88 protein-coding genes and 1 pseudogene (2 of these 89 running past the window's edge) are annotated in these 115,343 nt (G+C 49.5%); 42 read left to right on the plus strand and 47 right to left on the minus strand.

The window, feature by feature from the left end; all coding sequences use genetic code 11:
- Positions 1–966: the 5' portion of a patatin-like phospholipase family protein gene (locus tag ACSF8X_RS22675; RefSeq protein WP_500851568.1), read on the minus strand. The gene continues 1,308 nt to the left of window position 1, outside the view; the window shows 966 of its 2,274 coding nt (coding positions 1–966); the start codon lies at positions 964–966; the stop codon falls past the left edge of the window.
- A gap of 161 nt (positions 967–1,127) precedes the next feature.
- Entirely contained in the window at positions 1,128–3,122 is a 1,995-nt protein-coding gene (locus tag ACSF8X_RS22680; protein WP_500851569.1) for a replication initiator protein RctB domain-containing protein, read from the minus strand.
- A gap of 1,335 nt (positions 3,123–4,457) precedes the next feature.
- Between ACSF8X_RS22680 and ACSF8X_RS22685 the strand changes: the two genes are divergently transcribed.
- The 5 genes from ACSF8X_RS22685 to ACSF8X_RS22705 all read left to right on the plus strand — a co-directional run bounded on the left by ACSF8X_RS22685 (position 4,458) and on the right by ACSF8X_RS22705 (position 11,249).
- A complete protein-coding gene (locus tag ACSF8X_RS22685; RefSeq protein WP_047876927.1) occupies positions 4,458–5,672 on the plus strand; it encodes an AAA family ATPase in 1,215 nt (404 codons plus the stop codon).
- 8 nt (positions 5,673–5,680) lie between these two features.
- Positions 5,681–6,655, plus strand: coding sequence for a ParB/RepB/Spo0J family partition protein (locus tag ACSF8X_RS22690; RefSeq protein WP_047876928.1), 975 nt, complete (start codon positions 5,681–5,683; stop codon positions 6,653–6,655).
- 129 nt (positions 6,656–6,784) lie between these two features.
- Positions 6,785–8,926: a tRNA(Met) cytidine acetyltransferase TmcA gene (locus tag ACSF8X_RS22695; RefSeq protein ID WP_500851570.1), complete on the plus strand. Its 2,142-nt coding sequence runs from the start codon at positions 6,785–6,787 to the stop codon at positions 8,924–8,926.
- A gap of 187 nt (positions 8,927–9,113) precedes the next feature.
- Positions 9,114–9,494, plus strand: a complete 381-nt coding sequence (locus ACSF8X_RS22700; RefSeq protein ID WP_500851571.1) for a hypothetical protein — start codon at positions 9,114–9,116, stop codon at positions 9,492–9,494.
- A 96-nt stretch (positions 9,495–9,590) separates the two neighbouring features.
- The gene (locus tag ACSF8X_RS22705) at positions 9,591–11,249 is read left to right on the plus strand and encodes a flagellar assembly protein A (RefSeq protein ID WP_500851572.1); all 1,659 of its coding nucleotides are present in this window, start codon (positions 9,591–9,593) and stop codon (positions 11,247–11,249) included.
- A gap of 50 nt (positions 11,250–11,299) precedes the next feature.
- Here ACSF8X_RS22705 and ACSF8X_RS22710 read toward each other — a convergent pair whose 3' ends face one another.
- The 4 genes from ACSF8X_RS22710 to ACSF8X_RS22725 form a co-directional block, all read right to left on the minus strand.
- Positions 11,300–13,258 carry an EAL domain-containing protein gene (locus tag ACSF8X_RS22710; protein ID WP_500851573.1) on the minus strand — a complete coding sequence of 653 codons (1,959 nt, stop codon included), beginning with the start codon at positions 13,256–13,258 and terminating at the stop codon, positions 11,300–11,302.
- 329 nt (positions 13,259–13,587) lie between these two features.
- Positions 13,588–14,094 carry an AAA-type ATPase lid domain-containing protein gene (locus ACSF8X_RS22715; protein ID WP_500851574.1) on the minus strand — a complete coding sequence of 169 codons (507 nt, stop codon included), beginning with the start codon at positions 14,092–14,094 and terminating at the stop codon, positions 13,588–13,590.
- Complete coding sequence (locus tag ACSF8X_RS22720; protein WP_500851575.1) at positions 14,069–14,863, minus strand: sigma-54-dependent Fis family transcriptional regulator; 795 nt, start codon at positions 14,861–14,863, stop codon at positions 14,069–14,071. The genes ACSF8X_RS22715 and ACSF8X_RS22720 overlap by 26 nt, the downstream gene beginning before the upstream one ends.
- The gene (locus ACSF8X_RS22725; RefSeq protein ID WP_500851576.1) at positions 14,860–16,686 is read right to left on the minus strand and encodes an ATP-binding protein; all 1,827 of its coding nucleotides are present in this window, start codon (positions 16,684–16,686) and stop codon (positions 14,860–14,862) included. The genes ACSF8X_RS22720 and ACSF8X_RS22725 overlap by 4 nt, the downstream gene beginning before the upstream one ends.
- A gap of 308 nt (positions 16,687–16,994) precedes the next feature.
- Between ACSF8X_RS22725 and pdxH the strand changes: the two genes are divergently transcribed.
- On the plus strand, positions 16,995–17,633 hold the full coding sequence (gene pdxH / locus ACSF8X_RS22730; RefSeq protein ID WP_500851577.1) for a pyridoxamine 5'-phosphate oxidase: 639 nt from the start codon (positions 16,995–16,997) through the stop codon (positions 17,631–17,633).
- Between the two features lie 93 nt (positions 17,634–17,726).
- Here the strand turns inward: pdxH and ACSF8X_RS22735 are convergent, their stop codons facing one another.
- A complete protein-coding gene (locus ACSF8X_RS22735) occupies positions 17,727–18,437 on the minus strand; it encodes a helix-turn-helix transcriptional regulator (RefSeq protein WP_500851578.1) in 711 nt (236 codons plus the stop codon).
- Between the two features lie 1,339 nt (positions 18,438–19,776).
- Here ACSF8X_RS22735 and ACSF8X_RS22740 point away from each other — a divergent pair.
- The 4 genes from ACSF8X_RS22740 (at position 19,777) to putP (ending at position 26,494) form a co-directional block, all read left to right on the plus strand.
- Positions 19,777–20,565, plus strand: a complete 789-nt coding sequence (locus tag ACSF8X_RS22740; protein WP_047876936.1) for a helix-turn-helix domain-containing protein — start codon at positions 19,777–19,779, stop codon at positions 20,563–20,565.
- A gap of 457 nt (positions 20,566–21,022) precedes the next feature.
- Entirely contained in the window at positions 21,023–24,169 is a 3,147-nt protein-coding gene (putA, locus tag ACSF8X_RS22745) for a bifunctional proline dehydrogenase/L-glutamate gamma-semialdehyde dehydrogenase PutA (protein ID WP_500851579.1), read from the plus strand.
- Between the two features lie 15 nt (positions 24,170–24,184).
- Positions 24,185–24,877, plus strand: coding sequence for an aldehyde dehydrogenase family protein (locus tag ACSF8X_RS22750; RefSeq protein ID WP_500851580.1), 693 nt, complete (start codon positions 24,185–24,187; stop codon positions 24,875–24,877).
- Between the two features lie 120 nt (positions 24,878–24,997).
- Positions 24,998–26,494, plus strand: a complete 1,497-nt coding sequence (putP, locus tag ACSF8X_RS22755; RefSeq protein ID WP_047876939.1) for a sodium/proline symporter PutP — start codon at positions 24,998–25,000, stop codon at positions 26,492–26,494.
- A 194-nt stretch (positions 26,495–26,688) separates the two neighbouring features.
- On the opposite strand, the gene ACSF8X_RS22760 is transcribed toward putP, so the two are convergent.
- The 3 genes from ACSF8X_RS22760 to ACSF8X_RS22770 form a co-directional block, all read right to left on the minus strand.
- Complete coding sequence (locus ACSF8X_RS22760; protein ID WP_500851581.1) at positions 26,689–27,852, minus strand: glutathionylspermidine synthase family protein; 1,164 nt, start codon at positions 27,850–27,852, stop codon at positions 26,689–26,691.
- Positions 27,853–28,362: 510 nt separating this feature from the next.
- Positions 28,363–30,396: a DUF885 domain-containing protein gene (locus ACSF8X_RS22765; protein ID WP_500851582.1), complete on the minus strand. Its 2,034-nt coding sequence runs from the start codon at positions 30,394–30,396 to the stop codon at positions 28,363–28,365.
- A 651-nt stretch (positions 30,397–31,047) separates the two neighbouring features.
- A complete protein-coding gene (locus ACSF8X_RS22770; protein WP_047879536.1) occupies positions 31,048–31,788 on the minus strand; it encodes a TetR/AcrR family transcriptional regulator in 741 nt (246 codons plus the stop codon).
- A gap of 176 nt (positions 31,789–31,964) precedes the next feature.
- Here ACSF8X_RS22770 and ACSF8X_RS22775 point away from each other — a divergent pair, with 176 nt between their 5' ends.
- The 6 genes from ACSF8X_RS22775 (at position 31,965) to ACSF8X_RS22800 (ending at position 39,483) form a co-directional block, all read left to right on the plus strand.
- The gene (locus ACSF8X_RS22775) at positions 31,965–33,032 is read left to right on the plus strand and encodes an efflux RND transporter periplasmic adaptor subunit (RefSeq protein ID WP_500852152.1); all 1,068 of its coding nucleotides are present in this window, start codon (positions 31,965–31,967) and stop codon (positions 33,030–33,032) included.
- 2 nt (positions 33,033–33,034) lie between these two features.
- Complete coding sequence (locus ACSF8X_RS22780; RefSeq protein ID WP_500851583.1) at positions 33,035–34,114, plus strand: efflux RND transporter periplasmic adaptor subunit; 1,080 nt, start codon at positions 33,035–33,037, stop codon at positions 34,112–34,114.
- A gap of 10 nt (positions 34,115–34,124) precedes the next feature.
- Positions 34,125–34,388, plus strand: a complete 264-nt coding sequence (locus ACSF8X_RS22785) for a hypothetical protein (RefSeq protein ID WP_047879538.1) — start codon at positions 34,125–34,127, stop codon at positions 34,386–34,388.
- A complete protein-coding gene (locus ACSF8X_RS22790; RefSeq protein ID WP_500851584.1) occupies positions 34,385–37,450 on the plus strand; it encodes an efflux RND transporter permease subunit in 3,066 nt (1,021 codons plus the stop codon). The genes ACSF8X_RS22785 and ACSF8X_RS22790 overlap by 4 nt, the downstream gene beginning before the upstream one ends.
- A 182-nt stretch (positions 37,451–37,632) precedes the next feature.
- Positions 37,633–38,406, plus strand: coding sequence for a YwqG family protein (locus tag ACSF8X_RS22795; RefSeq protein WP_500851585.1), 774 nt, complete (start codon positions 37,633–37,635; stop codon positions 38,404–38,406).
- A 288-nt stretch (positions 38,407–38,694) separates the two neighbouring features.
- Positions 38,695–39,483, plus strand: coding sequence for a transposase (locus ACSF8X_RS22800; RefSeq protein ID WP_500851586.1), 789 nt, complete (start codon positions 38,695–38,697; stop codon positions 39,481–39,483).
- A gap of 317 nt (positions 39,484–39,800) precedes the next feature.
- Here ACSF8X_RS22800 and ACSF8X_RS22805 read toward each other — a convergent pair whose 3' ends face one another.
- Entirely contained in the window at positions 39,801–40,346 is a 546-nt protein-coding gene (locus tag ACSF8X_RS22805; RefSeq protein ID WP_500851587.1) for a TetR/AcrR family transcriptional regulator, read from the minus strand.
- A 213-nt stretch (positions 40,347–40,559) separates the two neighbouring features.
- Here ACSF8X_RS22805 and ACSF8X_RS22810 point away from each other — a divergent pair, with 213 nt between their 5' ends.
- Entirely contained in the window at positions 40,560–41,177 is a 618-nt protein-coding gene (locus ACSF8X_RS22810; RefSeq protein ID WP_500851588.1) for a hypothetical protein, read from the plus strand.
- A gap of 53 nt (positions 41,178–41,230) precedes the next feature.
- Entirely contained in the window at positions 41,231–41,929 is a 699-nt protein-coding gene (locus tag ACSF8X_RS22815; RefSeq protein ID WP_500851589.1) for a DUF4336 domain-containing protein, read from the plus strand.
- A 97-nt stretch (positions 41,930–42,026) separates the two neighbouring features.
- Here the strand turns inward: ACSF8X_RS22815 and ACSF8X_RS22820 are convergent, their stop codons facing one another.
- The 3 genes from ACSF8X_RS22820 to ACSF8X_RS22830 are packed head-to-tail and all read right to left on the minus strand — an operon-like array spanning position 42,027 to position 43,992.
- Positions 42,027–42,749: a ChrR family anti-sigma-E factor gene (locus tag ACSF8X_RS22820; protein WP_500851590.1), complete on the minus strand. Its 723-nt coding sequence runs from the start codon at positions 42,747–42,749 to the stop codon at positions 42,027–42,029.
- A complete protein-coding gene (locus ACSF8X_RS22825; RefSeq protein ID WP_500851591.1) occupies positions 42,742–43,347 on the minus strand; it encodes a sigma-70 family RNA polymerase sigma factor in 606 nt (201 codons plus the stop codon). The genes ACSF8X_RS22820 and ACSF8X_RS22825 overlap by 8 nt, the downstream gene beginning before the upstream one ends.
- A 42-nt stretch (positions 43,348–43,389) precedes the next feature.
- Positions 43,390–43,992, minus strand: a complete 603-nt coding sequence (locus ACSF8X_RS22830; protein ID WP_500851592.1) for a hypothetical protein — start codon at positions 43,990–43,992, stop codon at positions 43,390–43,392.
- 181 nt (positions 43,993–44,173) lie between these two features.
- Here ACSF8X_RS22830 and ACSF8X_RS22835 point away from each other — a divergent pair, with 181 nt between their 5' ends.
- Positions 44,174–45,496, plus strand: coding sequence for a DUF4397 domain-containing protein (locus tag ACSF8X_RS22835; RefSeq protein WP_500851593.1), 1,323 nt, complete (start codon positions 44,174–44,176; stop codon positions 45,494–45,496).
- Positions 45,497–45,558: 62 nt separating this feature from the next.
- On the opposite strand, the gene ACSF8X_RS22840 is transcribed toward ACSF8X_RS22835, so the two are convergent.
- Positions 45,559–45,828: a CG2 omega domain protein gene (locus ACSF8X_RS22840; protein WP_500851594.1), complete on the minus strand. Its 270-nt coding sequence runs from the start codon at positions 45,826–45,828 to the stop codon at positions 45,559–45,561.
- 88 nt (positions 45,829–45,916) lie between these two features.
- Complete coding sequence (locus ACSF8X_RS22845) at positions 45,917–46,543, minus strand: TetR/AcrR family transcriptional regulator (RefSeq protein WP_500851595.1); 627 nt, start codon at positions 46,541–46,543, stop codon at positions 45,917–45,919.
- A 118-nt stretch (positions 46,544–46,661) separates the two neighbouring features.
- Between ACSF8X_RS22845 and ACSF8X_RS22850 the strand changes: the two genes are divergently transcribed.
- Positions 46,662–47,843 (plus strand): MBL fold metallo-hydrolase, encoded by a 1,182-nt coding sequence (locus ACSF8X_RS22850; RefSeq protein ID WP_500851596.1) that lies wholly within the window; start codon positions 46,662–46,664, stop codon positions 47,841–47,843.
- A gap of 100 nt (positions 47,844–47,943) precedes the next feature.
- Here the strand turns inward: ACSF8X_RS22850 and ACSF8X_RS22855 are convergent, their stop codons facing one another.
- Together ACSF8X_RS22855 and ACSF8X_RS22860 are read right to left on the minus strand one after the other, a co-directional pair.
- Positions 47,944–48,327: a DUF2541 family protein gene (locus ACSF8X_RS22855; RefSeq protein ID WP_500851597.1), complete on the minus strand. Its 384-nt coding sequence runs from the start codon at positions 48,325–48,327 to the stop codon at positions 47,944–47,946.
- Between the two features lie 203 nt (positions 48,328–48,530).
- Positions 48,531–49,895: a hemolysin family protein gene (locus ACSF8X_RS22860; RefSeq protein ID WP_047879549.1), complete on the minus strand. Its 1,365-nt coding sequence runs from the start codon at positions 49,893–49,895 to the stop codon at positions 48,531–48,533.
- Positions 49,896–50,194: 299 nt separating this feature from the next.
- On the opposite strand from ACSF8X_RS22860, the gene ACSF8X_RS22865 reads away from it, so the two are divergent.
- Positions 50,195–52,915, plus strand: a complete 2,721-nt coding sequence (locus ACSF8X_RS22865) for a hypothetical protein (RefSeq protein WP_500851598.1) — start codon at positions 50,195–50,197, stop codon at positions 52,913–52,915.
- 106 nt (positions 52,916–53,021) lie between these two features.
- Positions 53,022–53,504: a GNAT family N-acetyltransferase gene (locus tag ACSF8X_RS22870; protein ID WP_500851599.1), complete on the plus strand. Its 483-nt coding sequence runs from the start codon at positions 53,022–53,024 to the stop codon at positions 53,502–53,504.
- Between the two features lie 159 nt (positions 53,505–53,663).
- On the opposite strand, the gene ACSF8X_RS22875 is transcribed toward ACSF8X_RS22870, so the two are convergent.
- Positions 53,664–54,041 (minus strand): hypothetical protein, encoded by a 378-nt coding sequence (locus ACSF8X_RS22875; RefSeq protein ID WP_500851600.1) that lies wholly within the window; start codon positions 54,039–54,041, stop codon positions 53,664–53,666.
- A gap of 268 nt (positions 54,042–54,309) precedes the next feature.
- Between ACSF8X_RS22875 and ACSF8X_RS22880 the strand changes: the two genes are divergently transcribed.
- Positions 54,310–55,692 (plus strand): endonuclease/exonuclease/phosphatase family protein, encoded by a 1,383-nt coding sequence (locus ACSF8X_RS22880; protein WP_047879554.1) that lies wholly within the window; start codon positions 54,310–54,312, stop codon positions 55,690–55,692.
- 83 nt (positions 55,693–55,775) lie between these two features.
- Here the strand turns inward: ACSF8X_RS22880 and ACSF8X_RS22885 are convergent, their stop codons facing one another.
- Positions 55,776–56,150 (minus strand): hypothetical protein, encoded by a 375-nt coding sequence (locus ACSF8X_RS22885; protein ID WP_500851601.1) that lies wholly within the window; start codon positions 56,148–56,150, stop codon positions 55,776–55,778.
- 348 nt (positions 56,151–56,498) lie between these two features.
- On the opposite strand from ACSF8X_RS22885, the gene ACSF8X_RS22890 reads away from it, so the two are divergent.
- Complete coding sequence (locus ACSF8X_RS22890) at positions 56,499–56,765, plus strand: hypothetical protein (RefSeq protein WP_500851602.1); 267 nt, start codon at positions 56,499–56,501, stop codon at positions 56,763–56,765.
- Positions 56,766–57,128: 363 nt separating this feature from the next.
- Positions 57,129–57,458 (plus strand): NirD/YgiW/YdeI family stress tolerance protein, encoded by a 330-nt coding sequence (locus ACSF8X_RS22895; RefSeq protein ID WP_500851603.1) that lies wholly within the window; start codon positions 57,129–57,131, stop codon positions 57,456–57,458.
- A gap of 80 nt (positions 57,459–57,538) precedes the next feature.
- On the opposite strand, the gene ACSF8X_RS22900 is transcribed toward ACSF8X_RS22895, so the two are convergent.
- A complete protein-coding gene (locus ACSF8X_RS22900) occupies positions 57,539–58,024 on the minus strand; it encodes a VOC family protein (protein WP_500851604.1) in 486 nt (161 codons plus the stop codon).
- A 176-nt stretch (positions 58,025–58,200) separates the two neighbouring features.
- Positions 58,201–60,573 (minus strand): phosphoenolpyruvate synthase, encoded by a 2,373-nt coding sequence (ppsA, locus tag ACSF8X_RS22905; RefSeq protein WP_500851605.1) that lies wholly within the window; start codon positions 60,571–60,573, stop codon positions 58,201–58,203.
- 180 nt (positions 60,574–60,753) lie between these two features.
- On the opposite strand from ppsA, the gene ppsR reads away from it, so the two are divergent.
- The 4 genes from ppsR (at position 60,754) to ACSF8X_RS22925 (ending at position 65,393) form a co-directional block, all read left to right on the plus strand.
- Positions 60,754–61,590 carry a posphoenolpyruvate synthetase regulatory kinase/phosphorylase PpsR gene (gene ppsR, locus ACSF8X_RS22910; protein WP_500851606.1) on the plus strand — a complete coding sequence of 279 codons (837 nt, stop codon included), beginning with the start codon at positions 60,754–60,756 and terminating at the stop codon, positions 61,588–61,590.
- 461 nt (positions 61,591–62,051) lie between these two features.
- Positions 62,052–62,537, plus strand: coding sequence for a TIR domain-containing protein (locus ACSF8X_RS22915; protein ID WP_500851607.1), 486 nt, complete (start codon positions 62,052–62,054; stop codon positions 62,535–62,537).
- A gap of 125 nt (positions 62,538–62,662) precedes the next feature.
- Positions 62,663–64,105 (plus strand): SIR2 family protein, encoded by a 1,443-nt coding sequence (locus ACSF8X_RS22920; RefSeq protein WP_500851608.1) that lies wholly within the window; start codon positions 62,663–62,665, stop codon positions 64,103–64,105.
- A 64-nt stretch (positions 64,106–64,169) separates the two neighbouring features.
- Complete coding sequence (locus tag ACSF8X_RS22925) at positions 64,170–65,393, plus strand: toll/interleukin-1 receptor domain-containing protein (protein ID WP_500851609.1); 1,224 nt, start codon at positions 64,170–64,172, stop codon at positions 65,391–65,393.
- Between the two features lie 254 nt (positions 65,394–65,647).
- On the opposite strand, the gene ACSF8X_RS22930 is transcribed toward ACSF8X_RS22925, so the two are convergent.
- The gene (locus tag ACSF8X_RS22930) at positions 65,648–66,571 is read right to left on the minus strand and encodes a helix-turn-helix domain-containing protein (protein ID WP_500851610.1); all 924 of its coding nucleotides are present in this window, start codon (positions 66,569–66,571) and stop codon (positions 65,648–65,650) included.
- 167 nt (positions 66,572–66,738) lie between these two features.
- Here ACSF8X_RS22930 and ACSF8X_RS22935 point away from each other — a divergent pair, with 167 nt between their 5' ends.
- The 4 genes from ACSF8X_RS22935 to ACSF8X_RS22950 all read left to right on the plus strand — a co-directional run bounded on the left by ACSF8X_RS22935 (position 66,739) and on the right by ACSF8X_RS22950 (position 70,271).
- Positions 66,739–67,950, plus strand: a complete 1,212-nt coding sequence (locus ACSF8X_RS22935) for a sugar efflux transporter (protein ID WP_500851611.1) — start codon at positions 66,739–66,741, stop codon at positions 67,948–67,950.
- Between the two features lie 176 nt (positions 67,951–68,126).
- A complete protein-coding gene (locus tag ACSF8X_RS22940) occupies positions 68,127–69,020 on the plus strand; it encodes a sugar phosphate isomerase/epimerase family protein (RefSeq protein ID WP_500851612.1) in 894 nt (297 codons plus the stop codon).
- 205 nt (positions 69,021–69,225) lie between these two features.
- Positions 69,226–69,639, plus strand: a complete 414-nt coding sequence (locus ACSF8X_RS22945; protein ID WP_500851613.1) for a hypothetical protein — start codon at positions 69,226–69,228, stop codon at positions 69,637–69,639.
- 212 nt (positions 69,640–69,851) lie between these two features.
- The gene (locus tag ACSF8X_RS22950) at positions 69,852–70,271 is read left to right on the plus strand and encodes a PACE efflux transporter (protein ID WP_500851614.1); all 420 of its coding nucleotides are present in this window, start codon (positions 69,852–69,854) and stop codon (positions 70,269–70,271) included.
- 78 nt (positions 70,272–70,349) lie between these two features.
- Here ACSF8X_RS22950 and ACSF8X_RS22955 read toward each other — a convergent pair whose 3' ends face one another.
- Complete coding sequence (locus ACSF8X_RS22955) at positions 70,350–73,148, minus strand: molybdopterin-dependent oxidoreductase (protein ID WP_500851615.1); 2,799 nt, start codon at positions 73,146–73,148, stop codon at positions 70,350–70,352.
- A gap of 401 nt (positions 73,149–73,549) precedes the next feature.
- Between ACSF8X_RS22955 and cobA the strand changes: the two genes are divergently transcribed.
- The 5 genes from cobA to ACSF8X_RS22980 are packed head-to-tail and all read left to right on the plus strand — an operon-like array spanning position 73,550 to position 80,684.
- The gene (gene cobA / locus ACSF8X_RS22960) at positions 73,550–74,458 is read left to right on the plus strand and encodes a uroporphyrinogen-III C-methyltransferase (protein ID WP_500851616.1); all 909 of its coding nucleotides are present in this window, start codon (positions 73,550–73,552) and stop codon (positions 74,456–74,458) included.
- A 13-nt stretch (positions 74,459–74,471) separates the two neighbouring features.
- Entirely contained in the window at positions 74,472–77,063 is a 2,592-nt protein-coding gene (nirB, locus tag ACSF8X_RS22965; protein ID WP_500851617.1) for a nitrite reductase large subunit NirB, read from the plus strand.
- Entirely contained in the window at positions 77,063–77,425 is a 363-nt protein-coding gene (gene nirD, locus ACSF8X_RS22970) for a nitrite reductase small subunit NirD (protein ID WP_047879567.1), read from the plus strand. Before nirB ends, nirD begins: the two co-directional genes overlap by 1 nt.
- 10 nt (positions 77,426–77,435) lie before the next feature.
- Complete coding sequence (locus ACSF8X_RS22975) at positions 77,436–78,911, plus strand: NarK family nitrate/nitrite MFS transporter (protein WP_500851618.1); 1,476 nt, start codon at positions 77,436–77,438, stop codon at positions 78,909–78,911.
- Between the two features lie 15 nt (positions 78,912–78,926).
- Positions 78,927–80,684, plus strand: coding sequence for a bifunctional protein-serine/threonine kinase/phosphatase (locus ACSF8X_RS22980; RefSeq protein ID WP_500851619.1), 1,758 nt, complete (start codon positions 78,927–78,929; stop codon positions 80,682–80,684).
- A 3-nt stretch (positions 80,685–80,687) separates the two neighbouring features.
- On the opposite strand, the gene ACSF8X_RS22985 is transcribed toward ACSF8X_RS22980, so the two are convergent.
- Positions 80,688–81,533, minus strand: coding sequence for an enoyl-CoA hydratase/isomerase family protein (locus ACSF8X_RS22985; protein ID WP_500851620.1), 846 nt, complete (start codon positions 81,531–81,533; stop codon positions 80,688–80,690).
- Between the two features lie 212 nt (positions 81,534–81,745).
- On the opposite strand from ACSF8X_RS22985, the gene ACSF8X_RS22990 reads away from it, so the two are divergent.
- Positions 81,746–83,080 (plus strand): hypothetical protein, encoded by a 1,335-nt coding sequence (locus ACSF8X_RS22990; RefSeq protein WP_500851621.1) that lies wholly within the window; start codon positions 81,746–81,748, stop codon positions 83,078–83,080.
- On the opposite strand, the gene ACSF8X_RS22995 is transcribed toward ACSF8X_RS22990, so the two are convergent.
- Positions 83,061–83,807, minus strand: coding sequence for a helix-turn-helix transcriptional regulator (locus tag ACSF8X_RS22995; RefSeq protein ID WP_500851622.1), 747 nt, complete (start codon positions 83,805–83,807; stop codon positions 83,061–83,063). The two genes, ACSF8X_RS22990 and ACSF8X_RS22995, sit on opposite strands and share 20 nt — an antisense overlap.
- A gap of 213 nt (positions 83,808–84,020) precedes the next feature.
- Between ACSF8X_RS22995 and ACSF8X_RS23000 the strand changes: the two genes are divergently transcribed.
- Together ACSF8X_RS23000 and ACSF8X_RS23005 are read left to right on the plus strand one after the other, a co-directional pair.
- Positions 84,021–85,541: a phospholipase effector Tle1 domain-containing protein gene (locus tag ACSF8X_RS23000; protein ID WP_500851623.1), complete on the plus strand. Its 1,521-nt coding sequence runs from the start codon at positions 84,021–84,023 to the stop codon at positions 85,539–85,541.
- Positions 85,542–85,648: 107 nt separating this feature from the next.
- Positions 85,649–86,170 carry a ClbS/DfsB family four-helix bundle protein gene (locus tag ACSF8X_RS23005; protein ID WP_047879573.1) on the plus strand — a complete coding sequence of 174 codons (522 nt, stop codon included), beginning with the start codon at positions 85,649–85,651 and terminating at the stop codon, positions 86,168–86,170.
- A 381-nt stretch (positions 86,171–86,551) separates the two neighbouring features.
- Here the strand turns inward: ACSF8X_RS23005 and ACSF8X_RS23010 are convergent, their stop codons facing one another.
- The 19 genes and pseudogenes from ACSF8X_RS23010 to ACSF8X_RS23100 all read right to left on the minus strand — a co-directional run bounded on the left by ACSF8X_RS23010 (position 86,552) and on the right by ACSF8X_RS23100 (position 111,780).
- Positions 86,552–87,058: a GNAT family N-acetyltransferase gene (locus ACSF8X_RS23010; RefSeq protein WP_500851624.1), complete on the minus strand. Its 507-nt coding sequence runs from the start codon at positions 87,056–87,058 to the stop codon at positions 86,552–86,554.
- A 77-nt stretch (positions 87,059–87,135) separates the two neighbouring features.
- The gene (locus ACSF8X_RS23015; RefSeq protein ID WP_053062504.1) at positions 87,136–87,504 is read right to left on the minus strand and encodes a DUF6404 family protein; all 369 of its coding nucleotides are present in this window, start codon (positions 87,502–87,504) and stop codon (positions 87,136–87,138) included.
- Between the two features lie 407 nt (positions 87,505–87,911).
- Positions 87,912–88,820: an N-acetylmuramic acid 6-phosphate etherase gene (gene murQ, locus ACSF8X_RS23020; protein ID WP_500851625.1), complete on the minus strand. Its 909-nt coding sequence runs from the start codon at positions 88,818–88,820 to the stop codon at positions 87,912–87,914.
- Between the two features lie 155 nt (positions 88,821–88,975).
- The gene (locus ACSF8X_RS23025) at positions 88,976–90,361 is read right to left on the minus strand and encodes a class II fumarate hydratase (protein ID WP_500851626.1); all 1,386 of its coding nucleotides are present in this window, start codon (positions 90,359–90,361) and stop codon (positions 88,976–88,978) included.
- Positions 90,362–90,401: 40 nt separating this feature from the next.
- Complete coding sequence (locus tag ACSF8X_RS23030; protein WP_500851627.1) at positions 90,402–90,806, minus strand: hypothetical protein; 405 nt, start codon at positions 90,804–90,806, stop codon at positions 90,402–90,404.
- Between the two features lie 649 nt (positions 90,807–91,455).
- Positions 91,456–94,206, minus strand: coding sequence for a M16 family metallopeptidase (locus tag ACSF8X_RS23035; RefSeq protein WP_500852153.1), 2,751 nt, complete (start codon positions 94,204–94,206; stop codon positions 91,456–91,458).
- Between the two features lie 170 nt (positions 94,207–94,376).
- A complete protein-coding gene (locus ACSF8X_RS23040; RefSeq protein WP_500851628.1) occupies positions 94,377–96,311 on the minus strand; it encodes a TonB-dependent receptor domain-containing protein in 1,935 nt (644 codons plus the stop codon).
- 184 nt (positions 96,312–96,495) lie between these two features.
- A complete protein-coding gene (locus ACSF8X_RS23045) occupies positions 96,496–97,293 on the minus strand; it encodes a hypothetical protein (RefSeq protein ID WP_500851629.1) in 798 nt (265 codons plus the stop codon).
- A 316-nt stretch (positions 97,294–97,609) separates the two neighbouring features.
- Positions 97,610–97,981 carry a hypothetical protein gene (locus tag ACSF8X_RS23050; RefSeq protein ID WP_047879580.1) on the minus strand — a complete coding sequence of 124 codons (372 nt, stop codon included), beginning with the start codon at positions 97,979–97,981 and terminating at the stop codon, positions 97,610–97,612.
- Between the two features lie 881 nt (positions 97,982–98,862).
- Positions 98,863–99,237 carry a hypothetical protein gene (locus tag ACSF8X_RS23055; RefSeq protein ID WP_500851630.1) on the minus strand — a complete coding sequence of 125 codons (375 nt, stop codon included), beginning with the start codon at positions 99,235–99,237 and terminating at the stop codon, positions 98,863–98,865.
- A gap of 1,172 nt (positions 99,238–100,409) precedes the next feature.
- A complete protein-coding gene (locus ACSF8X_RS23060) occupies positions 100,410–101,048 on the minus strand; it encodes a hypothetical protein (protein ID WP_500851631.1) in 639 nt (212 codons plus the stop codon).
- Positions 101,049–101,246: 198 nt separating this feature from the next.
- Positions 101,247–101,522 (minus strand): MafI family immunity protein, encoded by a 276-nt coding sequence (locus ACSF8X_RS23065; RefSeq protein ID WP_500851632.1) that lies wholly within the window; start codon positions 101,520–101,522, stop codon positions 101,247–101,249.
- A gap of 130 nt (positions 101,523–101,652) precedes the next feature.
- Positions 101,653–102,033 (minus strand): annotated as a pseudogene (locus ACSF8X_RS23070) (RHS repeat-associated core domain-containing protein); the annotation flags it as partial.
- A gap of 286 nt (positions 102,034–102,319) precedes the next feature.
- On the minus strand, positions 102,320–102,580 hold the full coding sequence (locus tag ACSF8X_RS23075; protein WP_500851633.1) for a DUF7660 family protein: 261 nt from the start codon (positions 102,578–102,580) through the stop codon (positions 102,320–102,322).
- Complete coding sequence (locus ACSF8X_RS23080; RefSeq protein WP_500851634.1) at positions 102,577–107,313, minus strand: RHS repeat-associated core domain-containing protein; 4,737 nt, start codon at positions 107,311–107,313, stop codon at positions 102,577–102,579. Before ACSF8X_RS23080 ends, ACSF8X_RS23075 begins: the two co-directional genes overlap by 4 nt.
- Positions 107,310–108,053, minus strand: coding sequence for a DUF4123 domain-containing protein (locus ACSF8X_RS23085; RefSeq protein WP_500851635.1), 744 nt, complete (start codon positions 108,051–108,053; stop codon positions 107,310–107,312). Before ACSF8X_RS23085 ends, ACSF8X_RS23080 begins: the two co-directional genes overlap by 4 nt.
- Entirely contained in the window at positions 108,050–108,976 is a 927-nt protein-coding gene (locus tag ACSF8X_RS23090) for a type VI secretion system Vgr family protein (protein ID WP_500851636.1), read from the minus strand. Before ACSF8X_RS23090 ends, ACSF8X_RS23085 begins: the two co-directional genes overlap by 4 nt.
- Positions 108,977–108,986: 10 nt before the next feature.
- A complete protein-coding gene (gene tssI / locus ACSF8X_RS23095) occupies positions 108,987–110,117 on the minus strand; it encodes a type VI secretion system tip protein TssI/VgrG (protein WP_500851637.1) in 1,131 nt (376 codons plus the stop codon).
- Positions 110,118–110,433: 316 nt separating this feature from the next.
- Complete coding sequence (locus ACSF8X_RS23100) at positions 110,434–111,780, minus strand: magnesium transporter (RefSeq protein WP_500851638.1); 1,347 nt, start codon at positions 111,778–111,780, stop codon at positions 110,434–110,436.
- A gap of 307 nt (positions 111,781–112,087) precedes the next feature.
- Here ACSF8X_RS23100 and ACSF8X_RS23105 point away from each other — a divergent pair, with 307 nt between their 5' ends.
- Positions 112,088–112,858 (plus strand): hypothetical protein, encoded by a 771-nt coding sequence (locus ACSF8X_RS23105; protein WP_053062505.1) that lies wholly within the window; start codon positions 112,088–112,090, stop codon positions 112,856–112,858.
- A gap of 238 nt (positions 112,859–113,096) precedes the next feature.
- On the opposite strand, the gene ACSF8X_RS23110 is transcribed toward ACSF8X_RS23105, so the two are convergent.
- Complete coding sequence (locus ACSF8X_RS23110) at positions 113,097–114,182, minus strand: permease (protein WP_500851639.1); 1,086 nt, start codon at positions 114,180–114,182, stop codon at positions 113,097–113,099.
- A 417-nt stretch (positions 114,183–114,599) separates the two neighbouring features.
- Positions 114,600–115,343 carry the 3' end of an arginine decarboxylase gene (gene adiA, locus ACSF8X_RS23115; RefSeq protein ID WP_500851640.1) on the minus strand. 1,554 nt of this gene lie beyond the right edge of the window, so the window shows 744 of its 2,298 coding nt (coding positions 1,555–2,298); its start codon lies off the right edge, out of view — the gene reads right to left on this strand; the stop codon is at positions 114,600–114,602.

Genomic DNA, 115,343 nt, shown 5'->3' on the forward strand with positions numbered 1-115,343 from the left:
TACCTGATAGCGCAATAACTCAGGCAAAGCCGCCAGTGCCACTTTCCGACCGGCCGCGTAGGCCAGCTCCATCTTGTCAAAATCAGGGGCCAGCATAAAACCGACTTCCGGCTGAAGATACGTATCGCGGTCTGTCAGTAGTGCCTTTTGCTGATCGGCACTGGAATTGGTCATGAATGTCGTCAGCTGGCCGATAATATTGAACGCACTGCCCAACTCCGCCTCGGCAAACAAGCTATCGCGCAAATCCACCGCGATCACCACATCGGCCCCGAGCGATTTGGCCACATCAACGGGCATATTGTTGACCACGCCACCGTCGACCAGTACTTGATCATTGATCCGTACCGGCTGCAGGGCGCCGGGCACCGTCATCGATGCCTGCATCGCTGTTGCAAGGTGGCCACCATCGAGCACAACAGGCTTAACCCTGACAATATCCGTGGCAACCGCCCGGTAAGGTATCGCCAGCTGATCAAAGCTGTCGAGCCTTGGCAAATTGCCGGTCAATTGGCCAAGCAGCGTTGCCATGCCCTGCCCCTGAAATGCCCCCGATTTGGACTGGTAGCTACCATCGATATCAATACCGATATCAGTGTAAATCTGATAATCGTCATTTTGTTTTTTGCGGCGCAGAACAAGATCATTGCGTCCGACCCGATCCTCATAGCCGGAAGACCAGTCGGCCTTCAGCGTCCGACGGTACAGCTCATCGGCCGACAGGCCCATCGCATAGATCCCGCCGACATAGGCTCCCATACTGGTACCGGTCACAATATCAACCGGGATCCGGTTTTCTTCCAATACCGATAATACGCCAATATGGGCCGCCCCCTTGGCTCCGCCGCCGCTAAGGGCAACGCCAACTTTCAAACGCTCTTCAGCAGCCTCTGTGCCAGGGGCGGCACACAAAATAGAAATGGCCAATACAGCCACATGCTTGCCGTGCAAAGCCAGCCAACCCATGCCTAATCCTTTCTAAAGACAATAAAAGAGATATACCCAAACTACTTCAATTTGCCCGCTAGGCTCAAGTGAGAATCGGCATGCAGCCGGGTCGATCGTACGGAAAGATGATCAAGCTACTATAGCTTGATCATTAGAGAGAGGGGATCAGACGATCAATGTCATTGGGCCATATCGTCAAGGGCTGTCATAACCTGCTCGTTGTAGTGCCCCTCGAAGACCAATTTGCAAACCTTGCGACGCACGGCAAGGCCGGAGATCAAACGCTCAATCGACAAATGACGTGCATCTTGCTGCTCGTTGTAAAGCTCGATGGTCCGGCTAAGCGTCTCATACGGGACAACCTCACCGCTGACCCGCAGCCAATCAAGCTTCTCCAGCAGCGTATGGCACTCTTCGCTGATTGCCGATGCAGAGTGACCACTCATTGCCGATAACGCCGTTATACTGCGTTGCAGGGCCTCTGGAGAGGTGTATTTAGACAAAGTTATGGTCAATTCATCTGCGTTGATTTCAACCAAATGCTTACGCAGCTTAACCCTGCGGCCGAGTCGCCCCTTGGTCCGCCCTTCCTTGCGCTGGATCGGCTCGAATTCGCCGTCAATAATTTCAGACAGCTGATCGAGCTCCTGCCGCGGCATAATTTCATTACGCAGCGGGTTGGGCATGGTCGGTGCCATTGAGCGCTTGCCTTCATTGGTCGTTTTGGCCCGCGAGAAGCGGATCACCTCATCGGCATCGCAACGAATGTCAATCTGGTAATCGCAATAGCGCTTGTTTTCCTCATGCGGAGTAATCGTCAAATGATATCCCCACAAATTCACCGCAAACACATTATCGGTGATCTTGCCCTCGGCCAATTTGCGCAATTCGCGGATCAAATCGGTAGAAAAGCGGCGCCATTCAATATTGCGAGCCAGCTTCTGGTTGAGCTCGCTGAGCAGCATCGAATCATTGATTCGGCGTGACATCCGGCTCCGGAAAAAGGTGTAGAGCTGGAAGACCAACGTGTGCTGGCGAAGGATCTCGGGCGGGAACAGGAAGAAATAATCCCGGGTCAGCAACTCGTCGAAAAACGACGGCTCCCAAACCAGAATATACAAATTAGGCTTGATCTTGATTTCGCCGTCATCGCCTTCCTTCGGTGCTTCCTCAGAAGCGGTGATGGTTCGGGCCAGAAAACGGAAGCGATCACTTTTGAATCCTTCCGGCATGTTGTCACTAAGCCAACGCCCAGTTAGTTCATGCAGCTGGAAGTCGGTAAACTCGATGCGATCGATACTCTCGCGGATCGAATCACGCGCGGGGCCGCTGTCTTTCTTGCCACGTAACGCCAGAATATCAGTAATGTATATCGGCGTTTTATTCCCCATGGTGCGGGTCTGAATTTCGTAGTCAGCCAGATGATGATCGTGATACTGCACGGTCATTGTGAACAAGGCAAACAAGGTCATCAAATCATCAACCGTCATAATTGACTTGGACGATCGCGTTTCGATGATCGCTTTGGTTCCGCTGATCGCCACCATTGATTTTTGATAACTTTTCTTGGTACGAGGAGGCGCGAGCGCCTGATCGATGATCCCCGCCCAGCTTGTCGGAGAGACGACGATCTGATCTGCCTCATCTGGCATGGTTGGCGGCGTACCCAGGCCATGTTCGCTGAGTAGCTGTCGATTAACAAAATTTTGCGCTAAGGCTTTTGAACGTTTTTGTTTTGCCTGTGCTCTGCTTTGATCAGAATTAAGGCTGCCGGTGCCTAGTTGGGAAACAAGTAACGCCGGATTGATAAAATGATGCAGCATGGTCTTGCCAGCCAGACCTTCTTCGAAACGAACAGGCTGTTGACGAAACAGGCCAACACTCACTGCGGCACGCAAACGCTGCTGAATAGCCGCCCGGGTTAACTGTCCTTCGGTTGCTTCGACAAGTTCAGTTGTCGATACCATGCCGTCTTGAGTCGATAGCCCACGCAGTGAAATTAAATTCAAGAGTTCAATAATACTCTTGGTAACACCTTTGAAATGTTGGTACTGAGGTAGCCAGTCGATCAAATTTGCCGGTATGGCAAACAAGTGGCCATCTCGGTGCGTACGCGGCGCCTGAATAAGGATTTTTTCTGTATTTTTAGTTTCAGGAGTCGTTGGTGGGTTCATTGATCACTTGCCGTAGATACATCATTTTTCCGTGAAAGATTAATAGAAACAGATCAAGAAAGAAAGATCTTTTTATTATTTCTATATAACTGATCTTTTATGATTATTTTGATCTCTATGATTAACTGATCTTATGATCTGGTCAATTTTTCCATCGTAAGTTATTGACTTAAATAGGAATAAAAAAAGCCCCATATGGAACGATGATCAACACACTTCCGGAACGCTGATCAAAAGCCCTCCGTAAACATGATCATAGTCGATCCGAAAAGATGATCATCATAAGTTTGAAACGATGATCAAAACAATATCGCAAGCATGATCAATGTAGCATTACAGTTTTCCCACAGACTTATCCACAGAGCGCTAGGCGTATTCCTAAAATCATCGTTTTTGCCCGTTAAATATAAGCGATTTCCACTGGAGCGATGATCATGATTGTGTATTTCAAACCTCGAGGAGCGGCCATTGCCCTCATTTCTGCGCTGTCAGTTCGAAACCTGCTGTTTATTTAGTCATATTCAAAATGACACTTACCGTAATCTTTGGGAATTTTATCATGTGTCCGGTGCGGAGAAATGATCAAGATGACAATCGTGTATTTCAATTCGTGGCCAGAACACGGTTACGTCATGATAATGCGCCATTTATTACGGGTGCTAATGCTTGCTCAGCCCTTGTCCAGTCTACATTTTCCGTAAATTAGCGGTACTTTATCATGCTTCCGTATTGTTTTGCGATTATTGATCTTCATCCTTGATCATTGTTTCAGATCCTTCCCTGCGATCGTTGATTCAATTTACATGGTTCATCGCCTTGATCATCGTTTCTGCTACGGCATGAATTGCCGGGAACAATGATCAAGCGTTAATCGATCAATCTTCGTTTTCTGGGCTTTATCTATGAATATGTCTGACTTTTCCTGGTTTCAGGGTGATCGTTAGCCGATGAATCATGCATCTATTGATATTCAGGCTGAAATTGTCTGTTTCAGGCCGAAATCATAGTAATCTGATTTCGGATTAAGTTGGCAGCCACAAAGAGTGGCTTTAATTGAAACAGCATTGCCCGTAATTAAGCGGTATATTTTTACGCTTCCGGTAGCTAGGCTTGATTTACATTGTAAATGAGTGACACCGTAACACTTTTGCGGTGTGGTTTATTTAGGGTAATTACCCATCTAGATTTAATAAATTGAGCCCGATTTTTTATGTTTTTTGCTTGATTTTTTGCTTTATGCTGAGATAAATATCACAGACTAATGTTCAGCTTTTTGTTGTTTTGCTTTCTATTTGTTGTACAATTTATGCCAATCAGTAGATGGTGATGAAGATAATGAATAGGGAACAGACCATAGAAAACTTGCTCGATATCGCCGAGCAGACGAAACAGGTTCAGGCTGATCGAATCGAAATTGTCTTGGAAGAGCGCCGGGAGGAAATGTTCCCGCCGATGTCGAAGGCATTGATGGAATCACGCTCTGGCCTTACCCGCCGCAAGCTTGACGATGCCATTTCCAGGATGGAAGCGACAGGGCATCAATTTACAAAAAACAATGCAAACCACTACTCTATCACGCTCGAAGAAGCGCATAAATTGATGGAAGCGGCACGCAAACCTGCTTTTTACGAGCGCGAGGGTGCTGGCCGAAAACCTTGGATTGTCAATGTACAGAACCAAAAAGGCGGAACAGGCAAATCGATGACTGCGGTTCACCTTGCTGCTTGTCTTGCGTTGGACTTGGACAAACGTTACCGCATTTGCTTGATAGACCTTGACCCACAAGGATCGTTGCGCCTGTTCTTGAACCCGCAGATCAGTGTTGGTGAGCAGGAAACCATTTATTCAGCGGTTGATGTCATGTTGGGGAATGTGCCGGAAGGCCAGCCAATTGACAAAGAGTTCGTGATGGGCAACGTTGTCATGCCGACTCAATACCCTAACCTGAAAACCATTGCTGCGTTTCCTGAAGATGCGATGTTCAATGCCGATGCATGGCAGGATTTGGCTGAAAATCAAGATCTTAGCATTGTCCGTTTGCTAAAAGAGCGGGTGATTGACACGATTGCCGATGAATTCGATATTATTATGATCGATACCGGCCCGCATATCGATCCGCTGGTTTGGAATGCGATGTATGCATCGAATGCACTGATTATTCCGTGTGCAGCCAAACGTCTTGACTGGGCATCAACGGTTAACTTTTTCCAGCATTTGCCTACCGTTTATGAAATGTTTCCGGAAGATTGGCACGGCTTAGAATTCATTCGCCTTATGCCTACAATGTTTGAAGATGACAACAAGAAACAAGTATCTGTCCTGACTGAAATGAACTATCTGTTGCGTGATCAGGTGATGATGGCAACAGTTCCCCGCAGTCGTGCGTTTGAAACCTGTGCAGATACGTACAGTACCGTATTTGATCTGACGGCTGCGGAATTTGAAGGTGGCAAGAAAACCTTGTCAACGGCCCAAGAAGCCATACAGCGCGTCGGCCTTGAGCTTGAGCGTGTGATGCATAGCCATTGGGCAAATTTGAACCGGGAGTAACGAGTTAGATGGCAATCAAAACCAAAGATCTGAATGCGCGCCTGTTCGGCAAGGCCGACAAACGCCGTGCGACGACGCCATCAGAAGCACAAACAGCCGCCCGCGACAAAGCATCAGTTATCGAGCTCGCAGTAGCCGGGGAAGAAACCGTAGCCTTTGAGCTGGTGAAAATCGCGGCAGGCGATGTTGCCAGCAAGACTCAGGTTTTTGCTGAAAACGCCCGTGAACAGGCATTTCTGAACGAACATGCATTGGCAGATATCCTTAATACCCTCAAAGATCGAGGTCAGCAATACCCGGCGGTAGGTCGCTGGCTGGCAGACGGACGAATTGAGGTATTGGACGGTAGCCGTCGCCGGATGTCTTGTATCCTTGCTGAAAAAGATTTCCTTATCTACGTAGGTAAGGGGATCAATGGCGAGCATGCAAAGTTTTTGTCCGATGTTGCGAATGCACACAAGCCGCTTTCGCTTTATGAGCGCGGTAAAGAGATGCAGGCTTTGCTTGATTGCGGGAAGGTTGCGGATCAAAAAGAGCTGGCCAAATACTGCCAGTGCAGTGAGGCCCTGGTGAGTGGTGCCCTCAAGGCTGCCGCTTTGCCGATGGAATTGTTGATGGCCTATCCGAGCGTTGGTGAGCTGGGCCGTCCGACCATTGTTAAGCTGCACCGCCTTTATTTTGGTCTGGATAGCCAACAGCAGGCAGGATTTGTTTCTCAATTGGAAAAAGGCGGCGAGGCCTTGTGGAAGAGCATTGATGCTACGGGGATCACTCGAATTACCCGTGAAGTGACAAACATGCTCGAAGCGATGGGTGAGACAATCAAGCCAAAGGTTGAGATTGAAAAACCAAAGCCTCAGGAATTGGTCAAGGGTAAAATTAGTTATCTCCGAGATGGCGATAAGCTTCAGCTTAAAATGAAGAAGCTTAGTGAGCGTCAGATGGATGAAATTCTTGCCTATTTGAATGATTATTTGAAGTAAGCGTTATTGATAGTCATCTTTGATTCTATCTATCGTTTGTAAAAAAACCACGCCTAATGGCGTGGTTTTTTTCGTTCTGGCCACCGGGCTTGGTATGATTCAAGCAATATTTGGTTTACGAGTTTATCCATGCATTCTCTCAATACGTTTTGTTCTAATTTAATTGCTAGAGCTGCCCGTCATCATATTCGTTTGCTTGTTGTCGCAGAGGGTTCAAGCGAATGGGGCTCTCAGGTTGCCTCGCAATTTAGCCAATATTACTCCAGGGTACTTGTATGTGGAGAGCCTGTGCTCGAATCAGTAACAACGGTTCCCTTCCGTCAGGCGCGTAGTCATCTTGGTCAGGAATGCGACTGCCTCGTCTACAACGGCTATTGTGGTTTTGATGCTGAAGCTCTGGGCGCTCTTTCAGGAACAATCGTGGGAGGTGGCACTATGGTGTTATTGCTGCCAGAGGATTCATTAACCCCCGATTCTCTATTTGAGCGCCGTATGCGCAGCCGTTTAAATGAGGCTGAGGTTATTCGTTTAGTGGAAGGTAAGCCGTTGCCTGACATTTCAGCGGTATTTGCCGGTACAGGTAGTGGTGTATTGCCATTCCCGGGGATGAATCGACCTTCGCTTGATTTTGGTGCCATAACAGAATCACAGCTGGCTGCGATTGAAGCGATACGCCGGGTGGTGACGGGCCACCGCAAACGACCGCTAGTTCTAACGGCCGATCGTGGACGAGGCAAATCTGCGGCTATGGGCTTGGCCGCGGCGAGTCTGCTGCGAGAGCGAAAGATCGGTATTGGTGTTGTTGCGCCTAGCTACCAGAGTTCGGCAACCTTGTTCCGTCATGTCGCAGAGCAACTCGGTCTCGAATTTATCCAGCAGAGAAAGTTGGCGATTGCTGATAGCTATCTGGAATTTATCTCGCCCGATAATTTGCTGCACCACACACCTGCTTTCGACTTAATTCTGGTTGATGAGGCCGCAGCGATACCTGCACCTTTGCTTAGTCAGATCCTTGAGCATTATAACCGGTTGGTTTTTGCTTCAACGATCCACGGCTATGAAGGGACAGGACGTGGTTTTGCCGTTAAGTTCAGGCAACAACTAGACAGTAAAATGCCTCAGTGGCGGGGCCAAGAGATTGATGAGCCCGTTCGTTGGGCAAAAGGCGATCCGCTTGAGGCTTGGGTCTTCAGTACATTATTGCTTGATGCTGAATTAACACCATTGGCAGAAGAGATGATGACGCCGGCATCGTTGAGCTATCGGACGGTCGACAAAGAGACTCTGGCTACTGACGAGAAGCTATTGTCAGATGTATTTGGTCTTTTGGTTAACGCCCATTACCAGACATCGCCGTCAGATTTGGTAGCACTCCTTGATGATCCAGATTTATCGCTACATATCGCGCAGTGTGATGAGCTAGTGCTGGGGTGTGTCTTGGTTGCGGCGGAAGGTGGTTTTGCCGAAGACTTAGTTGCGGATATTCAGCGTGGCAAGCGCCGGCCCAAGGGGCATTTACTCGTGCAGTCGTTGGCTGCCCACCTTGGTATTGGCGAGGCTGCCGTCCAGACGGCAGGGCGGATTGTTCGTGTAGCGGTACATCCGCACTGTCAGCAGCAAGGTATTGGTAGCCATTTGTTGCGGCATGTCGCTGAATGGGGCGTTGGCAAGTTTGATTATTTGGGAACGAGTTTTGGCTATGTGCCAGAGTTGTTGTCATTTTGGCACCGTTCGGGCTACCAGGCCATACGGCTGGGTTTGAAGCGAGATGCTGCGAGTGGATACCCTTCTTTGCTGTGTGTGTTGCCTCTGACGGAGCAGAGTTCGGCGTGGTTGGGGGATGCTCGTCTGATCCACGGTTCGATGATGGCCGCTAATGCGAGCGAAGCGTTTTCGGCGATGGATTCTTATGAGTGGCTTCCGCTGTATCTTGATGCGATTGGCGGTCTTTCCGTTCCCAATTTTTCATTGCCGGCTCCTCGCTATTACCAATTATTAGGCTTGTATATGGATGGTGGGTTGGGCTATGAACTGGTTCTACCGGCTTTGCAAACGTGGTTAATTGATTATTTGAATACGCTGGTGTTACCTATTTCTGATCCTGAGCGTTTGAGAGATTGCGCGTTGATGATAGCCAAAATTATTCAGAGAAAGCCTTGGCCTGTAATCGTCGATGAGTTTGGTTTTGCTGGACGTAAACAGGCGGAGCAAGGTTTGCGAGACTGTGTTTCGCGTTATTATGATTTACAGTGTAAATCTATCCTTTATTAAATATCCGTTCTTTCCTTCAATTTACACTGTAAATTATGACGCATGATTTACAGTGTAAATCCCACAGAATAGCTTGTTAACAGAATGATGTACCGAAAAAATAGTTTTGTATATTAAGTCTGGATTGACTAAGTTTTTATGATGCTCTTAAATTTTTTGTGGTTGAAATATGTCACAGGGAGGATGAATGAGTAGATCATACAACTTAACTGCTCTTCCTTGTCGGCTGCCATCTATTGCGCCGACGAAGCTGTGCCATATGCTGTATCAGGCCGGTCCACAAGGGGTCGCCGCTCGGTTGACTGCCTTACCGCTATCTATGCAAGACGATGACGCCCAATCGGTGAAGGTTATCGTCCAATACGTGAACCGAAGCCGTCTTTATTTTGACTCGCCGTTTAATCTTTCTCTTAATGATTGCTATCAGATGGTACTCCATCCGGTTGGTACCATAACCGGTGGTATTAGATTGCTAAGGCACAACAATCAGGGCCTTGGATGGCGCTATATATTTATAGCGGATAGCTGGATTGGCGAGCAGCATCTTCATACCTTGGCGCAAAATTAGCAGGTTGCCTCTCGTTGAACTGTGACATAGTGATTATTCTATAAATAGCGATATGCGGTAGAATTTGCAAAATAACTCACTATAGTTGGATTGATTATGGAAAGTTGTGCGCAGGGATGTGTACTTTATCAGACCGAAAACCGCATAGTTAGGCTTAACCCCAATTCGATTTCCAGCCCTTTATCCCGAGCAATGCTGCTTGAGCAACTTGAGCGTCTCAATGCTCAGAATTTCCGTCTCAACGAATCTGCCATTGACGCTGCTGTTCAGTATTCCCTAGGAAACTTATCCCCGTCTGAGCCGTTATTTAGCGAGTCCGCGCCGATTATTGCTGAGCCTGTTGATGCTGCAGTCAGTGTCGATATCACGGATGATGCCATGGTCGCGATATTGACGGTTGAGGCTCCGTTAGGCGGAAGGCCGCTGTCGGCATGCCAATTACTGAGTGCTCTCAAAGCTCGCGGAGTGGTGAAGGGTATAAGCAAAAAACAATTGCAACAGTTGTTTGTTGATAGCAAATCATTGACGGCCGGCGAGCGGGTTTCGCTGCCCGTTGCGTATGGCAAGCCGGCGGTAGATGGCCTTAATTCGTCATTTGAACGTTTGGTTGCGGATGTTGCAACACGGGTGTTGCAGCCCCGAGCCAAAGAAGATGGCTCGGTGGATATGCGTGATCTTGGTAATGAGATGACAGTGAAAGCCAATCAGCCGCTCATGTTCAGAATGGAGGCTTCGGCGGGGAGCGATGGATTTACCGTAACGGGGGCATTATTGGCTGCGAAGGCTGGGCGTGTGCTTCCCTTTGCGGTTGGTAATGGAACGATGGTCTCTGATGTTGATCCTAACTTACTTGTTGCGTCACAACCCGGTATGCCAATCTTCAATGATAGTGGTTGTAGGGTTGATCCCCTGCTCGTACTTGATGGGGTGAATGTTGCAACTGGGCATATCGAATTTGATGGAAGCGTCTTGGTAAATGGTGATGTTGCCGCAGGAATGCGGCTTGTCGCGTCAGGGACAGTCACCGTCACCGGTTTTGTTGAGCTGGCGGAGTTGAGAGCTGGCGCTGATATCTTGGTGCAAAATGGCATTGTCGGGCGTCAGCATGAGCTAGATAATCTGGATTGTATGGTTTGCGCTGGCGGCAGTGTCGCATCTCGTTTTGCTCAGTATGCGAATATCAACGCTGGGAAGAATGCCACATTTACTCTTCATGCCCTGCATTGTCATATCACCGTTGGACAGGATCTTGAGGTGATGGATGTATTGAAACGGCAAGGTACCTTGAGTGGTGGCATCATCAATGCTGGGCGCAGTATCCGTGCGGTTTCTGTTGGAGCTGTTGCTGGTGTTCCCACTTCGTTGCATTCGTTCCTGAACGGTGCCCGGATGCGGGGAGGGCTAGCTCGACTATCAGCAGCATTGCAGCAGGAAAATGACAATGCCGATAAGACCAGGGCGCTTGAGCTGAAGTTATCAAAGCAAGCCGATTCGCGTCAGTTACTCGAGGTCGGGACGCATATTCGCCGAGCAATGGATTCCCACCGACACCGTATCGATGAATTGCGCTGTGAGTATGATCTGGCGTTAGAGGAATATCAGCGAATGAGACGAATGGCCGAAGTCAGAATATACCAGCATCTATTTCAACGGGTATCCGTTCGTATTGATGAACAGCAGAAGATGATTGCTGAAGAGCAAGCTGCGGTGAGTATTAGGCTGGGTGAGAAGGCTCTCGATTTACAGGTTGTGTGATTTACAGTGTAAATCTAATTTACACTGTAAATCACATGATGGCGTGCGGGTTAGAATTGGTTGGCAAGGGATGTTCGGTGTTTTTTCTGGCTCTTGTTATATTGTTGTTCGATGATATAGCCTTGGAAACCACTGACAAATAGATCGGAAAGCCTATCTAGTTGCGTCTCTGTTTCTACCCGCGTTGCTATGGTCATAATATTCAAGCTGTGTGCTGTGCGGCAAATTGATGACAGTAAGTTTATCTTAGCGTGGTCATTGAGCTGATGAGTATAAGAGAAATCAATCTTTACGTAATCAGGGCGGAATTCTGTCAGGTACTCTAGAGAGTTGAAATAGCGGCCAAAGCTATCGACCCCGAAACGGAATTTGTAGAAGCGAATGGCAGAGCAAAGTAGACCACAAGCATCTGGTGTTCTAATAAAACTGCTTTCAGGAATTTCAAAGCATAGGCGTTTGCTTAGCTGTTTGTTCTTTTCAAGTATCTGGGTTAGCCAGCGGATAAATGACGGGTCGCTAACACTGTTTCCGGTCAGGTTGATACTGATTGGGTCAAGGGTATGATCGGCATTGAGGCGATTGATGTGGAATGCGATAACATGGCGATCTAGCAACACACCAGCGCCTACGTCTTCAATGGCCCCTAAAAATTGTGCTGCTGAATAGCGCTCGGATGGTGTCTGAATCGCTGAGAATACTTCGAAGTGCTGAATGGCATCATTCTCGTCGGCAACGGGCTGGTAGTGGTATTCAATCTTGTTTTGATCAATCGCTTCGATAAGAAGTGACTTCCATTGTTGGCGACCAAGGGATAATGGCTTGGCGTTACTATCTGCAATGGCGTAAGGTTCTTGAGGATTTTGCACGGCCATCGCCAGCACGTTATCGAGCTGGGCAAGAAGTTGGCTCGACGGGGTTTGCTGGTTAACCATAAGCAGACCGATATGTACACAATCCGGCGTTTCGTTTTGGATGCTCTTTTGAAGTTTGTCATGAACGGTCAGCAAACTTTCGCCAATGGCCTTGAGTTTCTTCTCTGTGATATTCGGGGCTATGACGGCAAATTCATCGTAGGACAGGCGTGCGATGCTGGCATCACCATGAATGATGTTGATATTGATCCCTTCCGCAAGGCGTTTCACAAAGTCATCGCCTTTCTCATACCCTGATTGTTGGTAAATATCGTCTATCAATGTGGACTTTAAAATGATCACCCCGCCTTTGGCTTCACCTGTTTGCCATGAGTTCATTTGTGTAATGAAGAATTGACGGTTGCCCAGTCCCGATACGTTATCGCGGTAAGCTTGGTCTTTGAGCTTCACTGCTTCTTTGGCTTGCAGACGGAAATTCATTTCCAGTTGGTTGACCATATGGTTGATGGCGGTTGTGATGCTAAGGGCTTCTTGGCTCGAGTCGTTACTGGTAATTGTTTTGAATTGGTTGCCCTGAATGAGATCTGCCTGCGTGGCGATATCGGCAATGGGCTTTATTTTTCGGCTCAGCAGCCATCCACCAATAACAAGCATTACGATAAATACAATGCTTGAAAGGAGGAGGTACTGAACGAAAATTTGCTGTAAAAGGCGTTCACGTTTAGATGGCGGTAGCTCAACGGTGAGCCTGGCAATATCCCCGTTATTGAGCTGCAGCTGACGGCTGATGGATAACGTGGGAATATCCAAAAACATCCCTAGTAGGCTTTGACTGCTGCTGTGAATTGTTGGTGTGACTGCATAGCGGTCGTTGTTGATAGCCAGTACAGCGCTTAGCTCTGGGGTTGGTTTTAATAATTTTTGCAAGCCTGCTTGGATGTCGGAATCGATCATATCACCGACTTGAATCTGGTTTGGTAACAACGTTGCCAGATAGTCGAGTTTGGATTGTAGGTAGGTCGTTGATTGGTTTGTCAGTGCCGTATTGACCATGTAGATATGTACAAACGAAACGGCAAGCATAAAACCAGTGAATATTAAAACTAGGCGACTCAGTGTGTGCTTGATTAGTGTCATAGCTGGATCTCGTACATGGAAGTCATTATTCCTAGACTCATTCAGGATAAACGTTTTAATCGGTTGGAACGTTGTATGCGGAATAGAGGCTATGCCCGATGTTAGCTATGTAGGGTCTACTCCGCGTGGTTAATTCAAAACGAAGAAATTATATAGGTACTCGAGGTATGCATGTGCCGATGGATTACGAAAGCTGAATATGTCTCCAAGTAAAATGTAATTCACAGGGTTCTTTCATACTAATTAATGAGGCGTATGACGATATTGGACGAGACTAGAATCTCTTGTCTTGTGTTGATGGGCATGCTCGTGTATTGCACATATTGTCATTACTTATATTCGCCTTTATCAATATTGTATTTGCGCATTTTGTCGTAAAGAGTTTTTCTCGCGAGTCCTAATTCATGTTGGACGTCTTTCAAACAGCCTTGGTGGCGTCGCAAGGCATCATGAAGTAATTGGTTTTCAAAGTGGGCAACGCGTTCACTTAAGGTGGGTAGGCTTTGCGGATCATTGGCTGGGAATTTATGAGGAAGAGACAATGATGCTTTGTGTCCCATTAGTGCATACCGTTCGGCAAACAATCGTAGCTCTCGGACATTGTCATGCCATGGGTAATCAAGTAACTGCTGTTCCAGATCTGCGGGGATCGGTGCGGCGTCCAATCCGAACCGGCTACAATCAGCGCGGAGGAAGTGATGAAACAGCGGCATAATATCTTCGTGTCTGGCGGACAGCGGGGGAATGGCAAGGTCAACAATGCCGAACTTAAAAGCCAGCTTGGCAAGAAAGTGGTCTTGGTTGTTGGCATTACGAATGGGAAGCGTCGTCGCCAATATCAACTTGGGGGGGCTGTGGCGTAGCGAGCAAGTTTTTTAGGTCTATTATCGCCTGTTCGGGGAGTTGCTCTGCATGGCGAATGAAGAGGGTGGAGGGCAAGTCAATACCGCTGGTTTGGGGCGAGATATAGTGTGGAAGCTGTGAGTGGTGCTCACTTCTGTTGGCATCGATAGTGACGAAACTTCCACTATGGCGAGGGCTGTGGTCGTGAAGAAAGCGTGCCATCAAGGTCTTGCCTGTGCCGCTGTCACCATGCAGAATGATGGCTTGATCCGACAGGGCGAGGTGGCCTAGCACGCGTCGGATATGGCGGATAGCTGGGCTGTTTCCCATGATTTTGGGGCCCGGTCCGCTGTGTACTTCCAGTTCTTTTCGCAGTTCTCTGTTTTCCAACAAAAGTTCCCGTTTCTCTCCTGCTCGTTTTATCACATCCAACAGTTGCTCGGTTGAAAAGGGTTTCTCTATGAAATCATAGGCTCCAAGGCGCATGGCATCGACAGCGGTTGTAATATCGCCGTGGCCGGTGAGCATAATGACGACCAGCTCGTCGTCGATACGCAGTGCGTGCTCCAAAAAGCTGATGCCATCCATCCCCGGCATGTTGATATCGCTGATTACGACCCCGGGGTATTGGCTCGATAGCTCGCCCAACGCTGCCCGTGCGTTGTCGAAGGTCTGGACGTTGTAGTTTTCGAGTTCGAGAGTCTGGCCCAGAGAAAGCCGGATCGATTTGTCGTCGTCAATAAAAATGATCGGAAATGTCATTGTGACCCCGTAGGTTGGATTGGAAATAATAAGGTGAAGGCTGCACCGCCTTGCGGTCGGTTTTCTGCGGTCAATTGGCCGTGGTGGGCATGGACAAGCCTGCGGGAAATAGCGAGACCGAGGCCGAGGCCGTCTGTCTTGGTGGTATAGAACGGCTCGAATATTTGAGCTAATTGTTCTTGTTCTAAGCCTGCGCCGTTATCCCAGACTTGGCAGGCAAATTGGTTTTCAACTCGCCATCCGCGAATGCCGATTTGTGGGTGGCGAGAGCTTCTTACGGCATGAAGGCTATTGGTTAGCAGGTTGATGAGGACTTGCTCGAACTGGATTCTGTCGATTGCGATGAGAGTCGGCTGCTGAAGTGGTTCAATCTTTAGAGTGACACCTTGATTGACGATGTTGGTGTTGAGAAGCGAGACAGCAGAAAGTATGGCGGCTGTAACATCCGTACATGCAGTCTGAGGGGATAAGACACTTTTACGGGAAAAAACTTTTAACCGGGCAATAATGCCGGCGGTGTGTACTGATAGTTGCGTTATTTCTCTGAGGTTGATCCCGACAGTTTCGTAGCGCTGTTTGGTCAGTAGCTTTTGGCTATTTTCTGCGTACGTACGGATCGCCGTGAGAGGTTGGTTGATCTCATGGTTGATACTGGCCGAGAGTTCTCCGAGCGTCGCGAGTTTGGCTGCCTGGATGAGTTCGGTTTGGGTCTGTTTTAGTTCTTCTTGGCTACGTTCGTACTGCTCAAGGAGGTGCTTGAGTTCACGGTTAGTGGTCAGGAGCTTGTCGGTACGTTTGGCTATTTTTTTTTCTAGCCCACGGTTGAGTCTGCTCAAGGCTTGGCGTGCGCGATAAGTTTGCCACCACGAATGAATAGCGACGCAGAGTAGGCTATAAACAGCGGCGAACATCATCACGGCCTGAAGCAGATATGGGATGATGGCAGATTGGGGAACCAAACCATAAAGATGCCATCCGTTTTTTGCCATCTGATGGTGAGACAACAAGAATATTTTACTCCCTTTGGGTTGCGGCAAAGGCAGGTTGTGTATGGGGTGATCGGTGATTGATGCCAATGTTGGATATTGCGTAAGGGGGGTGAGTTCAGCTTGGCCATACTGGCGAGATTGTATGATGCTGTCGCGGATATTCTCGGGGAGCTTGATCAAAGAATGGTAAAGCCAGTTCGTTTCCGAGCTATAAAAAATGACGCCGTGATTGTCACTAAGGACATATTCCAACCCGTCAAAATGCCAAACATCTTCAATTATCGACAGATCAACTTTTACGGTTAGTACCCCGATCGTGTGATGGCCATCTTTTACCGGTGCTGAAAAATAATAGCCCCGTTTGTGTGAGTGTGCCCCTAACGCGAAGTAATGCCCTTTTTCTCCTGACTTTGCTTGTTGGAAGTATGGCCGGTAGTGGAAGTTTTGTCCTACAAATGAATCATCCAGTAGCCAATTGCTAGAGGCCAATGTAAGCCCGTCAAGTGCCTGGAGGTAGATAGCCTCGGCCTTGAGGTGGCCAGCCCAGCTTTTGAGTTGTTGGTTTATTGATTGAAAAGACTGTTCAGGTAACGGCTTTCCGTTGAGAGCTGAGCGCAATAGGGGAAGCAGACGTGGATCGTCTGCCAATATTGTTGGCAATTGACTGAATCGATCCAGCTGGGCATCCACTTTGGTGCTTAGCATGCCGACGTTGGCCGCCAGTTTGTTTCGCAAATGCAGCTCGACTTGCTGGTAGGTAAGCAGGGCCGTGACTCCGGCTCCGAGAACGCCGAGTATGACAATGATGATTAGATAAATTTTTCGTTGGTACATCGCAAAGCCTTTTGGGGGCAATGTAGCAAACGTACAGTTTTGTTGCGTCGAGATAGGTTGCAGATATTGTTTTGACTTGTTGTAATTCGAGACAAGAGCCACACTTTTTGTGTATCGTATTTTCCCTAGCGTTCTATTCCCTAGTGACCTGAAGACAGGGTGGCACTTTTGTGCGGCTGAGTAGGGGGGCATATGGTTGCCATCTTGATGGTTGAGCGTATGAATAGGAGTTAATTTTGCGTTGAAATGAGCATCTAGGCTCGCTTGGGTATATGCCCAAAGGCAACTGATAATTTGCGGAGATAACAATGGAATTGTCTGATATTCGTCGTGATTACACACAAGGCGGGTTGCGGCGTAACGATTTGCCTCAATGGCCAGAGCAGCTATTCGAAAAATGGCTTAACCAAGCTATTGATGCCAAGCTGATTGATCCGACTGCGATGACCGTGGCAACGGTTGATGAGAACGGTCAGCCTTACCAACGAATCGTTTTGCTAAAGCATTTTGATAAAAATGGGTTTGTTTTTTATACCAATCTTGGTAGTCGCAAGGCGAGCCAGCTGGCGGGAAATCCCAAAATAAGCCTCCATTTTCCTTGGCATTCTCTTGAGCGGCAGGTTCATATTACGGGAACCGTCGAGCAACTGAGTAAGCTTGAGGTGATCAAGTATTTCAGTTCCCGTCCGAAAGAAAGCCAAATTGCAGCTTGGGCCAGCCGTCAAAGCAGTCGGTTAAGTGCCCGTCAGGCATTGGAGAGTAAATTTTTGGAAATCAAACAAAAATTTGCTAATGGTGAAGTGCCTGTACCGACATTTTGGGGGGGCTATCGTGTGAAAATTGATTCTGTGGAATTTTGGCAAGGTGGCGTAAATCGATTACATGACCGGTTTATCTATTGCCGTGCCGATGATGGGCGCTGGGAAATCGAGCGTCTTGCTCCTTAGAGCCACTGAAAAGAGCAGGTATCTGCTCTTTTTCTTTATCAGGAGATGGTCGAGGGGGGCGAGTCAAATTTCCTAATAGAATTGAGATAGGCGTTATTCTTTAAGGATGATCGAAAGCTGATGTTTGAGCATACTTTCGGGGATGTGTGAGCCAAAGCCGAGATCAAGCGCGAGGTCGATCAATTCATTTTTTGAATTGGCATTGAATTTTTCTCGGAGTCGGGCCACATAGCTTTCTACTGTTTTTACCGAGACGCCAAGTACCTTTCCTATATATTGTGGCTTTTTGCCATAGAGCAATAGAAAAAGAACTTCCGATTCACGGGTATTTAGGTTTACGGGGGTGTTGTTAGGTTCAAGATCAAAAGAAAGCTGTTGTTTGGGGCTGATACCTGCCGCGCGGCAAATCCAGTGGCCGACTTCTAGTATCGCCGTATCTTTTAGCTCTACTCCCGAAAAAATAGTGCCAACGATTTCGTCCTCTGTATTTTTCCACGGTGTCTTGGTAAACAGATGTGCTCGCCAGCTTCCGTCAGAGTATGGGTGAATGTCCAATATCCGGAGTCTTTTACCCGACAGAATGACTTGTTGGTCTTGTTCGCGAAATGATTCTGCACATTCAACGGTTGGGCTGGGCATATCGAAGTCGGTTCGGCCAATACAATCTTGATGATGGTCGACACCTATAATCTGCCCATATTCAGCATTTGCATATACAAAGACGGAATTTATATCTTTGCATCCCCAGCAGCCAGGAAGTTGATTAAATATTTGCAATAATGATTGGTCGACTTTTTCTTTCACTAATGTTGCCTAAGCAAAATGTTACGCGGTAATTTAATAGATAAAAGTTTAATGAATTTATCCGGCGATACAATATATATATGACGGATTTTTAGGCAAAACTAAAAAAAAGCAAAAAAAGCCGGTCAATAAGACCGGCAAAGACAAGAGTTTGACTCCGAAGAGCACAATCCTGTACGACGTGTAGAAGAGGTATCCAATCGAGCTCATTTGTCTTCGGTATGAGGGTGTATATCGAAGTAAGCTCTATTGGCATGTATCCAAAATAGGATACTGCAAGCAATAAACGTTGATTGCCGTCTGCTGCCTGCGAAATAGAATGTAACTTAGCCACCTTGGCTTTTTAAGGGGGGATTTCACCTATTGACATTTATCTTTATATTTGTATTGCCATCTGTTTAGGGTGGGTAATTATCGATTATCTACTAGCCATGCAGTTTTAATAGAATGAATTGCTATAAACCTTGTGATTTGTTGCTAGAATATTCACCGCTACTCGCTTATTGTTTATTTTCGTAAAAACATCCAAAGACGATCTTGATCACGGTTTGTGCACTTGCTTATCATTGAGTGCGCTGTCTAGCTATGCATACATCTGCTGTGCTATCAATGATAAGCTTTATTTTATTCATAAATAATGTGGATGATAGTTATCGCTAGCGATGAAAATAGCTATTGGCCAATGGTTATTACTGAAAGCAAATAAGAGTTTGTAGATATTTGAGATAATAATGTCCCGTTATTTGATGGTATTTAACGTTATGGGTATGCACGTTACTTAAAATCTCTTTTATGGTTATGAGTTATTGCCTCCTATTTTATAGAATGCCCCCCCACATTACCTTAAGTACTGAATTCAGAGTCGCTAGGCGCATTCCATTCAAGCAAATTGCGAACGGATGGCATTTCTTGAGGATATTTGAGGCAGCTGCGAGTGTGTTGAGCTGAATTAGCCTCACAGGCCAAGCTGTGTTCAGGAATGATGATCAAGGCAAAAGGATTGAATGGGAGTCATGCATGATAAGATCCAGAAGCATGATCAAGAGATCCTTTTAATTGCCGGTTTTTCTGGATGCTTGTATGTCATCGGATTTCCTAAAGGCAACGATGTTAACCACTCAATTCATTGATTATAAACATTAATTTTTTAATTTGATGTGTGCCAGCATTTTTTCTGTATCAAACAGAAATATCATCTTGGATGATCTGTCAGCATTTTCTATTTGAAATGACACTCCCCGTAATAAATTGCATCTTGATCATTGTTCCGTTGATATAGATGTAGTAGCAGATGTGGTATCCTGCGTCCATTCATCCATTGTGCCTGTATTGAGTAAGCATGAGCGACAAGCCGAACTTGCATTCGTTTAAGCCTTCAGAAATCGTAAAACTGCCCGAGTACATGGACCACCATAACCATGGCTACAACCAGATTGTGATCGGGCTGTCGGGGCAAACGGAATTCGATATCGAAGGATCGGGAAATTTGGTCAGTCCTGGGCAGGGGTGCCTGGTGACAGCAGATGCCGAACATGCCTTTTCGGGGATCGGGCAGAACGAGATTTTGGTCCTGAATGTGCCTATGGATCAGATTCAGACCAGCTATTCGAGCGACAACATGCAACGGTTGTTTGATCAATCGGGGTATTTCAACCTCGACCGCCAGGCACAATCGCTGATCCAGGCTTTAACGGCCGAGATGGCCGCATTTCCCGATGACTTGCTACTGAGCAAGGCATGCACTGACACTTTAATGTGCGTCTTGCATCGCCATTTCAAACCTCTGCTTCATGACAGGCAAACCTATCGGTTGAATATGGATATCATCGACCAGTACATTGTTCAGCATCTGAACCGGAAAATATCTGTGGCGCAGCTGGCTGGGCTGGTTTTCCTCGGTGAAAGCCAATTTCATTTGCTGTTTAAGGCTCAGACCGGTGTTACGCCTCACCAGTATGTGCTGAAGAAGCGCTTGGAACTGGCTCGTGATCTCATCGAAGAGGGCCAATTGAGTGTGGTTCAAGTGGCTCAAAGTACAGGGTTTGCCAGCCAGAGCAGTTTTACTCAGGCATTTACTCGCCTGTTCGGCCATCCTCCTGCCCGCTATCGCAAATATAATGGGCATTGAGATACATCTATTGCTTCATTCATGTCATTTCTCCTCGCTGGAATAAATGTTGTTGTTTCGTAAAAGCCGCCTGTTCTCAGGCGGCTTTTTTGATCTCTCATTTTGCTCTTCTGGTTTTCCTCTGCGCTGTTCTGAGCTGTTTTGGATGCGAGATATGCTCTGCTTATTGTGATCGTTGTTCGGATCATGCCTTGATCATGCGTCCTGTAGTTGCTGCTTGTTTGCTCGTTACGAGTAACTTTTTATCTTGCGGCGGTTTTTTTTGAAAAAATACACATCAAATTTTGTTAATTTACGGACTTTTTCTAAAAATTATCGGAGAATATAGCAAGACTGACATAGTGACGGAAAATATGATCTTGCTAATGGTAACATTGGTGTAACAAGTATTCCGATTTTATAGACTTGAACAGTCGATCCATGAACCGGACTCAGGATCATTATTGAGGGACTCACTATGTTCAATGCGGCAGATGTACTCCAGCCTGATTTTATTGATCGTCCGTTGTGCGAGCTATGGTCGTTAATCTCCCCCCTTTATTGTGCGGATGAATCGCAGTGGCTTGAACAACTCGTTCCGATGGCCATGCCGACAGGGCGAGAACGAGCTAATACGGAAACGCAAGCTCGTAGCCTGATTGAGCGGGTACGGGCCGATCACAATGCAATCCAGATGATTGATGCATTGCTGCTTGAATACAGTTTGGACACCAAAGAGGGGATTTTGCTGATGTGCCTTGCCGAGGCGTTGATGCGAATTCCTGATGCCGCCACGGCGGATGCCCTTATCCGCGATAAGTTGAGTGTTGCGGACTGGAAATCGCATCTTAAACATTCCGATTCCCTGTTCGTCAATGCCTCTACTTGGGGTTTGATGCTAACCGGTAAGGTTGTTGCGCTTGACGCCCGTGAGGATGGGACGCCGGGGCATGTGATCAACCGATTGGTGAATAAGATGTCTGAGCCGGTGATCCGGCAGGCGATGCACCAGGCGATGAAAATCATGGGCCACCAGTTTGTTCTAGGCAGGACTATTGGTGAAGCGCTGAAGAACGCCCGGCCAAAGCGCGAGCAAGGGTTCACCTATTCTTTCGATATGTTGGGTGAGGCTGCGCTGACCGCCTTGGATGCCGAAACGTATTTTGACGATTATGTTATGGCCATCGAAGCTGTTGGCCGTGATCGGGATAAGGCCGGTACTTGTAACGATCCTTGTTCACCGGAACCGACGGTATCGATCAAGCTCTCGGCGTTGCATCCCCGCTACGACGTCGCTAACGAAAGCCGGGTACTCGATGAGCTATACCGTTCGGTGTTGGGTCTGCTTCAACGGGCCCGCGAGCTGGATGTCGGGATCACGATTGATGCCGAAGAGGCTGACAGGCTTGAGCTGTCGCTGAAACTGTTTGAAAAGCTGTATCGCAGTGAAACGGTTAAAGGATGGGGACGATTAGGTTTAGTGGTACAGGCCTACTCAAAACGGGCTCTGCCGGTATTGGTATGGCTGGCTGCGCTAGCCAAACAACAGGGGGATGTGATCCCGCTGCGATTGGTGAAGGGGGCGTATTGGGATAGCGAGCTCAAGTTATCACAGCAAAATGGCTATGCTGGTTACCCGGTATTTACCCGCAAGGAGGGAACGGATGCATCGTATCTCGCATGCGCCCGTTTCTTGTTGGTTCCGCACCTAGATGGGCTGATTTACCCTCAATTTGCCAGCCATAACGCCCATACCGTATCTGCCATTGCTGCGATGGCGAGTGATCATCGGGACTTTGAGTTCCAGCGTCTTCACGGGATGGGGGATGCACTTTATAACCATGTAATGGCAACGCATGGTATTGCGGTTCGGATCTATGCGCCGGTAGGTAGCCATAAGGATTTATTGCCTTATTTAGTACGACGCTTGTTGGAGAACGGGGCCAACAGCTCCTTTGTCCACCGCTTGGTGGATGCGAGCTGTCCGGTTGAAAGTCTGATCCAGCATCCGGTCGATACCTTGCTCTCCCGCAAGACATTACACAATGGCCTGATCCCGTTGCCCCCCCAGATATTTGGTCCGGAGCGGCCTAATTCAGCAGGGGTCAACATTGATATTGAATCGCAGTGGGAACCGTTTCAAGCATCCGTAGCTGTGTTTGCCAAGCATCGCTGGCTGGCAGGGCCAATCGTCGCTGGCAAGCGGATCGCTGAACCATTAGCCGTCCAGCCTGTAACCGCACCTTATGATCGCCGTGAAGCGGTCGGTGAGGTGGCATGGGCTGATGCGGATCTGGTTGAGCAGGCTATTTCAGTTGCCGAGCAGGCATATCCTGCATGGTCGGCATTATCGGCCAGCGAACGAGCGGGTTGTTTGCTTCGCCTGGCCGATTTACTGGAAGCTCATCGTGGTGAGCTGGTTGCGCTCTGCCACCGGGAAGCTGGCAAGACCATCCACGATGCTATCGACGAGATCCGTGAGGCGGTGGATTTCTGTCGCTATTACGCAAATCAGGCCTGTGCAGAGTTTGAGGAACGAAAGGCGGTAAATGGCTTTGACGGCTCACGCCGTTTGCTGGGGTATCGCGGCCGTGGGGTGTTTGCCTGCATTAGCCCGTGGAACTTCCCGTTGGCGATTTTCCTTGGTCAGGTGAGTGCTGCACTGGTCGCGGGGAATACCGTGGTGGCCAAACCGGCCGAGCAGACTTCTCTGATTGCTTTTCGAGCAGTCGAGCTGATGCTTGAAGCCGGTGTTCCTGATGGCGCGATCCAGTTGTTGCCGGGGAGCGGTAGCGAGGTCGGTGCGGTGATCGCTTCGGATGTGCGTATTGCGGGTGTGGCATTTACCGGGTCGACGCAGACGGCACAGCGGATTAATCGGACGCTGGCCAGCCGTGGTTGCCCACCGGTTCCCTTTATTGCCGAAACCGGTGGCCAGAACGCGATGATTGTCGACAGCACGGCATTGCCTGAGCAAGTAGTACGGGATGTCATTCGCTCGGCGTTTGCCTCTGCAGGCCAGCGTTGTTCGGCATTACGGGTGCTGTATGTCCAGCAGGATATTGCAGATAGGGTGATTGGCCTTATCAAAGGCGCGATGGCTGAGTTAGTTGTCGGTCGGCCTGAGCGGCATCAGACCGATGTCGGGCCGGTCATCGACGCGGCTGCCAAGGACAAGCTGCTCAGCCATATCCAATCGCTCAAGAAGCAGGCCAAGGTGGTCGCGGAGGCGAAAATGGGAGGCGATTGCCAGTACGGTGATTTCGTACCGCCGACGGCGTTTGAGATCCCGTCGATCGAGGTTCTCAAAAACGAAAATTTTGGGCCGATCCTTCATATTGTTCGCTTCAAAGCGAGCGATCTCGATGGGGTCATCGACCAGATCAACAATACCGGCTTTGGGCTGACCTTAGGGGTGCATAGCCGCAATGAGCGGACCTACCGTCACATAGAACGACGGGCTCGGGTGGGTAATTGCTATATCAACCGTGATCAGGTCGGGGCGGTGGTTGGGGTTCAGCCTTTTGGTGGCCAGGGGCTTTCGGGCACGGGCCCCAAAGCGGGGGGACCCAATTACTTGTACCGTTTTGTCCTCGAGACTGTTGAAGCCTGCAAACCGGCATGAAGCCAAGGAGATAGCATGAAAATGAATGAATGGATCAGTCGTAGTGTGTCGGTTTGGGAAGGCTGGAACAATTTGGGATACCCAACTCGTGAGGCGATTCTGCAACGCTGGAGCGAACGATTACCGTCTGCCTGCCGGGCGATGGTGCGATACCAGTGCCAGCAGGCTGCGGAGCATGCGGCAGTGGTCGATGTGCTGCCCGGCCCTACCGGGGAGAGCAATGAACGCTACTGTGCCGGGCGCGGGATTCTTGTCATTACTGTTGACGCCCAAGCCCCCGAGGTTGCCTTGTATGGTCAGTTAGCCGCGGCTTTGGTGACGGGAAATACGGTTTTTGTCTGTCTGCCTGCTGGTTATTCGGTGGTGGCGGAAGACGTGGTGGCACTGCTGGAACAAAGTGGTTGTGCCGGCGGTGTTGTCACTGCCATCAGCCCTGATCAGCTTTCCGGGCTGATCTGCCATCCGGCTGTTGCCGGTGTGGCTTATGCAGGCAAGCCAGCTTCTGTTCAGCAGTTGGCTTGTCAGTTGGCGGCCCGTGATGGGCAACTGGCTTTGTTGGTCAGCGAAACTGACTGTGAGCAGTTGCCGGTGATTGGCAGCAGGACATATTCACTGCGTTTTGTGACCGAACGGACACGAACGATCAATATCACGGCGGTTGGCGGCAATGCCTCGCTGTTGGAATTGGGGAGCGGTGGGGAATATTAATCTGGGTTGTCATCAGGATTTGGCAGTGGTTTGGCTTCTGGTGACAACAGTGTGCAAATTGCACGATAAACCTAAAAATGCCCCTGCAATGGACAGGGGCTGGTAACGAAGGAACTCGCAATGATTGAAAGTAGCTTTGCTGTAACGGCTACGTTTATTGTCTATCTGATAGCCATGCAGGCTATCGGCTATATGGCCTATAAGCGTACCCTGAACTCGACCGATTATTTCCTGGGCGGTCGTTCGCTTGGACCGTGGCCTGCCGCGCTTTCTGCTGGAGCCTCGGACATGAGCGGCTGGTTGCTGCTCGGCCTGCCGGGTTATGCCTATGCGGCCGGTTTTGAATCATTCTGGTTGGCCGGAGGCCTGTTGCTGGGTACTTGGCTTAACTGGCTGATCTGTGCCAAGCGCCTGCGCACTTACAGTATTACGACTGATAATGCGCTGACTATCCCCGAATTCTTGTCTCGCCGTTTCGAAGACAAGTCAAAGCTGCTGCAAACCATTTCTGCTTTCTTCATTTTGCTGTTCTTCCTTTTCTATACCAGTTCGGGCTTGGTTGCCGGCGGTAAGTTGTTCGAGACGGTATTTGGGCTCGATTATGCCGTGGCTGTGGTTATCGGTACTTTGTGTGTCGTGGTCTACACCTTGTTCGGTGGCTTCTTGGCCGTCTCGTGGACGGATTTGGTACAGGGCCTGTTGATGTCGGCAGCTTTGATGATCGTGCCGATTGCCGCGATGAATGGCAGCCCGTCGGATTTGATGGTGGCGCTCGAAGCCAAGAACCCTGAACTGCTGACTATGTTCCGTGGTGTGTCGGGCGAACCGTTGTCTGCCATTGCGATTATCTCGCTGCTGGCATGGGGTCTGGGTTATTTCGGTCAGCCGCATATCTTGGCCCGGTTCAAGGCAACCCGCAGCAATGCGGATATCGCAACAGCCCGCCGTATAGCCGTCGGCTGGACGGCGCTGTCGATGGCCGGTGCGATTTTGGCTGGTCTAGTCGGCATTCTGTATGTCGACAACAACCTAACCGGCACTCTTGAAGATAGTGAGCGTATCTTCATGCTGCTGGTTAACTCAATGTTCCATCCGGTGATTGCCGGTATCCTACTGGCTGCGATTCTGGCAGCGATTATGAGTACGGCGGACTCACAGTTGTTAGTCTCCTCGTCGGCTCTGGCGGAGGATTTTTACAAGCAGGTATTCCGCCCGAATGCATCGTCTGACGAGATTGTAAAAATTGGCCGTTGGGCTGTGATCATACTGTCTACTATTGCTCTGCTGTTGGCCATGAACCCGGATAGCACTGTCTTGGGGCTGGTATCATATGCATGGGCTGGGTTTGGTGCCGCCTTTGGCCCTGCACTTCTGCTGAGCCTTTTCTGGCGTGATATGAACCGTAACGGCGCATTGGCCGGTATTGTGATTGGTGCATTGACGGTGGTGATTTGGAAGCAGCTGACCGGTGGTATTTTCGACCTGTATGAAATCGTCCCGGGCTTTGTGTTTGCAACGGTATCCATCGTGGCGGTGAGCAAGTTGACCGGTGGCGCATCCGATTCGGTGAAAGGTCGCTTTGATGCCTATCAGAAGAACTTGGTCGAATTTGATTAAGTGAACCCTGTGGATTAGCCATTGTTCGAAACGGCAGCGTGGATACGCTGCCGTTTTTTTTGCTATGTCCAGAGCCCTGAATGAGTCATTTCCCTTATTACTGGGAAGTCATAGGGAAGAACGACACAGGGAAGAACGAAAACGGGATGGATATGATCGCAGAGGAAACAGGGCGGCGGGGCCGCCCTGTTTGATCAGAGGATAATATGGGGGATATAGCGGGCCACGTCTTGGGTTACGCGAGAGCTGTCCTCGCGGATTGAGATCCCGCCAGCCTTGTCGTCAACCAGCCAGCTTCCGACCAAGGTATAGGAGCCGTTGAATTTAGGTAGGCGATGGTAGGCCTGATAAATCACCCCTTCGTCGCCGTAGGGGCCGTCGACTCGTAGCGTTTGGCGGCCGTTTTCGACAATTGAGATATTGGCGCCTTCTCGGGCGAATATTGGCTTGATGACATAGTCCTTGAGTTCGCTAAGGCCGCGATCGTCAGGGAAGTAGGCTGGTAGCAAGTTCGGGTGGCCTTTGAATTTTTGCCATAGCATCGGCAACAAGGCTTTGTTGCTTAGTACCGATTTCCACATCGGTTCGAGCCAGTTGACTTTGGCATGCGGCAGATGCTCAGCATATTCTTCTCGGAACATAAACTCCCACGGGTAGAGCTTGAACATCCAGCGGATAGAACGGTCCTTGAGGTCGGTAAACTCCCGCTGGCTGCTAAGGCCGATATCTTCGATGAAGACAAAAGCCGTATCCAATCCCGCTTCTTTGGCACAGTCTTCGAGGTACTGTACTGTACCGCGATCCTCTTCGGTATCTTTGCAGCAGGCAAAATGGAGGATTTGTCCCGGCTGTTGTTTGGCCAAGGTATGAAAGCGGGCCATGAGTAATTCTTGCAGTAGGTTGAATTGGTCGGCATCGCGGCGAATGGCTCCGCTATCAACCATATCCTCGAGCCACAGCCACTGCCAGAAACCGGTCTCATAGAGAGAGGTTGGCGTATCTGCATTGTTTTCAAAGAGCTTGGCCGGACTATTGCCATCGTAGGAAAAATCTAGGCGAGAATAGAGTGACGGGGCCCGGCTCGTCCAAGAATCGAGGACACTCTGCCACATAGGTTCAGGGATTTGGAAACGGCGCAGCCAATATTCATCTTTGACCACGGTGTCGACGACATCCAGACACATCTGGTGGATTTCTTCGGTTGGGTCTTCCAGATCCCGCTCGATTTGTTCGAGGGTGAACTGGTAGTAGGCTCTTTCATCCCAGTAGGGTTCGTCGTACATGGAATGGAAGCCAAACCCGTATTTTTGGGCCAGTTCACGCCAGTGTGGACGTTCCTTGCATTCAATCCTCAGCATTTTACTTTCCTGCATCAATAGCTTGCGGAGGATTGTAACGGTTTTGCCGTAGCGAAGAATAGTGCTGGCGGGAAATTTAGAAGGAACGGTGATGGATTTTACTTCGGCGGCACAAGGGTGGGCCGGGATAGAGCCCGTTATGTCATTGCTTCAACGGCGTTAGGAGGCGGACAATATATGTCCCAATGTACAGAATAATATAAATATTTACGGTCGATCGCATTTCGTTACAAACCGTATCTTATCGAAAAGAATACCCGTTAGCGGATTGATGTAGGTCACTTTTTTGGTGGAGGGAGTCGGTATAGTTGGGCTCGTTATCCCCGTGGGCATGCTCCGGCTTCAGTGCCAGTCCCGGAAGTTAACATCACTACAAATAATCGTTTGGGTAAGCTACCAAGATACACCTCGGTGTATAAAAAAGTTGCGGTTGACCGTTCTATGTTGCCATACCTGGCCAGCCACTTTTTTACTGTAACTTTGGTAGCTTACCTCCTTTTTTAACTCATATTATTTTTGGGTTTTGATCCAGTTCTTGATACTGGTCTCAACCACTTCCATAGGCTGATCGCCGTATTTCAATAGTTGGTCGTGGAAGCTCGCCCAGTCAAACTGGCTGCCCAACTCGCTCTGGGCCAATTCAAGCATTTCCATGATCACCAGATAGCCAGACTTATAGGATACTGCTTGCCCAACGTAGGCGGCATAGCGGAAGCTTTCAGATTCGATATCGCCATCACCCAGCGCGGAGTTCTGGTTCATGTAATTCTGTGCCTGCTCGATGCTCCAGCCTTTGGCGTGGATCCCTGTGTCGACAGCCAGTCGCATGTTGCGCAATTGTGCTTCGTTGAGGCTACCGAAATATTGCAGGGCATTACACTCCTCGGCATCGCTGTAAATGCCACCTTGGAAGGTGGAGTAGTCGAGGTCTGGTTTGCACATACCGGTTGCGTTGACGAAGGTTGGTTTGCCCTCGCTATTCAAATCGCCGTAGATGCCCATTTCCAAACCTAGCCACTCGGTATATAGCGCCCAACCCTCGGCATACGCAGTGTACCAAACGCCCTTGATATAATCAGGCTTATCGGCAGGCGGATACTCGATTGAATAGGCGTTTTGGAAGTGGTGGCCAGGTGCTGCTTCATGAAGCAGCAAGGTAGATACATTCCACTTCTGAAGGCTGTAGTTCGGGTTGGTGTTGAGGTTGAACTCGTTGCCGCCGTAGGAAGCTACGCCATCGTATTTCTCGCGGTTGGCCGGAACGGGAACAATAGTGTAATCGGTCTTGATCGGCTTGAAGTAGGAGGCGACGACGTCATTGGCATCGGTTTTGAAGATATTGTAATCGATAAGGGCTGCTTCACAGGCTGTTTGCTCTGATGCGGCTTTGCATAGCTCGGCATAAGGCGTTCCTGTGATAGTACGGCCGTCACGGCCATAGAAAAACTGTTCGCTGTTGAGGTAGTCGAAGAACTCGTCGAGGTTGATGCTCTTGTCGGCATTGACCAGATTGAAAGTGCGCTCGCTGACAACGCCTTGTGGGTTGCGCCACTCGGCCTTGATGGTTTCCCCGCGTTTTTCGACGATTAGCTGGGCGACACGGATCATTTCAGCTTTGGCATCGGCTACCAGATCCTCACCAAGCTGGTTGAGTTCCATTGCTGATTTGCCGGTGGTGCTGTTGCGGTCAAGTTGCCACTGGTACCAGGCCTGACCGTTGGGGAGATCGCCCCAGCCGATATTGGTATCGGAGGCACTGTTGCTCCCGCGCGCGCTGGTGAAGTAATCCCCTTTCAAGAAGGCAATGATCTCAGCGACGCTGGCCTGGGCATCCTCTACCGCTTTTTGGTATTCAGCAATGAATTCAGCGCTGTAGCCATTTCCGGCTGCCTTGATGTCGTTGAGTCCTTGTTCTAGCAAGCCATAAGGCTGGCCGTTGGCCTGCATGGCTTCAACGGTACTGTCTATTAGGCGTGAGGTAAGAACTTGTGGCAACTGGGCTCCGTCGGTGATGGCAAGGGAATATTGCGAGAGTAGGTTGTTGGCCCAGGCGGTAAATTCACGGATCACTTGGATATGTTTTTGGTAGGCATCAGGTGAGTCTTGCTTGCTACCCGCTGCGCTGGCATTCCATTCGATATAGTTATAGAAGTGAGTAATAGGAATGTCGAAGTTGCCGAAGCGAGGGTTAGGGAGTGATGCCCCGCGAATGGCGATGTTGCGGTCGAAGCGGAAAGTGTCGTAGTAAATCTTGTCTTCGTCAGACAGGGCGTCGCGGTTGATTTGCTCTAGCTTGTCGAGGTACATCCGATCAACGCTCTGGCGGGAGCTGGCCATTTGGTCGGTGATTTGACCAAAATAGGTATTGTCGAGGGTTTTGATCGCGCTTTGGTAGTTGTCGAAAACACTTCGTAGCTGCGTGGCTGGCTGTTCGGTGTCTTTGGGTTGCTCGACGATGGTGGTTTCGTCGTTACAGCCGACAAGAGCCAGTGTCATCGCGATAGCAAAGGCCGTGGGTGAAAGGTGCAGGGTGTGCTTTTTCATTGTCCAAATCCTTTTATTTTTATCGTATCTCTAATCAACCCAGTTAACGGGTTCGGTCTAGGTTAGGGGATTCGTGGCATGAGGTTTGTGAGCCGGATTATGATTCATGTTGTTGGTTTTTTATCCAAAATGGGAATATTCACAACGGTGCACTTTTATGCTGGTAGTGATGGTTTTCTGCGTGCTGCAGCATGAGGGGAAGGATAATTTGCCGATTAATCATTCGAGTATCGAGGCTTTTTTTGCAGCCGGAAATTAGAAAATGCGGATCGCCTTCCAATTCCTTTATGGAATTTGACATTGATCGTGAAGATTATTCACCTGAACAGGCGAACAGGCGAACAGGCGAACAGGCGAACAGGCGAACAGGCGAACAGGCGAACAGGCGAACAGGCGAACAGGCGAACAGGCGAACAGGCGAACATAAGGATAAATGAAAGGAAAGGTCTCTCCAATGAACTGGTTAGTGGCGCGAAAAGAGACCTTCTGTACCAAAGGACGCTAGGTGCACGTGGCGGGTACCAACATCCCGATGGAATGCAATATCAGTATAGGGAAAGGCTCTAGAGTAAAACATCTAATTACCAGCATAAACTTGCCGATGCTATTCGATATAGGATCGGCGAGTGTGCTAATTAGGGATTTTTTAGATTAGGTGTCCTGCGGATAATCGCTACCGTTGCTGCAGCACCATTCACAGTCCAATGGCAGCAGTAATTCTTCTAGGCAAGCAGGATGCTGCATCAAATCCGGAGAAATATCCAATTGGCTGGCCATTTGGCGGTTGAACATTTCCCAGTGTTGCAGCAGGGCCTTGTCGATAGTCTCGCATGTGTCCCATGTATCGAGGACAAATGGCCGCAGGCTAGCCGCAGAATGGCCGAACATCATTAGTTGCCATTTCATTTCTTTGATCTGGATAGGTTGGCTCGGGTGGTCAGCATTGAAGGCGTCGAGCAGGGTTTGTACCAGTCGCTCTATGTCGCCACTGTTATCTATAAAGTAGTCAAACAGCGCGTCTTCCTGACGAACCGCATCTGCAATGAGCTGAATCGACTGGGGGTGGATAATCATATGCGCCAACATTCGAATGTTAAAGCGGTACAGCCGAATATTCGATGGTAGGCCGGCGGGCATGTCGTCAATCAACGCATACATATAGCGCAGAATATAGCTGTGCAGGCAATCGCTGATACTGTGCCAAATATTTTCCTTGCTGCCGAAATGGTGGCGGATCAGGCTATGGGAGACACCGGCCTGCTCGCTGATATTGCGCAGTGATACCCGCTCGTACCCCAGCTCGCAAAACATTTCAGCGGCCACGCTCATTATTTGAAGTTTGGTTTCTTCGGCGGCCTGCGCACTGCGCCGCCCTTGCTTACGTTCAGTCATCGTTCTATCTGTTTCATAACCCACGTCTTTTTACCAGATCTTAGCTTAATCGTCATCTGTCTGCGTGGCGAAATTATTTTATTGTCCACCTGTAAAATATAGTTGAACTTCAATTTGATCAACATATACTGCACGCCTGTGTAGTAAAAACAGAGAGACACCGTCTAGTGAGACATATACCAGCCACACTAAGCCCAGTTGCCAGGATCGCTGCGGCGATTCTGATCGGGTCTATCCTGACCGGTTGCAACCAGGCCAATTCCGAGCCTGCCCGTGAAATCGTCAAGCCGGTCAAGCTTTATCAGGTCCCCGTGGCGATGGAAGGGGCGAGTACCAGTTTCCCTGCCCGCGCCGAGGCTGCCCAGCGTGCCCAGCTCTCTTTTCAGGTACCGGGTGAAATCGCTCGTTTGACGGTGCGCGTCGGTGAGCAAGTTAGGCAGGGGCAGGTCTTGGCCCAGCTTGACGAGCGTGACTATCGTCTGGCGTTCGATGCCAAGCTGGCCGAGTACGAGCTGGCAGACAGCCAGTTTGTGCGGGCCAAACAGCTCTATGCCAAGAAGCTGATCAGTACCGATCAGTATGACCAGCGCGAGACGGCCTACAAGGCGGCGTTGGCTAATCTGGATCAGGCCAAAACGGACTTGGAGCATACTTTGCTGCGGGCCCCGTTCGATGGGGTGGTTTCGCTCAAACACGTTAATCAACATCAGTTTGTGGGTGCTAACCAGCCTGTCCTTAATATCCAGAATACCCAGCAGCTTGATTTGAGCTTCAGCTTGCCGGTGTCATTTGTCGAGCAATCTGATTTGGCATCACTGGCAGAGAGCCCGGTGTGGATCGAAATGGATAACCATGCGGCGAAGCCGATAGTCGCCACCCTTAAGGAGCTGTCGACCCAGCCCGAACCTGATACCAATACCTATACCGCCAAGGTCAGCATTACGCGTCCTTCCGATTTGAACATCCTGACTGGGATGACCGGGCAAGTGCATTTCGCCAAACCTGATGCCCATCGGGCAATGGTGCTGCCGGAGGGGGCATGGATTGAGCGAGATGGCCTCAAAGGCCGGGTGTGGCAGTTTGATCCTGCGACGCATGTGGTTAACGCCCTAGAGCTGACGCTTGATTCGCATGGCGCCGTGGTTGCAGGTTTGCCACAGGGTTCCATGGTGGTGATTGCCGGTGCCAAGGAATTACTGCCGGGGCAGCAAGTACGTGCCTGGGAACGCGAGGGAGGGATTTGAGGATGAAGAAGTCCCTATCTTTGCTGTCTTTGCTAATGGCGGTGATTGGCCTTCAAGGATGCCAGAGCGAAGAGGCTGTTGTTGACGCCAAGCCGCTGGGGGTATCGGTCATTGAGGTTGCCGAGCCTGTCAGCAGCCAGTTCCGTAGCTTCAACGGGCAGGTCGAGCCGGCCGAGAATACCCCGTTGGCCTTTCGTGTCGAAGGCGAGATCAGCCGGGTACTCGTGAAAACCGGCCAGCAGGTGCGCAAGGGCCAGTTGCTGGCTTCGCTGGATGCCGACAAGTTCGAGCAGCAGCTACGTGATGCCAAGGTGCAATTTGAGCTAGCGCTGAAGCAGCTAGAGCGTGGCCGTGAGCTCTATTCACGCAACATGATCTCCAGCGCCGAGCTCGACGAGCTGACGGCGAACCGGTCATTGACGCAGGTCCGTTATGAGTCGGCCAAGGCTCGCTTGGGGTATACCCGGCTGGTAGCCCCGTTCAGCGGTGTTGTTTCATCGGTTCCCAAAGAGTCGTTTGAGGCCGTGTCGCCGGGCGAAGCGGTCGTGAGCCTGTATCAGGACGATCGTGTGTATATCAATATTCCGGTTTCGGACACGGTGATTGCGATGGTCAATCCGGCGGCGGTTGCAAGGAATTACCAGCCGATGGCGCGTTTTGGCAACAGCGAGAACCGCTATCCCGTGACCTATTTGGAGCATACCAGCGAGCTGGAGCCGCAAAGCCAGACATACCGGATGTGGTTTGATATGCCGCAGGTGACTCCGGCGATTCTGCCGGGGACCAGTGTGGTGCTGGATGTCGATATGGCCGCCGCGGGGCTGAGCACTCTGCAGGGCTACCAACTGCCAATGACCGCACTTCAGGCTGGTCGTGACCCAGGGCGATTTTTTGCATGGACCGTCAAAAATGGCAAGGCCCACAAGGTTCCTGTCGGTATCGAGGTGATCAATAACCGCGGGGTTATTGTCAACAGCGGGATTGGCGAGGGTGATCAGGTGATTAATTCCAGCTTGCGCAAATTGCGCGAAGGTATGGGGATCGCCGTGTTGTCCGAAGACGGCATAGTGGCGGATCAGTAAGGATTGCGCGGTGAATAAGCGACAGGATAGCACCACCCGCATCAGGCAGGTTGTGCTGGGGCTTATCAGGATAGTACTGCTGATAGCCTTCTGGCTCGCGGTGAGTGAGCTTAGCCAGTTTCTGGTTTGGAAATGGCTTGGCAACAAGATGCAGCAGATACAAATAACTCGGGTTGAACAATTTATGCGCAACGAAGACTGCGCGCCGGCGCTTGATGCGTTGGTTGCAGGCAAGTATCTCGGAGAACAAGTAGTGACGGAGACCGTAGGGTGAATATTGCTGAATATTCCATCAAGAACAAGGTGATCAGCTGGCTGTTTCTGATCATTCTCGCCATCGGCGGCGTGAGTTCGTTTTTTGAGCTGGGCCGTTTGGAAGATCCGGCTTTCACCATCAAGGATGCGATGATTATCGCGACCTATCCGGGAGCCACATCGACCGAAGTCGAAGAGGAGCTGACCTATCCGCTGGAGAAGGCTGTCAGGCAGTTGCCCTATATCGACAAGGTGACCTCGACCTCCTCGGCGGGGATGTCGCAGATCACCGTCAGTATGGAAATGACCTACGGGCCGGATGAATTGCCGCAGATTTGGGATGAAATGCGACGCAAGATCAACGATCTTCGTCCTATGCTGCCCAAAGGAGTCGCCTCGCTACAGGTGATCGATGACTTCGGTGATGTCTATGGCGTCATGATCATGATGACCGGCAAAGGCTATTCGTACGTTGAGCTCAAGCGCTATGCCGATTACCTGACCCGCGAACTGGAGCTGGTCGAAGGGGTTGGCAAGGTCAGCATCACCGGCAACCAGCAGGAGCAGATTTTTGTTGAGATCTCCCTAGAGCGTATGGCCGCCCTGAATCTTGATATGAATACCATTACGGGTCTGATGAACCAGCAAAACAGCGTGCTGTCATCCGGTGAGATCATGGTTAACGGCGAGAGCCTCCTGATCCGCCCGAACGGTACCATGAGCAGTGTCGAGGAGTTGGAAAATCTGGTTATTCACGGTCGTGATACCGGTAACCTTATCCGCCTTAAAGATGTTGCAACGGTTACCCGGGGGGTGCAGGAAAAACCGGGCAATCTGGTTACCTACAATGGTGAGCCGGCGATCAATCTTGGCATTTCCTTTGCCGCCGGAGTCAACGTGGTAGAGGTCGGCCATCAGCTGGATGCGCGTCTGGCCCAGCTGGAGGAGATCAAGCCTGCCGGTATTTCCCTTAACTATTTCTATAACCAAGCACAGGAAGTAGACAAGTCGGTTAAAGATTTCGTGATCAGCCTTGGCGAAGCCGTTGTGATCGTGATTGTCGTGCTGCTGTTTGCCATGGGCCTGCGCAGCGGGATCATTATCGGCTTGGTATTGCTGCTGACGGTGTTCGGCACCTTCATCATGATGAAGCTGAACAATATCGAGCTGCACCGCATTTCTCTTGGCGCCTTGATTATTGCTCTCGGGATGCTGGTGGATAATGCGATTGTGGTTGTAGAAGGGATCTTGGTCGGGATAAAGAAAGGCCGCACCAAGCTTCAGGCGGCTGTAGATATCGTCAAGCAGACCCAGTGGCCGTTATTAGGGGCTACCGTGATTGCCATTACCGCATTCGCCCCTATTGGCCTGTCGAGCGATGCCAGCGGCGAGTTCATGGGATCCTTGTTCTGGGTTCTGTGCTATTCGTTGTTCCTTAGCTGGATAACGGCTTTGACCTTGACGCCATTCCTCGCGGATTTGCTGCTCAAGGAAGAAGACGGCAGCGGGCTGGACGATGAGGCGGATCCGTACAAGGGCGTTTTGTTCATGGTCTTTGGCAGCGTGCTCAAGTTTGCCCTGCGTTTTCGTTGGCTGACGGTTGCCAGCATGGTTGCGATGCTGGTGATGGCGGTGGTGGCTTTTGGCCACGTCAAGCAGTCGTTCTTCCCGCCATCGAATACGCCGATGTTCTACGTTGATATGTGGATGCCGGAAGGGACGGATATTCGCGAGACGGCCCGTCAGACGGATCAGGTTGAGGCGTTTATTCGCAAGCAGGAGGACGTGGAGTTTGTGACCGCATCGGTCGGGCAGGGAATGCAGCGTTTTGCCCTGACTTACCAACCGGAGAAAAGCTACGAAGCCTATGCCCAGCTTCAGGTGCGAACGTCGGACCGTGACAATATGTTTGTCCTGCTGAACAAGCTCAATGATCAGCTTCCGTCTCATTTCGAGAAGCCGACCTTCCAGTTCAAGCTGATGGAGTTTGGCCCGTCACCTGCATCGAAGATCGAGGCGCGGATTGTCGGTCCGGATCCGCAGGTATTGCGTGATTTGGCCTTGCAGGTTGAAGATGTGCTGCTTCAGGATCCCGGGGCGAGAAACGTCCGTCATGACTGGCGTGAGCGGACCAAGGAACTTGTGCCCCAGTTCAATGAGTCTAAGGCTCGTCGTCTTGGCATCTCGAAAGAGGATCTGTCCAATACCCTGCAAATGGCGTACGGCGGTAATACTATCGGTTTGCTACGAGATGGTACGCACATGCTGCCGGTGATTGCCCGTCTGCCGGAAGCCGAACGCATTGATTTTAAATCATTGCAGAACCTGAAGATCTGGAGCCCGGTTCAACAGGGATACGTACCGCTTGAGCAGGTTGTCGACAGCGTGGATCTGGCTTGGTCAGAGCCGCTGATCCAGCGTCGGGATCGTAAGCGCACCTTGACCGTACTGGCCGATCATGATGTTTTGGGTGATGAGACGGCAGCAAGCCTGTTTGCCCGTATTCGTCCTAAAGTTGAGGCATTACCTCTGCCACAAGGTTATTCGATCAGCTGGGGTGGCGAGTATGAATCATCGAAAGACGCCCAGGAAGGGATGATGAGTTCGATGCCGATGGGCTACTTGTTCATGTTCATTATCACCATCTTCCTGTTTAACTCGGTGAAAAAGCCATTGGTGATTTGGGCAACGGTACCGTTGTCGATTATCGGTGTCTCTTTTGGCCTGATGGCGACCAACATCCCGTTCAGTTTCACGGCGTTGCTTGGTCTGCTGAGCTTGAGCGGTATGATTTTGAAAAACGGTATTGTTTTGCTTGATCAAATTAACATCGAGTTGGAATCGGGCAAGGCTCCGTATCAGGCCATCGTGGATAGCGCGATCAGCCGTGTTCGTCCGGTGAGTATGGCTGCGCTGACAACGATTCTGGGGATGATCCCCTTGGTGTTTGACGCCTTCTTCAACTCGTTGGCGATCACCATCATGGCCGGTTTGGGTTTTGCCACCGTGCTGACCTTGATAGTAGTGCCTGTGCTATTTGCGCTGTTTTACAATGTAAATCCTCCCAAGGCGGCCGCTTAGTCAGAGCGTTGTCCCCATTGGAGAGCATAGGCGGTTAGCCAGATAAGCAAGCCCCCGTTCATTGAGCGGGGGCTTTTTGTTTGGGAAATGTGTCCGTGGAAGGCTTTGATATGCAACAAAATATATTCAATAAGGGTATGATATTAAAAGTATATCGAATAAATCGTATTTGAGAGATGTAAATGGAAGACATAACCGAGATTATCAAACAGCTTGAATCCCATAAATTGCCGATTGTTAAGATTACCCCGTTGGCGCGCAACGTGGTTGATATTCGGAACAGCAAGTTTGGCGGAAAACCTTATTGGCCGAAAAACAAGGAATATCCTACCAGCCATCATGGACAGCCATTGTATTTACTTGCCCAGATTAATTTTTCAGAAACGCCTCAATTGGCGAATTTCCCGACCAAAGGGATCATGCAGTTTTATATTCAAGACGATGATCTTTACGGCATGGATTTTGATAAGTCGATAGAGGAAATTATTGCTGCACCAAGTGGTTACCGCGTGGTTTACCACGAGGATGTGACCGATGACCTGTCGGCGCTTGAGGATAACCTGCCTGAAGTGAACGAGGAGTGTTGCCTGCCTTTAACCAGAGAATATGCCATCACGTTCAAGCTAGACGAAGAAATGCCATCACCAACGGATTGCCGTTTCGACAGCATTGCCGGTGATATCTACGATTTTGATGAGCAGACGTCTGACTACATTTACGATAATTTCTCTGCCGAAGGATGCAAGCTGGGCGGCTATGCAAACTTTACCCAAGATGATCCCCGTCGGGACATCGAAGGGGACACATGGCTTCTTCTGTTCCAGCTTGACTCAGTTTGGGAAGAGGACATAGAGATCATGTGGGGTGATTTGGGCGTTGCCAATTTCTTTATTCGTGAGCAGGATCTTGCCCGCCGTGACTTCTCGAAAGTTTGGTACAACTGGGATTGCAGTTAAAAATAATTAAGACACCCATACTTTTGTACTTTCTTGCCTTGTGTTCTAGGCTTCCAGTTAGATAGATGGATCAGGGAGCCGCCAATCATGCCGAAGGCAAGGAAGACGCAAGTGAGCTTAAGTGATACCCGGTATTACCATTGTGTGTCACGTTGTGTGCGAAGGACATTTCTATGCGGGAAAGATCCACTGACAGGTAAGTGCTATGAGCACCGGCGCGTTTGGGTCGAGCGACGGTTGTTGTTTCTTGCTAAGGTGTTTGCGATAGATATCTGCGCATATGCTGTGATGAGCAATCACACCCATGTAGTACTTCATGTGGATGCTGAGCAGGCCAAGAGTTGGTCACAGGAAGAGGTGATCAACCGTTGGCATCAGGTGTGTAAGGGGAACTTTCTTTCTAATACTTGGTTGGATGAAAGTATTCGGCGTCAGATGGATAAGGCGCAATTACAGGCCGTTGAACGCCTCGCTAATGACTGGCGTAAACGACTATTTGATATCAGTTGGTTTATGCGCCTGCTCAATGAGCCAATAGCCCGCCAAGCCAATGAAGAAGACGATTGCACAGGACGTTTCTGGGAAGGCAGATTCAAATCCCAACCGTTGTTGGATGAAGCAGCGTTAGCAGCCTGCATGGCCTACGTTGATCTCAATCCTGTTCGTGCAGGGATTGCGAGGACGCCGGAAACCTCTAGCCACACAAGTATTAAAAAGCGAGCAAAAGCCGCGAAGTCGAACTCCCAGCCAAAAGCATTATTGCCCTTTGTCGGCAACCCTCGTTCTAATATGCCTAAAGGTTTGCCCTTTGTATTTACTGATTATTTATTGCTGGTTGATGAAACGGGACGAACGATTTGTGATGGTAACAAAGGGTGTATTTCAGAAAATGCACGCAATATTGTTGCTCGACTGGGCTTCACCGAAGAAAACTGGTTGGAGTTAACGAGCCAGTTGGAACGAAACTTTTCGGGTGCGATAGGCAAGGAACACCTGCTTCGCGAGTACCACCACCATATTGGCCAGCAGCGAACATCGGGGCTAAGTGCTAGCCGAAGATTGCTAAACGCAGCCTGACCATTTGCCGTTATTTAGTTTCTATGGCTAGCCATCTGGCTAGGTTTTGTCGTGCAATAAATTCACTGAAATCCGCAAATAGCCGAATTATTCTGGAGACATTTGCTGATGGGGCTAATGAAAAGGACGTTGTTGGGGAACGTGTGCAGTTCTGTGGAGTATAACTTGTCGATCTGAGCGTTTTTAATCATGGGTGTCATGATTAAAATATGGGTGTCATGATAAAGAAAGGGAAATAGTGGCGTAGGGCTGGCAGCTAGAATCCTACAACCACCTAATACCTAATACTCTGTTTGGATATGAGCCAAGCTAGTGCGTCATGCTTGTGTGGGGGATAGATTGCCGATCCAAGAGGCGATTTCTTCTAAGTCGGTTTGCTTGCCGTTTAGCAGTCGGATCATCAGGCCTCCAAAAAGCAGGGCATAGGCTTGGTTTGCATTGGCCTTGCCGACAATTTTGCTTAGTTCATCCAATATCTTACGATCAGCCATTCTCAGTAGCATGTCATTTGCAACGTCGTGGCTTTCTCGGTTTTTGACGTAATCGAGCAGGATTACCATTTCACCTTTGAATCGGGCATCCAGTGCCGCGATGAGGTTGAAAAGAGCCTGTTCCCGATTTTGCGGAATAGGGCTGCCTTCGGGAATGCCATATAGGTTATGGGGCTGCAAAACCAGTTCGGTACATGCGCTAAATAGATCTTCTTTGCTGGGGAAGTAGTGGTATAGCGCACTTTTGGATACGCCCAATGCTTCTGCAATTCCCCGCATACCCAGCCCGTTGAAACCATGTTCTGTGAAAATATCGACGGCTTTTGCCGCTAATTCTTGGCGATAGGCATCCCGATCAACAATCTTCGGCATCGTAACCTCCTTTAAAGTCCATCTGGACTATATTGAACTATTCTTTCGAAGTCTACTGTTGCGTGATGGGTAAATTTCTTTTTAGTCCGATTGGACCAAAAAATTGACAAGACCAAATCTGATCGCTTACTGTTTTTATTGACCGAGTGGACTTTTATGTGTGGCAGTCATATCTCGGATAAATGAATCAGGTGAGGCTAGAAGGGTAAAACCATGTCAAAAGAACAAATTATCGTTAAAGGTGCTGCCATAAACTGGCACTGCAAAGGTAAATTCAATTTTACTTCGGGGTTTGGTGCCACCAGAAGTGAGAGGATGCTGGCGAACTATGGTGCGATCATTGCGCCTGTCGGATTGTATTTTGCCGTTTGGCAGGATTTAGGCTGGAGCGTGTTGCAGATCATCGTCGCAAGCTTGCTGGCTCTGGATATGGTTGGTGGCGTTATCACCAATTCTCTGGGATCAATGAAGCGATTTCTTCATACCGATCAGCCGTTGGCACTCAATGGATTCAGTAAATGGGTAGGCAGCAAATTCTTGTTTCCTGCGATGCACTTCCAACTTTTTGTTGTGCCGCTATGTTTCGATACCGGCTGGAGCTTTGCCTTTTTCTGGTATGGCATGATGATGGTCTCATTGATGTGTGTCCATGTTCTGCCAATGTATTTGCAGCGTCCGGTCGCCATGTTGGTGGTTATGCTATCTATCATGCTAGCTCAATGCGTATCGGTACCCGTTGGTTTGGAATGGCTGGGTCCTATTTTTATTATCAAGCTGGTGTTGGCACATGGCGTCAGAGAAGAGCCTTATCGCCCTGATCTGGATAGCTGATGGAAAGGGAATGGGGCAAACAGATGAAGATAGGCTTCAAGGAGGATGGGCGAATGCAGATGATAAGTGAAAATTTGGTGACTTATGACGGGGAGTCAGTTCCTTTTATGGGCTTGCCGTTTTCCACCCGGATGACGGTTGTCAAGCTAGAGGATGGATCGCTGTGGGTACACAGCCCAATACGGTTGACCGAAACCCTCAAGGTGCAAGTCGATGCGATGGGGGAGGTTCGGTATCTTATCGCTCCCAATCATTTGCATCATTTGTTTTTGCAAGAATGGCAGCAGGCTTATCCCAACGCGATCAGTTACGGCACGAAGGAAGTGATCAAAAAAAGAGAGGATCTTCATTTTGGCGGGGAGCTTGTATCTGGAGGGGATTACCCATGGAAGGGGGAGCTTGAATCCCTACTTTTTACCGGCTCGCCGCTAATGGAAGAGTGTGTGTTTTTCCACCACCCGTCACGAACTTTGATTGTCACCGATTTAATAGAAAATTTCCCGCCGAGTGACTTTACCCGGCTTCAGCGTTTTGCCGCAAAACTTACCGGGATTTTGGCTCCTAACGGCAAGATGCCGATTGATTGGCGAATGAGTTTTCTCTTCCACAGAAAAGAAGCCAGAGCCCATGCTCAGCGGATTATGGCGTGGCAGCCACAGAGGATCATTATGGCCCACGGTGAATGCGTCGATACTGGGGCAATGGTATTTTTAACCCGGTCGTTTGGTTGGTTAAATATGGCGGATGAATAACGGGTTAACGGTTGTTATCGTCATGCGTTGATGTTGAAAGGAAGCTCCCCCCTGTAATCAGGAGGGAGCTTTTTAGTGCAGTATTGAAAATAGTTAACTAACCGCGGAAAAACAATTGGCTGAACGGATTGAGCAGTGTCGCCAGACCGGAGGTGAAATGCAGCGGTGCATCGAGAAGTGTCAGGCACAGGCAATCTTCACCCTGTTCGGTTTTGGGTACATGGCGGTGTTCGGCGGTTTGGACGATGAAATCCCCCGCCCGGTAAGTACCGTGCTCGTCATGGAACTGGCCGGCCAGCACCAGGGTGATTTCCTGGCCTTGGTGGGTGTGCTCGGGCAGTGACGAGTCAGAATCCATGAAGATGAAATTCATTTTACTGCTCCCCCCAACAGCCACTTGTGCTCGCTTGATATTACCCGGCAGCCGAGACCATGGGCCGATCTCCTGTTGATGACGTCTTAATGCCCTAGGCAACGGATAGGTTTTGTCACCGAGCGTAATTGTTTGTGGTTGTGGGCTCTCATGATTCGGCTCCGGCTCGGCATTTTGCGACATGATTTGCTGCATCATCGCGGCGAGGTCGGGTGACAACGAAGGAGTTTCGGTTGTCGCTGTACCTGATGCCTCCATCCTATCAACGGCGGATTCCTCAGCAACGAGTTGTTGTGAGATTTCATCTTCGTAGGCGGCGACTTTTTGCCGACAGCAGGGACAGAATTCAAGGTGAGTGCTGATCATGATGCTGGCGGCGGGATCTAAATCTCCGGACGTAAACTGCATCAGAACTGTGTCTGTTGGATGAAATTGAATATTAGCCATCAAGAGCCTCCTTCATTTTTTGCAAGGCTAAGCGGAGACGGCTTTTCACCGTACCAAGTGGAACACCCAAGGCATCAGCCACCTCTTGATGAGAGGTACCCTGCAGACAGACCATGCGGACAATCTCGGCTTGGGCTGGGGGGAGCGCATTGATTTGTTGTTCGAGCTCTTTGCTAACAATAAGGCGGAATTCGTCTGGGAGACTGTCAGGATCGCGCTCTTCGTCAAGAATGGGCCAGAGGTCGTCCCCCTGAATCCAATCCTGCTGGTGGCGTGTTTTGCGCAACAAGTCGAATTTGACATTACGGGCTACCGAGTAAATCCATGTCAGCGCAGCACCTTTGGACTCATCGTAAAGATGTGCCTTGAGCCAGACTTTCAACATCGTTTCCTGTACCACTTCCATTGCCATATTTTCGTCGTAGAGCTGTTTGCGTGAAAAGCTCAATAGCTTAGGAGCTACGAAAGTAAACAGCTTTTCGTAGCTTTTTCGGCAGCGTAGATGGGCGATGTTGGCAAGCAAAAGGGCGACATCGGCCGTGGTTGGGTCTTTTATCATCGACTCCTTGCTGATCTCAGCATTTTGACAGTTTAGCATTCTCATCATCACTCTATCTGCAAGCATGGGGTCTAATTGGTGCTAACGCAACAACGAGGTAATCAGATCACTGCGGCGGATGATTTTTTTCAGGTAACGGATGCAAACTTGCGGTGAAGAGTGCTTGAGCAATCGTTGTTTGGTGGTCAAAGATAAAGGGAGTAGCTCAAGCCAGCGCCAGCAAACCCATCGGGCACTGGTCAAAGATGCAGCGGTAACCTGCATCTGGGAACCGGACTCAGCAAGCCATTGTTTCAGGCGGGTGGTGAGGATATCGTCATTGTCCAGTTGGATGTCGTCATGCCAGATGGGGTAGATCTCACCTTGGAGGTATGTCGTACTGTGGTGTGGTTCCAGCGCGAGAGCCCCCCATTGATGAATCGCAATATCAAGTTTGATTTCGGCTTCACTGAGCCAGTCCACTTCGGTAATGGTGGCCAACATAATAATGTCGCCGTGTGCGTTGGCTGGTTTGCCAAAACCGTCAACCATAACAATCCAGAGACTGCCTGCTCGAAGGCCATCGGCAATGGTTTGGGTAAAAAGATACCCGGAACCGCGCAGTTGCCCTTGGCCCATCGGCATGAGATGGTCAGTGGTCTGAATATAGGGAAGTGTTAATTGGTTGGGCGAAACGGAATGCACGTAGGAAGCTCCTGTGAGTTCTATAGATAGTCGTTTTTGTTGTACGCAATAAAGCGCTAAACGGATGAGCGGAATCTCAGGCGTCTAGGAAGGGTGTCTCAATAGCGAGAATCCAACGGGTGATCGTGGTGAGGGATGCTGGCGTAATTAGGCCACGGACTACCCATAAAGGACGCTTCCGATGAGAACGAGATACCTCCCTTTATTATTCGTATCAGTGTTTGGTTTGAGTGGTTGTTTCAACGATGACGACGATACGGCAACCAGTAAGATTCGGGTCACCCATGCCAGCAGCGATGCCCCGCTGGTCGCGGTTGAATTAAACGGTAACACGGTCGAGGGGCTTGAAATGGTTGACTACCAGCAAGGTAGCAGTTTATTGCGTGTCGATGCCGGTACCTACGATGTTGGTGTTGTCGCACAGCTCGCGGGTGACGAGACAACAAATGTTATTGAAGCCAATTTAGATTTTGCCCCTGACATGCAATACGACATTGTTGCCCTTGGTCAAACTGCCGATATTTCGGCCGTGGTCTTGAGCCGGGAAGACATGTCACCACAAGGTAATGAGGTTCGAATTGATGTGCTTCATGCCCACCCTGACGTCCCTCCGGTGGACATTTATATCGGGTTGGATTCAACCATCGATAATATTCAACCGGCCGTACCGGGATTGGTCTTTGCCGAGGATAGCGATCTGCTGCCGGTCACCCTTGCCGCCGGGACGTACCGCCTTCGTATTACCTTGGCGGGAAGCAAGGATGTCGTCTACGACAGTGGTGAACTGCCTTTGGCGGGTGGTAGCGACTTGATGATTAGCGCGGTACCCAATGTAAACGGTGGTGCGGTTTCCCCTGTAAACTTGCTGGTTGCCGACGGTGAGGCGGTGGCAGTCGTTCGCAATACCGGCGAGCAGGCAACGGTGCGTGTGGTACATGCGGTGAACGAAGCTCCAAACGTGGATGTCGTTGCGGGCGGGGCGGCTGTCGGTGGCTATGAAAACATTGCATTTAAGGAGTATCGCTCAGGCGATGTTGCTCCGGGCAGCTATGATTTGGCGGTTACCCCCGCAGGGGATCCGGGTACAGAGCTGATCAGCGCGCCGGGCACCGAAATTGCTGCGGCCACTCAAACCAGTATCTATGCCGTTGGTACGGTTAGTACGATTGAGCCGTTGATTATCGAAGAAGATCTACGCTCGGTGGCGACGTACGCCAAAGTGCGAGTTGTTCATGCCAGTACCTTGGCCGGTACGGTAGATATTCACGCCTCTGCTGATGGTACATTTAGCGAAGAGACGACTGTGGTATTCGGGGCGATATTCAAAGATACTGCGGTATTGAATGTACCCGGAGGTAGCTATACCTTGGCGGTGACGGCGGCAGGGGATTTGAATCCACTGATTGAACAGGCCGTAACGATAAAAGACGGTGGGGTATATTCTGTGACAGCCGTGGATGATCTGAGTCTGGCAGTCAATGTGGATACCGAACCAGCAAAATAACAGGGTTGTAATAGCTTGTCATATAGGCGGGTAGCAAGCAGAGAAAAGGGGGCATAACGATGTTATTGCCCCTTACCTTTTCCTTTGTTCTTGTCTTTACCGTGGCCTGCTTTATTTCCCTTGCCTGGATTATCATCGCCATGAACACTACGGTTATCGTGGTGATTTTTCCTCCATTCATCACATTCATCTGTGCGAATGAGAAAGTTCTCGCCTTCCATTTTTAGGCAGTCATTACTGAGTTCGAAACCATTGCCCTTAATGGTGATCTCGGCGGTAGTTGGGTTAGAAAAGAGCAGAGTTAGCAGTGCAATGAGTATTGTATTTTGCATTTTCGGTATCCTTTGTGACTACACCAAGTGTAGTCCTGCTGGATATTTTCGCTGAAATGCTCAGTTAAATTAATTGTTACTTACTGCTTTAGGCTTTCCCCGGTATATGCCTGACTTCATAGGCTGCAACAAACTGGTCGACAGCCGTTTGGATTGCCGCCTGGCAGGTGGCGCTATTAGCAGGTGGCATGTGGGCCATGAGCTGGGGCCAGTAAACAATGGCTTTCAGGCCCGCGATAAATTGTTCCGAGGCGATATCGGGATGGGAAACTCGCAGTTTTCCTGCGTGAATGCCATCGTTGATCCAGCGGGTGAGACCATGACAGCCATCAAGCGGTTGGAATTTTTCCACCATGAGGTCGGCCAATGGCTTGGAGCGGATGCATTCGCTTAACACCACTCGGGCAACGGCAACAAAGCAAGGGCTACATAATAGCTCAACTTCCTTTTCGGCAAGGTGGGTGAGTTGGTCGCGAACAGAGATATCCTGCTCGAAGGGGATATTGCTGATCACCTTGACGTTGGATACCAACCGTTCGACGATTACGTCGAACAGGCTTTCCTTGGTTGGATAGTATTTATACAAGGTGCGTTTGGAGACTTCGGCCTTTTTGGATATTGCCTCCATACTGGCTTGATCCAGCCCTTTTTCTGTAAAAATATCAATAGCTGCGCAAATGATATTTTCTTGTTTTATTTCAGCAACTTTAGCCAATTTCCATTCCTTAATTAGTCGAATTCCCAGAATGAATGTAAACAGCTGTGTTTACTTTTCTCTCGTTGAGGTTATGATTAAAGTATACAACATCGTTTACTTTTGTGGCGAGCAAGAAATGAAAACGACACTGAAAGCATCTTTGGTTGCGGTGATAGGGATATTGGGTTTGTCTGTATTTCAAAGTGAAGCGGTCGATGGCCGCCATGTCCAAAGCGAAGCGATCCGCGAGCAGCGTATTGCGCAATCTCCTCAATTTGCGAACGGCAAGGTGATTAGCCATATGCCAAAAGTGGAAAGCCAAGAAGGGATGCTTTCATTGATGTGGAAGTTTTTCATGGATCGTGACCAGTACAAGCCACAACACCGGTTGCAGTTCCAAGCGGTTGATACCCATCTGCTGGCTACGCCGAGCCAATCACTGCGTGTAACTTGGCTGGGGCACTCGTCGCTGTTCGTTGAGGCCGATGGGATCAGAATGCTGATCGACCCGGTTTTTGATTATGCTTCCCCGTCGTTGTTTTCACGCTTTTTCTCGCGCAATGTGGATGCACCTGTGAGTCGACAGGATCTGCCTTTGCCGGATGTTATTTTGATTTCACATGACCATTATGATCACCTGGAGGAGGAGACAGCCCGCTATTATGCCGACAAGAATGTGGATTTCTTTGTCCCGTTGGGGATCGGTCGTCATCTTGAAAAATGGGGTATTTCTCCTGACAACATTCGGGAATTCGACTGGTGGGAGAGCCATTCTGTGGGATCGGTACGCTTGACGGCGGCACCTGCGAACCATAACTCTGGGCGCGGTTTGTTTGATAGTAATACCACCTTGTGGTCATCGTGGGCGATCCAGGCGAATGCAGGCAGTGTTTTTTACAGTGGCGATTCTGCTTACGGCAGTCATTTCAAACAAATCGGCGAGCGTCTTGGCCCGTTTGATATGACGTTTATCGAAGTTGCCGCCAACGTGAAGAACGGCAAGGGGTATCCGGTTGAGGGATGGGGGCATATGCAGGCAGCCCATACGTTGCAGGCCCACCTCGATGTGAGAGGGGATAAGCTGTTCCCGGTTCATTGGTCTACCTATGAGTTGTTTTTGCACCGCTGGGATGAGCCGGTCAATGATTTGATCGAGGAAGCCGAGCTGCATGATGTGGCTTTGGTGACCCCTTTGATCGGTCAGTCGCTAGATTTGTCGATGCCGGTCAATACGGCGTATTGGTGGCGTGCGCAGGAGTCGTGGTACGACTTTTCGAAATTGGCTTTGCGGCAAGAGGCACAAGCGATCACCGAGTAAGGGCTACTCAGGACATGCTTGGCTGTTGTTAGGCTGAACAGAAGGAAAAGATGGGAATATAAAGTTGCCCAGTCCGGTGTAACCGGGCTGGGCAATGTTATTACTGGCGGCCGTAAACGCGGACACCGGCAGACGAACCTGATGCCTTGCCGAATACCTCAATGTGAGTTACGCAGCGTTTATAGGCAAATTTACGCCAATCTGTTTTTTTGTCTTCGCCGACTTTACGGTAGAACTTGAATGTTCTGGTCTCTTTGTTTTGGAATGTTACTTTTACGCGTTCCAAGAACAAGTCGCGCTCAGCCTTAACTTTGATTGCATCGACGCGGCGGCAACCAATAACTGGAATTTCTGCGCCGTGGTCGCTTTTGCCCAGCAGGATGGTACGGCCAAGGGTGATGGTGTCGTCGGCGTGAGCCATGCTAGATGCGCCTAGCAAGCCAGTAGCCAGCAATAGGGCGGCAAACAATGATTTTGTTTTCATGTTATAACTACATTAAAAGCTATAGATACAGCAAGCCGCCGCTTCTTAAATAAATAAAGAAAGCGGCGGCTTACCCGTTATTTGGGGTGTTTATACTGATGATTAGTTTATGCTAATCAGGCAGTTTTTAACCGCCGCAGAATATACCAACTTCGAATTTTGGCAAAGACAAATTAATGTAAAAAATGACATAAATCTGCTCGTTATTTTTCCATGTTGTCCTGCTCTGGTTTGGCGCTGTTTTCCACCTCGTTTTCTGTGATCTGCTCGGCACTATCCTCGTCTTCTGTTAGGCGATTTACCAGGATTTTGTCAGCACGGTTGCCTTCGATACGGGTGACGGTGAATTGCCATCCCTCCCATTTTACAGTGTCATCGACTTGGGGTAGGCGGCTTAGACACCACATCAGCATACCGCTCAGGGTATGGTAGCCGTGCTGGTTTTCGTCGGGCAGGGTATTGAGTCCCAGTAGGTCTTTCAGTACCAAGATAGGGATCAGGCCATCCATCGACCAGCTGCCATCTTCTCGTTCCACTGACCAGATATCTTCCGGTGCCCGGTTTTTGAACTCGCCGGCCAGCGCTTCGAGGATGTCGTTCTGGGTTACGATGCCCTGTACATCCCCGTATTCGTCCACGACGAACACCATAGGATCGCCGGTATGGCGAAAATGCTCGAGTAGTTGGGTCCCGGTCCAGTTTTCCGGTACGAATACCGCCGGCTGGATGTTATGGGTCAGCGGGCTGGCAGGTTTGGCAATTTGGTACTGCAACAATTGCTTGGCGGAGATCACGCCGAGCGGGTTGTCGAGGCCGCCCTCGACAACCGGGAAGCGATCGTGCTCGGAAGCCAGCAGCAGATTGATATTGCTGTCCAATGACTTGTTGATGTCCAGTTGCTCGATTTCACTGCGCGGTGTCATCAGCGAGGTGACCCGGCGATCGTCAAAGTGGAAGACGTTGCGCACCATGTCGTGCTCTTGCTTTTCGATGGCGCCACACTCCGAACCTTCGCTCAATACCGCCCGGATATCTTCCTCGGTGAGGGTGTCGCTTCCGTCTTGGCAATTCTTGCCCAGCAGGCGCAGTGTGAGATCCGTTGAGCTAGACAAGAGCCAGACAAACGGCCGGGACAGGCGAGCCAGCAGGGATAGCGGGCGGGCCATGAAACGGGCAATTCCTTCCGGGTTGAACTGGGCAAGGCGTTTGGGTACCAGCTCTCCGATAACAATGGAGACATAGGTAATGCCGATAACCACGATGGCGGTAGAGGCCACCGAACTGGTCTTGGCTGGAATGTTCAGGGTTTGCATGTACTCGGCCAGTGGAGCGGCCAGCGCTGCTTCACCAAAGATACCGTTTAGGATACCAATAGCGGTAATGCCGATCTGTACGGTTGACAGAAAGCGGGTTGGCTCTTCACCGAGTTTGATGGCGCGGGCAGCGCCTTTGTCGCCATTATCGGCGAGCTTTTGCAAGCGGCTTTTGCGGGCAGTTACCAGTGCGATTTCCGACATGGCAAATACCCCGTTAAGTAGGATCAGTGCGACAAGTATCAGCACGTCCATGAGACTCTCCTTGGGTCTACAGGCTGAAATTAACCTGCTTCGAGTATCCCGTTATTAGTAGAGGCAAGTATTGATGTTGATTACATCTTCTGCAGCTTCTAATGAAAGCTATTTCTCGTGTTAATAAAATATGATTGTCGATAGGTGCTGAGCCATACGAGGTTTACATGTAGCGCAATACGCCAAAAGGATGATTAGACTGGCTTTTACTGGCTGGGGGTATATACTGCCAGTCGATCTTATCTCTATGATTTGATTGTGTTATATCCGCATTGTTCTCATGCCGAGTAAGGTTTTCTATGTCTTCATCTGACACCCCCGTTTCAATTTTTGTTGATCCCCTGAGTCCTGACAGTATTGCGCAGGCATTGGCTGAGTACCGCCAGTGTCTAAGTGACGGCAGCGCATTTCGTCGCCGTATGGGACTACTGTTCAATATTCAGTTTTTGCACCTGTCTGGGCGGCCACTTAAAGCAGAGGATGCAGGGGATAACAGGGGAATGCTGCAACGGGCGTTGAGCGCTTGCCGCAGTGATGAACGCGAAACCAATATTGGCGAGCCTATCTTGTTCGCCACCGCGCTCTCCTTCCCGGAATTGTTGCCCGAACTTGAACGCACCGCACAGGCGATGGTGGATTTTGCCCGGAGCCGCAATGATTCGGGGGATATGTGGCTTGATGATTACAATCTCTTTGGCATCGAGGCGCTGTATATGCTGGCCCTAGTTGAGCCAGCATATGCCTTTTATCTCAGTGGTTTTATCGTTCCTTATTGGGATGGCGAAACGCTCAGACAACCCCTGTTCCTATTTGGCAAGCTGGTGGAACGGTACGGCTGGAGCCGCGATGTGATCAAAGCTTACGTGTGGTCTGATGGCATGCACCTGCGGCGCTATTTCTTCATGGATGGCGAAGGAACCCAGCTGCAATGCGATTTGCTTGCCCACTTCACCGCTCACCCGCAAGATTATCAATGGTTTAAAAGCCAGTTGGTTGAGCGTCTGGGACAGCGGCCATTACTGGCGTCACCGGGAGGTGAGGCTGAGCATCCGGTATTGAGTTTCTATTACAGCCTGGCTGATTGGGATGTGGATGCCGAAATTTGGCAAGAGGGCGAATGGCAGGATCAGGTCAAGCAGCAGTTGTTGTTGGGTCTGCGGATTGAAGATGAGGCACTGGCACTGCTGGCGGAGGTCAAGCAGGCTTATCCCGGTGTGGCTCTAAGCAGAATGGCTTCGGCATGGCAGCTTGAGGACAGGTATCAGGATTGGCCGCTGCCCGATGCTGCCGATCCGTGTTGTGACGATGAAGAATGGGGAATTGACCAGTGGGACGAGGACGAGTGGGAAGAGTGCTACTACCCGTTGCACCCGAGTAGGGATAAGCTCCGCGTCACCGTCTTCGAAGATCTGGATGACGAACTGGAAGAGGCGGGCGCACAATGGCTGGCGCATTTACCGGCTCACTTAGGGGGCTGTGCCTATGCGGCTTGGCGCTTGCATTCGAGCAAGACTGCTTCATCCGAGCATGGAGCCATCCTTGATTGGCTGGAGGCAACGTTGCCGGATCTGCTGGTGCAGCAGATGCTGTATTACGGGGACTTTTCCGACTGCGAGGAGCAACGCGTGCAGCATTGGTTGACCGATGCATCGAGCGATGACGATGAACAGGCATTGTTCGCACTGCTTCGTGACAATCTCTACCATGACGGGGGCACCCGTGGCGAATGGATCAGCGCCAGCCAGCCGGCCTACCAGCTCTGGTTGTTCAATGACGGGGGCCAGCGGGCATTCCTGAGCCTATATTGGCTGTTGCAGTATGGGCAGAAGACGGGCCAAGAAAGGCCGTTGTTTGTTCTGGCGGAGCGTCACTGGCAGCTAGTGGTCTCCTTGGCGCCATTGCGTGTGATTAACCGTATTTTCTATTGCTGGTCTGATTATGCCCACTATGCAGCGATTAACGATGTCGAGGGCGAATCACAATTAGCCCGAGAGTTGATTGGGTTAGGGATCCCCGAGGCGATGATCGAGGCGGCGTTGACTTTGACCGATCAGCAGGTGGCGGGGTACCGTCCGGCGGACTCGCGCTTCTGGCTGCGTTACTGTGCCCGGGTCGAGGCGTTTGCCCAGGAAGGATGTGCAGAAACCGGTATGGATCCGGTTGATAGCCACCAGAGCTTACCACCGCAGGCATTGTTTGCACAGGCATCGTTTGGAGCCCTGCAAAAGGCCTACCCTCAGCAATTGTTGGCTCTGTTTGCCCATATCAAGGCGGTAGCACCGCAGGCCAATTTGCCCATTGATGACTATTTCAGTGCGGCGCTGCTGGCGAGTCTCGAAAAACGGCTGGCTACGGGCATTGCCGTCAAAGTAAAAGATCAGTTACTTGATTATCTGGCCACCGGCGAGGGGCTGGAGGCGTTGTCTCCCCAAGCATTGGGATTACCGCAGCTTCAGGGTTGGGAACCTCACTACGGTAGTACAGCCGGGCATGCTGCCCCGGCGGAGTTTGTCTGGTTATTGCCGCCATCTCAGGGGGAGCGACTGGCGAGGTTCTTTGCTCAATTGGGCAAGCGCGGCCTGCACTGGTTAGGATGCTCGTTCGTGGAGGAGGCGTATGCAAACAGCCGGGTTGCCTCGGGCGAAATCCCGTTGACTGAGCGCTGGAGCCACTCGGAAGTGGGTTATTTGCGCCACAGTAATCCGAGCGTCGGGATGGCCTTGCTTATGGCCAAAGACCATTGGGCGTTGAGTTGGCTTGACAGTATTGGGGTTGGTGAATGTGAGCTGATTCACTATGCCGTCAATCAAGGGCGAGATCAGCACGCTTTTGTCTGCAAATTGGCTGGCGAAGGTCGCCTGCCGGATATGCAGGAATGGCTGACGGCCGATGAACGGATCAGGTTGCTCTATATGCTCAAGCAGGGTGAGTTGGCGTGTTATCAGGCGTCGCTGGAGATAATGAGTCAGGACAGCTCGGCGGAAGTCAGGCAAATGGCCGAATCGCTGCTCGAGCAGTAACCGATAGCTGGTATATAGCAGCTATAGAAAGGCAGTACGATAGCGGCTGCCTTTTTTCATGGTGCCCTGCGCGTTAGAATGACCGCCACACCGTAAGGAGAATACAATGATACAGCCGATTATTTTTGCCACCGAGCGACTTGAGGTCTCACCGCTTGATCGCAAAGACCCGCAAACACACCGTGAAATCATGGCGCTGTTTACTGACTCCGTGGCCCAATACCTTCCGCCTGCTTGCCAGCAGCTAGATAGCGCGGAGCAGGTTGATGCATGGCTCGATACGATGGAAGCTACAGGGAGCGTGCTGGTTGTTCGCCAAAAAGCGACGACTGCAGGCTATTTGTTTGTCTTTCCTGAGCCCGAGGCGACCTATCGTGTCGGCTATGTACTGGGTGAATCATTCTGGGGACAGGGTCTTGCCAGCGAGGCGATGTCTGCGCTGATTGATAAGCTGTTGCTACAAGGCGCGAAACGTTTTATCGCCGGCGTTGAGCCAGCTAACGGGGCATCAGTTAACGTATTGACCAAGCTCGGCTTTGTTTTGGATTATAGCCAGCAAGACGTCGATTACTACCAGTATAGGGGCTGATGCCAGCCCTTATTGATGGCAATACCATGAATCCCCGTTTTACAGTGTGCGTTCGAAGTCTGCCATGAGTGATTCGAGCTCGGCGTTGGTCGTTGCATCGAACTGGCCGTTTTGAATTTTGTCATGCAGCATTTTGATAAATAGACTCAACGTGGTCGCTCACATTGCGCCATAATTCGCCAACAACCCAACAGGAAGAAGCAATCCCCACTGCGGTAATTTGATAAACACCTTGCTGCCAAAGAAATACCACCCAACAACAAAAAAGACCAGTGCGAAGAGAACATATAAAAGCCCAACAAGCTGAGCCGGAAGATACAGCAGCTCTACACTATACAAACCGGTATATGAGAGCAGTAGTGAGCTGGTTAACAAGGTTGCAGAGACCAAATGCCAACACGCTAAAAGCGTTGCTTTGGGAACCGCTTTGAGATCTGATTGTAGGAAGGGTTTCACGGGGTCAACTTGACCGGCAAATATATGTATCAGCGTTGTAAAAATCCCCAGCAATCCTGAGCTCAATATCCATATATTCATTATATTCTCCCGTTTTCATGACAATCGAGTGTTTCAAAGCGCGCTAAGGCAGCTCAGTCTCAGAAAGAGGTTGAGTACATAGTGAATGTTGTATGTTAGGTGAAAGGGGTATACACCCGTGGTGTTGAAAATGACGTGTCTGCTGCATTTATCACATAAAGTCTGATTATCGTTGTAATTACGCAATCGTTTGTGTGACAAGGGTCGCTTACAAAAGGTATTGATAAACTTAGTATTTGCGCCAATCCAATTATCAGAAATGAATACCATGAAAATCACTAAAACCTCTCTTGCTCTTCTCGTTGGCGCAGCATTACTTACCGGATGTAATGACGATACTGAATATGTCGATGTTCAAGCGAAAGAGGTAAAAATTGCCACGTACAACCTCTCTTTTGATCGCAAGACCTTTGACGCTCTCGTGGCTGAAATGCAAGTGACACCAGCGCAACAGACGAAGTTGGTGGCGGCTTATCTTGACGGCTCTATTAGTGCCGAAGAAAAATCAACCGCTGAAAAAGTCATTCAAATTCGTAACGTCGCAGCAATTATTCAGAAAAACCGCCCTGATGTACTGATGATGGCGGAATACAACAACGACGGTACGGGTGAAAACAAAGCTGCTCTAGAAGGCTTCCAGAAGAACTACCTGTCCGTAGCGCAAAGCCTTGATGGTGCAGGCGGTCCGGCAAACCTTGAACCTATCGTCTACCCGTACGCAGAGTCTTACGCGACCAACACCGGCCTTTTGAGTGAATTTGATCTCGATAATAACGGTGTGGCAGGCCAAATGCCGGGTGATGCGTGGGGCTTTGGTGTGTACCATGGCCAATATGCATTCGCGCTGATGTCTAAGTACAAAATTGACACGGCCAATACGCGCACATTCCAAGAATTCAAATGGAAGGACATGGACGGTGTCCAAATGCCAACGATCACCATCTGCGACAAGCCGAGCAAAATCCCTGCGGGCATGAATTGCGGTGATGACTGGTACACGGCAGAAGAATGGCAGCAGGTCCGTCTATCGTCTAAAAACCACGTCGATGCGCCGATCATTATCCCTACCGAGAAGGGCAATGAAGTGGTGCATTTGCTGATGTCTCACCCTACACCGCCAGTGTTTGATACCGGTAAGAATAAGCAGCAAAACGCAGCAGAAGTAGAATTCTGGCATCATTACATTCAGGGTAAAGACTACTTCTACGATGATGCAGGCAAGCAAGGAGGACTGCCGGCAAATGCGAAATTCGTGATGATGGGGGACCAAAACCTTGACCCTCTATCAGGTGACGGGATTAGTTCAGTGATGCAGGCTCTGCATGATGATCCTCGCGTGAACCAGGAAGTGATGAATGGCGCGCTGTTCCCAACCAGTTATGGTGCAACGGAACATGCAGTGGCTCAGAATTCGGATCACCCAGTTCCAAACCGCATGACATCGACATTTGGTCTGGCGGTTGATTACGCATTGCCATCAGCAAACCTGAATGTGGTTGATTCCGGCGTATACTGGGCAGCTTCTTACGAGGAAGGCCATCGATTGTTTATTGATAAGCGAATCGATGATGTTGATGGAAACAAAGTGCCGGGTGAAGGTAAAGATGTATCTTCAGACCACCGCATGATCTGGATTAAGGCACAGTTCTAATCTATTACTCGAAATGACAGAGCCTCGGTATTACCGAGGCTTTTTAATACCTAGAATAAATGTTGGTAATTATTATTCTTTTCTTAGCAACTTATACCGATCTTTTTGTTTTTGACATAACCCATCGCTCCAAATGTGATGAAAACACCACCGATTAATAGCGAAGGCCAATCTATCGCATCATATTCAAAGTATCTGTAAATGCCGGTGCCTAACATGATTGAGCCTAAAGCGACGGTCATAAGTGTACCCGTTTGTATTTTAGTTCCACTTTCATCTAGCCCATATAGTTTCTTAGATTTGTCCATTAAAAGATTATAGTCACTGACGTCTTTGGCGCACTCATGTGAACATGCAATTCCTCGCCCTGTATCTATAGCACACTCTTTACAAATAGCTTTATGACAATTTTTGCATGTTCCATTTGCTGGATTGTTTTCGTGATGATAACAGTTCATGTTTATTCTTGATATCTTGTGAAATATATTCTGCATAATGCGGACTAAATATTTAACGTGTTACCCCATAGCGCATATAAAATAATAGATAAGCCTGAATAACTGAGAAGGTTTGCCTGCCACACAAATTTATTTAGGCTAAATGTTGGTTTGAATCCAATCTCATGCCAATAGGATTTGTAAAAAATACGTTCACAATAAACGGTTAGAAAATAGGTAGTGGATAGCCAGAATAGTGATAAAAGAAGTGATTGTATATTATTGTCTGGCATCGAGTAAGTATAGATTCCGGATGAGGCGATATAATTTAAATAATAACCATCAGCATATATTGACAGCAATATAAAAATGGAAGCAAGTAGAATTGGAAAACCAACACCAACAATGATTGTAGAAACAACATTGGCTGAAAATACAAGTTTAAATGCTTTTTTGAAATCCAAGGATGATATTTTTGATAAAAATAGGGTTTCAGAAAACAATATCCACACCTGTCCGGTCATGAATACGCTAAAGCTAATAAATAATAGAATGGGAGAACCGCCATTGGCATATGCAAATGACGGTAACAGGAGCAGGAATAACAAAATTACTTTATATATTTTTATCATGTAAACAGAGTACCTGTATTCTATCCGTTTCTTCGTTACCGCGATGATGATTAGCTGCACACAATGTATTGTCACTAATATGCAGGATTTGCTTGGCTTAGCAAAGCCAGTGTTGAGGGGCACGCCGTTGACTGCGAGATAGCACTATATATGATGATAGATCTGTGGAATATGTTAATAAGGATTGCGATCACAGAAGATAGAGTCCTGATAGTTGATGCTTGCCTTATGTTAAATAGGTATGGTTCTGCAATAAATTTCACGCGCAAGGTTTGTTTTTTTGTGCTAGTGATGCGTAATCATTAACGAATTCTTCACATTCTTGTACTTATGATATCCGCATGTTTTACGAACGGGAATGTATGAGATGAAATCGTTAATTATTGCTTCTTTGATGTTTTTTTCATCACCAGATGAGTTAGTGACTGCAGATAATAATAACTTTGTATATACAGTCTCAGCCTCTAAAAAGGTTGAAGTTGGGCATGAAGTCAGATTGACGGGTTATATTAAGAGGTCGATGGGAGACAGTACGTATCTATTCCATGATGAAACTGGAAATATTTATATAAAAGTTGATGAAGTTTATATTTCTCGTTTGCAAGTAGAATTATATGAGCAAATTACTATTCGCGGGAAAGTAGACTCGAATTGGGGTTCGAAAATCATTGATGTTGAAAAGATAAGGAAAACATAAAATTAATATCGCAACACCTTGTTCTTTAGAATATAAAAAGAAAGACTGGTCTATGCCAGTCTTCCTCTTTGTATTTTGGGTTACTCGTAGTCAGACGCATACGTTTCTTCGTAAGTGTGCGAGTAAAGTTCGAATAGATTGCCGAACGGGTCTTCCAGATAAACCATTTTGGCCGGCTTGTTATCATCTTCTGGGTGATAGCGCATGATGTCCATTCTGACTTTGCCGCCGAACTTCTCGACTTTTTCAATTGTGCCCGCGAAATCATCGGTTTGCAGGCAGAAGTGGAAAATGCCCAAGCGGGAGAAATCGACCTCGTGGCGTTCTTGTCTCTCTTTCATTTCAAATAGTTCAACGCCAATACCGTCTGTGGTGACCAAGTGGGCAATGTTGAAGCCTTTGAAGCCCTCGCCGAACACCGCGATACACATTCTGCCGATGGCGGTTTCGCGCTCTTCAATCACCTTGGTATTGCCCATAACAACGCGAAGGCCCAAGGCATTGGTGTAGAACTCAACGGCTTTGTCCATGTCGCCAACCATGATACCCACATGATTCATTTTCATAATCTGCTCCGAAATCTAAAAGGATGAATGCGTGATTTGTTTCGATGAGGAGAGTATATGGAGGTATTGATATTATTTGAAATTATCAATAATTATATAAATGATAATTTGGAGTTATCAAAAAACCACCCTATCACCGATTGGTGATAGGGTGGTTGAGATGGGAGGGGCCGGTATTATGGCTGGTTCATATTGCCCAGCTTCAACCATGTATCAATAACCGTATCGGGGTTGAGCGATACCGAGCTGATCCCCTGTGCCATTAGCCAGCGGGCCAGATCATCGTGGTCGGATGGGCCCTGCCCGCAAATGCCAATGTATTTTCCTGCGTGGGTTGCTGCGTCGATCGCCATTTTGAACATCGCCTTCACGGCGGGGTTGCGCTCGTCAAACAGGTGCGCGATATCGCCCGAGTCACGATCTAGCCCCAGCACAAGTTGGGTCATGTCGTTAGAGCCAATCGAGAAGCCATCGAAATATTTCAAAAACTCACTGGCGAGGATGGCGTTGGACGGCACTTCGCACATCATGATGACTTTCAGCCCCTGTTCGCCCCGGCGCAGGCCGCATTTGGCAAGCAGGTCGATAACCGATGCCGCCTCGCTTGGCGTACGGACGAACGGGATCATGATTTCGACATTCTTCAGGCCCATTTCATTACGCACGCGTTTGAGCGCCTGTGTTTCAAGCTCAAAACAGTCTTCGAAAACCGGCGAGATATAACGGGATGCCCCACGGAAGCCCAGCATCGGGTTTTCCTCATGGGGTTCATAGCCCTTGCCACCGACCAGGTTGCTGTATTCGTTTGATTTGAAATCAGACATGCGAACGATAACGCGCTTGGGCCAGAAGGCAGCGGCAATAGTCGCGATCCCTTCGGTGAGTTTGCTGACGTAAAAATCAATCGGGTCTTTGTAGCCGCGAATGGCATGGGCGATCTCGGCTTTTAGGGTTTCGTCTTGCTCGTCGGCATTAAGCAATGCCTTGGGGTGGATGCCGATCATCTTGTTGATGATAAATTCGAGGCGTGCCAAGCCAACGCCTTCGTTGGGAAGCTGGGCGAAGTCGAAAGCGCGATCGGGATTGCCGACATTCATCATGACCTTGGTAGGCAGATGCGGCAGCTCGTCTACCGAGGAGCGCTTGATATCAAATTCCAGTTCGCCACGGTACACGTAGCCGGTTTCGCCTTCAGAGCAAGACACGGTGACGTTTTCACTGTCTGCCAAACGCTTGGTGGCATCACCACAGCCGACGATAGCCGGTATGCCGAGTTCACGGGCAATAATGGCAGCGTGGCATGTCCGGCCGCCCCGGTTGGTAACAATGGCGGCGGCCTTTTTCATCACCGGCTCCCAATCGGGATCGGTCATGTCGGTAACCAGTACGTCGCCGGGTTGAACCAGCGCCATTTGATCCAAGCTGTCCACCAACCGTACCGGCCCTTTGCCAATACGCTGACCGATAGCGCGGCCTTCGATCAAGACGTCGGTCTTGTTGCTTAGCTCATAGCGTTCGATAACGTTGCTTTTGTTTTGGGAGCATACGGTTTCTGGGCGGGCCTGGACGATATAAAGCTGGCCGTCAATGCCATCTTTGGCCCATTCAATGTCCATCGGGCGCTGGTAGTGCGCTTCAATGATCATCGCCTGTTTGGCTAGTTCTTTGATTTCGTCGTCTGTGAGCGAAAAGGTATTGCGTTCGTCTGCTGAGGTGTTGATGGTTTCAACTTGTTTGCCGATTTCTTGGCTGTCGGCGTAGATCATCTTGATCTGTTTTGAGCCAAAGACCTTTTTCACGATAGGGTGGTGGCCTGCCGATAGCATCGGCTTGTGGACGTAGAATTCATCGGGATTCACCGCTCCCTGTACGACCATTTCGCCCAGCCCCCACGATGAGGTGATAAAGACCACCTTATCGAACCCCGACTCGGTATCGAGCGTGAACATGACCCCCGAAGCGGCCTTGTCTGAACGCACCATGCGTTGGATCCCGGCTGATAGCGAGATCCCTCGGTGGTTGAAGCCTTGGTGAACACGGTACGAGATAGCGCGGTCGTTAAACAGCGAAACGTAAACGTGTTTGGTGGCCTCCAAGACGGCATCGATCCCTTTGACGTTCAGGTATGTTTCCTGCTGGCCGGCAAAAGAGGCATCCGGGAGATCTTCGGCGGTGGCTGAAGAGCGAACTGCGACGGATATTTCGGGATGGTTGTCGGTAAGCTCTTGGTAGCTTTCGCGGATATCCTGCTCGATATCGGCCGGGAATGGCGCCTCCAATACCCATTGACGGATGGTGGCACCGGTCTTGCGAAGTGCGTCCAGATCGTCAATATCCAGTTCATCGAGCAGTTGGTGGATACGCTCGTCCAGCCCGTCGTGGTCGAGGAACCGGTTGAATGCATGCGAAGTCGTCGCAAACCCGTTGGGTACGGATATCCCCACGTTAGCCAAGTTGGAAACCATTTCGCCGAGTGATGCATTTTTACCGCCGACCTTGTCGACATCATCCATGGATAGACCGTTGAACCAGAGGATGTTCTTTTGCATGTTTTTCTCCAGAAACATTACAGCTGTTGTAGGGAAGATCAAAAGCAATCGATTACATTTCAGCGTGGAAAATTGCTCCGGATTTCCAAAGCTGTGGGGAATGTAACTGAATGCCGAGGTGATTTATTTATATGATGTAGCTCGCATACTACTCAATAAGCGATGAAAAAATAAACAAAAATGAAAATAAATAGCCAAAGACGTGACGTATTCTATGTTTCTGACGGAACGGCCATCACCTGTGAAACGTTAGGGCATGTTGTTCTGAGCCAGTTTTCCTTCATCCCCGATGAAAAAACGTTTCCGTTTGTTGATAGCACAGAGCGGGCGGCAGAGGTGTTCAAGGAAATTGAGGCTTCTTACCAGCATAGTGGTATTAAGCCATTGGTTTTCTTCTCTATTGTGCTGCCAGATGTGCGCGAGATGGTCTGCCGCGCGCCTGCGCACAACTATGACGTGCTGGGCAATATTGTGCAGAAGGTACAAGATGATATTCAGATGGCACCGCAACCTCAATTGCAGCGCTCTCGCAGCGTAGGCAAAGACTCCGAATCCTATTTCGATCGTATAGCCGCCGTTGAGTACACCCTTGCCCATGATGACGGTATTACGCTCAAAGGCTTGGATGAGGCCGATATCATTCTGCTGGGTGTGTCGCGCAGTGGCAAGACCCCAACCAGCCTCTATATGGCAATGCAGTTTGGCCTGCGGGTGGTCAATTATCCCCTTATTGCCGAAGATCTGGCCGCAATCCGGTTGATGCCGGAGTTTGAGATCCACCGCCATAAACTGTTTGGGTTGACTATCGCCCCTGAGCGCCTGAGTGAGATTCGAGAAAACCGCCTGTCGGGAAGTGATTATGCCAGTGCGAAGCAGTGCCAGTTGGAGGTCGACACGGTAGAGGCACTCTTCAGGCGAGAAGCGATCCCCTATATCACCACCTCGTCACTGTCGGTGGAGGAAATCACCACCCGAATCTTGGAAAGAACCGGGCTGAAGCGCAGCCTGTTTTGCTGATGGTGTTATCCGGGTTTGTTCAGGGGATAGGATTTCGAAATGCTTATGGGGTAGGGGAGGATAATGATTAACTTAGTTTGCCATACATAAAATAATGGTTGAGTATCAATGTAAATTTAAACATGTTTAACCTTTTTAAAATATTGTGTTTGTTTGCTTCTTCAAGCTGGCATCTCCAATCATCTGGTACTAGTAGTGCGACAACTCTTAAGGCGATTGCGACGTGTGCAATAGTCTACTTCTTTGAAACTGATAGCTTGGTCGATACTGGTATTACCGACTTAGATCATAACAATCAAAAGTAGCTTGTTAATGTGCTGTTACACCAAACTCATACCTTTGCCATATTTTCAATAAATTCAGCTTAATGGGTTGAATTTGAAGTAACAACCCCAAATCTAGATACATGAGAAGTTGCATATGAGCAACTTTGAAACCTATTGACTCAGAAAGGTGTAATTATGGCTAGAAAACCAGTTTTTTTTAGTTTCCATTACGGAAATGATGTAATGCGCGTGCAGCAAGTTCGGAACATAGGTGCGCTTGAAGGCAACACCCCAGTTTCAGCTAACGATTGGGAAACAGTAAAACGTGGCGGTGACGCATCTATCAAACGCTGGATCGATGACAATTTGAAGTACAAGCAATGCGTTATCGTGCTTGTGGGGAAAGAGACTCACGCTCGTCCTTGGGTTAAATACGAAATTGAAAAGGCTTGGAATGATGGAAAACCAATTTTTGGCATTCATATTCATAACTTAGCCTGCCCTCGCAACGGAAAAAGCCTAAAAGGTAAGAATCCATTTGAGCAATTCACATTTAAGGATGGAACAAAACTGTCATCGATCGTGAGCTGCTACGATCCTAACCCAATAGAGACTTACAAGGACATAGCTGAAAACATGGAGTCTTGGGTTAACAAAGCCATAGCTCAAAGAAAAAAATAGCCGTGATATCCCAAACTAAAGGGCGTACTTTGCTATACGAAAAGATGCATTACATACCAAAGTGTAGCTCTTATCATTGCTACCACTTATAACGCTATAAAAATGAGTCGATAGAGATACTAATAATGAGAAACCGAATAAAACAGTCATTTCTACAAGATATAGGAAAAGAGCTTGCCGAAGAAAACGTAGCAGTTTTTGCGGGGGCAGGTATGTCGGCAGGAGCTGGATTTGTAAACTGGGCAGAGTTACTCCGCCCCATAGCTGATGAACTAGGTCTTGATGTTGATAGAGAAAACGATCTGGTCGCTCTCGCTCAATATCACTGTAATGACAACGAAGCCAACCGTAGCCAGTTAAACCAAAGATTAATTGAAGAGTTTTCAAGAGAAGCTGAAGAAACTGAGAATCACAGAATACTGGCTCGACTTCCGATCCGAACTTACTGGACTACCAACTATGACAGAGTTATAGAATTAGCTCTAGATAAGGCTGGGAAAATTGCCGATATAAAGCATACTAAAGATCACTTGGCAACGACAAAGCCAAAACGTGATGCTGTTGTTTACAAGATGCACGGCGATGTTGAACACCCAAGTCAAGCAGTTCTAACCAAAGATGATTATGAAAAATATCATGTCAAAATGGAACAATACTTAGCTAACTTAAAGGGCGACCTAATTTCTAAGACATTCATTTTTATCGGCTTTAGTTTTACCGATCCAAACTTAGACTATATTCTTAGCAGAGTTCGTGTAGCTTATGAAAAAAACCAAAGACGACACTACTGTTTTATAAAAAATGTAGAAAAGAAAAAAGATGAAGACGATGTGGATTTCGAGTATCGCGCTAGAAAACAAGAATATTTTGTAAAAGACCTCGCAAGATTCAACATCAAAACAATACTGGTTGATGATTTTCGAGAGATTACCGATTTACTAAAAAGGCTTGAGAGAAAATTCAAATCTAAAACTGTATTTATTTCAGGTGCGGCTCATGAATACGGAAATATGGAAGAGCATGATGCTTTAAAGTTTGTATATGAGTTAAGTAAGAAATTAGTTTCTAAAAATATGCGAATTGTCTCAGGTTTCGGATTAGGCGTTGGAAGTTCCGTCATTTCTGGCGCACTAGAACAAACATTTAAAAGTCCAAAAGCAAAACTTGAAGACAAGCTTATATTACGGCCATTTCCACAATCTACCGCTGGAGACATTCCGTTGTCTGGGCTTTGGACGAAATATCGAGAAGATATGATAGATTATGCAGGCATAGCATTGTTTTTATTTGGAAATAAATTAAATGGTGAAGAAGTTATATCTTCCAATGGCATGCGGGAAGAGTTTGAAATTGCAAAAAAAAATGAGCTTTTCCTGTTGCCTATTGGTGCGACAGGGTATATGTCAAAAGAGTTATGGCTTGAGCTAAATACGCAAATTCAAGATAATCCTAATATTTCAAATAAAATGAAGGAACTTTATTTAAAACTAGGTGAGTTAGAAATTGAGTCTGAGAATCTGATTGACATAATAATAGAAATACTCGAGCTAAACGAGAAGAGTCAATAATATAAAAATTAAAAATATAAGCCATGGCATTGTCATGGCTTTCAACGTAGAATAAAGAATTGCTATGGCTGGAATTGTAAAGAGAAAGTATAATAAAGAGAATGGTTTATACATGAAGTCATTCACACAACCACTTAAGTCAATATCAAAGATCCTCCCTGTTGAATATAACAAAGTTACAATACTTAATCTATTTAAAGAGTTTTACCCCAGACAGTGGAATGAACTTATTAGTCGGCATCAATATTATACCGATAAAGATAAAAATCTTAAAATGAATGGAAAGAAGACTCGTTTTCATCATAAAAGGCCAGAAGATTTCTTATTTGGATTAGCTAAGACTCAACAGATCATATCTCATAGATTTAAAGAAGAGCATAAAAAACACTTCAATAAAGCAGTCAGAGATCATGAGTATGAGAAATTTAAAGAAGAAAGAGAAATAAAAAACAACATTTACCAAAAAAAGATTGAAGAAAATAACAAGCTAGCACAAAGCGTGGAGCCATTATATATAGACCTATTTATATCTCAATATCATCGAAAAGGTATTACCATTCAAGAAAAATTAGAAATTGTATATGAGATTAAAAAATTTAACTGTAAGAAGTCAATAAGATTCTTACAGAAATTAAATGATAGTGAGAGAAACAATCAAGTAAGAAGAGAGGTGTTTAATCATCTTCAGAAATCAGGAATATATGTAAAGCTTCGTAAAAACTTTAAAGGAAAGCAGAAACAGTATCACATAGAGCGTGACAAGTTTATAGTAACACCTAGAGACCTAATAAAAAGGCTAGACTCCAATTCAATACAAAGCAAAAAATCATTTGACATTTTTATTTCACATAGCTTTCATGATAACGATAGAGCTTTACAGTTAAAGGACTCTTTGAATAGTCACAAATTATCAGTATATTTGGATTGGACAAGCGATAATGATTTCTTAAGGCGTGAAATAGCCAGTGACTATACTAAGCTGGTTCTAAAGGAAAGAATAAAACAGTCAGATATTGTTATTTTTTTAAAATCAGAAAACTCAACAAACACAGACTTTGAAATTAAATCACCTTGGATCGAAATGGAGCTATCTTTTGCTAAGAAAATAAAAAAAACAATCATGTGTGTTAATTTGTCAGGTGGAGATAGTCCATTTGAAGAAGTTTCAATTTCATTGAATGAGGATAAATTTCAGATACATAAAAAAAGCATTGAAGATATTTATTCTCACCTAAATAAGTCATTTTCATCTAAAGGTACTTATTACCATAAGAGCAATTTACTCTAAACTTTGTGAATCAAACAAATCTTGTCAACAGACGGTCGGGAGGGGGTAGTCAATAAAAATTTGTCCACTCCCCCCCTTAAAGCCGACATTCAAAGTCGGCTTATTTCTATCATTGCTACTCGCTTGATATGACCCTCACCTGCAACCCTTTCTAGCTTCCCCCTTGGAAAGGGGCTTGTTTCTCTGTTCCCCATTCTTTTCGTTGTGGTTAACTAATATGAATGCGCTGCTATAGGTGTTTAGGACAGCGGTAGTTAACGTGGGCACAGGCGGCTGGTGTCTGCCAATGTCGGGCGGAACAAGCGGCGAAATGTACTGGGGGTCATCCCTTTGCTTTGCCTGAACTGGCGGTTGAAGTTGGAGAGGTTGCTAAAGCCGGACTGTTCGGCGATAAGCGCGATGGGCAGTTCGGTGCTGATGATCCGCTCGCAGGCCTTGCCGATGCGGTAGCGTTTGAGGTGGTCGGCAAAACTTTCGTTGAAGTGGCGTTCGAACAAGCGGTAGACCGAGCTTTCGCTCATGTGGAGTATGTCGCATAGCTCTGCAATACGAATTGGCCGCTGGTAATGGTGCTCGATGTAGTTTTGCAGCCGATGTAAGCGTTGAAGCTGTCCGCTGGAGTCATCGGGCAGGCGGAAGGCATAGGTGGTAGAGGCCAGCGTTTCGGCATGGCGGTCTTCGGCCAGCAAAAGCAGAATATCGATGATGGCACCGAATTGGCGGGCGGGGGAGAGCTCGCGGGTCTGGCGCAGTTTCTCGGCGACCTTTTCTGCGCAGGCTTGGCTGAAGCGAAGTCCGCTGGAGGATTGTTTTAGCATCGGCTCGAGGATTGCCAAGGCGGGCTCTGCCTTGATCATCGTTTCGATCCAGCGGGGATCAAACCACAGGATATGGTTGCCGACGTCGCAGTGACGATCGGGCAGGGAGTGGCCGGATACCATGTGGGGCAGGCCGGGGCCATAGAGTACCAAGGTGTTGTGGGTCTGCTCGTAGCACCGATCGCCGCTGATCGCGGTGCTGCGGGTGACTTGCTGCGGATCGTGGCACAGTACTAGTTCAAATTCGTGGTGATAGTGCCACCCGCAACCGAATAAATGATCCTTGCCAAGGCAGCTGTAATGTTCGATCCGCCAAGTGAAGTTATTATCTTGCCCTATTTTTTCGATATAGGGTTTCATGGTTTGTGCCCGTCCTTGTTGGCGTGTCGCTGGCTATAGTAAACGGCGGTCAGCAACGGATTTCATGATGACGGAATAGTATTATTCATCGGCAGAACAATACAACATATCCATGTTGGCGGCGGTAGACTTTCGTGAAACCAGTCGCAACATGAGATGAGTGTGCTATGCCGTTGAATCGACCTATCTTCTTTTTTATTGCCGGGATTTTCTTTTCTGGTTTGGGCGGGGCTTTTCTGTTTCCGCTGACAACCCTGTACTTGGTTGAGGCACTCGGTGCCACGCCTTTTAGGCTTAGTTTGTACCTCGTTTGTAGTGTGCTCAGCGCGATTGTGGTGTCGCAGTGGCTGGCCCGGTATTCGGATCAGGGGATGAGCCGCAAACGGCTGATCACCATTGCGGCGCTGTGCTACGTTGCCACGGCGCTGATTTTTGCCTTTAACCGCGAATACTGGGTGGCGCTGGCTGTTGTGGTTTCGGTGACCAGCGTCAGCAGCGTTGCGTTCCCACAGGTGTTTGCGCTGGGAAGAGAGTATGCCGATCAGCATTTGGCAGGGAAAGGAACGCTGTTCCTCAACACTATGCGCGCTACTATCGCCCTGGCCTGGGTGTGTGGTCCGCCGTTGGCGTTCCTGTCCCAGTCTACTTACGGGTTCACCATGACCTTTCTGGTTACTGCGGTGTGCGGTACCGTAAGTATGCTGATTTTCTTAAATCTGCCCGATATGAAGGAGCAAGGCGCGGCTGAAGGAGAACATGCAGATATAGCGTCAATAGAGGTGAGCGTCCCGTGGTATCGTCAGTCCAAGGTGATGGTTTTTATGGCGGCGGTAGTGCTGATGTTCTTTGCCAGCAACCTCTATATTCTCAGCATGCCACTTTACCTGACCAAGGAGCTGGGCCGAGACAGCGGCTTGGCTGGCCAGATGATGGGGCTGGCCGCCTTGATTGAGATCCCGATTATGCTCGGGGTAGGCGTTGTGGTCGCGCGTTTGGGGGCTCACCGTTTGCTCAATCTCGGGGTGATGTTCGGCTGCCTGTTCTATATCGGAATGACACAGGTCACCAGTGAAGGGGCACTCCTAGCTCTGCAAGTATTCAACGGCCTATTCATCGGCACGACGGCCACGCTGGGCATGGTGGTGATGCAAGACATGATGCGTGATCAGGTGGGTACGGCCACGACGTTATTTTCCAACGGGCTGCAAATCAGCATGTTGCTGGCAAGTGTGACTATTGGTGTGCTGGCTGGGTATTTTAGTTACTACAGTGCATTCTGGGTGAGTTTGTCGGCGGCGGGGGGCGCTTTGTTGCTTCGGTTGATTCAAGATCAGTTATATACAATGCGGCGCAAAGTGACTGTTACGGTACAGCCGTAATACGGCGTTGAAGCGTTATGTGATTGCTGTGCTTTAGCCCTGTTGTATGCCATCCGGTCAAATCTGATTTTCAAAAATGCAAAAATAAGATGAGGCATGGGTCACTCAAATTCTAGGTAACAGGCGTTAGTCTCTGAGTAATTTGCGTTATTTTGCGTAGAAATTAGGAGGAGACAATGAGTAACTTAATAGCATGCGCCCCATGTTGCTGGGGGGTAGATAGCTCAGACAATCCCCATAATCCCAATTGGATGAGTGTGGTATCGGAAGCGTGGCTGGCCGGCTATGTCGGCATCGAGCTGGGGCCCAACGGCTTTTTGCCTCAGGATGCCGATACGGTCAATACCGCACTTTACTTCAAGGGGTTGGAAGTGTGTGCCGCAACATTGATTGAGCCATTATCCGATCCTGTTTATTACGAGAGTATCCTTAACAAATCCAAGCAGTTGTGTGCCATGCTCGAAAAAATCGGTTGTACCCAACTGGTTGTGATCGATGTGGTCAACGATGTCCGTAACCTGTCGGCTGGGGTATCGGCCTCGGCCCCTCGGCTGGATGATGCCCTCTGGGCACAGATGATCAGTACGATCCGTGATATTGCGAGCATTGCCAAGAATTACGGCATCCGAGTTGTGGTCAAACCCCAGACTGCGAGCTATATCGAGTTTCGCGACGAGATTGAAAGGGTCTTGGCCGATCTGACCCCGGCCGATGCGGGTTTGTGCCTTGATACCGGCCAGTTGTATTACGCTGGGATGGATCCCGCCGATACCCTGCTTGATTTTGCCGATCGGCTGGAGTATTTGAATTTCAGCGACCTCAACGAGGGACGATTCAATCAGGCATTGGCCGATCAGATTGGTTTTCGACAGGCGCGAATCAATGGTGTGATGTGCCCGTTGGGTGAGGGGGTCATTGATTACAGGGCGATTGCTGACGTGCTGGCGAAAATAAATTACCGGGGGTGGATTACCATCGAGCAGGATCGCGATCCAGGCCAGAGCGCGACAGCCTTCATGGATATCAAAAAAAGCCGCCAGTTGCTGATGGATACCGGTATTTTTGTATAGCCATGTCGGTGATGGCGGATTGGCTTGGGCTGGTACGCCATTGCGTTTGGTTTCTGCTGTTCGAAAGCTCTGTACGTCACGGTGTGCCGTTACATTCTGATATGCCTGTGAGTGCTCAAAATTTAGATATCGAGGCTCAATGTGCTGCTAATTGAATATCCATCCAGTAAAGTGGTCGGAACTATCACAAAATAAGGACGTAAGCATGAATGGAGCAGGCGGTACAACGGGTGGCGTTGGGCAGTTCTTTATCGGTTTGATTATGATGTGCGGCGGGTTTTATCTGTTGTTTAATGCCATTTCGGTATCTTCGAGCTTTGGATTGGGATCGAGGTTATACAGTTTCTCCGTGTTGGGTTCTGGTGTGGGGATAACAGGCGGAATGATCATGATCCCGTTTATGTTCGGTATCGGCTTGCTGTTCTTCAATGGTAGGAACATTATTGCGTGGTTGTTGACGGTGGGATCGGTTTCCGCCCTGATTATCGGTGTTATATCGTCCATTCGCTTTAGTTTCAGAACCATGACGGCGTTCGAGCTGATCATGATTTTGGTATTGGCTATCGGGGGGCTGGGGCTCTTTTTCCGTTCGCTCAAGAATATTGACGAGCGACACTGATGTTGCCCTGACAAGGTGTAACCGCATTATTATTTCTAAAATACAGCCGCTTACTAAGCGGCTGTATTTTTTTGTTTTTACCGAAACGTATATCTCGAGTCGCAGACAGTTTGCTTTACTATCATTTTTAGTGATGGTTATTGGCTTTTAAGTATCATAATAAACGTTAAATTGGCGTTGTTCCCGTTTTTGAATTGCAAGAGGTTGCTACTATGAGAACAACGTCAGATCGAATCCGCCATGCTATTTTCTTTGAGCTGATCGGCCTTGTTATTATTGTTTTTGGCCTGAGCCAACTTGGTTTCCAACTTGGTCATGTCGGCGCGGTTGGGGTGCTGTTTTCGGTGATCGCCACGGTGTGGAATTTTGTCTACTGCAAGTGGTTTGACGCCATGATGCCTCGCCTGTTCAAAACGACGGTGAAAACGGTTTTGCACCGGGTTGTGCAAAGCATCGGCTTTGAGGCTGGCTTGCTGGTGATTACGATTCCGGTGCTGGCCTGGGTGCTTAACGTTAGCCTGTGGCAGGCACTGTTGCTGGATTTGGGGTTGGTGGTTTTCTACCTGTTCTATTCGTACATCTATAACTGGTGTTATGACTGGGTATTTCCGGTTGCAAGGCCAGCCAAGTGAGTCGGGCTGATTTCCGCCGATGAAATACGGCCTCTGTTTTACAAAAAGCCAGTGCAGCCTATGCACTGGCTTTTTGTTTTATTCTTGGGGGATAAATGTATCTTCCAGAAGTTGTTGTAACTCGGGAAGGCAGCTGCCGCACCCTGTGCCTGCTTGGGTACAGCGGCTGATCCCGGTCACTGAGTGAAGTTTGTGGGTGCGGATAGCGCGGGTGATGGTGTGATGGCCGACGTTTTTGCAACTGCACACGGTTCGCCCTGCCTGTATGTCGGGTGATGATCGACCGGTAAAAAGGGATTGTACCAAGGGATCATTTAGCGAACGGGTGAGCAAGGTATAAATGTAGTCTTTTTCAAGGTTCGGCTCAGCAGGGGTCACCACAAAGGCTGCCTGAATGCGCTGGGCCTCAAGGTAGACTACGCGGTACTCAGCGTGGTTTTCAATCATGATGGTTTGTGTGGGGCTGTGTTGGTTTGGTGGCGAGAGCTCATCGTTATGCTTGGCTGTTTTATAGTGGGCTTTTTCATGCACTGCTGTTTCATGGAAGGCGAGAAGCTGCTGAAGTTTCTGTGATAGCCAACATGGTGCTTGCCCCGAGCTGATTCGGTACAGGTAGCCATGTGTGATGCGTTGTACCGTCCAGCTGTTGATAGCATAGCGTGCAAACAGCTCGTTACTGATGATGCTCCGGGTTGTCAGTAGGGCCTCGCTTTCGCATACAAGCGGGTGAATATTGATAGGGGTACATTTGAATTCTGGTTGCCCCGAGAGTGGATCGCGGTGTGCCCCGATGAGGCTGTTGATATTGCCGAGGCTGGTTGTGCTATCACTCCAGTGAAACGGGGCAAAGGCTTGTCCCTGCTGGGTGTCATGGCTGATTCTCACGCGTAATCGTACTTGGCCGTATCGACTCGATACTCGCGCCAAGTGGCCATCATCCAAGCCATATCTGGTGGCATCGAGCGGATGCAGGGTGATAAATGGCTCGCTAATGTGTTCGGATAGCCTTGGTGATAATCCGGTTCGGGTTAGGGTATGCCAGTGATCGCGGAGCCGTCCGGTGTTGAGAATGAGGGGGAATTGCCTGTCCGGTGCAGAGGCAGGCTGGTGGTGGGTGGTGGGGATAAATTGCGCTTTGCCTGACGCAGTTGCGAACCTCCCATCTTTCAATAGCCGAGATGTCGGCTGATCACATTGGTATACGGGCCACTGTTGGGGGAGTAATTGCTGGTATTGCGAGTGGCTCAGATTGACCAGTCCAGCAAGGTTAAGCGGGCGAGGTGTGGCAGGGGGACGGTCAGGAGAAGATGGGGGCCTGCCGTTATGATGTTCCGTTTCACGGCCAAGAGTTGTCATCGTGGCATATTCGCTAAAGATTTCGCCTTCGTGGCGGTAGTTGAAGGCTTCTGCATATCCCATTCTTTTGGCGACTTCACAGATCATCCACCAGTCTGGTTTTGCTTCCCCCGGGGAGGGCAATATTCGCCGTTGGCGAGAGATCCGCCGCTCTGAATTGGTCACCGTGCCGGATTTTTCGCTCCATCCCTGCGCGGGCAGTGCGACATTAGCGTGGCGTAAGGTATCGGTTTTCGCCATGCAGTCAGACACGACGACAAAAGGACAGTTTTCGAGGATTTTATTGATTTTTCGACTCACTGGGAGGGTAACAGCTGGGTTGGTGGCCATGATCCAAATGGCTTTGATGGTGCCTTTTTCTATCGCATCAAACATATCGATGGCTTTGAGCCCCGGAGCATCGGCTAACTTGTTTGTATGCCAGAATTGACTGATCAGCTGGTGGTGCTGCGGATTGTCAAAGGCCATGTGTGCGGCCAGCATGGTCGCTAATCCTCCGACCTCTCTGCCCCCCATGGCATTGGGTTGGCCGGTGACGGAAAACGGACAGCTGCCGGGTTGGCCAATACGGCCGGTGGCCAGATGGCAGTTGATGATGCTGTTGACTTTGTCTGTACCAGATGACGATTGATTGATGCCTTGGGAGTAAACGGTCACGGTACGCGGGTGGCGGGCAAACAGGCGGTAAAATGCTTCAATGTCCGAGATAGCGAGCCCTGTTGCGGCGGCTATCGTATCGAGGTTAGCAAAATCGGAAGTAGTGGCGAGAGCTTGGCAAAAACCTTCGGTATGCTCGGCGATGTAACGGTCGTTGAGATGCTGGTGTTTGTTGAGGTACGCCAGCAGGCCGTTGAATAGGGCGATGTCGCTGCCCGGTTTGAGTGGCAGGTGCAGATCCGCAATATCACAGCTGGCTGTCTTTCTCGGATCAATCACCACCACCTTGGTATTGCGTGTTGCTTGTGCGGCGCGTAGCCGCTGGAAGAGTACTGGATGACACCACGCCAAGTTTGATCCCGCCAGAACCACCAGATCCGCCAGCTCAATATCTTCATAGCACCCCGGAACCAGATCTGCACCGAAGGCCCGTTGATGGCCAGCCACGCTTGATGACATGCACAAGCGAGAATTTGTGTCGATATTGCCGGTGCCGATAAACCCTTTCATCAGCTTGTTGGCAACATAGTAATCTTCAATGAGCAGCTGGCCAGAGACATAAAATGCCACCGCCTGTTTGCCGTGTCGCCGAATGACTTCGGAAAATTGATTGGCGACATGGTCAAGTGCCTGATCCCAAGATGCGGGTTCACCCTCTATAGAGGGGCGTAACAAACGCCCCTGTGCCCCGACGGTTTCACCGAGCGCCAGCCCTTTTGAGCAGAGCTTGCCGTAGTTGGCGGGGTGTGATTGATCGCCACGAATATCCAATTCGCCCTTTGCGTTGGGTTTGGCCTCTACCCCACAACCTACCCCGCAATAGGGGCAGGTTGTCTTGATCCATCCGTTTGTCTTTTTATCCATGACATTCTCCTCATCCAATGCTTAGCACAGCAATAACCGCGCCAATATTGGTAGGGAGAGTAGGTGGTGCGTCTTTCTATCGATAAACGTATTGATGGCGGTAGGTTCTGGTTTCTAGCGGGTGGCCTCTTCCTAAGAATCGCATCGTTCTGACTCGGGGCTAGATTGGTGCAAATGCCCCTTCGTTGCACGTCATGGGTGCAGATGGTGAGGCTAAACGGGGGGCTGGGGAGAGGTTATAAGCGTACGGATTAATTTAAAAGTGATTGCTTAACAATTGGTTACCTGATGATGAATGTGCAGCTGTTGGGGATGGCACTGTCCTTGCTGTGGCTCAGTGTAGTAACTAATGACTAACCGGTCAGTAAGTGGGTTAACACGGACAGTAGCAAGGGGAAGCCATGACGCACAATGGAACGCTAGTTGATGAAGCGCGAATACATCAGGAAATTGAAGAGCAGGAGCTTCTTGGGTGTGGTGTTGCCTTTGATGAAGCGCTGGAGGCTTATGAGGCTAGTGCAGACGTGCGTACGCTGGCGATGAAGCGAGGTTGCGTTGATTTGGTAGGGGCCGGACCCGGTGATCCTATGTTGTTAACGCTTAAGGCGCTGCAGTCTATCGAGCTGGCCGAGGTGATTGTCTATGACAAGCTGGTTAGCGAGGCTATCCGAGAGCGATTTCCGGCGCAGGCAGAATTAGTTTACGTGGGCAAAGCCAAAGGGCAGCACAGTTTGAGTCAGGATGAGATTAATCGCTTGCTGGTCAAATTGGCGCTCCAAGGCAAGAGGGTATGTCGGCTAAAAGGCGGGGATGCGTTCATTTTTGGTCGGGGTAGCGAGGAAATACTGGTTCTGAAAAAGTTTGGGATCCCCGTCTCGCTGATTCCCGGGATCACTGCGGCCACGGGATGTGGTGCCTATGCCGGTATCCCCATGACCCATCGTGGCGTGTCACAAGGGTGCACGTTTGTGACGGCCCATACCGAAAAAGATTCGCCTATCAATTGGCTGGCTCTGGTGCAGTTATCCCATACGCTGGTGTTCTATATGGGGGTGAGCAAGGCCGATGAGATTGCCCAGCAGTTGCTTGCTGCGGGGGCAAAGGCAGAGATGCCGGTGGCGGTGATTGAAAATGGTTGTTGCCCGAAGCAGCGCACCTTCACCGGGACATTGGTTAATTTAGCGAGCTTGGTGAGCGGTAATCAGGTTGGGGCTCCCGCTCTTATTGTGATTGGCGAGGTTGTGGCGTTATCAGAGCAGCTGCAATGGGTGGTGTCAATGGCCGAAACACAAGAGTACCTGCCAGCGTAACGAGGAGGGGAGCATGAAAAAACAGCGAATCGTTGTGGTCGGCAATGGCATGGTGGGCCACAAGTTTATCGAAGACATGCTGGCCCAAGAGGGGGCTAGTGAGTTTGAAATTATAACGTTCAGTGAAGAGCCGAGACTCGCGTATGACCGGGTTCAGCTCAGCCATTACTTCAGCGGCAAAACAGCCGGTGAGTTAGCGTTAACAGACGAGCAGCGCTACCAGCAGCAGGGGATCCGTTATGTGTTGGGGGAGGCGGTGACTGACATCGACCATCGGCATAAAAGGGTGGTTACAGCCTCAGGGTTACAAGAGGGCTATGACACGCTGGTTCTGGCCACGGGCTCTTTTCCCTTTGTTCCGCCTATCCCCGGTAACGACCAGCAATATTGCCATGTGTACCGCACTATCGAGGATCTTGAAGCGATTGAGGCATCCGGGAGCGAAAGCGACGTCGGGGTTGTGGTCGGTGGGGGGTTGTTGGGATTGGAAGCGGCGAATGCGCTTAAATCGATGGGGCTGGCGACGCATGTGGTGGAGTTTGCCCCCCAGTTGATGGCGGTACAACTCGATAGCGGCGGCGGGGAGTTGCTCCGGCAGAAAATAGAAGCGTTGGGGGTTCATGTACATACCGGCAAAGCGACCACAGAGATAGTGGCTGGTGAGCATTGCCGTTATCGGATGAATTTTTCTGATGGGGCGTTTCTTGAGACCGACATGATTATCTTTTCTGCCGGGATCAGGCCGCAAGATTCGCTGGCTCGTCAAAGCGGCATTGAGGTCGGCCCCCGTGGCGGCATCGTGATTGATGATTTTTGCCAAACCAGTACCCCTGATATCTATGCCATTGGTGAGTGCGCCTTATGGCAGGAGAGGATTTTTGGTTTGGTTGCCCCCGGTTATCAGATGGCGAAAGTCGTGGCCAGTAATCTTGCGCTTGCCAAAACGTCTCAAGCCCCGGTTGAGCCTGAATCGCTCCGGAGGTTTAGCGGAGCCGACATGAGCACCAAGCTCAAGCTGCTTGGGGTGGATGTTGCCAGTATCGGTGATGTGAACGGTGGCGATGATAATGCGCAGTCCTATACCTACAGCGATGGTATTGAGCAAGTCTACAAACGGCTGATCCTCTCACCGGATGGCGACAAGGTGGTGGGGGCGGTACTGGTCGGTGATGTCGAAAGTTACAGTACATTATTACAGACCAAGCTCAACGATTTGCCTTTACCTGATAACCCTGCCGTTTTGATTTTACCCCAGTTAGCCAGTGATATAGAGAGTCGCAATGATGCGGGTACGGGTATTGATGCACTGCCTGATACCGCGCCAATTTGTTCGTGCTATGACGTCACCAAGGGCGATATTCGGCAAGCGGTAGCGGCAGGATGTTCGGATATGGCGGCATTGAAATCGGCCACCAAGGCGTCGACCGGCTGTGGCGGTTGTGCGGCGCTGGCAAAGCAGGTGATGGATGCCGAGCTTGTCGCTTTGGGGGCAGAGGTGAACGATCATTTGTGCGAGCATTTTGCTTTTTCCCGCCGAGAGCTGGCCGATATTGTGCGAATAAAGCGGATCAAGACATTCGATGATTTGATTTCCAGCCATGGCAACGGTTTGGGCTGCGATGTGTGCAAGCCTGCGGTTGGTTCGATACTGGCATCGTTTTGGAACGATTATGTGCTGGAAGACCGGCACATGGAACTGCAGGACACCAATGATATTTATCTTGGCAACATGCAAAAAGACGGGACGTATTCGGTTGTCCCTCGTATTCCCGGTGGAGAGATAACCCCGGATAAGTTGATTGTGCTGGGTGAGGTGGCCAAGCAGTTTGATCTGTACACCAAGATCACCGGTGGCCAGCGGGTGGATTTGTTCGGGGCCCAGTTGCACCAGCTGCCGCAGATCTGGCAGCGGCTGGTGGCGGCGGGGTTTGAAACCGGCCATGCCTATGGCAAGTCGGTGCGTACGGTGAAGTCGTGCGTCGGCAGTACGTGGTGCCGCTATGGCGTAAAAGACAGCGTCGGGTTCGCGATTGATTTGGAAAATCGCTACAAGGGGCTGCGTGCGCCACATAAGTTGAAATTTGCCGTATCGGGCTGCACTCGGGAATGTGCGGAAGCCCAGTCGAAAGACATCGGGGTAATAGCCACCGAGAACGGTTGGAATCTGTACGTGTGTGGCAATGGGGGGATGCGTCCGCGCCATGCCGATTTGTTTGCCTCGGATCTGGATGGCCCGACGCTGATCGCCTATGTGGATCGGTTGTTGATGTTTTATATCCGTACTGCCGATCGTTTGCAGCGTACCTCGGTGTGGCTGGAAAACTTGGAGGGAGGGCTGGGATACCTCAAACAGGTCGTGATTGATGACACGTTAGGGATTGCCGCCGAGCTGGAAGCGGATATGGCCGAGACATTAGGCCGCTATCAATGTGAATGGAAAACAACCTTGGAATCGCCGGAGAAACTCAGACGTTTCAGACATTTTCTGAACAGCGATCAAGGGGATGACAAATTAGCCTATGTTATAGAGCGCGGCCAGCGACGTCCGTTGTCTGCGTCTGAACGGCATATTGATATTGTAGATGTTACCGGGGAGGGGCGGTGATGAGAGCTTTATATCCGGATCCAAACCAGTGGCAGACGGTGTGCCAGAAAGAAGATCTGATTGGCCATACCGGGATCTGCGTATTAGTCGCACAGCAGCAGGTCGCGGTGTTTTTCTGTGCCCGAACAGACACGCTCTATGCCGTGGGCAATTATGACCCTATTGGCGGTGCCAATGTGATATCGCGGGGGATTATAGGCTCTATCGGTGACGAGAGGGTGGTTGCATCACCTCTGTATAAACAGCATTTCAACCTGCAAACAGGTCAATGTTTGGAGCAGCCGGATGTGTGCCTGCAAACGTACCCTGTACGGTGTCATCAGGGTGAAATTCAGATTGCATTTGATGTAGAAGCGAAATAAGGAAAAGCGGATGTCAGGACAAGAAAAATTCAATCTTCTCTCGTTTAGCGGCAAGATGAAAATTCTTCATCTTAGCTGGATGGCGTTTTTTATTACTTTCATGGTGTGGTTTAACTTCGCGCCGTTACTGCAAGCGGTGAAGGAGTCATTGGGATTAACCACGGCCGAAATCAAGACTCTGCTTATTCTCAATGTCGCCTTTACGATTCCGGCGAGGATTATTATCGGGATGCTGACCGATAAATATGGGCCGCGCTTGGTGTATTCCGCTCTGTTGCTGCTCTGTTCCATTCCCTGTTTTGCCTTTGCACTGGCGGATAATTTTGTCCAGGCGGCCATTGCCCGTTTTGCTCTGGGGTTAATCGGGGCGGGTTTTGTGGTCGGTATTCGTCTTGTCTCCGAGTGGTTTCCCCATAATGAACTGGGTACGGCGGAAGGTATTTATGGTGGCTGGGGCAATTTCGGCTCTGCGGCTGCGGCTTTTTCATTGCCGACGGTTGCCGTTTTGTTTGGCGGGGAAGATGGCTGGCGCTATGCCATGGCTCTCACTGGGATCATTAGCATGGCCTTTTCGTGGGTGTTTTACCGTAATGTTACCGATACCCCGAAAGGATCGACTTATTTTAAACCGCAGAATCTCGGGGCGATGGAAGTCACCTCAAAAGGCGATTTCTTCTTATTGTTATTGATGAAGATCCCCATGTACGGCGCAATGGCCTTACTGGTATGGAAGCTATCTGGGGCGGGGATCGGGTTGTTTCAGGATTCGGTAGTATTTGGCTTTTATACGCTGCTGTTCGGGCTTTATCTTTATGAGGTCTCTCAGGTTTGGAAGATAAACAAAGGTGTTTTCTCTCGCCCGGTTCCGAAAATTCATCGTTATCAGTTTAAGCAGGTCGCGGTGTTGAATGTCTTGTATTTTGCAACGTTTGGCTCGGAGCTTGCTGTCGTATCCATGTTGCCGCTCTTTTTTTCAGAGACATTTGAGCTGACTCCTGTAGTCGCCGGGATGGTGGCGTCCGCCTATGCCTTTATGAACTTGATGTCGCGCCCCGGCGGAGGGTGGCTATCGGATAAATTTGGCCGTAAATCCACACTGTTAATATTAACGGCTGGACTGGCGGTCGGTTACTTCTTGATGGGGCAGGTCAATAGCCAGTGGCCGGTATGGCTCGCTGTTGCGGCAGCCATGGTCTGTTCGTTCTTCGTCCAGTCGGGGGAAGGGGCGGTATTTGCCACCGTACCTTTGATTAAGCGCCGTATGACCGGGCAAATTGCCGGAATGACAGGGGCTTATGGCAATGTTGGGGCTGTGTGTTACCTCACTATCTTGTCGATGGTCGATTACAGTACCTTCTTTTACGTGATTGCCGGTACGGCGGTTATCGGCTTTGTCACATTGTTGGTGATGGAGGAGCCCAAGGGCCAGATCGCCGAGGTCAATGATGATGGCAGCATTACTATGATCGACGTGGCGAAGAATTAACGAGATAGGCGGCCAATGGCGATGATGGATGAGGTATTGGCAAACAGCCGCTATTTGCTGAAATTACGGGTCGGTGGCTATTCCAGCGCCGGGCACCGACCCGCCAATCAGGATGCCTTTGCGGTTAAGCTGCCTCGCAATCAGAGTGACTGCGCCCATAAAGGTGTTGTGGCCTGTATCGCCGATGGCGTGAGCTGTAGCAAGTACGGGCAGCAGGCCAGCCATACAGCGGTGACTCAGTTCATTGATGAATATTATGCGACGCCGCCAACGTGGGGAGTCAGGCAGTCGGCCAGTAAGGTGCTAAGCGCGCTGAACCAGTGGTTTTACCATCATGATCGCCAAGGTGAGGTGGCACATAATGGGATGGTAACTACCTTCTGTGCCGTGGTGATTAAGTCTAATACGGCCCATATCATGCACGTGGGTGACAGCCGGGTATCGCTTTATCGCAAGGGAAAGCTGGTGTCACTTACTCAGGATCACCGTCGCCGCCAGTTGGGAGCGCAGTATTTTTTGACCCGAGCATTGGGGATGGATAGCCATGTCGAGGTGGACTACCAGCAGTTACGGATAGAAACAGGGGACCGGTTGATCCTGACTACCGACGGGGTTCATGAGTGGGTCAATACAACCGCGCAGGAAAAGCAATTGCTATTACCGTCATCGACGTTGGAGCAGCAGGCGCGCAGTCTTGTTGAGCTCGCTTTGGCTCGGGGAAGTCAGGACAATGCCACCTGCCTTGTCGTTGAGGTGGACGCCCTGCCTGAAATGGGGCTGGATGAAATGGTTGGTGAGTTGGTTCGCCGGATTATTCCGCCGGTATTGGAGGTCGGTAACCGGCTTGATCAATATGAAATTGTCCGAGTTCTTTATAGCGGGCCTCGGAGCCATGTGTATCTGGCGGAGAGTGCATTTGACGAGCGACAGTATGTGCTGAAAGTACCGTCGCTGAATTTTGCGGAAGATTACCATTACCTACAGGGGTTTGTGCGCGAGGGGTGGGTGGGGGAACAGCTGACTCACCCTAGGCTGATGAAAATCCATCCGTTTTCTCATTCCTCGTCGTTTCTGTACCATGTGTGCGATTGGGTTGACGGGATCACGCTTAGGCAGTGGATGAACGACAACCCATGCCCTGAGTTAGAACAGGTCAGGCGCATTGGCGGGGAGATCATCAAGGCGGTGAGGGTGCTGCAGCGTCATGGCATTGTGCACCGAGATCTCAAACCTGAAAATCTCATGCTGGATAGACAGGGCCATATCGTGATTATTGATTTCGGTACTGCGCAGGCCAAGAGTTTTATGGATGCGCCACAGATAATTGATGAGCCTGTCCCGGTAGGTGATATCAAATATATGGCGCCGGAGCATTTGGATGGCGATGAGGTGGATACGGGATCGGACATGTTTTCAATTGCGGTGATCCTCTATGAAATGCTATCTGGCCGTTACCCTTATATGATGAAATCGCCGTCTGTTCGGTATCGTCGCAATAGCCTTCGTAACGCAATAACTTATCAGCCACTCTCGCAGTATCGGGCCGATTTGCCGATCTGGCTGGATTTGGTACTGCATAAAGCCTGCCATCAGAACCGTGAGCAACGTTTCCAGGCCCTGTCGGAGTTTTCTCTCGCTCTCTATTACCCTTCTGAATCATTGTTAAAGCAAGCTAAGCAGTTACCGTTAAAACAAAAATCACCCATTGTGTTTTGGAAACTGCTTAGTTTTGCGCTGCTTGTTGTTGTTATTCTCCAAGCCCTAAATGGTTAAAGGCTAGATAGCCCACGACCACAAGGGGCGCAGTGCCCACAGCGAGAAAAATAGCGTTGATGGGACATATTTCTTTTTGCGCCATAAAAACTGACATTGGCCTTTGAGAAAACCGGCACTCAAAAAGGCATCGGCCAGATCTTCGGATTCTTTGGCATTGGTGGCTTTGAGATCGGCAAGTTGGCTATCTGCGAGGAACTGGCGTGTTTCGCCCTTGGCGACCCACTCATGGGCAATGCGTTCAGCTTCGCTGAGCAAGTGGGCTGCCGGTACGACTTGTTGAACCAACCCGATATCCAGCGCTTCCTTGGCGTTGGGTTTCCAGCCTTCCGGCCCCATCATCCGGTAGGTGTTGTTTTCGCCAATCAACCGGGGGAAATGGTAGCTGGAGCAGCCTTCGGGGGTGACGCTCAACGCTGAAAACGGAGTTGAGAAGGTGGCATTTTCAGAGGCGATGATAAAATTGGCAAGGGTGGAGGATGTCACGCTCGCCCCGATCGCCGGGCCGTTAACCGCAATAAGGAGCGGTTTGGTAAAGTTGAGGAATATTTCGAATAGGGTTCGGTTGTTGTTGACGATTAATTGCCGTAGTTTTCGTGGCGGCATCAATTTAATCGTGCCGCTTAAATTGACCCCTGCGCAATAGTATTTACCCGAACCGGTAAAAAGAAGGACCTTCACAGAGTCATTGTGGTTGGCCTTTTCGAAAGCTTCGCGAATGGCCTCCATCATTTCCATCGTCCAGCCGTTCAATTTATCGGGGCGGTTCATGGTAACAGTTAGTACGCCCTCTTTAATCGTTGTTGTCAGGTAGCTGGCTGCAATACTTGTTAGGCTCAGATCATTCATAGACTATTCCTGTCAAACAATTCCGTTCAAATAATAACCTACTACACGTTGTCAGATTTAACGAGATCGTCGCTGAACATTTGTGACTTTGTTGAAGTTGATCAATAAACAGCTTGCTTCTGGCCCGTTATCCCCCAAACGGGTGATGATATTTCCTTTCCCCCTTTCTAAGTTGGCAGTAAGCATCGAGATAATGACGAGGGGAGGCGGAGATGAGACGGAATAAAAGTTCACTTGCGTTGGCAATGGCCGGTGCTCTGTTATTGGCGGGGTGCGGCGGGGATGATAGTCATCAAAGTGATCCGACGGGGGCCGAAACCGTGGTGGGGTACCGCGTAAAGGCGATTGATGGTTACTTGCAAGATGCAAAGGTGTGGTTGGATATCACCCCTGACTGGGTGCTCGATCCCGCCCATGAGCCCAGTGCCATGACAATATCGGGCGGGGTTGCGGTGCTGGATGTGACAGGTATCGCTGATTATGGCCAATATCCGCTGATGGTCGAGGCGGTGGCCGGAAAAACGGTGGATAGTGATACCCCCGAGCAGCCAATAGAACGCAGTTTTATCTTGTCTGCCCCGGCTCGGCAGAGTGATATCACGCCGCTAACCACCTTGGTACGGCTTACCTTGGTTCAGGCAGCGGCCAGCAATCTGGCGATGACCGAAGAAGAGGCCCGTGACTATGTTGCCCGACTGGTTGGCCTGTCTAGTGAGCAGGTTTACGGTGACTATGTGGCAAGGGCGCTAGAGCAGGGAAGTGAGCCGGAGGCATCGCCTGTGGTTTATGCTGCACGCAACATTGTCGCTTCCCAGTTGCTCAGTCAGTCGGGCGATGAACTGCTGGCGGCAGCGAGTGAAGATAAGAGCGTGTCGTCTTTTGACGATAAGATTGCGGTTGTTGGCGGCAAGATCAAGCACAAAGTGTCGGCCATGCAGTTGTCTGAGCCGGTTTTTAGCGGTAGCGAAGATATTTCGGTTGATAGCGACAACGATACCTATCCGGACATTTATGATGCCTTTCCCGAAGACGGCAGCAGATGGCTCGAAGAGGATGTGGACGGTAACGGAAATTCACCCGATGAAATAGCCGCTTGTCGAGAAGGTGATTCGATGTTCGACAGCAGCGGTGCTTTGCTCTCTCCCCCTGTTTCCTATGGCGATTTTCTAGCGGCAGCTGAACATTGCCGGAAGATAAATGGCGAGCAGGTTTGGGACTTTACCGACGAGATGGTACGCGGCACCCGGTGGGGTGTGTATTTTGCCGTGTTTGATGCAACCGAGTACTGGACTTTCCGTGATGATGAACCGCAGCGCGCGGAAACGGCCGAGGGCGACTTGATGGGCCTCTGGTCGGTTAAGGAAGGGCGGCTTTATGTCAATGACGGCGAGGGGGACAGCGTGCTGATGGTCATCACCCATAGCAACGGCAAGCAGTTTGCCTTTAAGGATTGGTGGCGCAGCGAAGAGTATGGCTTTGCGGATACCGGTAGCGTTGAGCTGGATAAAGGGGCGATAGAGTCCGGTATTATGTGGCGTGAAGAATAGGGTAACCGCTATAGCGGCTGATCAGTTGGTTTTGGTGGCGGCAGCCGGTTTTGCGCAGCAGTTGTTTGATTTGGCTGCGGACTGTTTCCTTAGAGACATCGCGCTGCTGGGCAATTTCGCTGCCACTGAAACCGCCGACAAGGAGCTGTAAGACATCGCTTTCAGCCGGTGTCAGCGGTTGGTTTTCTGCGGAATGCTGCTCGCCTTCCCACTGCTGCCAGGCGTGTTGCAGGGTTATTTGAGCGACCCATGCATTGGACCAGTGGGCGAGCAGTTGCCAAAAACGGTCAAGCTGGGTGAGGTGTCCGACGGTGAGAGCGCGAAAACTGTGGCAGCTAAGCAGCATTGTATGGTTGTTGCTAAGGGGGCACAGTCCGCTGTAGGTATGGCGAAGCTGAATCGTAGGCAGTAAGACATCGTGGAATATTTCGTCAGTGATCTGTTTTAACGGGACGATTTCCTGTAGGTAGAGCAGGTTGCCTTTGAGGTTTCGATGTAGGTACGTTGCTAGGTAGATGTCATGGTGCTGGTATTGTTGATAGGTCTCAATCTGTTGCGGAGTGAATCCTTTGACAACTTCAAGCAGCAGTGTTTGAGCTGGATCCAGAATCGAGAAGACAACATGTTCAATGCCGATATTGGCCAGAGTATTGTTCAGTAGATCTTCAATCTGTTGTGGCACCGGACGGTACAAGGTTGGGTCTTTGGCATCAATTGCTAGTGTCATAGGCATTTCCTCTCCGTTTATCTTAACCCTATAGCGAAACAGGAAATGGCGTGGGAAAGTGGTCATTTTTGTGTGAGACATCACGGATAAGTATTGTTTTGCAGCCAGAAGTGCGAGCAAGCAGGGTAATTGGATTAAAACGAGTATCTTTCTTTTTCTTATGTGCAAATAAAGAGGTATTGCATCCGTCAGAACCATAATAGACAGGAGTCAATGATGGTTAAGTTATATATTTTCAATTTTGATGGTACGTGCAACTCCCCCGAAGATGCCGTGCAGACAGTTTGTCCCCAAGGGCAAATTGAAGACGATAGCATTACCAACATCCTGAAATTCCATTTATTGTGCGGTGGTTCTTTGGCCGAGCAAGGTAAAGGGTGGAATGACAGTCAAAAATGTTATTACTATGCCGGTATCGGTACTTACGGCACGAGGCTCCAACAGGCGATTAATGCAGTATTTTCTCCTGAGGGGAGTGATGTCAGGCATATATTGAATCGTGCAATAAGTGAATGGCACAAGTCCGGGTTTGATCAACACCGAGATATTCTGTTGGTGACGGGTTTTAGCCGTGGTGCAGCCTTGGCAAGACGTTTTGCCAAATTGATCAGTGATCAGGTTTCCCAGCCGTGTATCTACGAAGCAGTGTTTGACACGGTGGCCTCGATTAATCGGCCTAACTTGCGAAAATCAGATCGCCCCTGTTCGGAAGTGGTATTCGAAAACCATACCTTGCCCGTTAATGTCGTAAAGGCGCTGCATCTGGTGTCGCTTGATGAGAAGCGGCGGGCATTCCAGCCGACGTTGATGAACGCGGAAGGCAAGGTGACCGAAGTGTGGTTCCCCGGTGCGCATGCCGATGTTGGTGGCGGTTATTATCAAGACGGGTTGTCTGATCTTGCGTTACGTTATGCCCTGAATTGGATTGATGATTTGGAAATAGGGTGTGCGCTGGGCAATATCCAAGACATTGATTACGGCGCATTGCTGCCTCACGGGGTTGACTACCATATCGGTGAAGATGATGTGATTATCAATCCCAATCCACTAGGTGTCAGCCATGAGCAGATGCGCTGGTGGCCCATAGCTTGGGCAACACTGTGCGATCGCCTGTGTTGTGTGATAAGCAATGACCGCGTGGTGGAAGGGGCCAAGCCTTTGGTGCACTGGTCGGTGGCCGAACGAATTTACCGTGATTCTGATTATCGTCCCGAGTCGCTAAAAGGAGTCACCCATGCCTTGTTGCATCAAGATGGTGAGCTGATACCCTGCACGGGTATTCGAGCTCATGTCGAGCTTCCCCAGCAAAATCTGTCGACCCTTGAGGTGAATGAAAGCAAGGTGGTTGCGGTATTTGCAGCGGAAAAATATAACCGTACAGGACTTTGGCTCCAGGCCGGGGCTATCTATACCTTTGCGGTTGAAGGGGAAGAAGTATGGTGGGATGCCGGTATTGAATGCAGTGCGGTTGGTTGGGACCGGGCTGGTGTGACATTAGGGCTCAAAGAGCTGGCTATTGCCACGGTGGAGCCCTTCCGTCGCGTTGCGGAGGCAAACTGGTTTGAGCTCTGTGCTTCTATCGGTAGTGAGGACAAAGAGGTGTTTCGAATTGGTAGGGAATCGACTTTCTCGCCGCGTTTTTCCGGGGAGTTTTGTCCGTTTGCCAATGATCTTGAACGCTTTTATGGGAATAACCGGGGCCGGATCCGTTGCAAGGTAACGCGTATTAAGTAACAGAAAAAGGGCGCTTCAGAATAAGTCTGAGGCGCTTGTTGCCATAAAAAGGCGGAATGGAATGGCTTGCTTTGTGTAGCAAGATAGTCGAGGGATAGGAACGAAAGATGTCATCGATACCCAGCAATAAGGCTGAATTGGAGAGTGCAATAGAAACAGCATTTGCCAAGCTGTTGTGTGATTACCAGTCGATACCGGTTTCACTGGCACGGGAAAAAGCATTGGAAGGCAATACCAAAGGAACCCAAATCAGTGTGTGCGATACGCTGGCCTATCTTATAGGTTGGGGGCAATTGGTACTGAAGTGGCATCACCGTCAATCGCAGGGTTTACCGGTCGATTTCCCCGAAACCGGATATAAGTGGAATCAGTTGGGGTCATTGGCTGCACATTTTCATCAGCAATATGAGCATTGGGATTATTCGGCCCTTCTTGATGCGTTTGAGCAGACTACTGCTGAGATCTTGCAGCTAATATCGGCGCTTGACGATAACGCCCTTTACGGTAGCCCTTGGTATGGGAAATGGACACTCGGCCGGATGATTCAATTCAATACTTCATCGCCGATGAAAACGATTCGTACCAAAGTTCGGCGTTTCAACAAGCAGCAAGTTGTTAAGCTCGGATAAAAAAAGACCAGTCATAGGCACAGATGGAAGTTTTTCTCCCATTGTCCCAACGCAGGCCACTGCGAGAGACTGGCTGTGAATGACTGGTTAAAGAGGTCGTGAGGACCCAATGCTTACCCGTTTACTTAGAACAATACCAACAACAATACAGTGGTTAACACCGTGCTGCTGACAAGGGATAGCAAACAGTCATTGTCACTTGGGTTGCCTGTTTGGCTGGCAAGAATAAGACTCGACATGTTGGCTCCTTGATATGCAGGGGTGTTATTGATCATGTAGTTAGATTATCCCGCCGTAGCGAGCAAGTGAAATTGTTAGGCCCTATAGAATTGATAGGTATTGCCGATGGCTTGTCTGTTGCCTATATACTGGGCAACCATGTTATGCCGTTTTTTCTTCTGGAAATGAATACTGCCAATAACCTACCGAGATCCACTGGCCGAATTTGAAGCCGACATCGGCAAACTCCCCGACTTTTCTAAACCCCAGCCGTTCGTGCAAAGCGACACTTGGCACGTTGGGCAGGGCGATTACCCCGATAATATTTTTGATAGTGGTTTGGGCGAGTTGTTCAATCAGTGCTTGGTAGAGCCGTTTGCCAATACCACGGCCGGTGGCATTCGGTGCAAGGTAGACGGATGGCTCGACGGTAAAGCGGAAGGCGCTGCGGACGTGGTAAGGGGCGGCATAGGCGTAGCCGAGGATCTCGCCATTGTGTTCGGCGACCAGCCAAGGCAGTGCGGCGTCGGTGACTTTTTGGATTCTGGCCGCTATTTCCGCGTCAGTGATTGGCGTTTCTTCGAAGGTAATAACGGTATCGCGGATATAGTGGTTGTAGATGTCGGTGATCTGATCTGCATCGTTTAGCGCGACAGCTCGAATGCGCATGTTTCCTCCCTGAGGCACTCAATTTTTTGTGTGCCTCAGTATTAGCACGGTTTCGTGCTGACGGAAATCGAAATCAGTTAGCGGCGGCTTTTGGTGGTTAGTTCAGCCCAAGGCGTCAGCTTCTTCTGCTTGGCGATGAATTTGACATACGCAGCCATGAGCAGGCCGTAGAGCAAGCCTGTTTGAGCCGCGTTGGCCAATCTCATTGTCTGGGTAATCTCGGGCATATCCTGCCAAGCGAAAAACCACATGAACAGAGCGTAGATAGGCGTGAAGGTAATGAAGTTGCACAGCACATTGGTTGCAAAGCTGCAGTAGTGGGTGGGCGGCAGCTCGATTCCCAGCTTGCGCAAAAGAGTATGACGGAAAAAACTGTCACTGTAAGGTTTCAGTCCTGCTTTGGTCGCCTCGTCAATGGCGAGTTGGATTTTCTCTTGTTTCGTCATAACCGCCCTGCTTGTTGAATATTGCTGTATCAAATTGCCGATCTATTGCTTGGACTGCCCCGGGGCCGATGGCCATTCTGGGCTGGGAGTGGCTAATGTAACCGCTCGTTGTTTTCTGACAAATTGAAGATTTTATCGTGATGGATTAAGACATTGATTGAGTATGTCTTCATTCACTCGATGTAAAACGCGCTTATGTATGGCAAGCGGGTGTCTGCTTGTGTTGAGATAAGCGAATCCTTGCTTTTGATGGATTTATATTATTGTTTTAAAGCGTATTTTCAAACTGTTTGGAGAGGATTTCTGTTACCGGGGTCGCAAAAGGGATATGAGTAGGATTGAGGTTTTGGGAGGGTGTTGAAACAAGGCTGAGGCCAGGTGGCATCAGCCTATGGGGAGGCGTTAGGTTATCGGGAGCGAGGTGTCTCGATGGCCTGCCGGGTAAAGCCGTGGTTTTGGTTGAGCAGGTTTTCCGCCGTCGTGGCATCGCTGCCAGTGAGGATCATGACAATCGCTGTTTTGCAGTGGTTGCCACATTGGTTAAGGGCTTGCTCGGCGCAGGCTCGGTCGCAGCCGGTCGCTTCCATTACGATGCGTTTTTGCCTTTCGACCAATTTGGCGTTGGTTGCCTCAACGTCCACCATCAAGTTGCCGTAGACTTTGCCGGTTTTGATCATCGCCCCGGTGGTTAGCATGTTCAGTATTAGCTTTTGCGCGGTCCCCGCCTTCATTCGTGACGAACCGGTGACGACTTCCGGGCCGACCACTGGGGTGATGGCAATTGCGGCCTGCTCTGTCATGGCACTATGTGGGTTGCAGCTGATACTCGCCACGACAGCGCCTTGCTGGGCCGCATAGGCCATTGCCCCCAAAACATAAGGGGTGCGGCCGCTGGCGGCGATGCCAACCAGTACATCACGGTTGCTGAAATCGATAGTTTTGAGGTCGTCCTGTCCGAGTTGGTAGTTGTCCTCGGCGTTTTCGACAGCTTTTAATATGGCCGGATGGCCACCTGCGATGAGCCCGACAACAAGATTTGGGTTAGTACCATAAGTAGGCGGACACTCACTGGCATCGAGGATGCCGAGTCTGCCAGATGTGCCCGCACCGACATAGATCAGGCGGCCATTGTTGCGAAAGGCATGGGCGATGGCATCTACGGCTTGGGCGATGGCGGGCAATACAGCCTCAACGGCAAGGGCAACTTTTTGATCTTCGCTGTTGATGACCTTGAGCATGTCGAGGGTTGTTAGGGTATCGATATCCCGGCTGGCCTCGTTACGGCTTTCCGTCACCAGCGTGGTTAAATCAATCATGCGTGGGTATCTGTCTATGAGTCGTGGGAGATGCCTTAGGATAATACAACAAGGTGGGGATGGATATGGGTGGATAGATATGGGGGGATAGATATGGGGTATGGATATCCCCGGGCCGTTTATGCCCGGGAATAGGGTGGCTGGTGGGCTGATGCCTATTCGGCAAGCCCCCCTCGGGTAAGGTTGGCAGGGTCAAGCAGGCGGGCGAGTGTTGCCCGATCTAGATCCGTTTCTTCCTCGGCGACATCGATGATTGCCCGGTTTTCTTTGTACGCTTTTTTGGCGATTTCAGCTGCCTTTAGGTAACCAATGACCGGGTTGAGCGCGGTGACCAGAATCGGGTTTTTCGCCAGTGCAATATCGAGCGTATCCTCACGAACCGTAAAAGTGGCAATGGCCTTGTCGGCCAGCGCGGTTGCGCTGTTGGCAAGCAGGCTAATGCTTTCCAGCAGATTGTGGGCAATAACAGGAAGCATCACGTTGAGTTGGAAATTTCCAGACTGGCCAGCAATTGTAATGGTGGTGTCGTTGCCGATCACTTGGGCGGCGGCCATTGCGGCTGCCTCTGGGATCACCGGATTGACCTTGCCCGGCATGATTGACGAGCCCGGTTGCAGCCCCTGCAATTCGATTTCGCCAAGGCCGGCAAGTGGGCCTGAATTCATCCAGCGCAGGTCATTGCTGATTTTCATGATTGCCACGGCGGCTGTTTTGAGCTGCCCAGACAGCGAGACGACAGCATCTTGGCTGCTAAGGCTGAAGAAGAAGTTTTCGCTGCTGCCGAAGTGGATGTGGGTAGCTTGTGACAAGTTGTCGGCAAATGCAGTCGCAAAACGGGGATCTGCATTGATCCCGGTTCCCACGGTTGTACCTCCTTGGGCAAGTGCCTTGATGGCATGAAGGCTGTGCTCGATGCCTTGGCAGGCATGGTCGATTTGATATTGCCATCCGCTGAGCTCCTGCCCGAATGTGACGGGCATGGCATCCATCAGATGGGTCCGGCCAGTTTTTACTATGTTGCCAATATTTTCCCTTTTGCTGGTAAGACGTTGGCTCAGGTGGTGCAATGCCGGTAGTAATTGCTTTTCAACAGCAATGGCCGCACTGACCTGAATAGCGGTGGGGATCACATCATTGCTGCTCTGGCCCATATTGACATGGTCGTTGGGGCTGACGATATTGCCGAGCTGTCGGCTGGCCAAAGTCGCAATCACTTCATTGGCGTTCATATTCGAGCTGGTGCCTGAACCCGTTTGGAAGACATCGATGGGGAACTGGTCGTTGTGCTGTCCGTCGATGACCTGTTGGGCGGCATCGACAATGGCTGCGGCTATGTCTCCTTCTAGCAGGCCCAGCTGGGCGTTGGTCAGGGCGGCAGCCTGTTTGATGTAGCCCAGTGCTTGAATGAATGCGATTGGCATCGAGTGGTGGCTGAATTGGAAGTTGTCGACGGCACGTTGGGTCTGGGCTTGGTACAGTGCCTGCTCAGGTACGTGTACGTCACCCATGCTGTCCGTCTCGATGCGAAATGTTGTTGTCATGGCCGTTCCTTTTGTTCTCGTTTGTTATTGGTCTGTCTATCTATCCCAGCGGGGTCTGAACGCGCTGCAACTGCTGCTGTAGCGAAGCGAAGTGCTGCGCGCCATAGTCAAATTGATCGTAGAAGCGCTTGAGGTAGATCAGAGGGGTATAGATGCTATCAAGGCTGACTCGGCGGAAGATCATGCTGCGGGTTGGGTCTTCGATTGCGTCCAGTAGGGCGAAGTAGACCTGACGCAAAAATAGTTCGCATAAGAGCCAATTTTCATGTTCGGCCTCCTGCTCATGGCTGGAGGCGAGATTGATGCCGCTGTGGATGAAATCGTAGATGATATCCGGTTCGAAGCCGATGCTAGGGCCTCGGTATGCCAGGAAACGGTCTTTTGCTTTGAAGTAGCTATTGTAAAGCGCTGTGTTATCCGGGCTGGTCATCGTCTTCTTTGCCATTGTTGCCTTGGTTGTTAATGATAATTATTATCAAATGAAGCAAGAGTTAGCAATCATTGATTATCATTTATGTGCAGAAAGGAGGATGGGTACAACAGGCAAGAACACAGGAATTAAGCGAAGGAAAGCAAGGCTGAGGAGAATAAGGCAAGGTACTACCTTGCCTTTTTGTGTTATGTCTTGATGGAAAAATGGCGGTATTAGGGCGTTAAAATGGGATCACAGCTCAAATTCAGGCTCTTTTTTTCTGCTGTTATGTAAAGTGCCGATATACAGCAAGTTTTGCTGGCCTATGCCTCGCATGAAATACGATTGGCATACTGGGCATTGCAATTTTTCCTGTCCTGCGGTGGCGAGAGATTTTTCATGCCATAACCGTCTTACTCTTGTGAGTCCATCGGTGTTGCTGCATTCCGGGCAACGAATAGGTACTCGCATAACTGTCCTCCTGAGCGCACTTGATTTGTCTATAAATTAACCAGAAGTTCAATGGTAAAAAATTGATATGCGTCAGGGTTCGTAATTTATTAAATCCCTGATGGGAATGATTTGTGAAATGTGTGCGCTTGTACGGCTTATTGATGTTTGCAGTACATGTTTTGCGTAAATTAAACCGCCTTGATAACAAGGCGGTTTTGGGTGGTTTCCGTTAGGCCTTGGGATTCAAGATGAAGACCGTACGCTTGCTGTGTTCGCCAAACGTGTATTTGGCCTTCCTCTGCACATCTTGAAGGCCTATACCTTGTAGCGTGTCATCAATGTTCAAGAGCTTGTCAATGTCATAACCGTGGATAAGGTAGCGAGAATAGATCAAAGTACGCATGTTGGGATCATTGGTTGCCTTTTTTATATCGGCAAGTATTTGCTTGCTCGCGGTGTCGACTTCCTGTTGGGTGATAGTGTGGATCAAACCATCGGTGAGCTTACCAATCTGTGCGTCTATCTTGGCCACATCCGTCGGGGCCAATTGTGCTTCGATGCACCAGATTGCACCGTTTTCGCTGTCTTTCATGGCTGGGTATATGTTGGGTTGATAATCTAATCCAGCATCTTCGCGCACCAGTGCTAAAATCCGTGCCGTGCTGATCCGCGAAAGGAGATCTTCGACAAAAATATCTTTCGTTGTGCGCTTTTGCGGCTGCAAGTTGGCAATGTACATGAGGTACAGGGAAGAGGATTCTTGGCTTTCATCGAGAACAAGCCGATTGGGAAGATCTTTTTTGTAGCGGGGGGAATACGTCGTGGTTGGAGTCTGCTCTAACTCGATAGACGCCACATACTTGCGTAATAACGGGATGATTTCGTGTGGTTCCAGATCTGCCACAATCACCATTTTCATACCGTGATTGTGTTTAAACAGTTGGTTATGCACGGCTAAGATCTGCTCTGGCGTGACACTCGCGACCTCAGATCCTGAGATAAGGCGATGGTAGCTGTCAGAGGTGTAGAGTTTTGCATTGGCAGATTGCGCTAGTTTTCCGAGCGGCGAGTGAAGAAATACCTCCCGATTTTGGATAAATTCGTCTTTTGCGGCTTCCAACTGACGTGGGTCAACCTTGATGTCGGTGACGGCGTTATACAGAACGGCGAGCGCATCGGCAAAGTGCTGCTTGTCGCTGACAATATGCAGGCCATTTTGGGTTAAGCCTAATAGTGGGGAAATCGCGATATTCCGCTGGCGTAGGTAGCTGTCAAGCTCGGTGCCCGATAGCTTGCCGAGCCCGCTGCGCATCGCTGTTGCAAAGGCAAGCTCTACTGCAGGGTAGAGTGACTGCGTCAGCGAGGCTTTGCCCCCTTCGCTGGCATAGCTGGCAAAGATACGTTTTCCGGCTGTTTTGTCTTGTTGAAACCAAACGTCGATGCCATTAGACAGGGTAAATACGATAAAGCCACCGGCGTGTTTGCGGATATCAAGAATTTGGCCGTCCCCACTCGGCTTGATAAGGCCATCTGATGTTGCCGTTGTGGCCAGTATTTTTTCACCGTCTTGTGCATAGGCCCGGTTTAGCGTGGTGAAGATGTCGGAAAACTGCTGTTTGGTTTCGTTGGGCCCCATGCCAATAACAAATGCTGGTTGATCAGACAGTAGACTTTTCAAGTTTTTATTTGCAGTTTTCAGCGTGTTGTTCTTAATGAATTTAGCGAGGCTGGCGCGAAAATCCTCTTTCGACTGACTGACGCTGTTCTGCTCTAATTCGAAGACACGATGATCGACATAATTCATTGGGGTGCGCTGATCCCAATCGCTGTTGATATTATTCAGGTCATTTTCGAACCCCGCCATAATGGTGGCGAACTCGTCTTGTGTTACGCCATGATCGCGGAGCGAGGTAAGGGTTGAGATAAATAGCGCATGCATTTTCTCGCGTAGTTCTGGCGCGAACGATAAGCCAGCCGTAGACAGACGGCTATAGTTTGAAAACAAAGGCTGCGCATAGCTGTATTGGAACGGCATGGCGCTATCTCTCAAGACAGAAACAAGTCGTTGTTGTATGAGTTGTGCGCTGAGGGTGTCTTGCCAGGCTTGGTGTTGCTGCTGGCGGGTTTGCTGGCTGATGAAACCCCTATCAATGGTGTAGTGCAGGCTGGGGGATTCGACCGAGCTGCTGGGCAATATTTCATTGCTTGAGTTGACGGCGAGATCGCGGTGTTTCACCAGTTTGGTTTCGTTATTGTTTTGCCAGTTGGCAAATTGTTTTTTGATGTTTTCGGAAAGTTGTTCTACATCGACGTCACCCGCAACGATGAGCTCGGCGTATTGGGGTTGATACCATTTTTGATAGAAGTTTTCCAAACCTACAGCCGTTGCGCCCTTAATGGATTCTGGCGTACCTAGCGGATCATGGTCGGCATAGCGAGTGCCCGCGATTGAGGCTTCGTAGGCGTTGAGGGAGAAAGGTGCGTCGTTTGGCCTTGTTCGTCGCCATTCACTCATGATCACACCCTTCTCGCTAGTGACTTGGCTTGGTTCGAACTTGATACCATCGCTGATATCACGCATCCAGGTCAGGGCTTGGTTCAGCATGTCGTCGTTGGGCAGATCCAGTTTATAGGTCGTTTGCTGGTAAGAGGTGAATGCGTTTATATCTGCACCGAAACTCCCCCCAGATTGCTCAAACATCTTAATAACATCATTGCCGGAAAAGTGTTGGCTGCCGTTGAAAGCCATATGCTCGATAAAGTGGGCATAGCCTTTCTGTGACGGATTTTCCTGAAACGAACCGACATTGACGACCAAGCGTACCGAAACTGCCTGATCGGCCGTTGGGTAGATATGATACTTCATTCCGTTCGGGAGTTGGTCGACGTGCCAGTTGGGATCGGCCTTAAGGGGGAGGGAGGGGGATGTCAGGGAGCAGCCAGTGAGAGCCAATGCGCTCAACAATATAATTCGCATGATACATCTCTTTATGCGGACAAAAGAAGATTGAGTATGCGATATAGTTGATAATGAATCAATTATGCTTTTAAAATCAATAGCTAATGCTGTTGCTTCTTTGATGTATGCGGTTCCGGCCTATAAAGGCCGGATCGCTGTCTTACTATGATGGTCGACAAAGTGAGCCGCGATTATTGATAATCGTAGGAAATGCCTGCGTAGATACTGCGACTTTTCATGATGTAGTCATAACTTGTTGCTACATCATCACGCTCTTCGTCCGTGAGATTGGTCATACCAAGTTTAAGTTTGAGGTTTTTTATTACCTCGTATTGCGCGCCGAGATCCAGTGTGTTGTAAGCGGCTGATTTTTTGTCTGTCCGAAGATACTGAGTGCCTGTGTATTGGTAGGCCAGGTAGGTAGACAATGTATCAATTGGCTGCCAGCTTACTTGTATGTTTGCGGTATGCTTGGGGGTTAAGGTCAATGTTTTGTTGGTGGTTTCGTCTGTTGCATCGGTATACATATAGTTACCTGACAGGCTGAGTGAATCCGTGATATCAACCCATGCCATGGTTTCAATGCCGCGTACTTGTGCTTCGTCGACATTGAAGTAGGAGAGCTCGGTTGCGACGCGATCCCATCGTTCGGCTTGGATCATGTCTTTGATATCATTGTTAAACAGGGTGAGTGATCCGCCCCAGTAATCGGTTTGATAACTGGTGGCTAGCTCATAGCTAACGGCAGTTTCGGCTTTCAGATCAGGATTGCCCACAACGGTACAGGCACCTCGGCAGGCAAGCACTGCATAGTCTTTGCTGTATTGGTTCAAGCTAGGTGCTTTGAAGGCCTTGCCGATCCCCCCTTTGACCACCCAGTTGTCCGTTAGGCTGTATACCGTATAAATCCGAGGACTGAATTCACCACCATAGATTTCATGGTCGTCAAAGCGTCCTCCCAAGGTGATTGCCAATCCGCCGATTTCGAACTCATCTTGAATATACAGTGCCGAGCGGTTGTAGCTTACGTTACCATTGACGAGTGTTAGGTTATTATCTAGCTCTGTCACGCTGTATTCTGCGCCACCGGTTAAGAGGTGAGAGCCTAGATAGCCTGAGAGCTGGCCATCGACAATGTGGTTGGTTTGGCTAATATCGCCTACCGCCCCGTTTAATTCCGAATCATCCTCAAGGTCGGCATTTTCATAGCTATAGCGAAAGCGTGAATCGAACTGCGACCAGTAGCCATTGTGGATAAAAGCGGCATTGATACGGTCTAGTTTTTGAATGTTAGTGACAGCTCGCCCCCAGTTATTCCAATCCGCATCCCGGTCATCTTGGCTGTACAGCAATTCAATATCCATATCTTGCTGATCGGTGATGAGCCATTTCAGCGTGGTGAAGATATTTAACTTGTCGCGCTCTTCTAATACATCGGTCTCTGGATTGAGGCTTTTATCGGTGCGCCATGCATCACGCAGGCTCTGTTCAATGATCAAGTTGCCTTGCAATGTGTTAGGGATCAAAGACCCGCTCGCGTAGAGATCCCAGCGATGCGTATCGCCACCGCTACCCTCTGTTGGGCCATCATACTGATAGCCAATGTTTGCCTGTGTATTGTCAGAAGGCTGCCGAAGAATAACATTGACGACCCCGCCAAGGGCATCGGCCCCATAAAGTGACGACATCGGTCCTCTTATAATTTCGATACGGTCGATGGCAGACATAGGAATGCTGGATAGGTCGAAGTCGTTGCCGTAGGCGCTTGTCAGGGCATCACGAGAATTTATCCGGCGGCCGTTCACCAGTAGCAGGGTGTAGTCGGAATCCAAACCACGGATTTTTATTTCGTTGCGTCCGTAGGTTGTGCCGGGGTTGATGTTGATACCTGGCAGTGTGCGTACTGCTTCGGCGACATCACTGACCGCGAGTTTATCCAGTTCTTCTCGGGTGATATAAGAGACTGAGGCTGGTGCCGTGAGCTCGGGATGTTTGGTTTGACTCGCGGTGACAACCATGACTTCATCGGTTGCTGTGCCAGCCTGTACGGTAATTGAAGACATAAGGCTAACGGCGAGCATTCCGCAATAAAGAGAAATGTTGTTAGCACTTGGTTTTTTAGACATTTCCACGTTCCTTTGTGAATTGAATGCAAATGGTAATCGTTTGCAGTTGGATCATCAACGAAGGGGCGGGCAATATCACGGTAAAAATGAGATGTTACTCGTATTGTGCGAATGTTATGAAATGTGAGTGCATAAAGGCCCTTCATGGTGAAGGGCCTACTGAGTTAGGCGGGGGGATAGTACGTTATAGCTGTAAATGGATGTGATCATCATGGCGAACGGCACCACAGCCATGAAAGCGGATACGGGGGTGTGATAAGCCCAGTCGTGTTCGAAGATGCGGTTCGATGAATACTTTACCGATATTGGGATGGCTGACGATGACGCTAATCAGGTTGCGGTTGAGTACTTCGTCAAACTTCAGGTTGGGGTAAGGAACGCCCAGTGTCAGGTATTTGGGATAATCATACTGGAAGTACCCGTGTGCCTTGCAAAAGGCCGTGGTGTCCTTTTCATTGTCGTGTGGGTTTTCAAAAATACCATAGCCGCTGCGTGAAGGTTTATGCGGTGTCGCTTTGCCGTCAGCCGTGAGATAGAAGAAGCTAAGATCGACCTTGCGTCCGTCATGGTGGCTCAGGTGGGGCAATAGTGGATAGTGCTTGATAAATGGAAATCCGGCGTCCAGAAAATTAACAACCGCGGTTGGATGGCGCTGCTGTAATTCGGTACTGATTTCCGCCAACACGGTATTGAGTTCCGGCGTGACATATTGGCGGTTAAGGCCGTATGTCAGCCAGTAATTGGTTGGTTTTAGCTGGGATGTGATAGCAATGGGCTCGCGGCCAAAGTAGGGAGCAACGTGCGGCACAATGGCAAAAGTGAGCAGGGTGTAAAGAGCAACGTTAAGCGTGAGTTGTACCGCAACCCCCTTGAATGGTATGAATCGACACATAACGAGTGCGAGTAAGAAGCTGATAGCCCCAATTTGGGTTGTAACCGCCAGCACCAAAAAAATAATGATGCCGATTACCGTTTTAGCCATCTTGCCTATCATATGAAAAATTCCGTTGTCGTTAATTTGGGCTATGTTCTGTTTTTTGCCAATGCTACCAATTTAACGGAATTTATTCGTCATCTCTTTGAAAGTAATGCAGATTTAAAAAGGGGCGTAGGCAAATTTCCTGTGTATTGAACGAAACCCTGTAAAAAAGCCCCAGGAACGAAAGTTACCGGGGGCTTTTCAGTGAATATCTGATATATGTGTCAGATAAAATGCAGAAAAGGGAAGCAAAACATTCCCTTCTGGGTATTACCGGTACATTAACTGCTTAGCAGCTGGGTACTGGCAATACTGCGGGTTATTCACCGCAATCGGTGCAGCTTTGTAGGGCAATTTCATGTTCGAAAACAAGTTTGCCTTCAGCTGCCATAAGTTCTGCGATCTCTTCAGTGACTGCTTGCTCATCATCAGCTTCAACTTCATTCTGAGCCAATTCTTCTTCTGAGTAGCCGTAGTAGTTCAGTAGCAGATATTCACGAGCATTTTCATCAGTGCAAGTTACGTTTACAGCGAAATCTGGTTCTACATCGCCTGCCGCCATTAGTGCAGATACTTGCTCAACGATTTCGTCTTTCATTTCAGCTGTCAGCCAGCCAAGATCCGTATCTACTTTGGTCTTTTTGCAGTTAAAACAAGGCAGTTTGTGGAAGTAGTATTGAAAATTTGCCATTGGTGTTGTTCCTAATCATGGTTTGAGCACCGATTATGCTGATTTTAGTGATAAATACTAGAGTAAAACTGAAAAGGAGTTACCAGTACGGTGTCTGTGAGTCTGGTGAGGAATGATAAGTTTGTAATATCAATTGGTTAAGCTGTTTGACTGGCTTGTTTTATCGGCGTATAAAAGGGAATAGTTGAGGGCCTTGTTTAGACCGAAACCGGGACTCGGGCTCACTTGGTGAGAAATCGCCCCGTACGCTGGCAAGGCCTTCAATCACTCTTAACGTTCATAATATGTAACCAATCAATCGGTTAAGCTGTTTGACTGGCTTGTTTTATCGGCGTATAAAAGGGAATGGTTGAAGACTTTGTGTAGATCGTAATCGGGATTCGGACTCACTTAGTGAGAAATCGCCCCGCACGCTGGCAAGGCCTTCAATCATTTCTAACGATCATAATCCGTTGTGTAACTGCTATGATTAAACATAAATTAATATTAATGCTTTTTGTTTTTGTTGCATAAATACCCTGTTTGCAATCGTGCCTGTTTTATTTCTAATGATTTATAGTTCTATAAACATTATTTGTTTATCTGGTATTCATCTTCAAAGACACATTTCAGAACCATTGGATTGGCCCATTTGATGGGGGCAGTTGTGATGTATCCTTCAGTATTAGGGCTGTAGTAGCGGTGGCGGTTGTAATGAAGCCCGCTTTCCTCGTCGCCGCTGCGTTATGAATAGCTTCCTCTGATAGTCGGCGGGTTGGTTATTTCCGTGTGCTGGAGGCGGATTGCGTCGTAGGCATAATATGATACTGGGGGTGATGGAGATGCTGAATACGGTGAACCAGCAAGCTAAGCATTAAAAACCCGCGTATGCGGGCTACTATTTAATAATTCTCTTTGTATTTACTCAATAGAGAAATCCAACCATCATCAGTGTAAATCTCTCCAGAGAGTCCATCACTGATTTCATTAATATTGGCTTTGCTTGCTCCTTCTGAACATATAAGTTCAACATCATCTTCATGCTGTTCAATCATCCACAAAAAGTTATGAATGACATCATCAATGGAGTTTACAACAACCTCTCTTATTAGAGATAACTGGTCATCACTTAAAGCAGACAGTTTCTTATTGAACTCTATAGCTGGAGTTGACTTCATTCTACCGGAAACAATCATTTCATATTTTTCAATTGCTTCATCCCGAACTTCAGTCATTAATATTTGGCCAAACTTTTCTAACAGCATGTTATTTGTCATTATCTTTCTCTTATTTATACCAAGGTATATTTATCGGTGTTTTCACTCCACTATTTCTCAAAGCATTAAGGGATTGAGCAGTTAAAAACCTTGCCATCTCTCTACTAGCGCCTCCAACCATCACAGCATCAACCGCGATTGTTGTATGCTCTTTAAGCGTAGTAGCTCTACCGCTTTGTAAATGCTTGCCTTTGATATTTAGTCATAGCCACATGATTCAAAATGTTTTCTTTCATGAATTTCTGACTTATCGAAAACCATCTTTATTGCTATTCGCCACGTGATCTTTAAATGCTACTTTCGTATGAACATGATGTCCTTTTACAGTTTTGTATGGGCCTGTTCCCTTTGTAACTATACTGTATAGAATTACATCGTACTGTTAGCTTGCTCCGAATCACGGAGCAAGATTCAGCTAAATTCTCGTCATCTAAACTCGAGCGGGACGTTTTTCAATTGTTTCTCTACACTCCAATTGTCAGGCTTTTCTTCCCCATATTCCCAGTTCGACCCGCCTTCTAGCCACTTTTTACGATATGTAACAACGCTATTTACTGAAGAGTCCTCATACCCAAATTCGACTCCACAGCAAGAACAAATCTCATAGTTCGGTGACTTTCCATCGTCACCCCAAGGTGGATCTAGCTGTATTAAACCGCACACACGGCAGGCCATTTTGTCATTGCTATTGGGCATTGAAGTACTCCAAATTTGTCCGATATCCATGCTGTGATGGCTCAGGCTTAAACATTGTCCGAGGGGTCCCATCCTTCGTCATAACCCCAAATGTATTAGACTTCTCATGACATCGTAATACATCCCCATTAGAACGAGTTTTAGTCAAAGTGCCTTTAGGTGGGCTGTTCATGAAGCTATTAGTTGCTTCAACATATTGCTTAGCGTTCTTGAGCTCAGGAAACTCCGAACCATGTTTCTTCCAATGCCCAAAAGCGTTTTGAACACCAGATATCTTCTTGGTCGATGTCCACATTGGCCCCTTTGTAACATCCGGCGGATCCATTCCCTCATCATTTTGCTCCTTAGATGAGGTGGGAGCAGCCTCTTCGCCGGGGCATGCATTTCCAACGACACATTGCAATCCCAGCGGGTCGACCCAGCCGGTGGGGTTAGGTTATATATTGGGTGTTATTGAGCCCGCTTGGCGAGGGCTTTCAAAGATAAAGATTATCGTAAACAGCTGAATATCTTTTCCGAAGACCAGGATTACCTAAGTGGTCTTCCATTACTAATTTGGCTTTCTCTGGTGCATCTCTAAGCATATATGCAGCCGTAACAAACACATACCAATGCTGTTGCTTTAATAAAAAAGCATTGGAAGATTCATATGCTTTCAACAAGTCATCAATATCTTGCATGCTTTCAAGCAAATCAACTCGCCACTTCTCGATAAAAGAACAAATGGCTATACCAACCTTAGGATAATCTTCTTGGCCTTTTGTAAACCAGCGTTCATGATTTTCTTTAGGGGCAAAAATTTCAATCGGTTGCTTAAGAAGAATATCTGGAGCATTCGCAAGCAACATTTTATTGCCATTTACAAGCTTCAAAGCCTCCTCAGATACTGAGGGTATTTTCCAAACAAAAACAGGATGAATATGCGCCTCAGCCCCATCCTCATATCTTGGGAAATAATCCGTTACAAACTCAATTTCTTGAATAGATTCCAGAAGTTTCTTCTTATATACAAGTGATCCCTTTCTTCGCTTAAAACCTAGCTTTAGTAGGGCCTGATCTACAGGCCCATCTAGCATTTTAAGCAAGTTAGTTTTTGCTTTTTTAATATCATTCATACCAATATACTATGGAACTCGAATTTCTAGTGATCGACTAACATTAATACCGCTACTTTGTCCAACTCCGACAACAGGGTTAGAAGTGTTCACACTGATCGTTATATCAGGTTCATCTGCTTTACCTCTTAGACGAGTCGTATTGTTGGTAGTACGTGTAGTGATTGTTCCAATTTCATATACATTCTTTGTAACTTCTTATTGGTTAGATGTTACAAAACCTGATAGACGATCCTCAACTTCAGAACTATCCTCCCCCATAGATTCAGCTGCTTCCTTAGCTATTTCCATCACTTCATGAGGAATCGATTTTGATTCCTCATTGATAATGTCAATAAGTGTATCTAAAGCTAGTCCGTATTCTCCAACGTCGATAAAATCCTTTACTTCTTCGACCTCCGATTCTGAAAATACATTAGCAAGTAGAGATAGTAATCGTACTAAGAAATCTTCAATGAGCTTGTAATCAGTCATTATCTTGGGTTCCTAGGTACATTAGTTGGAAAACCAGAGACAATGTCTCCATTTTTCTCCTGAATAACACGGATATCCACTCCACCTCGCGTTCCTTCAGTGATAGTTCGACCACCACGACCATTTCTGGTTACTGCATTTGGGTCTGTTGCAATATCAGATATATCATGCATGATTCTGTCATCAGACCCCCTTCAGGAAACTCACTCTTATCAGGCTTACCTGTACCCGGACGGTGGCCACCACCAGTTTTGTCGCCATCTAAGATATGTTTTCGACGCTGAGGGCTCGCAAGATCTACAAAGTCATCTACCTTCTTTGCAACATCCGGCGGATCCATTCCCTCATCATTTTGTTCCTTAGATGAGGATGACTCAGTATCTTCGCCGGGGCATGCATTTCCAACGACACATTGCAATCCCAGCGGGTCGACCCAGCCGGTGGGGTTAGGTACATATTGGGTGTTATTGAGCCCGCCTGCAAGCCCGATAGGGTCAGTTGTGATGTATCTGCCAGTATTGGGGCTGTAGTAGCGGTTGAGGTTGTAATTAAGTCCGGTTTCCTCGTCGCTGCTGTATTATGAATAGCAGCCTCTTATAGTGCAGCGGGTTGGTTATTTCCGCGTGCTGGAGGCGGATTGTGTCGTAGGCATAATATGATACTGGGGTTGATGGTAGAGATCTTATATAGCTCGATCAATGAGCTACTGTATGGTCAAGAAGCGGCTAAGGGAAGTAATAAACGCGGGCCTGCACATTAAAGAGCCCGCTAGTGCGGGCTTTTGTATCAACTATTTATTATTCGTAAATTCTTGCTGCATAAAAAATATCAGCAAAGATTTTCCAGTTTATATCACTGGGAAACTCTTTTCCTTGATTCTCATAGAAACCGTCCATGTCTTCAACCCATCCAGATACGGCCTCTAAAAATCTTGGTAAGTCTTGATTTTCCCAATCATCAGAATGATCTTTAAAGTCAGCGATCATACTTATAATAAACTTAGAAAAATCCTCCTTTGTTAATACATTATCAAGCTCATTTGCTAGTTTTGATTTCATGACAAACCGCCTCCACGGACTCTAATAGAAACACCCTCATTCTTACTCGTAAATTTGAATGCTTCATTTGCTATTTCGTCTTCGGTTGCAGGCTTTGTTCGTATTGGTACGCCAGCTTCTTGGAAAGCTTTTAACCGACGATTATCAAGAGAAAAAACTTTCCCATCCCGTTCAAAAATTCTGATTGCTGGCAAGTCATTAGCTGTTACTTTTCTTGATTTCAAGTCATCGATCAAACCTTTCAATGAACGACCATCCTTAAACGTGGCCTTAATACTATCTTGCGTAAATCGAATAGAACTTGGGTCGACTAATCCTTTTGCAACAGCCGGAGGATCCATTCCCTCATCATTTTGCTCCTTAGATGAGGTGGGAGCAGCCTCTTCACCGGGACATGCATTTCCAACGACACATTGCAATCCCAGCGGGTCGACCCAGCCGGTGGGGTTAGGTACATATTGGGTGTTATTGAGCCCGCCTGCAAGCCCGATGGGGTCAGTTGTGATGTATCTGCCAGTATTAGGGCTGTAGTAGCGGTGGCGGTTGTAATGAAGCCCGGTTTCCTCGTCGTAGTATTGCCCCTGAAAGCGCAGCGGGTTGGTGATTTCCGCAGTGTGTAGGTGGCGAATTGCGCCGTAGGCGCGGTACTGGGCAGCCCATACGCTGTTGCCTTGGCTGTCGGTTAGCTCGGTTGGGGTGCCTATCTGATCAAGGTGATAGTGGTAAACCTTGCATGCCTGTCCCTCGCCGTCGAGCATCGCGATGGGCTTGAAGCTGCCGGGCTGGTAGATATAGCTGCGGTAGTGGGCGTCGCTGGTTTCGGCTATCAGGGTATTGCCCCGCCAGACGAACTCGGTGGTAGAGGTGGCCCCGAGCTTGTCGGTGACGACTTTTTCTGTTCGGCGGCCGAAGGCATCGTACTTGTAACAGGCGCTGGTGCCGTCGGGTAGGGTGGCGTGGATCAGGCGATGCTGGCAATCGTAGCCAAAGCGGGTGACCAGCGCCTGATTTTTGCCGCGCCGCTCTGTGGTCAGGCGGCCGAATTCATCGTATTCGTAGTGGCTGTCACCCTGCATTAGTAGTTGGTTACCGGCAACGTGGCTGGGAACATCCTGCCAGTTGTTGGCACTGCCGAGGTGTTGCTGGAGCAGGTTGCCGGCCGGGTCGTGAACGAACACTTCGTTAACCGCGCCACGGCTGGCGGTGAGCCTGCCAAGTGGGTCGTAGTCAAATTGAGTGATGCCAAAACGGCTGTCGTCAATTTGGCTCAGGTTGCCGCGGGCGTCGTAGTTGTAATGGCGGCGGTGCTGGGTATTGCCATGCTGCTGGCGAACATGTGCCTGCAGGCGTCCCTGATCGTCGTAGTCGAACTGGCTGGAGATCTCCCCTTGCTGGCGCTCTCGCTCTAGCCCGGCAGTGTAGCGGTGGCGGGTCAGCAGCTGGTTATTGAGCACGATAGCCTCAAGGCTGCCGCCGGGTTGGCGTTGGTATTGAATATGATTGCGGTCGGGCAGTTGCCAGTCGGCCAGCTGGCCGACGTTATCATAGCGGTAGTACTGGGATGCCCAGCCCTGATGTTCAGCAACCAGCCGCCCGAGTGGATCGTACTGCCATGCCAGCGGGATTTCGCCGTCATCCACTGCCACCAGTTGGCCGATGCGGTCATAACGGTATGACACCTCGCGCCCGTCGGGCTGAGTCTTGCTCAACAGGCGTCCCATGGTATCGCGGCGATAGGTGGTGGTGAGCTCGCCGCCTTCGGTGCCGATTTCGGTTTTGGCGGTGAGCTTGCCGTTGTAGTCATACTGATAGCGCAGCTTGCGCCCGTCGAAGGTGGTTTCCTGCTCGACCAGCCCGTTGCCGTAATAGGTGATGTGGTATTGTTCGCCGCGCTCGTTGGTGATCTGGCTGACAAAGCGCTTGGCGTTGTCGTAGCGATAGTGTAGTACCGAGCCATCTGGGTGGGTCACGCTGCTGACTAGGTGGCTGTTGGGGGCATACTCATAATGGGTGGTAGCGCCGGATTCATCGGTGATCTGGGTAACTTTACCGTAGGCGTTGTAGCGGTAGGAACGGCGGCCGCCGCCGGGCAGGAGCACCTTGCTTAGGCGGTCGGCATCGTCCCAGTGGTATGCGGTAATACTGCCTGATGGGGAGGTTTCTTGTACGATCCGGCCGAAGATGTCATGGCGGTAGCTTGCCTCGCTGCCGTCTGGCAGGGTCTCGCCGATCAGCATACCGAGTTTGTTCCAGCGCAACCGGTGGTTGCTGCCGTCGGCGTAGCGGATCTCGCTCAGTTTGCCTTGTTCGGTGTAGTAATATTCGGTGCTATGACCGAGCGGGTCGGTTTTCTGGCTGATCTCGCCATCGCGGTTGTAGCGGTAGGTCCATGAACGTTCGTTGGCGACGACTTCGTTGATCCGGCCCTTGTCATAGTAGTAATGGGTAGCAGTGCCATCGGGGTAGATCACCGCTTCGCACTGGTGGCGCGTGTTATAGCGATAATGGGTCTGGTTGCCGAGCGGGTCGCTCTCGCTGATCAGCAGGCCGTTGTCATCGTAGGTTTTTTTGCTTACTGCGCCGTCTGGGTCAGTTTTTTCTACCAGCTTGGCATTGTCGTCGTGGGTGTAGATCTCGACGCTGCCATCGTGGCTTACCACCCGTACGCTGTGGCTGGGGTCATCCCACAGGTAGCGGGTGTCGATCCCCGTGTTGCTCCAATGCCTTAGCGCCCGTACTTGCTTGCCGCTGCCTTCCCATTGCCAGAAAAATTCGGCGCCGCCGGCCATCCGGCGCAAGGTGATAACGTTGTGGTTATCGTATTCGTAGTCTTCGCCTTCGTCGGCACTGTTGCGGGTCGCAATAAGCTGTTTGCGCTCATTGTAGCGATAGCGGGCCAGTACCCGTTCGGTGTGCCAATGAGCGTCGTTGTTCTGCTTGAGGTAAGTTCGTAATGCGAGCTGGGCCAGCAGGCCGTTGTCGTGATAGTCCAGCCATAGCCCGGTGCCTATCTGTGTCAGTATGGCTTCGGCTTGGCCGTCGTGGTTGTAGCGAACGCTCAGACGGTTGCCGTAACGGTCGGAAAAGCCGGTCAGGCGGCCACGGTTGCCCTCACGGGTAAAGTGATGGATGGGCAAGTCACCTTGTACTAGAAGGAATTCGTTGGTCTCGCGGCCGAGATAGAGGGCGGCATCGGCCATCGGGTTGATGATGGCGGGAGCATTTTCAGTGGCCAGCGGGAAGCGGGTTAGTTTGTTCTCCTGATCGTGCCAGACAACATCGTTACCGTCGAAGATCAAATGCTGGCAAAGGGAGTGGCTCCAGCCAAAGCCCAGTTCGCTTGCGTGCTCGGCGGCTGTTGTCCGGTACTGGCGTGAGAAGGTAAAAGGCAGTGGCCCTGCGAGGGTGAAATCGTCAATTTCGAGCAGCTCTTCGCCGGTGACCATAGAGACAGGGCAACCGTTTTTGCAGGTTTTGCCCGTCGATTGAGTGCAGTTACCCGCTAAGTCTTCCGAGGGTTTGGCATGGGTCTGGTCGTTATTGCTGTCGGTTTCGGTTAGGTGCGTGTATGAACTTTTATGTACACTATTTTTTACTTCGCCGTCTTTGCCCACACTCATGGACGAAATGCCGTTGAGATGGGTCGCCGTATATTCTTTGTTTCTGCCGACAAATTTGATAGCGAGATCGAAGAACTCTTTGAGCTTGTCGAGGATGGGTTCAAGCACCGAGTAGATGCGTTTGCCGACTTTGATCATTAAGAACGCCATGCCTACTGCCGGGCTGGCGATAAAGCTGATGGCGATACCGCCGAGGATACCGAATATCAAGTCCACGATCGCTCTGCCGCCTTCTTTAGCCAGCGCATCGAGCACGGTTTCGAGGGGGATCATGGTAATGAAGTCGATCACTGCGTTGGCCATCAGGAACATGGCGGCCTCGTCAGAGACAAACAGTAGGGCTTGCTGGGTTTTGCCCGGTGCGCTTTGTACCGCCGCTTTAATATCTTCAATGATGTCGCTGGTGGCCTCCTTGAGCGAGGACAGGGCCTTGACGGGATCACACAACAGTTCAAAGAGGGCTTTTATTTCGCCCCATGTTGCTTTTAGGGCATCCCAGCCCGAGCTCAAAAGAGTGACGACCAGATCTTTGAGCTTATCAAGCAGGGTGCTGTTGCTCAGGGCTAGCCACTGGGGCTTGTAGGTGCCGTCCCATTGGGTTTTCAGCCATTGCTGCAGGTCACCGGCCATCGTTTGGTAGTTGCTGAAAAGGCTGTCAAAGGTGGCCTGGGTTGGGGCATGGTCAATTACGATTCGGTAGGGAGTACCCGGCTTTAATCCTGTGAATACCGTTTTTCCGCTGCTATCGCTTGTTTTTGTGTGTTTGTCGTTGGGATCATTTTCAGATACCACGGTGACGGGAATGCCGCTGATTGGGGTATCGTAAATCGATTCGAACTGGTTGTGGACGGTCAGGTCGCCGTTTTTCGAGCATTTGGCAACGGTTTCGTAGTTGTCGTCGTCTTTGTCCAGCGCTGCCTCTTGTTTGCCGTTAACGTATACCAGTCGGTCCATGTCAAACTGCGAGCGGACGTCTCTGCCGTGGTTAATATAGTCGGCGGTATCGACCAACCAGTGTTCGGCGACTTCACGGTATTGCTCGACAAGGGTAGGGTATCGGGTCAACTGGTGTTCGACGTAGGTGATTTGTTCTTGTACGTTGGCATTGGTCATAGCAGTTGCCGGCTTTCCTTTTCAATCCATTGAATAAAATGGGTGCGGGTTTCCTCACTGGCTCCCCGGTAGTGCCGGATGAAGTGCGTGGTTTTGTGCACCAACTGCAATGGGGCAAATACGTTGGCGAGATCGGGCCTTGAGCTGTGAAGATCGGTGATCAAATTAGTGATGAGGGTGTCTTGGCTTTCGGCTGCGAGCTGTTTGGTCACGCTTTGGGGCACATCCCACCACGGGAATGGTTTGGCAGGAGCGGGTTCGCTGGCACTGTCACGGATGATCTGGCGCTGGTGGCAAAGCCATGCCGAGGTCGGGCCCATTAACTTGGTCTGCTCGGCAGGGTCACACAGCTCGGCTACCCTGATCCCATAGCGGGGATCGAAAAAACGGAAGAACCCGTATTGGCTGCTGGATATCCAAACTTGGGTCAGGCTCTGGAAATGGTCATAGACCGTATCGAAGTCGTAAGGGGAGAGCACGAACATTCCCCAGTCTTTGGGCTGGGCTTGTTCTACCCAGTCAACAAACGGGTCGTCGACGGGCAGGGCGATAAGGGTCGGCATTACCTCGAACCAATTTCGATAGGGTGTGCCAAGCCAAAGTGGCTTGTTATGGCTGTTGGCCGACGAGCTAAAATGCGACAAGGGCTTGCTAGGGCTGGTCTGGTTAGTAATGGCATACAGGTGTAATCCATTCTCCAGTGCTGCCATAAGCCTTGGCCGAAGTGATGACTTACTCAAAGGCTGCACTCCCCGTTTTTGCATGCTTCGCATTCTTGGCAGAAAGGCGCTGCGGCTTTGAGCGTGGCGATTTGCAGCGGCGTGAGCTCGGCATCTTTAACCTTGGGGGGCGGAGCCAGCTTGTCGGGCAGTGTCGGTGCTTGTCCCTGATAGCCGCTGCCGTTGCCGGCACTGCCGCCGGAGTTGCATCGAATTACCCCACCGTGCATTTTTACCCCTGAAGGGTCGATTTTGACCAAGCTACCACCTGCTTTTACGGTGATTTCTGTTCCCGCTTCGAGAATCACCTTGCTGCCTGCCTTGATGTGGATTTCCTTGCCGGAATCAGAAATCCATGCCTTGCCCTGTTTGAGGTGGAGGCTGCCATCGACAATCAGGGTCATATCCCCTTTGGTATGGTGGCGTGACTCGCCGTCGACGGTGAGGTGCTCGCTGGCTTTGATATGGGTGATCCGGTTGTTGCCGACTTCTAGGTGACGGTCATGTTTAACGACATCGATTTGGTCGTTACCCACTTGGATTTGGGTGTCTTTCTGGGCATGAACGAAAATTTCTTCGCTACCGGCCTGATCTTCGAACCGTACTTCGTTATACCCATCGCCCTGATGGGTTTCGGTGCGCAGTACTGTGCGGGTTTTGTTGTCCGGCAGCGAATAGGGTGGGGTATTGCTGGCATGGTAGGTTCGGCCGGTGATAATCGGCTGGTCTGGATCGCCCTCGAGAAAGCTGACGATCACTTCATTGCCGATCCGGGGAACCGTTACCATGCCGTATTGACTCCCCGCCCATCCCTGTGAAACCCGGATCCAACAGCTGGCTTTGTCGTTGTTGTCGCTGTATCTGTCCCAGGGGAATTGGACTTTTACCCGGCCAAATTCGTCGCAATAAATTTCTTCGCCCGCGGGGCCGACCACCGTTGCCATCTGGGGGCCGTCAACTCGGGGTTTGGTATTGGCTGCCGGCCGCCACTGGCGGTGGCCGGGAATGGCGGTGGCCGGGAATGGCGGTGAACTGGTTATGGTAGCGGGTCATACCATTGCCCCCTGCCTGTTCGAGTGCCTGCGGCTGACTGCCGCTGTGCCGGATACTAACGGGTAGCCAGTCTCGGTTGCAATCGGGCTCGGGGTGTTCACCGAGTACGAACTTTACCCCGCTCAGAAGTTGGGGGATATTGCTGCTGCCCGTCGCGGTAATCGTGTCTCGGCGCAGGCTTTCACAGCGGTACTGGGTAAATGGCTTGCCGCAGGCATCACTCTTGAAACGGCCGGGGTAATCGAAGTGTTCGATCGGGGTTTTCTGGAACGTCGTTTCGGCCCCTTGTGCCGTATGCTGGAAATGGTAGGCTGGATTTTTGAAGCTGTAGTCGCTCAGTTGTACCGATGTTGCCGCGCTGCGGGTATGGCGGGCAAATTGGCGCACATAGGGCCGTCCGGCTGTTCCGCCAGCCATGGCATTGTAGGGTTGCCATTGGGAAAGCAAGGGCTGCTGTTGGCAGTCGTCGCTGAAAATGACAATATTTTTGCCTTCTTTGTGGCTAAAGTAATAGAACAGACCTTCTTCAGCGGCCAACCGTTCGATGAATGCCAGATCGCTCTCGCGATATTGGACGCAGTACTCCCTCGGCTGATATTCGTTTTTTAAGGCGAATAGGTAGTCGGTGATCCCCATTTCCTGCAGTAGAACAGAAATAATTTCCGGGGTCGTATGCTGTTGGAAGATCCGGCTGTTGCGGCGCAGGGTAGCGCGAAATAGCGGTGGGACCAGAGTTAGGGAATAGAAGGTATGGTGGTGGCCGCTGTCACCGATGGCGAATTGGCTGGCGATGCCGTGCCATTGCTGCTGTTTTTCGCCGTGGTGCCAGATGGTGAGTGAGACCGGACGGTCGACAACCTGCTGAGCTGTGATGGATTCTTGCTGGCTGGCCAGTTCTATATCGAATGCGAAGGCTGCCGATAGGCTCTCTTGCCCTTCGAAGCCGATGACCGCGAAGGTTTCCGGATCTAACCCTTCGATCTTGATCGTAAATTGTAATCCTGTTCCGTTTGAACCCGTACCTTGCGTCATGTGCTTCCTTTCTCTGGCCGTTCGCGAATGGTGTCTACTTTTGGTTTCGCGGACTTCATTAAACGCAATAATCAGGCCATATTTAATGATGCTTAAGTCATTGATATTTTGATGTTTGAATAGGTGTTTAGTTGAGTTTGACGCGGGGTTTGACAATGTCGGGCAATATCTTGCTTGCTGGGCAAAAAATTGCTCATGCTGGGTGGGAAGATTTTGGGGGGAGAAGGTAGGATGACCGGATAACTTAGATACGGCAATCTAGAGACAAAAACGCCCTGCAATTGCAGGGCGATGGTTAGTGAGTTTTGGGGTATCTCTAGAGCAACAACAGTTTGGCTGTGCCTAGGAAAGCAAAGAAGCCGACCACGTCGGTGACGGTGGTGAGTACCACAGAGCCAGCAAGGGCCGGGTCGAGGTTGAATTTGTCCAGTGCAACCGGGATTAGTACCCCGAACAGGGCGGCGGTAATAATATTGATGACAATACCGACCGCGATAACGGCACCGATAATCGGATCTTGGAACCAAAGACCAGCCATCAGGCCTATTAGCACCGCCCAGAGCACCCCGTTCAGAAAACCGATACCGCATTCATTGCGTAGCAACGACCAGCGGTTACCGGCGGTGACCTGGTTGAGGGCCATGCCTCGGATCATCAAGGTGAGGGTTTGGCTACCGGCAATGCCGCCCATTGATGCGACGATTGGCATCAGGATGGCCAGTGCGACAACCTGGGCAATGACATCCTCGAACAGGCTGATGGTCATCGAGGCCAGCACTGCGGTGAGCAGGTTGATCCCGAGCCAGACGGCACGCTTCTTGGCACTTTTGGTGATGGGGGCGAACAGGTCATCCTCTTCGCTCATACCGGCGTTGGCCATCAGAGTGCTTTCGTAGTTTTCCCGCATTAGCTCAGGGGCCAGATGAAGGTCAATATCGCCGACAATCGCATGGTTTTCATCGACGATTGGCAGACTGAAGCGCTGGCTGTGTTCAATCGCCTCGACTGCCTCGGTCAACGAGGCATCGTCTTCTAGCACCGGGCAATCGGTATCGGCGAGGGTGCTCAGTTTGTCGAGCGGTTCGGCTTCCATCAATTGCTGGTAGTTGACGGCCCCGACGAACCGTTTGCTGCGGGTAACCACATAAATCGGTGCCGGGTAGTGGTAGCCGTAGCGTTCGAGCAGGACCTTGGCTCGTTTTACAGAGATACCCTGCGGCAGTGAAATCACCTTGGGATTGGCATAACGGCCGATCTCTTCGTCGCTGTATTGGTTGGCGCGATCAAATAGCTCGAGATCTTCTTTGCTGAGCATTTCGATAGCGCGGTCGATGATCTCCTCGGGCAACGAGTCGGCCCACTCGATCAGCGAAAGGTTGTCGATTTTTGCCAGTACCAGATTCAGCTCGGCTTCACTGAGTGATTGGATCACCCATTCTCGGGTGTCGGCGCGCATCGCTGTCAGGACATCGACGTGATCGTTGAGGGGAAGCTGGCGCCATAGTTCCATACGCTGGTCAAGCGGCAGGGCTTCGAGCAAGGTGGCGAACGAACCGGCTTCGAGTTGTTGTATTTCCGGTTCGTTGAAAATCAGTCGCTGTTCGTCAACGTCGGCTGACGATATACGTTCAATGAGAAGGCTTAAATCTAAAGTGTGGCTCATGCATGTATCCTTGTCGCCATCTGTTCCTGGCGGCCGAGCGGGTCTGTGCGTATTAATTTGTTATTGTGCGGTGGGCGATGATTGCCCGGCGCCTACCATACCATTTTGATAGGGTTTTTATGACTGTTTCTGAAGGTATTTCTTTGTCTTGGTTGGAATTTACCGTGGATATTCATATAAAGCACTTTACGAGCAGGGTGAAGCAGTTATCATGTCGGCGTGGATGTATTTAGCCTTAAATTTTTATAAATCATTCGTTTACGGTATAAATCACCGCTGATTGATAAAGCAGGAAAGGAAAATGACAATGAAGTTAACCAAAGGTGTTTTGGTTTTGGCTGGTTTGGCGTTGCTGGCTGGATGTGAAGAAGAAGAAACAGAAGTGATTGAACCGGTAAATATCCGTGGCTATATCCAGAAGACGAATATCGACAAGGGTTTTGTTGAGGTCTACCCGGATCGCCAGCCTGCAGGGACAACGGTACGGTTTGATATTTCGTCAAAAATTCCTGTTTACTTTGTGAAAAACGGTGGGGGCGAGGTTCCTCTGCCGATTAAAGATGGCGTCAGCCAGATGAAAGGCCTGTTAGGTGGGGTTTTCTCTGAGTTTACCGTGATTGATGATGATATCTCATATTTTCGGGATCCGGCCAAGCCGGGTAACCAGAATGACTGGCAACAGTCGAGCAAGCTGAACCAGTTTTATGCCAAACATGGTATCGAATATGGGTTGGTATTCGCCGAAGGGACGGCTTTTTGGGATCCTGAAATGGAAAGCGATCCTGAAAAAATGTGTGCCAATGCCTCTTCCGCACCTTATAACGGCGGCCTGTCCATTGAGATTGACCCGAATACCGGCTTGTTCAGCACCGATCATGTCGCTTGGGTAAATTTGGGCAATGGTCAGTGCGAGTGGGACTCCGATATTGTGATCCATGAGATGGCCCACAACCTCGGTCTGTTCAACCACTTTGAGCCCTACTACGGCAAATGGTCAACAGCGGCCGAGCAGGTGATTCGGAACCTTTACAGCAACCCGGCGGGCCTGACACCGGAAAATATGCTGATCGTCGAATAATCGCGTGAGGCAAATAGGGTAATAAAGAAACGGTGCAGTGATGCACCGTTTTTTGATCATGCTGGGATCCTTTTCGGGCACTCACTATTTACGTTTGGCTTCGTGGGGCTATTCTACGTAAAAATATCAAGAATAAATTGGTGTTGATACCCAGTTGTGACGTTGTCACCTAAAATGGTTGTATATCTCAAATAAAACACCCCGCGTTAAGCGGGGTGCTGTTATATGGCGGTGTGTTTTAGCCGAACATCAGGGTGTAGAGGTAACCCGCACCGATGGCCATGCCCAGAATCACGGCCAGGAAGGCGGCAATCATTTGGTTTTTGAAAATTGATTTCAGCAAAATCACCTCTGTCAGACTGGCTCCTGCGCTGCCGATGATCAGTGCCATTACCGATCCCATTGCCATTCCTTTCTTTACAAGTGCCGCACTTAGCGGGATCACTGCCTCTGCTCGGATATAGAGCGGAATACCGATAACCGCCGCAACAGGAATCGCATACCAGCTGGCGTTACCTGCGTATTTGGCAATCAGATCCGTTGGAATAAAGCCGTAGATGAACGAGCCGATTGCAATGCCCATTAGCAGGTAGGGCAAAACTTGTTTGAAGTCTTTCCACGTTGCCCGCCAGATCCGCAGCCAGCGGCTCTCCTCTTTTACATTGACGCTGCTTGTATCACAGCATGCCGTAGCTGCTGGGGCAGCTGTTGTGCAGCATGATACTGGTGATGCAGATGAGATGGTTGCCTGTGCCAACGCCATGTCAGGTTTTGGGCTGCAGCAGCTGCCAGTATCTACAGGGGCTTTGGTAACGGGTTTCTGCTTGCTATCACTACAGGTGCTACCGCAGCTTGAGGCCGAACTTGACTCATAGGCTTCCTTGCGGACGTAGCGTTCAAAGCCGAGTTTTTCGAGCACGAAACCAGCTGATACGGAAACCAACAGGGCAACCAGGAAATAGAATACGGCGACCTTAACGCCAAAGGTGATGACAAACAGGCCAATGATCACTGGGTTGAGCAGTGGGCTGGCAAATAAGAACACCAACATCGGGCCGAATCCAGCCCGGGCGCGCAACAAGCCTTTGAGGAAAGGGATGGTCGAGCACGAACAAAATGGTGTGATGGCACCGAGTAGGGCGGCAACAATATAGCCTTTGCCTTTTTTCGAACTCAGGATTGACTGGATTTTCTCGGGTGTCAGAAATTCCTGTAATACGCCAACCAGATAGCTGATGACGAGGAAGAGAACGGTAAGCTCGGCCGCAAGAAACAGAAACATATCGGCTGCTTCTTTGAACATGGTAGTCATATCAGGGCTCATTGGGATTTCCTATAACTAATATTTCGATATGTGTCGAAATATAATCCCGAGCTTCTTTGTCGTCAAATATTAATTTCGATAAAAATCGAAATATATGCCAATTTAAGATTATCAATTTGAAATATAAGGCATTAAATTTTCACCCTGACAGCAGGGATGGGTGGGTTCGTGGATCAAAGATAAAGTGATTGCGTGCAGAGTGTGGTTGAGCCGAGAAAAAGGCAAAAAAAAACCTCACCCGGAGAGGGGTGAGGCGTGTGAAGCTACATGACTGGTGAAGGTAATCGGTACGTATACCCAATTTCATTTAGCATGCCGACAACAAAGATAGTGGAAATACAATAACCCCAAGGGGTTTAAGAGAGATTAGATCATCGTTAGGTCAGGCTCCCCGCCGAAAGCGGGGAGCAGTCGTCCTTACAGGGCAGACTCTTTGATACAAAGAACGTGGTATTTACCGCCTTCTTTCTCAGCCCCTTCGGTTTCGTGTTCGAAGCCAGGGAATTCGTCATCCCATGCTTCCAGTGCTTTCAGGTACTTGATCTGGGCACTGTTTTCGCTACCGAAGTTCTCACCGCCCATTAGCATTGGGATGCCTGGTGGGTAAGGGATCACAGAGTGCGCTGCAACGCGGCCTTCAAGCTTATCCGAGGCAACCATCTCTACGTCACCGGCAACAATGTGCTGGTAGGCTGTACGAGGTTTCAACTCGATTTCCGGTAGGCTTGAGTACGCTTCGTTCAATACCTGAGCAGGGTTGTGACGAACAAGGTATTGGAACATACGGTCACCAAGGTCACGCAGGCCTAGGCCTTTGTAAACTTCCGGAGCGCTCTCTACCAATTCAGGCAGGATGGTTTCCAAAGAAGCATTGGCATCGTAGTGACGCTTGAACGATAGCAGGGTGTTAACCAGTGTATCGCGCTTACCTTTGGTGATACCCATTGAGAACAGGAACATTACCTGGAAGTCAGTGGTACGGGTCGGAACGATACCGAAACGGCCAAGGTAGGCACTTACTAGCGCCGCAGGTACGCCTTTGTCAAGGAACTGACCTTTGTCGTCTAGGCCTGGAGTTAGCAGGCTGACTTTGATTGGGTCAAGCATACACCAGTTGTCGTCGACATGGTCGAAGCCGTGCCACTGGTCGCCAGGGTGTAG

The sequence above is a fragment of the Photobacterium panuliri genome (assembly GCF_059920555.1).

Coding starts and splice junctions, on each gene's coding strand:
- ACSF8X_RS22940 (WP_500851612.1), top strand. CDS start 68,127: ATGAGTAACTTAATAGCATGCGCCCCATGTTGCTGGGGGGTAGATAGC.
- ACSF8X_RS23040 (WP_500851628.1), bottom strand. CDS start 96,311: ATGTCTAAAAAACCAAGTGCTAACAACATTTCTCTTTATTGCGGAATG.
- ACSF8X_RS22835 (WP_500851593.1), top strand. CDS start 44,174: ATGAGAACGAGATACCTCCCTTTATTATTCGTATCAGTGTTTGGTTTG.
- ACSF8X_RS23065 (WP_500851632.1), bottom strand. CDS start 101,522: ATGACTGATTACAAGCTCATTGAAGATTTCTTAGTACGATTACTATCT.
- ACSF8X_RS22925 (WP_500851609.1), top strand. CDS start 64,170: ATGGCTGGAATTGTAAAGAGAAAGTATAATAAAGAGAATGGTTTATAC.
- ACSF8X_RS22875 (WP_500851600.1), bottom strand. CDS start 54,041: ATGAATATATGGATATTGAGCTCAGGATTGCTGGGGATTTTTACAACG.
- ACSF8X_RS23010 (WP_500851624.1), bottom strand. CDS start 87,058: ATGCGCATTCGAGCTGTCGCGCTAAACGATGCAGATCAGATCACCGAC.
- ACSF8X_RS22995 (WP_500851622.1), bottom strand. CDS start 83,807: ATGACACTAGCAATTGATGCCAAAGACCCAACCTTGTACCGTCCGGTG.
- ACSF8X_RS22955 (WP_500851615.1), bottom strand. CDS start 73,148: ATGGATAAAAAGACAAACGGATGGATCAAGACAACCTGCCCCTATTGC.
- ACSF8X_RS22795 (WP_500851585.1), top strand. CDS start 37,633: ATGGAAGACATAACCGAGATTATCAAACAGCTTGAATCCCATAAATTG.
- ACSF8X_RS22805 (WP_500851587.1), bottom strand. CDS start 40,346: ATGCCGAAGATTGTTGATCGGGATGCCTATCGCCAAGAATTAGCGGCA.
- ppsA (WP_500851605.1), bottom strand. CDS start 60,573: ATGCAAAAGAACATCCTCTGGTTCAACGGTCTATCCATGGATGATGTC.
- ACSF8X_RS22765 (WP_500851582.1), bottom strand. CDS start 30,396: ATGAAAAAGCACACCCTGCACCTTTCACCCACGGCCTTTGCTATCGCG.
- ACSF8X_RS23015 (WP_053062504.1), bottom strand. CDS start 87,504: ATGACGAAACAAGAGAAAATCCAACTCGCCATTGACGAGGCGACCAAA.
- ACSF8X_RS22890 (WP_500851602.1), top strand. CDS start 56,499: ATGGAAGCAAGTAGAATTGGAAAACCAACACCAACAATGATTGTAGAA.
- ACSF8X_RS22950 (WP_500851614.1), top strand. CDS start 69,852: ATGAGAACAACGTCAGATCGAATCCGCCATGCTATTTTCTTTGAGCTG.
- ACSF8X_RS22920 (WP_500851608.1), top strand. CDS start 62,663: ATGAGAAACCGAATAAAACAGTCATTTCTACAAGATATAGGAAAAGAG.
- murQ (WP_500851625.1), bottom strand. CDS start 88,820: ATGATTGATTTAACCACGCTGGTGACGGAAAGCCGTAACGAGGCCAGC.
- ACSF8X_RS22990 (WP_500851621.1), top strand. CDS start 81,746: ATGAGACGGAATAAAAGTTCACTTGCGTTGGCAATGGCCGGTGCTCTG.
- ACSF8X_RS22945 (WP_500851613.1), top strand. CDS start 69,226: ATGAATGGAGCAGGCGGTACAACGGGTGGCGTTGGGCAGTTCTTTATC.
- ACSF8X_RS22825 (WP_500851591.1), bottom strand. CDS start 43,347: ATGCTAAACTGTCAAAATGCTGAGATCAGCAAGGAGTCGATGATAAAA.
- ACSF8X_RS22760 (WP_500851581.1), bottom strand. CDS start 27,852: ATGCTGAGGATTGAATGCAAGGAACGTCCACACTGGCGTGAACTGGCC.
- ACSF8X_RS22695 (WP_500851570.1), top strand. CDS start 6,785: ATGCATTCTCTCAATACGTTTTGTTCTAATTTAATTGCTAGAGCTGCC.
- ACSF8X_RS22840 (WP_500851594.1), bottom strand. CDS start 45,828: ATGCAAAATACAATACTCATTGCACTGCTAACTCTGCTCTTTTCTAAC.
- ppsR (WP_500851606.1), top strand. CDS start 60,754: ATGAAAATAAATAGCCAAAGACGTGACGTATTCTATGTTTCTGACGGA.
- ACSF8X_RS22705 (WP_500851572.1), top strand. CDS start 9,591: ATGGAAAGTTGTGCGCAGGGATGTGTACTTTATCAGACCGAAAACCGC.
- cobA (WP_500851616.1), top strand. CDS start 73,550: ATGACGCACAATGGAACGCTAGTTGATGAAGCGCGAATACATCAGGAA.
- ACSF8X_RS22750 (WP_500851580.1), top strand. CDS start 24,185: ATGAAAATGAATGAATGGATCAGTCGTAGTGTGTCGGTTTGGGAAGGC.
- ACSF8X_RS22870 (WP_500851599.1), top strand. CDS start 53,022: ATGATACAGCCGATTATTTTTGCCACCGAGCGACTTGAGGTCTCACCG.
- ACSF8X_RS22930 (WP_500851610.1), bottom strand. CDS start 66,571: ATGAAACCCTATATCGAAAAAATAGGGCAAGATAATAACTTCACTTGG.
- ACSF8X_RS22820 (WP_500851590.1), bottom strand. CDS start 42,749: ATGGCTAATATTCAATTTCATCCAACAGACACAGTTCTGATGCAGTTT.
- ACSF8X_RS22815 (WP_500851589.1), top strand. CDS start 41,231: ATGCAGATGATAAGTGAAAATTTGGTGACTTATGACGGGGAGTCAGTT.
- ACSF8X_RS22850 (WP_500851596.1), top strand. CDS start 46,662: ATGAAAACGACACTGAAAGCATCTTTGGTTGCGGTGATAGGGATATTG.
- ACSF8X_RS22900 (WP_500851604.1), bottom strand. CDS start 58,024: ATGAAAATGAATCATGTGGGTATCATGGTTGGCGACATGGACAAAGCC.
- ACSF8X_RS23090 (WP_500851636.1), bottom strand. CDS start 108,976: ATGGCAACGGTGGTCGGCCCCGCGGGCGAAGAAATTTATTGCGACGAA.
- ACSF8X_RS23025 (WP_500851626.1), bottom strand. CDS start 90,361: ATGACAACAACATTTCGCATCGAGACGGACAGCATGGGTGACGTACAC.
- ACSF8X_RS22985 (WP_500851620.1), bottom strand. CDS start 81,533: ATGAATGATCTGAGCCTAACAAGTATTGCAGCCAGCTACCTGACAACA.
- ACSF8X_RS22810 (WP_500851588.1), top strand. CDS start 40,560: ATGTCAAAAGAACAAATTATCGTTAAAGGTGCTGCCATAAACTGGCAC.
- ACSF8X_RS23005 (WP_047879573.1), top strand. CDS start 85,649: ATGTCATCGATACCCAGCAATAAGGCTGAATTGGAGAGTGCAATAGAA.
- ACSF8X_RS22980 (WP_500851619.1), top strand. CDS start 78,927: ATGGCGATGATGGATGAGGTATTGGCAAACAGCCGCTATTTGCTGAAA.
- ACSF8X_RS23110 (WP_500851639.1), bottom strand. CDS start 114,182: ATGAGCCCTGATATGACTACCATGTTCAAAGAAGCAGCCGATATGTTT.
- ACSF8X_RS22865 (WP_500851598.1), top strand. CDS start 50,195: ATGTCTTCATCTGACACCCCCGTTTCAATTTTTGTTGATCCCCTGAGT.
- nirD (WP_047879567.1), top strand. CDS start 77,063: ATGAGAGCTTTATATCCGGATCCAAACCAGTGGCAGACGGTGTGCCAG.
- ACSF8X_RS23030 (WP_500851627.1), bottom strand. CDS start 90,806: ATGGCAAAGAAGACGATGACCAGCCCGGATAACACAGCGCTTTACAAT.
- ACSF8X_RS22800 (WP_500851586.1), top strand. CDS start 38,695: ATGAGCAATCACACCCATGTAGTACTTCATGTGGATGCTGAGCAGGCC.
- ACSF8X_RS22770 (WP_047879536.1), bottom strand. CDS start 31,788: ATGACTGAACGTAAGCAAGGGCGGCGCAGTGCGCAGGCCGCCGAAGAA.
- ACSF8X_RS22895 (WP_500851603.1), top strand. CDS start 57,129: ATGAAATCGTTAATTATTGCTTCTTTGATGTTTTTTTCATCACCAGAT.
- tssI (WP_500851637.1), bottom strand. CDS start 110,117: ATGACGCAAGGTACGGGTTCAAACGGAACAGGATTACAATTTACGATC.
- nirB (WP_500851617.1), top strand. CDS start 74,472: ATGAAAAAACAGCGAATCGTTGTGGTCGGCAATGGCATGGTGGGCCAC.
- ACSF8X_RS22700 (WP_500851571.1), top strand. CDS start 9,114: ATGAGTAGATCATACAACTTAACTGCTCTTCCTTGTCGGCTGCCATCT.
- ACSF8X_RS22855 (WP_500851597.1), bottom strand. CDS start 48,327: ATGAAAACAAAATCATTGTTTGCCGCCCTATTGCTGGCTACTGGCTTG.
- ACSF8X_RS22710 (WP_500851573.1), bottom strand. CDS start 13,258: ATGACACTAATCAAGCACACACTGAGTCGCCTAGTTTTAATATTCACT.
- ACSF8X_RS22935 (WP_500851611.1), top strand. CDS start 66,739: ATGCCGTTGAATCGACCTATCTTCTTTTTTATTGCCGGGATTTTCTTT.
- ACSF8X_RS23000 (WP_500851623.1), top strand. CDS start 84,021: ATGATGGTTAAGTTATATATTTTCAATTTTGATGGTACGTGCAACTCC.
- ACSF8X_RS22880 (WP_047879554.1), top strand. CDS start 54,310: ATGAAAATCACTAAAACCTCTCTTGCTCTTCTCGTTGGCGCAGCATTA.
- ACSF8X_RS22685 (WP_047876927.1), top strand. CDS start 4,458: ATGAATAGGGAACAGACCATAGAAAACTTGCTCGATATCGCCGAGCAG.
- ACSF8X_RS23100 (WP_500851638.1), bottom strand. CDS start 111,780: ATGAGCCACACTTTAGATTTAAGCCTTCTCATTGAACGTATATCGTCA.
- putA (WP_500851579.1), top strand. CDS start 21,023: ATGTTCAATGCGGCAGATGTACTCCAGCCTGATTTTATTGATCGTCCG.
- ACSF8X_RS22740 (WP_047876936.1), top strand. CDS start 19,777: ATGAGCGACAAGCCGAACTTGCATTCGTTTAAGCCTTCAGAAATCGTA.
- ACSF8X_RS22690 (WP_047876928.1), top strand. CDS start 5,681: ATGGCAATCAAAACCAAAGATCTGAATGCGCGCCTGTTCGGCAAGGCC.
- ACSF8X_RS23075 (WP_500851633.1), bottom strand. CDS start 102,580: ATGAAATCAAAACTAGCAAATGAGCTTGATAATGTATTAACAAAGGAG.
- ACSF8X_RS22860 (WP_047879549.1), bottom strand. CDS start 49,895: ATGGACGTGCTGATACTTGTCGCACTGATCCTACTTAACGGGGTATTT.
- putP (WP_047876939.1), top strand. CDS start 24,998: ATGATTGAAAGTAGCTTTGCTGTAACGGCTACGTTTATTGTCTATCTG.
- ACSF8X_RS22720 (WP_500851575.1), bottom strand. CDS start 14,863: ATGACATTTCCGATCATTTTTATTGACGACGACAAATCGATCCGGCTT.
- ACSF8X_RS22780 (WP_500851583.1), top strand. CDS start 33,035: ATGAAGAAGTCCCTATCTTTGCTGTCTTTGCTAATGGCGGTGATTGGC.
- ACSF8X_RS22725 (WP_500851576.1), bottom strand. CDS start 16,686: ATGTACCAACGAAAAATTTATCTAATCATCATTGTCATACTCGGCGTT.
- ACSF8X_RS22885 (WP_500851601.1), bottom strand. CDS start 56,150: ATGAACTGTTATCATCACGAAAACAATCCAGCAAATGGAACATGCAAA.
- ACSF8X_RS23105 (WP_053062505.1), top strand. CDS start 112,088: ATGAAGTTAACCAAAGGTGTTTTGGTTTTGGCTGGTTTGGCGTTGCTG.
- ACSF8X_RS22680 (WP_500851569.1), bottom strand. CDS start 3,122: ATGAACCCACCAACGACTCCTGAAACTAAAAATACAGAAAAAATCCTT.
- ACSF8X_RS23045 (WP_500851629.1), bottom strand. CDS start 97,293: ATGGCTAAAACGGTAATCGGCATCATTATTTTTTTGGTGCTGGCGGTT.
- pdxH (WP_500851577.1), top strand. CDS start 16,995: ATGGAATTGTCTGATATTCGTCGTGATTACACACAAGGCGGGTTGCGG.
- ACSF8X_RS23055 (WP_500851630.1), bottom strand. CDS start 99,237: ATGACAAATAACATGCTGTTAGAAAAGTTTGGCCAAATATTAATGACT.
- ACSF8X_RS23080 (WP_500851634.1), bottom strand. CDS start 107,313: ATGACCAATGCCAACGTACAAGAACAAATCACCTACGTCGAACACCAG.
- ACSF8X_RS23060 (WP_500851631.1), bottom strand. CDS start 101,048: ATGAATGATATTAAAAAAGCAAAAACTAACTTGCTTAAAATGCTAGAT.
- ACSF8X_RS23050 (WP_047879580.1), bottom strand. CDS start 97,981: ATGGCAAATTTTCAATACTACTTCCACAAACTGCCTTGTTTTAACTGC.
- ACSF8X_RS22975 (WP_500851618.1), top strand. CDS start 77,436: ATGTCAGGACAAGAAAAATTCAATCTTCTCTCGTTTAGCGGCAAGATG.
- ACSF8X_RS22915 (WP_500851607.1), top strand. CDS start 62,052: ATGGCTAGAAAACCAGTTTTTTTTAGTTTCCATTACGGAAATGATGTA.